This window comes from Clostridium sp. LIBA-8841 (assembly GCF_034439435.1).
Taxonomy (GTDB): domain Bacteria; phylum Bacillota; class Clostridia; order Clostridiales; family Clostridiaceae; genus Sarcina.
On sequence record NZ_JAPCKJ010000001.1, the window covers coordinates 1,038,087 to 1,153,429 of the forward strand.

Annotated in this window: 94 protein-coding genes and 1 pseudogene (2 of these 95 cut by a window edge); 12 read left to right on the forward strand and 83 right to left on the reverse strand. The window is 28.5% G+C overall.

Annotated features, from left to right (window positions below; all coding sequences use genetic code 11):
- The 18 genes from OIF33_RS04555 to gpr all read right to left on the reverse strand — a co-directional run.
- Positions 1 to 156: the beginning of a VanZ family protein gene (locus OIF33_RS04555; protein ID WP_322503035.1), read on the reverse strand. Its footprint begins 360 nt before the window's first position; the window shows 156 of its 516 coding nt (coding positions 1–156); it begins with the start codon at positions 154 to 156; its stop codon lies beyond the left edge, outside the window.
- 154 nt (positions 157 to 310) lie between these two features.
- Positions 311 to 667: a GntR family transcriptional regulator gene (locus OIF33_RS04560; protein ID WP_322503036.1), complete on the reverse strand. Its 357-nt coding sequence runs from the start codon at positions 665 to 667 to the stop codon at positions 311 to 313.
- Between the two features lie 2 nt (positions 668 to 669).
- A complete protein-coding gene (locus OIF33_RS04565) occupies positions 670 to 1,836 on the reverse strand; it encodes a hypothetical protein (RefSeq protein ID WP_322503037.1) in 1,167 nt (388 codons plus the stop codon).
- 13 nt (positions 1,837 to 1,849) lie between these two features.
- Positions 1,850 to 2,674 carry a hypothetical protein gene (locus OIF33_RS04570; protein ID WP_322503038.1) on the reverse strand — a complete coding sequence of 275 codons (825 nt, stop codon included), beginning with the start codon at positions 2,672 to 2,674 and terminating at the stop codon, positions 1,850 to 1,852.
- The gene (locus tag OIF33_RS04575) at positions 2,661 to 3,356 is read right to left on the reverse strand and encodes an ABC transporter ATP-binding protein (protein WP_322503039.1); all 696 of its coding nucleotides are present in this window, start codon (positions 3,354 to 3,356) and stop codon (positions 2,661 to 2,663) included. The genes OIF33_RS04570 and OIF33_RS04575 overlap by 14 nt, the downstream gene beginning before the upstream one ends.
- A gap of 16 nt (positions 3,357 to 3,372) precedes the next feature.
- Positions 3,373 to 4,548: a hypothetical protein gene (locus OIF33_RS04580; protein WP_322503040.1), complete on the reverse strand. Its 1,176-nt coding sequence runs from the start codon at positions 4,546 to 4,548 to the stop codon at positions 3,373 to 3,375.
- Positions 4,549 to 4,565: 17 nt separating this feature from the next.
- Positions 4,566 to 5,372 carry a hypothetical protein gene (locus tag OIF33_RS04585; RefSeq protein ID WP_322503041.1) on the reverse strand — a complete coding sequence of 269 codons (807 nt, stop codon included), beginning with the start codon at positions 5,370 to 5,372 and terminating at the stop codon, positions 4,566 to 4,568.
- Positions 5,365 to 6,057 carry an ABC transporter ATP-binding protein gene (locus OIF33_RS04590; RefSeq protein ID WP_322503042.1) on the reverse strand — a complete coding sequence of 231 codons (693 nt, stop codon included), beginning with the start codon at positions 6,055 to 6,057 and terminating at the stop codon, positions 5,365 to 5,367. The genes OIF33_RS04585 and OIF33_RS04590 overlap by 8 nt, the downstream gene beginning before the upstream one ends.
- 437 nt (positions 6,058 to 6,494) lie before the next feature.
- Positions 6,495 to 7,661: a molecular chaperone DnaJ gene (dnaJ, locus tag OIF33_RS04595; RefSeq protein ID WP_322503043.1), complete on the reverse strand. Its 1,167-nt coding sequence runs from the start codon at positions 7,659 to 7,661 to the stop codon at positions 6,495 to 6,497.
- 113 nt (positions 7,662 to 7,774) lie between these two features.
- Positions 7,775 to 9,646: a molecular chaperone DnaK gene (gene dnaK / locus OIF33_RS04600; protein ID WP_322503044.1), complete on the reverse strand. Its 1,872-nt coding sequence runs from the start codon at positions 9,644 to 9,646 to the stop codon at positions 7,775 to 7,777.
- 52 nt (positions 9,647 to 9,698) lie between these two features.
- Positions 9,699 to 10,325, reverse strand: a complete 627-nt coding sequence (gene grpE / locus OIF33_RS04605; protein ID WP_322503045.1) for a nucleotide exchange factor GrpE — start codon at positions 10,323 to 10,325, stop codon at positions 9,699 to 9,701.
- Between the two features lie 30 nt (positions 10,326 to 10,355).
- Positions 10,356 to 11,375 carry a heat-inducible transcriptional repressor HrcA gene (gene hrcA / locus OIF33_RS04610; protein ID WP_322503046.1) on the reverse strand — a complete coding sequence of 340 codons (1,020 nt, stop codon included), beginning with the start codon at positions 11,373 to 11,375 and terminating at the stop codon, positions 10,356 to 10,358.
- A gap of 192 nt (positions 11,376 to 11,567) precedes the next feature.
- On the reverse strand, positions 11,568 to 12,704 hold the full coding sequence (hemW, locus tag OIF33_RS04615) for a radical SAM family heme chaperone HemW (RefSeq protein WP_322503047.1): 1,137 nt from the start codon (positions 12,702 to 12,704) through the stop codon (positions 11,568 to 11,570).
- A gap of 315 nt (positions 12,705 to 13,019) precedes the next feature.
- Positions 13,020 to 13,289, reverse strand: a complete 270-nt coding sequence (locus tag OIF33_RS04620) for a hypothetical protein (protein WP_322503048.1) — start codon at positions 13,287 to 13,289, stop codon at positions 13,020 to 13,022.
- A 254-nt stretch (positions 13,290 to 13,543) separates the two neighbouring features.
- A complete protein-coding gene (lepA, locus tag OIF33_RS04625) occupies positions 13,544 to 15,346 on the reverse strand; it encodes a translation elongation factor 4 (protein WP_322503049.1) in 1,803 nt (600 codons plus the stop codon).
- A gap of 117 nt (positions 15,347 to 15,463) precedes the next feature.
- On the reverse strand, positions 15,464 to 15,826 hold the full coding sequence (locus OIF33_RS04630) for a hypothetical protein (protein ID WP_322503050.1): 363 nt from the start codon (positions 15,824 to 15,826) through the stop codon (positions 15,464 to 15,466).
- 54 nt (positions 15,827 to 15,880) lie between these two features.
- Positions 15,881 to 16,966: a stage II sporulation protein P gene (locus tag OIF33_RS04635; RefSeq protein ID WP_322503051.1), complete on the reverse strand. Its 1,086-nt coding sequence runs from the start codon at positions 16,964 to 16,966 to the stop codon at positions 15,881 to 15,883.
- A gap of 129 nt (positions 16,967 to 17,095) precedes the next feature.
- Entirely contained in the window at positions 17,096 to 18,073 is a 978-nt protein-coding gene (gene gpr, locus OIF33_RS04640; protein ID WP_322503052.1) for a GPR endopeptidase, read from the reverse strand.
- 196 nt (positions 18,074 to 18,269) lie between these two features.
- Between gpr and rpsT the strand changes: the two genes are divergently transcribed.
- Positions 18,270 to 18,533, forward strand: a complete 264-nt coding sequence (rpsT, locus tag OIF33_RS04645) for a 30S ribosomal protein S20 (protein ID WP_322503053.1) — start codon at positions 18,270 to 18,272, stop codon at positions 18,531 to 18,533.
- A gap of 95 nt (positions 18,534 to 18,628) precedes the next feature.
- Here the strand turns inward: rpsT and holA are convergent, their stop codons facing one another.
- The 10 genes from holA to deoC form a co-directional block, all read right to left on the reverse strand.
- Positions 18,629 to 19,675, reverse strand: a complete 1,047-nt coding sequence (gene holA / locus OIF33_RS04650; RefSeq protein ID WP_322503054.1) for a DNA polymerase III subunit delta — start codon at positions 19,673 to 19,675, stop codon at positions 18,629 to 18,631.
- 43 nt (positions 19,676 to 19,718) lie between these two features.
- Positions 19,719 to 21,374: a ComEC/Rec2 family competence protein gene (locus OIF33_RS04655; protein WP_322503055.1), complete on the reverse strand. Its 1,656-nt coding sequence runs from the start codon at positions 21,372 to 21,374 to the stop codon at positions 19,719 to 19,721.
- Positions 21,375 to 21,425: 51 nt separating this feature from the next.
- Positions 21,426 to 21,791 carry a stage V sporulation protein AE gene (gene spoVAE, locus OIF33_RS04660; protein ID WP_322503056.1) on the reverse strand — a complete coding sequence of 122 codons (366 nt, stop codon included), beginning with the start codon at positions 21,789 to 21,791 and terminating at the stop codon, positions 21,426 to 21,428.
- Positions 21,792 to 21,796: 5 nt separating this feature from the next.
- A complete protein-coding gene (spoVAD, locus tag OIF33_RS04665) occupies positions 21,797 to 22,816 on the reverse strand; it encodes a stage V sporulation protein AD (protein WP_322503057.1) in 1,020 nt (339 codons plus the stop codon).
- A gap of 6 nt (positions 22,817 to 22,822) precedes the next feature.
- Positions 22,823 to 23,296 (reverse strand): stage V sporulation protein AC, encoded by a 474-nt coding sequence (gene spoVAC / locus OIF33_RS04670; RefSeq protein ID WP_322503058.1) that lies wholly within the window; start codon positions 23,294 to 23,296, stop codon positions 22,823 to 22,825.
- A 131-nt stretch (positions 23,297 to 23,427) separates the two neighbouring features.
- On the reverse strand, positions 23,428 to 24,183 hold the full coding sequence (gene sigF, locus OIF33_RS04675; protein ID WP_322503059.1) for an RNA polymerase sporulation sigma factor SigF: 756 nt from the start codon (positions 24,181 to 24,183) through the stop codon (positions 23,428 to 23,430).
- A 17-nt stretch (positions 24,184 to 24,200) separates the two neighbouring features.
- On the reverse strand, positions 24,201 to 24,623 hold the full coding sequence (spoIIAB, locus tag OIF33_RS04680) for an anti-sigma F factor (protein ID WP_322503060.1): 423 nt from the start codon (positions 24,621 to 24,623) through the stop codon (positions 24,201 to 24,203).
- A 13-nt stretch (positions 24,624 to 24,636) separates the two neighbouring features.
- Entirely contained in the window at positions 24,637 to 24,972 is a 336-nt protein-coding gene (spoIIAA, locus tag OIF33_RS04685) for an anti-sigma F factor antagonist (protein ID WP_322503061.1), read from the reverse strand.
- A gap of 133 nt (positions 24,973 to 25,105) precedes the next feature.
- Complete coding sequence (locus OIF33_RS04690) at positions 25,106 to 27,388, reverse strand: AAA family ATPase (protein ID WP_322503062.1); 2,283 nt, start codon at positions 27,386 to 27,388, stop codon at positions 25,106 to 25,108.
- Positions 27,389 to 27,584: 196 nt separating this feature from the next.
- Positions 27,585 to 28,259, reverse strand: coding sequence for a deoxyribose-phosphate aldolase (deoC, locus tag OIF33_RS04695; protein ID WP_322503063.1), 675 nt, complete (start codon positions 28,257 to 28,259; stop codon positions 27,585 to 27,587).
- A gap of 267 nt (positions 28,260 to 28,526) precedes the next feature.
- Here deoC and OIF33_RS04700 point away from each other — a divergent pair, with 267 nt between their 5' ends.
- On the forward strand, positions 28,527 to 28,937 hold the full coding sequence (locus tag OIF33_RS04700; protein WP_322503064.1) for a hypothetical protein: 411 nt from the start codon (positions 28,527 to 28,529) through the stop codon (positions 28,935 to 28,937).
- A 62-nt stretch (positions 28,938 to 28,999) separates the two neighbouring features.
- On the opposite strand, the gene OIF33_RS04705 is transcribed toward OIF33_RS04700, so the two are convergent.
- Complete coding sequence (locus OIF33_RS04705; protein WP_322503065.1) at positions 29,000 to 31,549, reverse strand: calcium-translocating P-type ATPase, PMCA-type; 2,550 nt, start codon at positions 31,547 to 31,549, stop codon at positions 29,000 to 29,002.
- A gap of 245 nt (positions 31,550 to 31,794) precedes the next feature.
- Between OIF33_RS04705 and OIF33_RS04710 the strand changes: the two genes are divergently transcribed.
- Positions 31,795 to 33,444, forward strand: coding sequence for a putative manganese-dependent inorganic diphosphatase (locus tag OIF33_RS04710; protein WP_322503066.1), 1,650 nt, complete (start codon positions 31,795 to 31,797; stop codon positions 33,442 to 33,444).
- Positions 33,445 to 33,487: 43 nt separating this feature from the next.
- Here the strand turns inward: OIF33_RS04710 and OIF33_RS04715 are convergent, their stop codons facing one another.
- The 9 genes from OIF33_RS04715 to OIF33_RS04755 all read right to left on the reverse strand — a co-directional run bounded on the left by OIF33_RS04715 (position 33,488) and on the right by OIF33_RS04755 (position 47,114).
- Positions 33,488 to 34,129: an HAD-IB family hydrolase gene (locus OIF33_RS04715; protein ID WP_322503067.1), complete on the reverse strand. Its 642-nt coding sequence runs from the start codon at positions 34,127 to 34,129 to the stop codon at positions 33,488 to 33,490.
- 84 nt (positions 34,130 to 34,213) lie between these two features.
- Positions 34,214 to 34,588, reverse strand: a complete 375-nt coding sequence (locus OIF33_RS04720) for a DUF1292 domain-containing protein (protein WP_322503068.1) — start codon at positions 34,586 to 34,588, stop codon at positions 34,214 to 34,216.
- A gap of 210 nt (positions 34,589 to 34,798) precedes the next feature.
- Positions 34,799 to 36,202, reverse strand: coding sequence for a glutamate decarboxylase (locus OIF33_RS04725; protein WP_322503069.1), 1,404 nt, complete (start codon positions 36,200 to 36,202; stop codon positions 34,799 to 34,801).
- Between the two features lie 654 nt (positions 36,203 to 36,856).
- A complete protein-coding gene (locus OIF33_RS04730) occupies positions 36,857 to 37,912 on the reverse strand; it encodes a DUF2776 family protein (protein ID WP_322503070.1) in 1,056 nt (351 codons plus the stop codon).
- Positions 37,913 to 37,998: 86 nt separating this feature from the next.
- A complete protein-coding gene (locus tag OIF33_RS04735) occupies positions 37,999 to 39,375 on the reverse strand; it encodes a glutamate decarboxylase (RefSeq protein ID WP_322503071.1) in 1,377 nt (458 codons plus the stop codon).
- Positions 39,376 to 39,498: 123 nt separating this feature from the next.
- Positions 39,499 to 40,929: a glutamate:gamma-aminobutyrate antiporter gene (gene gadC / locus OIF33_RS04740; protein ID WP_322503072.1), complete on the reverse strand. Its 1,431-nt coding sequence runs from the start codon at positions 40,927 to 40,929 to the stop codon at positions 39,499 to 39,501.
- Between the two features lie 847 nt (positions 40,930 to 41,776).
- Positions 41,777 to 45,295 carry a pyruvate:ferredoxin (flavodoxin) oxidoreductase gene (gene nifJ / locus OIF33_RS04745; RefSeq protein WP_322503256.1) on the reverse strand — a complete coding sequence of 1,173 codons (3,519 nt, stop codon included), beginning with the start codon at positions 45,293 to 45,295 and terminating at the stop codon, positions 41,777 to 41,779.
- A 112-nt stretch (positions 45,296 to 45,407) separates the two neighbouring features.
- On the reverse strand, positions 45,408 to 45,833 hold the full coding sequence (locus OIF33_RS04750) for a flavodoxin (protein WP_322503073.1): 426 nt from the start codon (positions 45,831 to 45,833) through the stop codon (positions 45,408 to 45,410).
- A gap of 207 nt (positions 45,834 to 46,040) precedes the next feature.
- On the reverse strand, positions 46,041 to 47,114 hold the full coding sequence (locus OIF33_RS04755) for an undecaprenyldiphospho-muramoylpentapeptide beta-N-acetylglucosaminyltransferase (protein WP_322503074.1): 1,074 nt from the start codon (positions 47,112 to 47,114) through the stop codon (positions 46,041 to 46,043).
- A 136-nt stretch (positions 47,115 to 47,250) separates the two neighbouring features.
- On the opposite strand from OIF33_RS04755, the gene OIF33_RS04760 reads away from it, so the two are divergent.
- A complete protein-coding gene (locus OIF33_RS04760; RefSeq protein ID WP_322503075.1) occupies positions 47,251 to 47,427 on the forward strand; it encodes an alpha/beta-type small acid-soluble spore protein in 177 nt (58 codons plus the stop codon).
- A 120-nt stretch (positions 47,428 to 47,547) separates the two neighbouring features.
- Here the strand turns inward: OIF33_RS04760 and recJ are convergent, their stop codons facing one another.
- The 8 genes and pseudogenes from recJ to OIF33_RS04800 all read right to left on the reverse strand — a co-directional run bounded on the left by recJ (position 47,548) and on the right by OIF33_RS04800 (position 60,068).
- A complete protein-coding gene (gene recJ, locus OIF33_RS04765) occupies positions 47,548 to 49,326 on the reverse strand; it encodes a single-stranded-DNA-specific exonuclease RecJ (RefSeq protein WP_322503076.1) in 1,779 nt (592 codons plus the stop codon).
- A gap of 11 nt (positions 49,327 to 49,337) precedes the next feature.
- A complete protein-coding gene (locus tag OIF33_RS04770; protein ID WP_322503077.1) occupies positions 49,338 to 50,549 on the reverse strand; it encodes a pitrilysin family protein in 1,212 nt (403 codons plus the stop codon).
- 280 nt (positions 50,550 to 50,829) lie between these two features.
- A complete protein-coding gene (locus OIF33_RS04775) occupies positions 50,830 to 51,426 on the reverse strand; it encodes a DJ-1 family glyoxalase III (RefSeq protein WP_322503078.1) in 597 nt (198 codons plus the stop codon).
- An 11-nt stretch (positions 51,427 to 51,437) separates the two neighbouring features.
- Positions 51,438 to 54,377, reverse strand: a complete 2,940-nt coding sequence (locus OIF33_RS04780) for a DNA topoisomerase IV subunit A (protein ID WP_322503079.1) — start codon at positions 54,375 to 54,377, stop codon at positions 51,438 to 51,440.
- 13 nt (positions 54,378 to 54,390) lie between these two features.
- Positions 54,391 to 56,337 (reverse strand): DNA topoisomerase IV subunit B, encoded by a 1,947-nt coding sequence (locus OIF33_RS04785; protein WP_322503080.1) that lies wholly within the window; start codon positions 56,335 to 56,337, stop codon positions 54,391 to 54,393.
- The gene (mnmH, locus tag OIF33_RS04790) at positions 56,327 to 57,397 is read right to left on the reverse strand and encodes a tRNA 2-selenouridine(34) synthase MnmH (protein ID WP_322503081.1); all 1,071 of its coding nucleotides are present in this window, start codon (positions 57,395 to 57,397) and stop codon (positions 56,327 to 56,329) included. The genes OIF33_RS04785 and mnmH overlap by 11 nt, the downstream gene beginning before the upstream one ends.
- Before the next feature lie 247 nt (positions 57,398 to 57,644).
- On the reverse strand, positions 57,645 to 59,045 hold the full coding sequence (locus OIF33_RS04795; RefSeq protein WP_322503082.1) for a glycosyltransferase family 2 protein: 1,401 nt from the start codon (positions 59,043 to 59,045) through the stop codon (positions 57,645 to 57,647).
- 232 nt (positions 59,046 to 59,277) lie between these two features.
- Positions 59,278 to 60,068 (reverse strand): annotated as a pseudogene (locus OIF33_RS04800) (ketol-acid reductoisomerase).
- Between the two features lie 268 nt (positions 60,069 to 60,336).
- On the opposite strand from OIF33_RS04800, the gene uvsE reads away from it, so the two are divergent.
- Positions 60,337 to 61,575 carry a UV DNA damage repair endonuclease UvsE gene (gene uvsE / locus OIF33_RS04805; RefSeq protein WP_322503083.1) on the forward strand — a complete coding sequence of 413 codons (1,239 nt, stop codon included), beginning with the start codon at positions 60,337 to 60,339 and terminating at the stop codon, positions 61,573 to 61,575.
- A gap of 83 nt (positions 61,576 to 61,658) precedes the next feature.
- Positions 61,659 to 62,267 carry a sporulation membrane protein YtaF gene (ytaF, locus tag OIF33_RS04810; RefSeq protein WP_322503084.1) on the forward strand — a complete coding sequence of 203 codons (609 nt, stop codon included), beginning with the start codon at positions 61,659 to 61,661 and terminating at the stop codon, positions 62,265 to 62,267.
- A gap of 136 nt (positions 62,268 to 62,403) precedes the next feature.
- On the opposite strand, the gene fabV is transcribed toward ytaF, so the two are convergent.
- The 6 genes from fabV to OIF33_RS04840 form a co-directional block, all read right to left on the reverse strand.
- The gene (fabV, locus tag OIF33_RS04815; protein WP_322503085.1) at positions 62,404 to 63,573 is read right to left on the reverse strand and encodes an enoyl-ACP reductase FabV; all 1,170 of its coding nucleotides are present in this window, start codon (positions 63,571 to 63,573) and stop codon (positions 62,404 to 62,406) included.
- A gap of 163 nt (positions 63,574 to 63,736) precedes the next feature.
- Entirely contained in the window at positions 63,737 to 65,227 is a 1,491-nt protein-coding gene (locus OIF33_RS04820; protein ID WP_322503086.1) for an amino acid permease, read from the reverse strand.
- A gap of 430 nt (positions 65,228 to 65,657) precedes the next feature.
- Entirely contained in the window at positions 65,658 to 67,898 is a 2,241-nt protein-coding gene (locus OIF33_RS04825) for a TIM-barrel domain-containing protein (protein WP_322503087.1), read from the reverse strand.
- Between the two features lie 116 nt (positions 67,899 to 68,014).
- The gene (locus OIF33_RS04830; RefSeq protein ID WP_322503088.1) at positions 68,015 to 68,824 is read right to left on the reverse strand and encodes an AraC family transcriptional regulator; all 810 of its coding nucleotides are present in this window, start codon (positions 68,822 to 68,824) and stop codon (positions 68,015 to 68,017) included.
- A 175-nt stretch (positions 68,825 to 68,999) separates the two neighbouring features.
- Complete coding sequence (locus OIF33_RS04835; RefSeq protein WP_322503089.1) at positions 69,000 to 69,893, reverse strand: ROK family protein; 894 nt, start codon at positions 69,891 to 69,893, stop codon at positions 69,000 to 69,002.
- 157 nt (positions 69,894 to 70,050) lie between these two features.
- The gene (locus OIF33_RS04840; RefSeq protein WP_322503090.1) at positions 70,051 to 71,499 is read right to left on the reverse strand and encodes an ABC transporter substrate-binding protein; all 1,449 of its coding nucleotides are present in this window, start codon (positions 71,497 to 71,499) and stop codon (positions 70,051 to 70,053) included.
- A gap of 383 nt (positions 71,500 to 71,882) precedes the next feature.
- Between OIF33_RS04840 and OIF33_RS04845 the strand changes: the two genes are divergently transcribed.
- Positions 71,883 to 72,377 carry an HdeD family acid-resistance protein gene (locus tag OIF33_RS04845; RefSeq protein ID WP_322503091.1) on the forward strand — a complete coding sequence of 165 codons (495 nt, stop codon included), beginning with the start codon at positions 71,883 to 71,885 and terminating at the stop codon, positions 72,375 to 72,377.
- A gap of 59 nt (positions 72,378 to 72,436) precedes the next feature.
- Here the strand turns inward: OIF33_RS04845 and OIF33_RS04850 are convergent, their stop codons facing one another.
- The 9 genes from OIF33_RS04850 to OIF33_RS04890 all read right to left on the reverse strand — a co-directional run bounded on the left by OIF33_RS04850 (position 72,437) and on the right by OIF33_RS04890 (position 83,898).
- A complete protein-coding gene (locus OIF33_RS04850; RefSeq protein WP_322503092.1) occupies positions 72,437 to 75,574 on the reverse strand; it encodes an alpha-mannosidase in 3,138 nt (1,045 codons plus the stop codon).
- Positions 75,575 to 75,686: 112 nt separating this feature from the next.
- Positions 75,687 to 76,643 (reverse strand): carbohydrate ABC transporter permease, encoded by a 957-nt coding sequence (locus tag OIF33_RS04855; RefSeq protein WP_322503093.1) that lies wholly within the window; start codon positions 76,641 to 76,643, stop codon positions 75,687 to 75,689.
- Positions 76,644 to 76,661: 18 nt separating this feature from the next.
- Positions 76,662 to 77,630 (reverse strand): ABC transporter permease, encoded by a 969-nt coding sequence (locus OIF33_RS04860; protein WP_322503094.1) that lies wholly within the window; start codon positions 77,628 to 77,630, stop codon positions 76,662 to 76,664.
- Between the two features lie 232 nt (positions 77,631 to 77,862).
- Complete coding sequence (moaC, locus tag OIF33_RS04865; RefSeq protein WP_322503095.1) at positions 77,863 to 78,339, reverse strand: cyclic pyranopterin monophosphate synthase MoaC; 477 nt, start codon at positions 78,337 to 78,339, stop codon at positions 77,863 to 77,865.
- Positions 78,340 to 78,380: 41 nt separating this feature from the next.
- On the reverse strand, positions 78,381 to 79,037 hold the full coding sequence (gene modB / locus OIF33_RS04870) for a molybdate ABC transporter permease subunit (RefSeq protein ID WP_322503096.1): 657 nt from the start codon (positions 79,035 to 79,037) through the stop codon (positions 78,381 to 78,383).
- 3 nt (positions 79,038 to 79,040) lie between these two features.
- On the reverse strand, positions 79,041 to 79,811 hold the full coding sequence (gene modA, locus OIF33_RS04875) for a molybdate ABC transporter substrate-binding protein (RefSeq protein WP_322503097.1): 771 nt from the start codon (positions 79,809 to 79,811) through the stop codon (positions 79,041 to 79,043).
- Complete coding sequence (locus OIF33_RS04880) at positions 79,796 to 80,287, reverse strand: MogA/MoaB family molybdenum cofactor biosynthesis protein (protein ID WP_322503098.1); 492 nt, start codon at positions 80,285 to 80,287, stop codon at positions 79,796 to 79,798. The genes modA and OIF33_RS04880 overlap by 16 nt, the downstream gene beginning before the upstream one ends.
- Positions 80,288 to 80,633: 346 nt before the next feature.
- Positions 80,634 to 82,157 carry a response regulator transcription factor gene (locus OIF33_RS04885; protein WP_322503099.1) on the reverse strand — a complete coding sequence of 508 codons (1,524 nt, stop codon included), beginning with the start codon at positions 82,155 to 82,157 and terminating at the stop codon, positions 80,634 to 80,636.
- Between the two features lie 4 nt (positions 82,158 to 82,161).
- Positions 82,162 to 83,898 (reverse strand): sensor histidine kinase, encoded by a 1,737-nt coding sequence (locus OIF33_RS04890; protein WP_322503100.1) that lies wholly within the window; start codon positions 83,896 to 83,898, stop codon positions 82,162 to 82,164.
- Positions 83,899 to 84,118: 220 nt separating this feature from the next.
- Between OIF33_RS04890 and OIF33_RS04895 the strand changes: the two genes are divergently transcribed.
- Together OIF33_RS04895 and OIF33_RS04900 are read left to right on the forward strand one after the other, a co-directional pair.
- Positions 84,119 to 84,796 (forward strand): DUF624 domain-containing protein, encoded by a 678-nt coding sequence (locus OIF33_RS04895; protein WP_322503101.1) that lies wholly within the window; start codon positions 84,119 to 84,121, stop codon positions 84,794 to 84,796.
- Positions 84,797 to 84,969: 173 nt separating this feature from the next.
- Complete coding sequence (locus OIF33_RS04900) at positions 84,970 to 86,307, forward strand: lipid II:glycine glycyltransferase FemX (RefSeq protein WP_322503102.1); 1,338 nt, start codon at positions 84,970 to 84,972, stop codon at positions 86,305 to 86,307.
- A gap of 154 nt (positions 86,308 to 86,461) precedes the next feature.
- Here the strand turns inward: OIF33_RS04900 and OIF33_RS04905 are convergent, their stop codons facing one another.
- Positions 86,462 to 87,238, reverse strand: a complete 777-nt coding sequence (locus tag OIF33_RS04905) for an ABC transporter permease (RefSeq protein ID WP_322503103.1) — start codon at positions 87,236 to 87,238, stop codon at positions 86,462 to 86,464.
- A gap of 11 nt (positions 87,239 to 87,249) precedes the next feature.
- Positions 87,250 to 87,879, reverse strand: a complete 630-nt coding sequence (locus tag OIF33_RS04910; RefSeq protein WP_322503104.1) for an ABC transporter ATP-binding protein — start codon at positions 87,877 to 87,879, stop codon at positions 87,250 to 87,252.
- A gap of 153 nt (positions 87,880 to 88,032) precedes the next feature.
- Between OIF33_RS04910 and OIF33_RS04915 the strand changes: the two genes are divergently transcribed.
- Positions 88,033 to 88,338 carry a PadR family transcriptional regulator gene (locus tag OIF33_RS04915; protein WP_322503105.1) on the forward strand — a complete coding sequence of 102 codons (306 nt, stop codon included), beginning with the start codon at positions 88,033 to 88,035 and terminating at the stop codon, positions 88,336 to 88,338.
- Positions 88,339 to 88,498: 160 nt separating this feature from the next.
- On the opposite strand, the gene OIF33_RS04920 is transcribed toward OIF33_RS04915, so the two are convergent.
- Together OIF33_RS04920 and OIF33_RS04925 are read right to left on the reverse strand one after the other, a co-directional pair.
- A complete protein-coding gene (locus OIF33_RS04920; RefSeq protein WP_322503106.1) occupies positions 88,499 to 89,236 on the reverse strand; it encodes an amino acid ABC transporter ATP-binding protein in 738 nt (245 codons plus the stop codon).
- An 18-nt stretch (positions 89,237 to 89,254) separates the two neighbouring features.
- The gene (locus OIF33_RS04925; protein WP_322503107.1) at positions 89,255 to 90,772 is read right to left on the reverse strand and encodes an ABC transporter permease subunit; all 1,518 of its coding nucleotides are present in this window, start codon (positions 90,770 to 90,772) and stop codon (positions 89,255 to 89,257) included.
- A gap of 171 nt (positions 90,773 to 90,943) precedes the next feature.
- On the opposite strand from OIF33_RS04925, the gene OIF33_RS04930 reads away from it, so the two are divergent.
- On the forward strand, positions 90,944 to 91,726 hold the full coding sequence (locus tag OIF33_RS04930; RefSeq protein WP_322503108.1) for an EFR1 family ferrodoxin: 783 nt from the start codon (positions 90,944 to 90,946) through the stop codon (positions 91,724 to 91,726).
- A gap of 139 nt (positions 91,727 to 91,865) precedes the next feature.
- Here the strand turns inward: OIF33_RS04930 and OIF33_RS04935 are convergent, their stop codons facing one another.
- From OIF33_RS04935 to OIF33_RS04975, 9 genes are all read right to left on the reverse strand, one after another.
- Positions 91,866 to 92,282 (reverse strand): DUF86 domain-containing protein, encoded by a 417-nt coding sequence (locus OIF33_RS04935; protein ID WP_322503109.1) that lies wholly within the window; start codon positions 92,280 to 92,282, stop codon positions 91,866 to 91,868.
- Positions 92,283 to 92,903: 621 nt separating this feature from the next.
- Positions 92,904 to 94,124 carry a hypothetical protein gene (locus tag OIF33_RS04940; RefSeq protein WP_322503110.1) on the reverse strand — a complete coding sequence of 407 codons (1,221 nt, stop codon included), beginning with the start codon at positions 94,122 to 94,124 and terminating at the stop codon, positions 92,904 to 92,906.
- Between the two features lie 33 nt (positions 94,125 to 94,157).
- Positions 94,158 to 95,411, reverse strand: coding sequence for a hypothetical protein (locus OIF33_RS04945; protein ID WP_322503111.1), 1,254 nt, complete (start codon positions 95,409 to 95,411; stop codon positions 94,158 to 94,160).
- A gap of 323 nt (positions 95,412 to 95,734) precedes the next feature.
- Entirely contained in the window at positions 95,735 to 97,183 is a 1,449-nt protein-coding gene (locus OIF33_RS04950; RefSeq protein ID WP_322503112.1) for a HAMP domain-containing sensor histidine kinase, read from the reverse strand.
- Positions 97,173 to 97,871 (reverse strand): response regulator transcription factor, encoded by a 699-nt coding sequence (locus OIF33_RS04955; RefSeq protein WP_322503113.1) that lies wholly within the window; start codon positions 97,869 to 97,871, stop codon positions 97,173 to 97,175. The genes OIF33_RS04950 and OIF33_RS04955 overlap by 11 nt, the downstream gene beginning before the upstream one ends.
- A gap of 121 nt (positions 97,872 to 97,992) precedes the next feature.
- Positions 97,993 to 99,084: a hypothetical protein gene (locus OIF33_RS04960; protein ID WP_322503114.1), complete on the reverse strand. Its 1,092-nt coding sequence runs from the start codon at positions 99,082 to 99,084 to the stop codon at positions 97,993 to 97,995.
- Between the two features lie 376 nt (positions 99,085 to 99,460).
- The gene (locus tag OIF33_RS04965) at positions 99,461 to 99,856 is read right to left on the reverse strand and encodes a hypothetical protein (RefSeq protein ID WP_322503115.1); all 396 of its coding nucleotides are present in this window, start codon (positions 99,854 to 99,856) and stop codon (positions 99,461 to 99,463) included.
- Positions 99,857 to 100,360: 504 nt separating this feature from the next.
- The gene (locus OIF33_RS04970) at positions 100,361 to 100,648 is read right to left on the reverse strand and encodes a DUF503 domain-containing protein (RefSeq protein ID WP_322503116.1); all 288 of its coding nucleotides are present in this window, start codon (positions 100,646 to 100,648) and stop codon (positions 100,361 to 100,363) included.
- A gap of 12 nt (positions 100,649 to 100,660) precedes the next feature.
- Complete coding sequence (locus tag OIF33_RS04975; RefSeq protein WP_322503117.1) at positions 100,661 to 102,418, reverse strand: DEAD/DEAH box helicase; 1,758 nt, start codon at positions 102,416 to 102,418, stop codon at positions 100,661 to 100,663.
- A 219-nt stretch (positions 102,419 to 102,637) separates the two neighbouring features.
- Here OIF33_RS04975 and OIF33_RS04980 point away from each other — a divergent pair, with 219 nt between their 5' ends.
- Complete coding sequence (locus OIF33_RS04980) at positions 102,638 to 103,498, forward strand: 50S ribosomal protein L11 methyltransferase (RefSeq protein WP_322503118.1); 861 nt, start codon at positions 102,638 to 102,640, stop codon at positions 103,496 to 103,498.
- 207 nt (positions 103,499 to 103,705) lie between these two features.
- Here the strand turns inward: OIF33_RS04980 and OIF33_RS04985 are convergent, their stop codons facing one another.
- The 9 genes from OIF33_RS04985 to selB all read right to left on the reverse strand — a co-directional run.
- A complete protein-coding gene (locus tag OIF33_RS04985; protein ID WP_322503119.1) occupies positions 103,706 to 104,155 on the reverse strand; it encodes a GNAT family N-acetyltransferase in 450 nt (149 codons plus the stop codon).
- 221 nt (positions 104,156 to 104,376) lie between these two features.
- Positions 104,377 to 106,131 carry a S8 family peptidase gene (locus OIF33_RS04990; RefSeq protein WP_322503120.1) on the reverse strand — a complete coding sequence of 585 codons (1,755 nt, stop codon included), beginning with the start codon at positions 106,129 to 106,131 and terminating at the stop codon, positions 104,377 to 104,379.
- A gap of 11 nt (positions 106,132 to 106,142) precedes the next feature.
- Positions 106,143 to 107,951 (reverse strand): S8 family peptidase, encoded by a 1,809-nt coding sequence (locus OIF33_RS04995; protein WP_416173350.1) that lies wholly within the window; start codon positions 107,949 to 107,951, stop codon positions 106,143 to 106,145.
- 197 nt (positions 107,952 to 108,148) lie between these two features.
- Positions 108,149 to 108,886: a CPBP family intramembrane glutamic endopeptidase gene (locus OIF33_RS05000; protein WP_322503122.1), complete on the reverse strand. Its 738-nt coding sequence runs from the start codon at positions 108,884 to 108,886 to the stop codon at positions 108,149 to 108,151.
- A gap of 368 nt (positions 108,887 to 109,254) precedes the next feature.
- On the reverse strand, positions 109,255 to 110,610 hold the full coding sequence (rlmD, locus tag OIF33_RS05005) for a 23S rRNA (uracil(1939)-C(5))-methyltransferase RlmD (RefSeq protein WP_322503123.1): 1,356 nt from the start codon (positions 110,608 to 110,610) through the stop codon (positions 109,255 to 109,257).
- A 26-nt stretch (positions 110,611 to 110,636) separates the two neighbouring features.
- The gene (locus OIF33_RS05010) at positions 110,637 to 111,095 is read right to left on the reverse strand and encodes a hypothetical protein (protein ID WP_322503124.1); all 459 of its coding nucleotides are present in this window, start codon (positions 111,093 to 111,095) and stop codon (positions 110,637 to 110,639) included.
- A gap of 187 nt (positions 111,096 to 111,282) precedes the next feature.
- The gene (locus OIF33_RS05015; protein ID WP_322503125.1) at positions 111,283 to 113,358 is read right to left on the reverse strand and encodes a dockerin type I domain-containing protein; all 2,076 of its coding nucleotides are present in this window, start codon (positions 113,356 to 113,358) and stop codon (positions 111,283 to 111,285) included.
- A gap of 23 nt (positions 113,359 to 113,381) precedes the next feature.
- Positions 113,382 to 113,627 (reverse strand): hypothetical protein, encoded by a 246-nt coding sequence (locus OIF33_RS05020; RefSeq protein ID WP_322503126.1) that lies wholly within the window; start codon positions 113,625 to 113,627, stop codon positions 113,382 to 113,384.
- Between the two features lie 159 nt (positions 113,628 to 113,786).
- Positions 113,787 to 115,343, reverse strand: the 3' portion of a protein-coding gene (gene selB / locus OIF33_RS05025) for a selenocysteine-specific translation elongation factor (protein ID WP_322503127.1). It continues 366 nt past the right edge of the window; 1,557 of the gene's 1,923 nt are visible here — the last part of the coding sequence; the start codon falls outside the window, past its right edge — the gene reads right to left on this strand; it ends in the stop codon at positions 113,787 to 113,789.

Genomic DNA, 115,343 nt, shown 5'->3' on the forward strand with positions numbered 1-115,343 from the left:
ATTAAAAGGAATTAAGTTTATACTTCTATGAAATTCTCTCTGACTACTAAATAACTCAATAGGAGAAACATATTTAAAAAGAATATTCCATAACAAAAATAAAATATAGAATATAAAACTTATTACAAATAAAAAGTTAATTACTCTCTTTTTCACTTGAACTCACCCACTTACTAATAATAAAAAAACTTTCTTAAATAAATATTTACAAATCTTTTTATAGATTAATTAAAGTTAATAAAACAAACTATAAATAGGTTAAAAAACATACAAAGTTCTAAAACCTATTTATAGTTTTTCACTTCAATTTTTAATATCTCTCTTTAATAATCTCTAAAACTTCTTCTTTAGTTAATTTTATAGCTTTCATGCTTTCTATAAATCCATCTAAGGCATCCTCTACTAGTTCTTTTCTTATGTTCTTTAAAATTCCCTCATCCTCTGTTATAGTACTTGGTTTATTTCTCACGGTTTCTATAAGCCCCATAGTTTCCATGTCTCTATACGCCCTTTGAACTGTATTTGGATTTACTTTTAACATCTCTGCAAGCTCCCTTCTTGATGGTATATGCTCCCCTGGTTTTAAATTCCCTATAACTAAAGATTGTTTTATATGTCTTATTATTTGGAGATAAATTGGTTCCCTATCATTTACTTCAAAAAACATTTTTACTTACCTCCTATCACCTTAATGCTATTTACTACTCCATCCTCATATTCTCCTATATAAAGTGGATTTTTACTATTTATATCAACAACACTTATATACCCCTTATAATAAATTAAATTATCCTCATTAAAATCTGTTAAATTTAAAAATACTTTATCTCCACTTATAAGAATATTACTTATATCACTAAAGCTTACACCATATCTTTCAAATCTATCTTTTTCTATAAGATTTTTATAAAAAGTAAATTTCTTAGTATTAAAATTAAAGTTTAATATTGATACGCTACTTCTGTCACTATCGTAGAAAGAAAAATATATATTTTCATCTTGAATATATGATTGTCCCTTATCGCCATCTTTATAGATTTCCTTAATTTCATTATTTATTTTCTCATCTGGTTTATAAATATTTATTTCTTTAGTATTTAAATCTATTTCTAGTACTCCTTCTAAAATAGTATTTTTATTTTTTTCATCTTCAAATACTTCAAAATAAATATTATCACTATATTCGAAATGATTACCATTAAATATATACGAATTGTCCAGATCTAATTCTTTATTTAAACTCATAGGTTCTGATACTTCAAGTTCTTTGCTATCTATATTAATTTCACCAAATATAATCATAGTTTCATTAGAAGTATTTTTCATAAAAAGAATATTTATTTTACCATCCTTATAAGAAATTCCATTTATTCTGTAATCTTGATTTAAGTTTGTTTTATTTTCAACCTGAAAATTTTCATAAGTATTAGTTTTTTTATCCTTAATCCTTACTTTTAAATGTGGATCAACACCATAAGATTGATCTGTAACATCAACCATAACCTCATTATCTTCATAAAAAGTTTCAGGTATAACAAGTAATCCTCTAAAGAACTTTTTATCTTCTAATACATTAACACTAGAATTTATTCCATTAAATCCACTTTCAAAAAACGAAGTTTCTTTTTTCACATCATTACTATCAACAGTTAGATTTTCTACTCTTACTCCTTTGTCTTTTGCTAAATTAAACTGAACATCTCCTAATTCACTTCTTTCTCCATATAAATTAGAAAACTTAATACTACTTTCATTAGCTTCTATAGTTATACCTGACCAGGTAAATATACCCAATAAAAATATTATAGTACAAATTATCGGTACTCTCTTTTTCATACACTCACCTCACCTACACATGAACCTTGTTCTTTAACAAATAATTTGAACCAAACCATCCAATAATTATATAAACTATACTTGTTCCTATCATCCAAAAGAATCTTTCAACAGAATATAATCTTATAATGCTCGGTAATACATAATAAATAAATATTAAAGAACACCCTATTATAGCTCCTAAGATTCCTCCTTTTATTCCAAAGCTCTTTGTCAAAAGCGAAAACAAAAATGCTACTAAAATTAATGCTACTATGCTCACAATAAGCCAAATAATATTTAAATAATCATCTGGAATAATATATCTAAAATTTATTTTTGAATATATTATTAATTCCTTAATACTCTCATGTTTCAAAAATTCCTTTGGAAACTTAACATTAAAAATAAAATATTCTATAATAACAGCTACTATTTGAAAAAACACTAAAGATATATAGAAAAACATTGCTGCTAAAACCTTATATAAAACAATTAATTTTTGAGAAATAGGTAAATTCAAAAGAGTATATGCACTTTTATTCTCTCCCCAAAATTCTCTAAACCATAAGTAACAACAATACAAACAAAAACATATTAATAAAATTAATGTGAAAAATATAGCCATTCTATTATGACTAATATTAAATGATGAAAATGTATTAACTCCACCATTTAATATCTCTGTAGAATTTTCTATTTTTTTTAAAAACCCATCTAAATACCCATTTAAATTATAGATAAACCAAATGATATTTAACATCATTAGTCCTATAGCTATTCCTAGAGTTATTTTCAAATCTCTTATTATTTGAGAATTTAAAAGATAAGAAAACCTTTTAAAATCACTTTTTACCACCTTTATGCACCTCCCTTATTTTATCAACTAAAGATAAGCCCTCTGCTCTAATATCTTCCACATAAAATTCACATTTAATTTTTCCATTGCTTAAGAAAACAACCTTATCAACCACATTTTCTACCTCTTTTATTTCATGTGTAGTTAATATAATACCTATATCTTCATTCATATATGAAATAAGTGATGCTATGAATTTCTCCCTTGTGAATACGTCTATTCCAGAAAAAGGTTCATCTAACAACAAATAATCTGGATTTCTTACAAATCCTAAAATTATTTTAACCCTAGCTATATTACCTTTAGAAAGATGATTTATTTTATCTTCTTCATTAAGCTTAAAATCCTTTAGCATTTCATAAGCCTTAGCCATATCCCATCTTTCATACATTACACTCATATATTCAAAAGCATCTTTTATTTTCATTCCACCATAAGTATTAATAACATCTGGTACAAAGGCTATTTTTTCATAAGTTTTATAACTTCTCTTTTCTCCGTCAAAAAGAATTTCTCCACTGTTTTCTTTAACGAGTCCCATAATTATTTTTAATAATGTTGATTTCCCTACTCCATTTATTCCAAGAAGAGCTGTTATTTCTCCCTTTTTAGCTTGGAATGAAATATTATTTAAAACTTCTTTTCGTCTAAATTTTTTTGTTATATCTTTAACCTCAAGCATTTTTTCACCTCTCTTCTTAATTTTTATCATTAAATCCATTTAACCTAACATTATTCATTTCACCTAAATAAATTAAATTACTATTTGATAAATCTACAACTCCAATAATTGATAAACTGCTATTTTCTACACTTGATAAAAAATATAATTTATTATTAAGTACCTTTAAATACATTGGTTGAGTTTCTCTACCTACATATTCTTCAATCTCATTTTCATTTATAACATTTTTATAATAATCAACAGTAAGGTTTTCTAAATTAATAGTAGCTACTGAATATACTCTTGGAACTTCTGATTTAATCCCCCTATATTTTTTCATTTTTTCTTCATCATTAAATGTCTTTTCTAACTCCGTTGAATCTGACATTTTCACACAAATTGACTTTCCATCGCATTCTACTGACTCTAATGCTATCCCATTTAAATCTATTTTATTTTCTTCTAATATTTTTCTTACATCATAATCTTTAAATGAATTATCCTTTAAATTAACTTTATAAATATTTAAATCAGTAATCTCTTCAATGTTTTTTTTCTCATCATAATTCCTAATTATTTTTCCAATATAAAAATTATCTCCGTCCTTATATTCTAATCCCATCTTTTCAGAATAACTTCCAAATTTCTCAACCTCATTAAAAACTTTTGTTTCAAAATTATATTGTTTTATAACTAAAGGGCATGAATATTTACTATCACTTTCAGGCATCAATATTTTTATTTTATCTTTTTCTCCATAAACAGCTAAAATGTTTGACCCTCCATCATTTTCAATAGATGTTTTTTTAACCTCTCCAGTTTTTTTATCTTTAAGTACAAGCTCTAATATATTTGTTTCATACTTTGTATTTACAACAGCTAAATAATCCTTTCCTTCATATGAGTTAGAGCTACTAATGAAGATACCTCTTAAAGCATCCTTGTTTTTATAAAAATCCACTCCTTGATCACTTTCATCAACAAACATCATTTTAGAATTTATGGAATCTGCTCCAATATTATAATCTTTATAAAAAAAACTCCCTAAATTCTTTTTAACAGAAAAGCTAACATCTCCTAATTCTGACCTATTCCCATATATATCTTTAACTTCTATATTTCTAAACCCATTTATAATATTAATGCCTAAAATTATAGCAAGTATAGCTAAAGCACTAATAAAAATTATATTTGAAAACTTCTTATTCATACTATCTCTCCCTCTTTCTAAACATTAATCTTTTTATTTATTAAGTAATTATTTAACATAAATGTAATTCCAATATAAATTAAAAGACCTATTGTATATAATAAAAGGAATTCTATAGCAAAGAGATGTAATTTTGTTACTGGAACATAGAAAAAAATAAATATTGTTATGATTACATATATGATCCAGTATACTATCCCCTTTATTCCAAAACTTTGTTTTAAAAATACAGCTAAGGCTCCAATTAGACTTATTAAAAATATAAAAATAATCATAACTGTTAAATTGACCATATCCATTGAAATAAAACCATAACTAATATTATTAAATAGTGCTTCAGTTAAAACATTTAATTCTATATTAAAATTACTTCCAAGCTTTATTTTTAACATAAGCCAATTAATAATTATTGATAAAAATTGTCCTAATAGAAACATTCCGAAGAAAAGTAATACAACTAAACTTTTACTTAAAATTAAATTACACTTTTTAATTGGTAAACTTAATGATCTATATATTGTTTTATTTTCAGAATAAAATTCTCTAGCCCAAATAAATATAGAAAATATAATAATTAATAATATTTCTAAAAAGAAGATATATGTTTTCCCACGGTTCATACCTAAAGGCCTTATAGCCATATCATAAATAACCCCTTGAAATAAAACATTATTCTCATAACTACCTACAACAGCCAAGCTCTCTATATAATAAAGAGCTATTGTTATAACCATTGTTATTAAAACATTTAAGGCTATTACCTTAAAATTTCTAGAAGCTTCATATTGAAGCAAGGAAAGAAATTTATTTTTTTTCTTACTCATCTAAAAACACCTCTCTCATCTTATCAATTAAAGAAACTCCTTCACTATATTTCATATCTTCAACATAAAAATCTTCTTTTATATCTCCTTCATTAAGAAGTATTACTCTATCTGCTACCCCTTCTATTTCGGAAATTTCGTGGGTAGTTATAAGAATCCCCTTGTTCTCATTGATATAATTTATTAAACACTCTAAAATATCTTCCCTAGTAAAAATGTCAATTCCTGAAAAAGGCTCGTCCATAAGAATATATTCTGCACCTTGCGCAAAACCCAAAATTATTTTTACTTTTGCTAAATTTCCTTTTGACAATCTATCTATCTTATCTTCCTTATTTAATTCAAATTTTTCTAGCATTTCATGAGCTTTTTTACTATCCCATTTATCATAAAAACACTCCATATATTCGAAACTTTCTATTATCTTCATTCCTTTGAAAATATTTTTCACATCTGGAACGAAAGATAATTTATCTAAATTTTTATAAGTTAATTCTTCTCCATCAATTAAAACACTTCCACTATCTTGCTTAATAAGTCCCATAATAATTTTTAATGTTGTAGATTTTCCAACTCCATTTATTCCTAGTAAAGCTGTGATTTCTCCCCTATTTAGTTTAAAAGAAATACTATCTAAAACCTTTTTACGTCTAAAACTTTTACTAATTTCAGTAACTTCTATCATATTTTCACCCCTAAAACCACTAATTTAATTTATTTGTATCTGTGTATTACTTCATTAATACACTAACCTTAAGTGTATTATAGCATTAGTACACATCCTTGTAAATGATATATTTTACTTTTTTTGTATTTTCACCGAAATATAACTTTTAATAGTATTGATTTACTGCTATATTCAAAATATTATTTTAATTATTATTCTATTTTCACCTTTCATTAAAACATTAAATATTACCTTATAAATATTTTTCTGTTTAAACACATTCTTATTAAAGTTTAATTTAATAATTTCAATATACTAACTTTAAAATCTTTATAATCCAATCATGAGTTTTTTTAAATTAAACTATATGTATAAATAACTAAATTTAAATCATTGATAATCTAAAACAACGTAAAAAAACACTCTAGCTATAATACTAGAGTGTTTAAAACTTATTATTTTTTCTTTTTAAATTTTGAGAAGAAACCTTCATCTTTTTCATCTATATCGTCAACTGATTCTCCTGACGCTCTCATGAATTCTTTTAATGCTTCTTCTTGTTCTTTATTTAAGTGTTTTGGAACCTCTACTACCATATGAACGTATTGATTTCCTCTTCCCCCACCATTAACATGAGGAACACCTTTTCCTTTTAATCTAAACTTAGTTCCAGGTTGAGTACCTGCTGGAACCTTGTACTTAACATTTCCGTCAACTGTAGGAACTGTTATTTCTGTTCCTAAAGCAGCCTTAGCCATACTTATCTTATAATCATAGTAAATATCTGAACCTTCTCTTCTAAATATCTTAGATGGAGCAACATTTACTCTTATATATAAATCTCCTGCAGGACCATTATTTAATCCTTGTTCACCTTGTCCTCTTAAAGGTATGATATTACCAGTATCTACACCTGCTGGTATCTTAACTGTTATCTTTCTAGTCTTTCTAACAGTTCCTTTTCCTTTACAATCTGGACATGGATCTTCTATTATCTTACCTGTTCCACCACATTGGTCACAAGTTGTTGTAGAAACAAAACTTCCTAATGGAGTTTGTCTTTGAACTCTTATCTGACCTGAACCATTACATTTTGGACAAGTTTTAGGAGATGTACCTTGTTTAGCCCCTGTACCATGACAAGTTTCACAAGTTTCAGTTCTAGTTATTGATATTTCTTTTTCACATCCAAATACAGCTTCTTCAAAAGTTATATTTAATCTATACTCTAAATCAGCACCTCTTTGTGGAGCATTTTTTCTTCTAGCTGATCCGCCACCACCGAATCCGCCGCCAAAGAATGATTCAAATATGTCTCCAAATCCGCCCATTTCTGAGAAATCGAATCCGCCAGCATCGAATCCACCAAATCCGCCACCACCGTATCCAGCACTTCCATCAAAGGCTGCATGACCAAATTGATCATATTTAGCTTTTTTATCAGGATCTTTTAATACATCATAAGCTTCATTTACTTCTTTGAATTTTTCCTCAGCTTCCTTATCTCCAGGATTTCTATCCGGGTGATATTTCATAGCCATTTTTCTAAAAGCTTTTTTTATTTCATCATCTGAAGCACCTTTTTGAAGACCAAGCACTTCATAATAATCTCTTTTAGCCACTGTTATTCACCACCTATAATTTTACTTGTAAAAAGGGAAGACTATTGAGCCTTCCCTCTATTAATTCTTTTTATATTATATCAAAGCTTTAAGTCTTGTGATAGTTTTAATTATTATTTATCATCTTGAACTTCGAAGTCAGCATCTACAACATTGTCATCATTGTTTGTAGCTCCAGCACCTGCATTAGCTCCACCCATGTTGTTTGGATCGAATCCTTGGCCTTCTGATCCACCATTTTGTTGGTATAATTTTTCTGATACTTTGTAGAATGCTTGAGTTAAAGCTTCTATAGCATTTTGTATAGCTGGGATATCATCACCATCTTTAACTTTTTTAACTTCTTCTATTTTAGCTTCTATTTCTGCTTTTTCTTCAGCTGAAACTTTGTCTCCAAGTTCATTTAAAGTTTTTTCAGTTTGGTAAACTGTTTGCTCAGCAGTATTTTTAACTTCTATAGCTTCTTTTCTCTTCTTATCTTCTTCAGCGAATTGTTCAGCTTCTTTAACAGCTTTATCTATTTCTGAGTCGCTTAAGTTAGTTGAAGCTGTGATTGTAATATTAGCTTCTTTTCCAGTAGCTTTATCAGTTGCTGAAACCTTAACTATACCGTTAGCATCTATATCGAAAGTAACTTCGATTTGAGGAATTCCTCTTGGTGCTGGTGCGATTCCTGATAATGTAAATCTACCTAAAGTCTTGTTGTCAGCCGCCATTTGTCTTTCACCTTGTACTACGTGAATTTCAACTGATGTTTGGTTATCTGCAGCAGTTGAGAAAGTTTGGCTTTTCTTAGTTGGGATAGTTGAGTTTCTTTCGATTAATGGAGTAGCAACTCCTCCTAAAGTCTCAATTCCTAATGTTAATGGAGTAACATCTAGTAATAATACGTCTTTAACATCACCAGTTAATACACCAGCTTGGATTGCAGCACCCATTGCTACACATTCATCTGGGTTAACTCCTTTTGAAGGTTCTTTTCCAGTGAAGTTTTTAACAGCTTCTTGAACTGCAGGTATTCTAGTTGATCCACCAACTAAGATTATTTTATCTATATCATTTAATGATACATTTCCTGATTTTAAAGCTTCTTTCATTATATTTATTGTTCTTTCAACTAAATCATGAGTTAATTCATTGAATTTAGCTCTAGTTAATGTCATATCTATATGCTTTGGACCAGTTGCATCAGCAGTGATGAATGGTAAGTTAATTAATGTTTGAGTTGATGATGATAACTCAATTTTAGCTTTTTCAGCTGCTTCTTTTAATCTTTGAAGAGCCATTTTATCTTGTCTTAAATCAATTCCATTTTGTGCTTTAAAGTCTTCAGCTATATAGTCTATAATTCTTTGGTCGAAGTCATCTCCACCTAATCTAGCATCTCCGTTTGTTGATACAACTTCAAATACTCCATCTCCTAAGTCTAAGATAGATACGTCGAAAGTACCACCACCTAGGTCATATACTAAGATTTTGTGATTGCTATCCATTTTATCTAAACCATAAGCTAATGAAGCTGCTGTTGGTTCGTTTATTATTCTTAAAACTTCTAATCCAGCTATTCTACCAGCATCCTTAGTTGCTTGTCTTTCAGCATCATTGAAGTAAGCTGGAACTGTAATAACAGCTTTTGTTACTTTTTCTCCTAAGTAAGCTTCAGCATCAGCTTTTAATTTTTGAAGTACCATTGCTGATATTTCTTGTGGAGTATATTCTTTACCATCTATGTTAACTTTGTAGTCAGTTCCCATATGTCTTTTTATTGACATTATTGTTTTATCAGGATTTGTTATTGCCTGTCTTTTAGCAACCTGTCCTACTAATCTTTCTCCATTTGCTTGGAATGAAACTACTGATGGAGTAGTTCTAGCCCCTTCTGAGTTAGTTATAACTACTGGTTCTCCACCTTCCATAACAGCTACGCATGAATTTGTAGTTCCTAAATCTATACCAATTATTTTACTTGTTCTTACATCACTCATTGTTAATTCCTCCTCTAACAATTTTATATATTAATTCTGATTATATGCTTAATTATTTAGTTACAGTTACCATTGAATGTCTGATAACCTTATCCCCTCTCTTGTATCCTTTTTGGAATACTTGAGCCACTTGATTTGGCTCAGAACCTTCTTGATCCACAACCATCATTGCTTGATGTAACTCTGGATCAAAAGCTCCTTCTGTAGGTATTTCTTCAACTTGAAGTTTTTCTAAAGCATCTTCAAATTGTCTTACTGTCATTTCAACACCTTTTTTAAGGTCTTCAACTGAGCCATCTACAGCTAATGCTCTTTCTAAGTTATCTAATACTGGAAGCATTTTTATTAAAACATCTTCACAAGCATCAGTGTATATTCTTTCTTTTTCTTTATCAGTTCTCTTTCTGTAGTTTTCATATTCTGCAGAAATTCTTAATAATCTATCTTTTAAGGCCTCTAATTCATTTTCTAACTTTTTAGTTTTATTTTTAAACATATTATTTTCTTCCTTTAAAGCCTTTAATTCTTCAAAATCAATAACTTTTTCATCAGCCTTAATCTCTTCTGAAACTTCTTCTACTTCTTTATCTACACTAGGATCTTCTTTTTTATTTTCATTATCGAATTCTTCTTGGATATTTTCCTTTAACTTTTCGTCAAACTCTTTGTTATCCTCCATAAATCAGCCCACCTCTTCTCTTTTTTTACTTTACTTATTCTTTAAAGTTTCATTTAATTCTTTCATAACCTCAGTCATGATTGATAATACTTTAGAATAATTTATTCTTCTAGGACCTATTAAAGCTATAGTACCTAATGATTTATCTCCTACATGATATCCAGCTGATATTATAGAGCATTCTTTTGCTTCTGGTACAAATATTTCATCACCTATTTTAATAGTCATATCATCGCTATCACTTATAAGTTCTGAAATACACTTTTTATCATGTAAAAGCTCTAAAATCTCTTTTGCTTTATGAATATTATTATATTCAGGATAATTAAATATATTAATTGTTCCCTCTAAGAACACTTCAGATGTTCCATCGTCTTTCAAGCTTTCATAAAGAGCTGGCAGAACTGCATTCACTATATCTTCATATCCTTCTAAAGCTTTATTGAGATTACTTATAACCTCTAGGTTTATTTGCTCAATAGTAAGGTTCTTAAGCCTTTCAGTTATTATCTTACTAATTTTAATAAGTTCTTCAGATAAAGGAACACTTTTTACTTTTATAACTGTATTTCTTATTACACCATTATCAGTTACTAAAACACATAATATACTTACATCATCAACTTTTAAAAGTTGAATTGATTTTATAAAACTCTTATGAACTGAAGGTGCTTTAACTATACAAGTCATTTTAGTAAGTTCCGATAGAAGAGCACTAGTTTGTTTGATTATCTTATCAACTTCGTACAAGGTACCATCTATTATTGAACTTCTAATAAGCAATTCCTCTTCAGAAGATAATCTTTCGAATTCAACCATTCTATCAACATATAATCTATATCCTCTGCTTGATGGAATTCTTCCTGCCGAAGTATGAGGCTGTTCTAAAAATCCCATTTCTTCTAAGTCAGCCATTTCATTCCTTATGGTAGCTGAACTTACTCCAAGATTATACTTTTTAGCGATAGTTCTCGAACCTACAGGCTCTCCAGTAGATATATAGTCTTGAATTATAGCCCTTAATATTTGAAGCTTTCTATCATCTATCACTAATCTCACCTCTTTATTAGCACTCACTATTAATGAGTGCTAACTAGTACACTATTAATATATTACCTCTCAAGTTTTTTGTCAATCCCATTTTTTATCATTTAATTTAAAAATTATTTATTTACTAATATTTAGTTTTTATTATCTTTAATTTCCTTTCAATTTCTTCTTTTTTCTAAGTTAACTTTTAAACTATTCAAATAAGAAATCAGCCATTATTATATTTGAAAGTTCTATTCCTTTTTGACTAAGATAAATACTTCCTGAATCTCTTATTAATAGATTTTTATCCTCATACTTACTTATTATTTCTCCATAAACATCATTTATATTCATATTAAATCTTTCTTCAAATTCACTTTCCTTTATTCCATTAATCTTTCTAAGTCCCATAAACATAAATTCTTCCATATCATCATTTTTAGAATTAGTTATTACTTCCTCTATAGCTTCTCCTTTTTCATTCATTGCTTTTATATATTCTTCTACACTACTTAGATTTTTAATTCTTTCGCCATTAATATAAGAAGCTGCTGCTGATCCTAAACCAATCCAATTATCCATATTCCAATAGGCTAAGTTATGTCTACACTCCATTCTTCTTTTAGCATAATTAGAAATTTCATATTGTTTAAATCCGTTTTCCTCTAAAATAGTTTTTGCTAAATGATACATTTTTCTTTCCTCTTCCTCACTTGGAAGCTTTAACTTATCATTTTCATAAAGATTATAAAAAGCAGTTCCTTCTTCTATGATTAAACTATATGCTGATATATGTGCTGGCTCTAAAGATATTATTTCTCTTAAAGTCTCTTCCCATTCATTTACTTTTTGATTTGGTAAGCCAAACATTAAATCGACATTTATGTTGTTAAACCCTACTTTTTTAGCTAAAAGAAAATTCTCTTTAAAGGTTTCATAGTTATGTATCCTTCCTAATCCTTTTAAAAGACTATCTTGCTTTGCTTGAAGACCCATACTAATTCTATTAACACCATATTTTTTCATTACATTTAATTTTTCTTCTGTTAAATTACCAGGATTACATTCCATAGAAAATTCAACATCCTTTGATATATTAAGTTTTGCTATTTCACTTAATAAAGTTTCTAACTCCTTTGATTCAAGAACACTTGGTGTTCCTCCACCAATAAATATAGTATTTATTTCTAAATTACTATATTTTTCTTTAAATTTTATTATTTCCTTATTCAATGCATCTATGTATTCTTTTCTTAAATGATCTTTTCTTGCAAAAGAAGGGAAATCACAATAAAGACACTTTTGTGCACAGAAAGGAATGTGTATATATAAAGAAATTTTATCCATGGTTAATTACCTCCATCTTAAAATAAATAAAAAATCCAAACTAAAGTCTCTACTATTATTTGGTTTTCAATTTAATTAATATATAAGTTCTTTAGTCTACTTTCATATTACAACAAAAAAAGTCACGAGTGAATAAACTCATGACTTTTATATGATACTTTCATAATACAAAATTACTTATTTTAAATTTTGTTCATAAGCTTCTTAAAACATTCATATAAACGCAATTTAATTTTTAATTCAAACTACATTTTAAGCTAAAAATCAATATTTATCTAAACAAGTTCAAGTCTTAAAATATATTTAAACTTATTTTTATATTTCTCTTAAATTTATGTTTATAGCATTATGAATTAATAAATCTCTTTGAACTTCTATAATAGAAGTTTTTATTATTTCGCCTTCTAAATTTATATCAACATTACTATGATCTCCATATTTAGCTAAAAACTTATCTAAATCAGAAATTTTAAGACTTACGGAAATATTTTCTCCATTTTTTCTATTTATAACACCAGTTGCTTTTCCAGCATTTCTAAATTTTCTACACTTAACTCTAACATCTCTTTTATTTGCTTGTAACATAAGAACAACTCCCCTTCTCTACATAAGTTTTATTAATTTACTATAAATATATTGAAGGGATTTCTCTTTAATGACTAAATAAAAAAAATATTTATTTTATGAATTTCTTACTAAAAGTCATTATAAAATTAATGTTATTAATCCTAATTTCTTTAAAATCAAAATTCATCTAAAACAGAACTAAACATAAAAAAAGGTAGCATTGATACTTAATAGTATCAAACACTACCTCTTTGTTAATATTTAAAAGCTAATTAGTCAACTTTTAAAACTGACATAAATGCTTCTTGTGGAACTTCAACTGTTCCTAATTGTCTCATTCTCTTCTTACCTTCTTTTTGCTTTTCAAGAAGTTTTTTCTTTCTTGAAATATCTCCACCATAACACTTAGCTAATACGTCTTTTCTCATAGCCTTAACTGTTTCTCTAGCTATGATTTTTGAACCTACAGCTGCTTGAATTGGAACTTCAAACATGTGTCTTGGAATAATTTCCTTAAGTTTTTCAGCTATAGCTCTACCTCTTTGGTAAGCCTTAACTTCTGGAACTATCATAGATAAAGCATCTACGTTATCTCCATTTAATAATATATCTAACTTAACAAGTTTTGATTGCTCATATCCTTTTAATTCATAATCTAATGAAGCGTATCCTCTTGTTTTTGATTTAAGAGTATCGAAGAAGTCATATACTATTTCATTTAATGGTATTTCATAATGAATAACAACCCTTGTTTCCTCTAAGTATTGCATATCTATGAATTTACCTCTTCTGTCTTGGCATAATTCCATTACGGCTCCTGTATAATCAGTTGGAGTAATAATTGAAGCCTTAACAACAGGTTCTTCCATATATTCTATCTCTGTCATTGGAGGAAGATTTGTTGGGTTTGTTAAATCAAATGACTCTCCATTTGTTTTAGTTACCTTGTATATAACTGATGGTGCAGTTGTGATTATATCTAAGTTAAATTCTCTTTCAACTCTCTCTTGAATTATTTCCATGTGTAATAATCCTAGGAATCCACATCTAAAACCAAAACCTAAAGCTACTGAAGTTTCTGGCTCAAATGATAATGCAGCATCATTTATTTGAAGCTTTTCTAAAGCTTCTTTTAACTCTTCGTATTTAGCTCCATCAACTGGGTATATACCAGAATAAACCATTGGTATAGCAGGTTTATATCCTGGTAATGCTTTTTCTGTTGGTCTTGCCGCCTCTGTCACAGTATCCCCAACTCTGGCATCCCTAACATTCTTAATTGAAGCTGTTATATATCCAACTTCGCCTGCACTTAATCCTTCTTTTAAAGGCATTAAAGCGGGTGTGAACACCCCTGTTTCAACTACCTCATAAACTTTACCTGTTGACATCAATTTTACTTTTGTACCTGGTTTAACTTCACCATCTATAACTCTAACATGACAAACAACACCTTTATAACTATCATAGTAAGAATCAAAGATTAAAGCTTTAAGAGGAGCATTTTCATCACCTGATGGTGCTGGAACCTTCTCTACTATTTCTTCTAAAACATCTTCTATGTTTAATCCTGTTTTTGCTGATACTAAAGGTGCATCCTCTGCTTCTATTCCTATAACATCTTCTATTTCTTGCTTTATTTCATCTGGTCTAGCACTAGCTAAATCAACCTTATTTATAACAGGAACTATTTCTAAGTCATTATCTAATGCTAAGTAACAGTTTGCTAAAGTTTGAGCTTGTATTCCTTGAGTTGCATCTACAACAAGTATTGCACCTTCACAAGCTGCTAAACTTCTTGAAACCTCATATGTAAAGTCTACGTGACCTGGAGTATCTATAAGATTTAATATATATTCTTCTCCGTTATCTCTCTTATAGATAAGTCTTGCTGCCTGAGACTTTATTGTAATTCCTCTTTCTTTTTCTAGCTCCATAGTATCTAGTACTTGCTGTTCCATTTCTCTTTGAGTTAATGTACCAGTTTTCTCTAAAAGTCTATCTGCTAATGTTGATTTACCATGATCTATATGCGCTACGATTGAAAAGTTTCTTATATACTTCTTTTTATCCATATCTAAACCTGCTCTCCAAACTGTCTAAAGTTCTTGAACAGTTTTCACCCCCACATTGTAGAATAAGTCAAGTTACATTATATCACAATGTGCCATTAAACTGTCAATATACTTGATTTACATTATTATATTGTTTTCTATGAATTGATTAATATTATTTATTAAATTATTCATCAAATTAAAAGTTCCAATCAATATATTCCCTACAAATCCTTTATTTAGGTTTAAAGTATGTTCTTTAAAAACCAAATAAAATTCATCTTTATTTTCGTATATTTTTATTGGGCTATTATCTTCACTAAATACAGTTAAATCCATTCCTGTTTCTTCTTTTATCCTTTCATAATCAACTTGTTCATTGGATTCATAATTTTGATTATTAAAAGCCTCTGTATTTTCTATATTAACTCCAATAATGCCCCAACAAATTATAGAAAAAAATATTAAGCTAAGCATTCCCATTGTTGTAAACTTTTTCAAAATAAAACACCCCCATAGATTACTATCTATAAGGATGTTCAAAAAACTTTATTTTTATTCACCTTTTCCGTTTAATTCTTCTGCTATTAATCTAGCTATATATTTAGCAGTGCCTTGTGCCTCTTCCGAAGTATTAACTTCTGCTCCAACCTCTATTAGCATTGAATTTTTATTGTATTGTTGGTTAAAAGCATTCTTTCCCCTATTATACTTATAGGTTTCCTGTCTTCTCAAAATATCTGGAAAAAGCTCATTAGCTCTAGTTATAAATCTATTTGCTAGACTCTCTGCATCATTATAATATTTACTATTCTTAGTTGTAACAAACATGACTTTAGCCACGTTTTCTCCATTTATATTAGCAGTCAAATTCTTTTTATTTTGCTCTCCTACAGAATCTCTGTGTATATCTATTATCATTTTAAATTCATCATATTGATCTACGTATTTTTTTACTGTTTCTCCGGATTTATTATAGGATTGCTCATAAGCTGCTGAGTGATTAGTTTTATCATGAATAACTGATATTCCATAATTTTCTTCAAGTTCTTTTGCTACTAAAGATCCCACGCCAACAACATTGTATGCTTCATTATTTGAAGTTCTTTCCTCATTATATCCCTCTGAATTATGTGTATGGTAAATAAGTACCTCTGGCTTAGACTGATCTAATTCCTTTTTTAAGCTTTCATCATAAACTTCATTATTCTTGCTAGCTATTAATTCTTCCCCACCATTTGCTTCTTCCTCAGACACTTCATCTATACTATCGGTATTTAAATCAAAGGAAGATACATCCTCTGCGGAAACATACCCTACTTTATCAATTGAAGCTATCTTATTTGCTGCCCCAAAATAGGGTACTTCATTCATTACTAATTCAATAGGGTCTAAAGGCTTTATATTCAAAGTTTCAAGAGCTAAACTTTTTAATGTAATATTACTTTCTAAGTAAGCATCCTCATCATAATATGTTCCTTTGGCAATAGGCATACCTGCATTCAAAAGTTGTATATATGACAAGTTTTCTCTCATATCTTTACTTGCTGCAATCTTCATAAATCTAAACATAAACATTATTAGTAAAATTAAAAGAACAAGCATTCCTATTGGTATCTCTCTTTTATTAATACCTCTCACATTATCCCCTCCCTCATATTTTCATTTATATGAGATTAGGATAAATATTATGTTACTCTATAATAGTAAATATTAAATTTATTATTCTTCAAAATCACTCATAACTTCCAACAAAAAACTCCTAATTTTTTAATTAAGAAATTTATTTATATCCTCTAAAACCATGTTAGGTTGAAGTGATATATTTATTCCATTAGCTATTATTTTTGAAACTGATTCTATTACATCATCTATTTCCTTTGGGGTAACCATTAAATCTCCAACATAAGGATTTAAAAGACTTTTTATCATAATTCCCTTTTCATTTTTGTCTATATTATTTAATATATTATAAAATTCTTTTCCCTCTTCTGCTTGCTTTATCATTTCATCTAGAACTAAATCCATAGCATCATTGGCAATTGTCGCCGCATCTACCACCGTTGGAACTCCTAATGCAATAACTGGAATACCTAAACTCTCTTCGTTAATTTGCATTCTATGATTACCAACTCCTGCCCCAGGTGATATTCCTGTATTACTTATTTGAATAGTTCTTGCAACTCTTTCAAGTTTTCTTGAAGCTAATGCATCAATACAAACCACCAAATCTGGTTTTATTTTATCAACTAAGGATTTAATAATTTCTCCTGTTTCAATACCTGTTATACCTAAAACTCCCGGTGCAATGGCACATACTGGTCTAACAGAATCGTCTATTACTTCTGGCATAACCTTCTTTAAATGTCTTGTAACCATAAGCTTACCTACTACCTTAGGTCCTATAGCATCTGGAGTAACATTCCAGTTTCCAAGTCCAACAACTAAGGCTGTTCTATCCTCTGGTAAATTAATAAGCTCCTCTAAAGAACTTGCCACTACATGGGATACTTCATCCATTATCCCTCCATCATAATGAGTATATTCAGGAATATCTATGGTAACATATCTTCCAATAGGTTTTCCCATAGCTTTGGCACCTTCTGCGTTTATTATGTCTACATTTGTAACCTTAATATCATCATCTACAGTTTTTTCTTCAAAAATAACTCCATCAATTTCTCTATTGTATCTATGTTTATAAATTTCGCGACTTTCAACAGCTAAGTCAGTTCTTACATTATACATTTTTCCACCTCTTTTTAATTTAAATTGATATATCATATATAATTTCCTTAAAAATGATAATTATGTCGATAAACACGAAAAAAGACTTGAACTTCTATATTTATGATGTTATAATTACCTTTGTTAAATAACGAACTCGTACGCAGATTCCCCAAAACTGCAGATACGCTATAAAAGTTGAAGGGGGTGAACTAGAATGGCAAATATTAAATCAGCAAAGAAAAGAATAAAAGTTACTGAAAAGAAAACTTTAAGAAATAAGATGATTAAGTCAGCTCTTAAAACTGCTATAAAGAAGTTTGAAGTAGCTGTTGAGGCTAAAAACAAAGCAGAAGCTGCGACTTTATACGTTGACGCTGCTAGAGCTTTAGATATGTCTGCTTCTAAAGGAGTAGTTCATAAAAACATGGCTGCTAGAAAGAAATCAAGATTAGCTGCTAAGTTAAACGCTATGGCTTAATTATATGGGTGTTAGAATTTCTAACACCATTTTCTTTTATTAGAAGTATTTCTTCAAGTAAAAAATCCAGATTAGAATTTTCTAATCTGGATTTTTTATATTACAGTATTTACTATCATAAGTTCTAGCTCTGTTTTCTTATTTAAATTTGAATTACTTTTAAGTTTCTTTTCTGTATATAAACATAAATTAATACATTTATTTAATTGCTTAGTCGAAAACTTTTTGCTTTGATTTATAAATTTTTCTATTACAAAGTCTGGTAAATTTATTCTACTAACCTCTAAGAAATCTTTTTTTATCTCATCAATTCTGTACTTTTCAGCAAGCCTTATCTTAACCCTATGCAATTTTTGAAACTGCTCCCTTATTTGACTTAATATAAATATAGGATCTTGCCCTCTTCCAATTAATTCGTCCATTAAATCTATTGCTTGCTTCGCTCTTTTAACTGAAATAAGTTCAACTAAATCGAATATATCATCTTCATATCTTGGAGGAAGTAATAAATCTATGTCTTTTCTAGTTATGTCCCTATCCCCTGTGTAATTTACTATTTTATCAACTTCTCTTTCAATAATATCAAAGTTGTTTTCTACTGAGTCACAAAAATATTTTAATTCTATCTTACCTATGTTTTTATTATATCTCTGAAAAATTTTCCCTACTTTTTGTTGTAATTTAGCTCCTTTTAATTTCTCAACTGAAACTATACAACTATTCTTTTCAAGTTTTTTAAGCTTGCTTAGTCTATTAATTCTATCTCTCTTATCCTTTAAAGTTGTATATGCGATTAAGATACAATGTTCAGGTGTATTTTGAAAATACTCTACACACTGCTTATATAATTTTTCAGTTTCCTTATCTTGTTTATCTCTAAATATATTAGTTCTATTTAAAACCACAACTTTTCTGTCACTCATAAAAGGCAATGTTTCACAAGCATTCATAAAGTCATCAAAGTTAAGATTATTACCATCTAACCTAATTAAATTTAAATCCTTAAATCCATCATCTAATACACTATCAATTATATTTTCTATACCTTCTTTAATTAAAAGCTCATCTAGTCCAACTAATATATAGCTTTTTTCTAATTTTCCTTTTTTCAAATTATCATATAAACCATCTAAATCTATCATTAAAATATCAACCTTTCAAATCCCAGATACTTATTTACATAAGTTAAAGTATATACGCACTTTTCTTTTGAATCAAATCAATTATATCATAATCACTTTTCTCTGGCATTAAAGTTATACTATTAAAATTATCTTCTATTAAAATAGAATATTTTTTTGAAACCTCAAACTGTGCCTCATTCTTTAAGTGAATAACCTCATTCACATATTCTTTTTTCATAATTGCCTTTCTAAAATAATCACTATCATTATTTACTAAAGCAACTTTATTAAATCCGGATTCTATAACTACAGCCTTATTCCATTTATCTTCAACTACTCTTATCTTAATCCCTAATACATGTATATCTAAAATAAGAATTGGTATAACCAGATAAACTCCTATTCTAAACCTCTTAAATCCTTTAACACTCATATAAATTGATAAAAACATAGTCATATATGCTACTGCAAAAACTGGTGATAGATATGGAGTAACCAATATTACCTTATCTAAAAAGACCAAAATCCCTCTAAAAATCATAAAAATTATATTTAGTAAAAATACTATAATCCCAATAAAATTTCCTCCTGTCAAAATAGAGAATAATAATATTTGTAAAACTAACACTATTATTGGTGTTACTAAAAATGTTGATATCAAAAAATTAATAGAAAACTTGCCAAAAACAATTACTAAAATAGGATATATAAAAGCTTGAGCTGACAACCCCAAACTTAAATACTCATTGATTTTTGGAGGTAGCATATAAAAGCCATTTAATAATTTTTTATAAAATAATATTATACCTAAGGTTCCTCCAAAGGATAATAAAAACCCCATGCTAAAAAGGTTATATGGTTTAAAAATCATAAGTACTATTGCTGCTAAAGAAATAGTACTTAAAGAATCATAGGTTTTAAATACTTTTTTAGAACTTTTTAAAAGAGTTATCATTATAAGTGCTCTTAAAGCCGAACTAGATGCTCCAACTAAAATAACATAAATGGAGCAAATCACTAAAGCAACTTTAAATGAAAACTTATTATATATCATTGAAAATAAAAGTGATATGTGAAATCCAGATATACATATTAGATGAATTACTCCTAAATCAGATAAAAAATCTTTTTGATTATAGGTTAGATTATCCTTATCTCCCCACAAAATTGCATTTAAAAGTGCACTTTCTGAAGATGAAAAATTCTCACTTAATCTTTCATAATATTTCTTTGGTATATTTTTAATCTTATATACTAAATCTTTTTCACTTTTTATAACATCCTTTAAGAAAACCTGTCCAACATAACCTCTCTCTAAATTAACATTTCTTTTAAATTTACAAACCCCATATATTTTTTCTCCATATTCAAGTTCAACCTGACTTTGATTTCTTATTTCAACCATTCTTCCATCTATTTTTCCGAGTATAAATTTATTATTAATATCTACTATTCTAATTTCTTGTACTCCCATCTCTTGAAAGTTAGGTTCATAATAAATTGTACAACTTAATATTCCTATGAGAAAAAACACCATACCTATATTAAAATAATCTAATCCTAATAAAAAATATGATATAAAAATTAAAGGCACAACTAAAAAAGCTGTACCTATTAAATTAAAACTACTAAGGTAATATGTTAAAATTCCTAAAGTAACAAAAATACAAATTAATCCTAAAGGTCTATTTATAATAATCTTTTCAAATTTTCTCATAGAATCTCTCCTTCGAGAAAATTATTGACCTTTTCTAAGAATTATAATCATTTATTTAGTTTTCGGATTAAATATTAATGCCATTATGTATCCAAAGAATATAGCAGCTGTTAACCCTCCTGCTGCACCTTTTAATCCTCCAGTGAAAGCTCCTAATAATCCTTGTTCATTTACTTCTTTTATAGTCGCCTTCGCAAGAGCATATCCAAATCCAGGCAAAGGTATAGTTGCCCCGGCTCCTCCAATTTGAACTAGTTTATCATAAATACCTAAAGCGCCTAAGATGGTTCCTAATGTTACAAAAAGAACTAATATTTTTGCTGGGGTCAATTTTGTTTTATCCATTAATAATTGACCTATTACACATATAATTCCACCTACTAAAAATGCATTTATATAACTTTGCAAGTTCATCATCCTCCTTATATATATTCTATAGCAACAGCATGTGCTATTCCTGGTATGCTCTCTCCTTGAAGCGCAGATGTTGAGCTTAATAAAGCTCCTGTTGAAACTAAAAGCACTCTTTTAATTTCCTTTTTCATAAGTTTTTTATATAAATATCCACATCCTACCACTGCAGAACATCCACATCCACTACCACCTGAGAATGTTTTCTGTCTTTCATTATCAAATATTTTTTCTCCACAATCTATGTAAACCTTACTTACATCATAACCATATTCCTTTAATAACTTTTCAGTCAGTTCTCTTCCAGCCTTTCCTAAGTCACCAGTTGCTATTACATCATAATCTTCCGGTTTTCTATTGGTATCAACAAAATGTTTGTATATTGTATCTACTGCTGCTGGTGCCATAGCTGCTCCCATATTATCAGCATCTTTAATTCCATAATCTTTAACAATTCCTGTAGTTATATAGGTTACATATGGAAAATCTCCTTCTCTACCTAAAAGCATAGCTCCAGATCCAGTTACAGTCCATTGTGAATATTCTTTTCTTTGGCATCCATATTCTAAAGGAAATCTAAACTGTCTTTCAGCTGAGCTAAAGTGGGAAGATGTAGCTGCTATTGAATATCTGGCGAAATCTCCATCTATAACCATAGATGCTAAACTTAATGATTCTGCCATAGTTGAACAAGCTCCATATACACCTAAAAAAGGTATTTTAAATTCTCTTGCCACGAAGTTAGTGGAAGTTAATTGATTTAATAAATCTCCTCCAAAAAGATAATCAACATCTTCCTCTTTAACTTTGCTCTTTTTTATAACTTCTTCAATAGAAGTTATCATTAAACTACTCTCAGCCTTTTCAAAACTTTCACATCCATTGCAATCATCTTGTAAAACCTTATCGAAATATTCCTTTAGAGGACCATCTCCCTCTTTAGGCCCAACAATGCTATATGTAGATATTATTCTAGGTTTACTTTCTAATTTTACAGTTTGTTTACCCACTCTCTTCAAATTATTACTCATTAAAAATCACCCCATAAATCCAAATCTAAGTAATAAATAATATATTACTCCTACAATAACTGATGTTCCTACGCCATATACTATTACTGGTCCTGCAATAGTAAACATTTTTGCACCTACTCCCATTACAAAACCTTCTTTTTTAAATTCTATAGCTGGTGATACCATAGCATTAGAAAAACCTGTAATAGGAACTATAGTTCCTGCTCCTGCAACAGCTGCAATCTTGTCATAAATATCAAGACCTGTTAGAAGAGCTGCTAAGAACACCATAGTCATTGGAGTTATAATTGAAACCTGTTCCTCTGGAAATCCATTAGATAATAAGTAATTTCTTATAAACTGCGCAATAACACAGATTAACCCACCAATTATAAATGCCATTATACAATTCTTTAATGTCTTTGGCTGTGGTCTTATTTGTTGTTCAAGTTCATTGAATTTCTTTTTTATTTTTTCATCACTTTGGTAAGTAGCCATATTAACCATCCCTTTCTTTTATTTTATACATATAGTATTAATTTCTTTTCCCTAATATATACAAAAAAATAAGCATTATTTTCTATGATTTGATTCATAAAAATAATGCTCACAAAATATTCCATTTATAATCAATCCTCTTCTAATTTTTCCTTCATAAGTTTCAATACTTTTTTTTCTATTCTAGAAACCTGCACTTGACTTATACCAAGCATTTTAGCAACTTGAATTTGAGTTTTATCCTTAAAATACCTAAGCATTATAATTTGCCTTCCTTTTGTATCTAAGGACCCTATAGCCTCTTTTAAAGCTATTTTATTTACCATATCATCATCTTTACCCTTCTCACTAAGTTTATCTATAAGGAGTACAGGTGTTCCTTCATCATGATGTATAGTATCATATAAATATTGCATACTATTTGCAGATTCTAAGGCTACTATAACTTCTTCTTTGTTCACTCCAGAATACTCTGCTAATTCATCTATAGTAGGATCTCTATTTAGCTCTTTTATTAATTCTTCTTTATTGTAATGAAGTTTCTTAGCTAAACTTTTTGTACTCCTACTAACCTTTATTATACCATCATCTCTTAAAAATCTTTTTATTTCTCCTATAATCATAGGTACTGCATAGGTAGAAAATTTAACATTAAAACCATCATCAAAATTATTTATAGCCTTGACAAGCCCCATTGAGCCAATTTGGAATATATCTTCATAATCATATCCTCTATTTATAAACCTCTTACATATGGAAGATACTAAAGGAGTGTTAACTTCTATAAGTTTATTCATAGCCTCCTTATTTCCCTCTTTTGCTAGGACTATGAGAGCTGTATTCTTATCATAATTAAAATTATCTTTCTCAATACTACTAATATCCATAGACTTTCTTCACCTGCCTATGTATTCATTTTTTTCTTCATTATTATTTTTGTACCCTTGCCTTTTTCACTATAAACTTCTAAAGAATCCATAAATGTTTCCATAACTGTAAATCCCATACCTGATCTTTCTAACTCTGGCTTTGATGTATATAGGGGCTCTCTTGCCTCTTCTAAGTTTTCTATTCCTATTCCATTGTCTTCTACAGTTATACTTATTTCATCTCCGCATAAAGTTGCTTCAATAATAACTAACTTACTTTCATCACATTCATATCCATGAATTATAGAATTAGTTACAGCCTCAGAAACAGCAGTTTTAATATCAGTTAATTCTTCAATAGTCGGATCTAATTGAGCAATAAAAGCTGATACACTTACTCTTGCAAATCCTTCATTTTCAGATTTAGCCAAAAACTCTAATCTCATTTTATTATCCATATTTAACCCTCCATTAACCCACTTTTAGAGCTTCATCCAAATTTTCGTAATATTTTATTATCTTAAATATTCCAGATAACTCAAAAACTCTCTTTATACTTTTATTAACAGATATTATGTTAACTTCTCCTGAACGCATACTTAGCCTTTTATATCTACCTATAATAACCCCTATTCCTGAACTATCCATAAATGTTACGCCTGAAAAATCTAATATAAGTTTTCTTACGTTCTCTCTGCTAATTCTATCGTCAATCTTTACTCTTACTTCTTCAGCACTATGATGATCTAATTCTCCAATTAAACTCACTACTAAAACATTTCCTCTTTTTTCAAAATCCAACCACATATGCTCACTCTTATTGAGCTCCACCTCCTATACACTTTCTTTTCCATATTTTAACATATTTTAATTCTTTATGTCAAATAATACTAAAATAAATAAAACTCATAGAAGCAAAATTCCATGAGCTTATTTAATATCATATTCCTTTAAATTTTTTAATTTCTCCATTTATTTTAGTGGCAACATCCTCAATAACCATATCATCTAGAAGTAAGGTGGTAAGTGCTTCATTTATATTCTTCATTATATAAATTTTAAATTCACCCTTTTTAATCGCCTCTTCTATTTCACTATTCAATATCAGTTCATCCTTATTACTTTCTGGTATTAAAACAGCTTTTCCTACATGAGTTCCTATTATTTTGCAAACATTAAAGAATCCCTCTATTTTTTCATTCACTCCTCCTATTGGTTGTACTTCACCAAACTGATTTACTGACCCAGTTACGGCAATACTTTGATTAACCGGGATCTTACTCAAAGCAGAAATCATAGCTATAATCTCAGCAACTGACGCACTATCCCCTTCTATTTTTCCATAAAGCTGTTCAAAGCTTAATTGAAAATCTACAGGTAAAACTTCATAAGCATTAAAAAAGCTACTTAAAAATCCTCTTAAAATGCTTAGAGATTTATTGTGAATACTTCCACTTAGATTACTCTCTCTTTGTGCATCCATAATTTTCCCACTACCTTTATAGCAAGTACATGTTATCCTCATAGGTTTTCCAAAACTCATGTATCCGAAATCTATTACAGATAGCCCATTTACACTTCCAATAATTTTATCTTCTATTTCTAAGATTATCTTTTTATCCTTATACATTTCTAAATAATCTTTTTGAATTTCACCACATTGATTTATAACAGATTCTATAGAACTTTTATCTATAAGTGTTTTATTGTTATTCTTAGCTGATTCATTTCCAAGAAGCAATAATCTTTCTATTTCATCAATATCCCAAAGCATCTTCTTTCTTGTTCCAGCTTTTCTAGCTAACTGCTTTCCTATAGCATTAACGCCAGAGGTTGAAATCTTTAAAAGGTCATTATCACTTATGATTTTATTAACAAGCTCTAATAAAGATTTTTTATTTTTATCTATACCTATTAAATTTGAAAATTCTGCTCTAATTCTAAATATCTTCTTGAAATCTTCATCATAATTATATAAAACATCATAACTCTCAAAATCTCCAATTAAAATAACGTTAACCTTAATTGGTATTGGATCTGGATTAAGTCCATTTAAAGAAAGTACTTCTAAATACCCTCTGTTAAAATCATAATTTATTTTTTCATTTAACAGTGCTCTTCTTAAATAATAGTAGCTATTAGCATTGTTCATCAAAGAACTTAATCTAACTATCAGACATCCTTCATTAGCTTCAAGCAATGAACCTGATTTTATAAGCTTTACACTTGTTGAATATACTCCATTATGATTTTCATACTCTATTGTTCCTAGAAGATTATTTAGACTTGGATCTTCTTCAAATATTACTTTAGGTGTTTCTTGTCCCTTGCTATTCTTTATAATATTACAAATATATTTTGAAATAATTTCATTTATTTTTTCTTCATCATCATCAAAATTTATTGTGTAATTATCAATCAATAAATTTTCTAGGCTTTCACATACATCTATAAGATAATTGTAAGCATCTTCTTCATTTTCAAAATCACTCTTTATTTTCTCTTTAACAGATGATGATTTATTTTCTAAATAAGTTCTAAGTATAACTTTTAACTTTTCAATAGAATCTATCTCTATATTTTTAAGTTCTTCTAAAACATCTTCTGCTCCTTCTTTTAATTTGCCAGCTTTTATCGATATATCACCTTTACTATTTTCTTCTAAATCATCGAACTCTTCCTCCGTCATAGCCTCTCCATCTAATAGAGGAATAAATGCAAAGCCAGAAGATGTAGCTTTTAAATCAAAGCCTTCTTGCTTCGCACTCTTTATTAAATCACCTATATAATCACTTCTCTTTTTTTGTATATCATTAATAATATCTTCCTTATCTTTATTTATAGAAGAATTGTAAAAGGCATAAATCTCTTCGTAATAAAAAGATTTTACATATTCTAATCTTTCCTCTAGCTTTTCTCCTATTCCATTTTCTAAAAATATAACTTTAGGTGCTTTAACATCATCCAAAGTTACATAACATATATCTTTAGGTTTATTTCTTCCTTTCATTTTTTCTTCTAAATGAAGAATTATATCCTTAAGCTTTTGTTTTGAAAATTCGTCGATTAAGTAAACATTAAACCCTTCTTTATTTATACTTAATGCTTCATCAATTCTTTTAAAAACCTCTGAGTATTCACTACCATTGTTTTCTTTTCTAGCTATCCTACTTGTAAAATCCTCATTATAAATTACTTCTTGTGGAGTTAACTCTCTTCTCATATAAATTCACTCATAAAACTAATACTAGCTTTAATAGAGTAACCTCCTCTTTATAAGTACTTTATTATATTAATATTCTAAAAGTTTAAAATTAGCCATCATTTTCATTTTTTTATTTATTTTTTTCTTCGACAAAAAAACCTATAGAAAAAACTTTTCTATAGGCTTTAATAAACTAAAAATATTTAATTATATATTAGTATGTTGAATCTGAAACTTTTCCTTCACATATAGCGATTGAAGCTGATGCTCCTATTCTAGTAGCACCATTTTTAATTACAGCTTCAGCATCTTCTGTTGATCTTACTCCACCTGATGCCTTAACACCCATCTCTGGTCCTACAGTTTCTCTCATTAATTTAATATCTTCTGGAGTTGCTCCACCTGTTGAGAATCCAGTTGATGTTTTAACGAAATCTGCTCCTGCTTTCTTAGCTAATTCACAAGCTTTAACTTTTTCTTCATCAGTTAAAAGACAAGTTTCTATTATAACTTTTGTAAGCGCTTTCTTATCAGCCGCATCTACAACAGCTTTTATATCTTTTTCTACATATTCATAATCTTTATCTTTTAATCTACCTATGTTTATAACCATATCAACTTCATCTGCGCCTTTTGATATTGCATCTTTAGTTTCAAAAGCTTTAACTTCCATAGTGTTTGCTCCTAAAGGGAAACCTATTACTGTACAAACTTTCACATCGCTTCCTTTTAAAAGCTCAGCTGCTAATTCTACATTGGTAGGGTTTACACAAACTGATGCAAAATTATATTCTAAAGCTTCTTTGCAAAGCTTTTCTATTGATGCTCTATCAGCCTCAGGTTTTAATATAGTATGGTCTATCATTCTTGCTAATTGTTGTTTATCCATTACATTTCCTCCTAAGATAACATTTTCATTATACTATTATTATAGAATATAAATTCTTATAAGTCCATAATTTAAATATTTACATTGAATAATTTTAGTATAAAAAATTAAATAATATATTTATATAAAATTCTTATTCTATAGGCTTTCAGCTATTATCAAACTATTTTAATATATTTAATATTATGTTATAATACTATCTATCATATAATATGTATTTATAGTAATAATAAATGTAAATTCGTCAACTTAAAAGGAGTTATAATTATGGGTTTCAAAGAAAAATTATCTAAATATTACACTGATTCTTATCTTGAAAAATACGGCGATAGAATGGCTCAACTTCAAGGAAGCGTAATCTCTGAAAAAATCGAAGAAAAAACTATTCTTTGGATATTCCACAAGTTAGTTGTTACTTTAATAGTTAAACCTGAAAGAAGTAAGCAAATAATAAAATGCGTATATAAAAAGAATCGTTGGTTTAAAAAACCTACTTTCATAAATGTGAAAAAAGGAAATAGTGTTATAGTTCAAGGACTTAAGTCAAATAAAGAAAATGAAAAAGAATATATTGTACTTAATAACGTACTTAACTTAACGACTAAACAAGATTTAGTACCTGTTGATCACTCACAATTAAAGAAAGCTAGACAACAACAACAATTTAAACAAAGATAAAAAGCTGTATAATAATACAGCTTTTTATCTTTTAAATAAACTTTATTTTTCTATTTTAATATTTATTTTTTCACCTTTATAAATAAGTATAAGCTATTTATAAAGAAAATTATTGTTGAAAAGAATAATACTATTAGCCAATGGTTTATTCCTAAAATAGTAGTATGGAAGATACTACTAAAGAAAGGAATATAAATAATGCTTAATAACATTACTATTGATATAAGAACAGCTCCCACTAAATACATATTAGTAAATAATTTTATTTCAAATATAGAATGTCTTTCAGATCTACACTCAAAAACATGTAGTAATTGAGACATAACTAATGTTGATAAAGCAATTGTTCTACATGTATCTAAATCCATTCCATATAATCCACCTACAATAAATGATAATAATGTGCATATTCCAATCAAGCATCCTCTTACTAGAATTTTTTCAGTAAGTCCTCTTGCAAATATACTTTCCTTTTTACTTCTAGGTTGTTGATTCATTATATCCTTATCAGCTGGGTCTACTCCTAAAGCTATTGCTGGTAATCCATCTGTTGCTAAATTTACAAATAATATTTGTATAGGTAACATAGGTGTTGGAAGATAGAAGATTGTAGCTAAGAACATCGTTAATACCTCTCCTAAGTTACATGACAATAAATATCTTATGAACTTTCTTATGTTATCATATATTATTCTTCCCTCTTCTACTGCGGATACTATGGTTTCAAAATTATCATCCATTAAAATCATTGCAGAGGCTTCCTTTGTAACATCAGTTCCTGATATTCCCATAGCGACTCCTATATCCGCCTCTTTTATAGCTGGCGCATCATTTACTCCATCTCCCGTCATAGCAACTATATTACCATTTTGTTTAAAAGCCTTAACTATTCTTAACTTATGGTTAGGTGTAACTCTTGCAAATATTCTAAGCTTATTAACTGACTTTTTAAGTTGATTATCATCTAACTTATCCAATTCTTCTCCAGTTATTACTTGTTCTTGTGACTTAGCAATATTTAAATCCTTCCCTATAGCAAAAGCTGTATTTTTATGGTCGCCAGTTATCATTACAGGGGTTATTCCAGCTAGTCTACATTTTATTACTGAATCTTTAACCTCTGGTCTAGGCGGATCTATAATACCTGCAATCCCAAGGAATATAAAGTCTTTTTCTAATCCTTCATCTCTTGTTAAATTTTCTATTTTATATGCACCAGCTATACATCTTAAGGCTCTATTACTCATATTTTCAACAACATTTAATATTTGTTGTTTCTTTTGAGCAGTCAATAATTTAACTCTTCCTTCTTCGTGTATATATCTACATTTATTTATAAGCCTCTCTGGAGCTCCTTTTACGTAACAAACTTCTTTGCCATTTTCTTTAACTATTACTGACATCATTTTTCTACTTGAATCAAAAGGTATATCAAAAATCCTATTTATATTGGATATTGTATTTTTCAAAGTATCCACATTATTAAAATATGCCTTTATTAATGCTGTTTCAGTAGGATCTCCATTTAAAACATCTTCCACTTTGTTTTTTGAAAAATCGTAATTACAGTCATTGCAATAAATAAATGCCTTCATAAGTATAGGTGAATTTGGAATCTTATCAACATCTATTCTACAATGTTTTCCTTCAACGAATATTTCCTTAACAGTCATTTTATTTTGAGTTAATGTACCAGTTTTATCACTACATATGACTGATGTACATCCTAGAGTTTCTACTGCTGGTAATTTCTTTACCAAAGCATTTTTCTTAAGCATTCTAGAAACACCTAAAGCTAGTGAAACTGTTACTATGGCAGCTAGTCCTTCTGGTATAGCAGCTACTGCTAAACTTACTCCTAATAAGAACATTTCAGTTAAATCATTTCCTCTGATAATACCTAAAATAGTTACTAAAGTACATATTCCAAGGCATAATACTAATAAAATTTTTCCTAATCCATCTAATCTTTCTTTAAGCGGAGATTTTTCTTCTTCTATATCTTGTAGCATATCAGCTATTGAACCCATTTTTGTATTCATTCCTATAGCGGTTACCCTAAATCTTCCTTTACCTTTTAATACTTTAGTCCCCATATAAGTTAAAGAAGCTTCTTTTGAATTACTTGCTTTATTGACTCCTAAGGACTCTCCAGTAAGTAATGATTCATCAACCATAAGATTTGTACATTCAAATATCTCTCCGTCAGCTGGAACTCTATCACCAGCTTCAAGAATTACAATATCTCCTATTGTTAATTCATTGGCATTAATAACTTTAATATTTCCATCTCTTAATACTTTACAGGTTGGTGCTGCTAAAGATTTTAAAGCATCTAAAGACTTTTCTGTTTTAAATTCCTGTATAAATCCTAGAAGACCATTTATTATAACAATAACAAAGATGGTAATAGCATCTGCTACATCTCCCATAAGTCCAGATATAATAGTGGCTCCTATTAAAACCCATATTATAAAATCATTAAATTGTTGTAATAATATTTTTATAGCCGATACCTTTTTCTTTTCTGTTATTTCATTTAATCCAAACTTCTCTGTCCGGTTTTTAGCTTCTTGAGTTGTTAACCCTCTAAAGAGCTCTTTCTCTTGCATAACTTTTTGTTCCTCCTTTTTTTCCTAGCAATCTATTGTAATATATGTTTAATTCGCTTCTTTTTAGAACTAAAAAAATTCTTATGTAACATCTTACACTCATAATATTTCTCTGCTTTCATCTCATAGAAAATTCTCTTAAACTATGATAAAATGAGTTTTGTTAAACTTTACTTTTCATAATTTAGGAATTAAAATATATTCATGAATTAAAAAAAATTTAAATTACAAAGGAGGCAACCTGCATGAAGGATGTTATATACATTACAGGACATAAAAATCCTGATTCAGATTCAATATGTGCTGCTTTAGCATATTCTGAATTTAAAAATAAAACACAAGACATTCCAGCTATACCTGTTAGATTAGGAAATGTTAACCAAGAAACTCAATACATACTTGATTATTTTGGTGTTCAAGCTCCTCAATTTTTAGAAACTGTTAAGCTAAAAGTTGAAGATTTAGAAATGGATAAAATAGCTCCATTAGCTCCAGAAGTGTCACTTAAGATGGCTTGGAATATAATGAGAGATAAAAACTTAAAATCAATTCCAGTTGCTGATGGGAATAATCACTTACTTGGAATGTTATCAACATCAAATATAACAGCAACATACATGGATGTATGGGATAGCAACATACTTGCTAAAAGTGCTACTTCATTAGATAACATATTAGATACATTATCTGCTGAAACACAAAACGTAAACGAAGAAATTAAAATATTCCCTGGAAAAGTTGTAGTTGCTGCTATGCAAGCTGAATCTTTAAAAGAATTCATAAGTGAAGGTGATATCGCAATAGCTGGTGATAGATCTGAAATACAAGCTGAATTAATAGAATTAAATGTATCTCTATTAATAATAACTGGTGGTCATAAACCTTCAGAGGAAATAATAGCTCTTGCTAAGAAAAATAACATAACTGTTATTACAACTCCTCATGATTCATTTACTGCATCAAGATTAATCGTTCAAAGTTTACCTGTAGACTATGTTATGACTAAAGATGACTTAGTTTCAGTATCTACTGATGATTTAGTTGAAGATGTAAAAGTAACAATGAGTGAAACTAGATACAGTAACTATCCTGTAATAGATGAAAATAATAAAGTGGTTGGTTCAATCGCAAGATTCCACTTAATTTCTACTCATAAAAAGAAAGTTATTCAAGTTGACCATAACGAAAGAGGTCAATCAGTACATGGTTTAGAGGATGCTGAAGTATTAGAAATCATAGATCACCATAGAGTTGCTGACATACAAACTGGTAATCCTATATACTTCAGAAATGAGCCTCTTGGAAGTACTTCAACAATAGTTGCTAAGAGATTCTTCGAAAATGGCATAAGACCGTCAAGAGAAGCTGCTGGACTTTTATGTGGAGCTATAATTTCAGACACATTATTATTTAAATCACCAACTTGTACTCCACAAGACGTGAAAATGTGTAGAAAACTTGCTGAAATAGCAGGAATAGTTCCTGAAACATTTGCTAAAGAAATGTTTAAAGCGGGTACTTCATTAAAAGGAAAATCTATTGAAGAAATATTCAATGCTGACTTCAAACCTTTCACAATCGAAGGTGTTAAAGTAGGTGTTGCTCAAGTTAATACAATGGATATCGAAGGATTTATGCCTTTAAAAGATGAAATGTTAGCTTACATGAATCAAAAAGCTGAATCAATGGGATTAGAAATGATTATGTTATTACTTACTGACATAATCAATGAAGGTTCACAAATATTAGTGGCTGGAAGAAGTCCTGAAATTGCTGAAGAAGCTTTTAAAGTTAAATTAGAGGATTCAACTACTTTCTTACCTGGAGTTCTTTCAAGAAAGAAACAAGTTGTACCACCATTAACTCAAACTATAACAACAAGAGTTAGTAAATAATTTAAAATAAATAAAAAGCAATCTCAAAAAGAGATTGCTTTTTTTATTTCCAATTTAAAATTTTATAATTATCATTCTTCTTCTTGTAATTTATTAAATATGCATTTCCTACTAAGTCTAATAAAGGTTTATCTGATAATGAATCAGAAAACATATATGAGTTTTTATAATCTACTTCTATATTATTTTCTTTTAAATACTCTTTAAGTCTTCTAACTTTCTCTTCTCCCTTACAATTTTCACCTAACATTTTTCTTTCAAATTTTCCTTCATTAAATGAAAATCTTGTTCCTATTATAACATCTACTTCCTTTATATTATAAAGTTCATTTAAATAAAACTCTGGTGAAGCTGATATCAAATAAATTTTATACCCTTCTGACTTTAACTTTCTCATCATATCAATGGAGTCCTTATAAATGATTTTACTTAAAACTTCATCATAATATTTTTTTACAAGAATTTTTAAATCCTTCTCCTCTACTCCATCTATGAATTTAAGAAATGATTGCTTAACTTTCTTCTCATCATAAAACTTTAATCCATACATAAGACCTGAAAAAGCAGCTCTTGGTATAAACTTCAAATTTTTCTTATCTTCTTTTATTAGAAATCTAAATAACTGCAGTAAAGTTTCCTTGTTGGTTAAAGTAAAGTCAACATCAAATATAGCTAATTTTTCCATGTTATTCCCCACGTTTCACGTAAAATTTATCAAGAGTATTATAAACTAAAAAAAAGATGATGTAAAACATCACCTTTTTTTTAATTATTCTGCTACATTTTCTTCGTAGAATTTAACAACTTCATCAAACTCTTCTTCTGAAGGAAGAACTAATTCTCCTTCTTCACCTTGAGATTTGAATAAGTAAACTGATTCATCAGGATGTTGTACTAAAACGTACTCTTCATCTTTATATTCAAAAGCATCAATAACATCACAAGTTATTGTGTTTCCTTCTTCATCTTCTAAGTCTACAACGAAATGCTCTACATGCTCTTCTCCGCATCCGCATCCTTCATGATGTTCATGTCCATGATCGTGACCGTGTCCACCACATCCGCATCCTTCATGCTTTTCTTCTTTTTCGCTTCCACAACCACAGTTGCCTCCGCAGCATTTGTTTAAATCTTTATCTGACATAATCTTTCCTCCCTTGTGGAAAATTTACTTTATACTAATTGTAACCTTAAATACAAAATAATAAAAGTACTTTCTTTATAATATTTAATTATATTCTTAACACAATACAAAATTATAATCAATAAAAAAAGTTATATTTATTTTTTTTATAAAATTTTAACAAAAAACTCTCTTTAAAGCAATTACTTTAAAGAGAGTTTTCATTAAATCCTAGTGAGTAAATCCTTGTACTCCAGTTTTAGCTTTTTTATTTAAAATTCTTGCATTATCTAAATCTTTTATAGCTGCAGTTAAGTCTCTTATATATAATTCAGCTAAGTTATGGCTAAAGTCTGCACGACAAACAACTCTTTGAATTATTGTATCTTGTAAGTTTTCTGGTAATGGATAAGCAGGTACTTGCCATCCTTTCATTAATAATTTATCTGCTAAATCATATAATGTCCATTGAACATTTGCATCATCTTTTAATTTATAACAAACTATTGGTAAGTTTTCACCTCTGTTGTATATTTCAAATAAACCTGTTTTTTCAAGTTCATCTGATAGATACATAGCAACATCTTTTGTTCTTTGATGTATTTGTCTATATCCTTCAAATCCATATCTTAAGAAGTTATAATATTGACCAATAATTTGGCTAGCTGATCTTGAGAAGTTTATTGCCATTGTTGGCATTTCACCACCTAAGTAGCTTACTTTAAATATTAATTCTTGTGGTAAGTATTCTTTATCTCTCCATAATACCCAACCTATACCAGGATAAACTAATCCATATTTATGTCCTGATGCATTTATTGAAACAACGTTTTTAAGTCTGAAGTCCCATTCTAAGTCTGGTTCTATAAATGGTGCAAATAAACCACCTGAAGCTCCATCAACGTGAATTGGAACTGATATTTTTGCTGTTTTGTTATACTCTTCTAATTTTTTATCTAAAGCTTTTATATCATCATATTTTCCTGTATAAGTTATTCCTAATATACCAACTACACCAATTGTGTATTCATCAACATAATCTAAAACTTTATCTACATTTATGCTCATATGTTCTTCATCTAATGGAACTAATCTCATTTCTATATCCCAGTAAACGCAGAATTTTTCCCAACATACTTGATATCCTGAAGAAATTACTAAGTTAGGTTTTTTTGAATTAACATCCATTCCTAAAGCCTTAGCTCTGTTTCTCCATCTAAATTTCATAGCCATACCACCAAGCATACATGCTTCTGATGATCCTACTGTTGATGTTCCTATGAAACTTTCATCTTTTTGTGCATTCCATAAATCTGCTATTATATTTACACAACGATTTTCTAAATCAGTTGTTTGAGGATATTCTGATTTATCTATAGCATTTTTTTCTAATGTTTCTGACATTAATTTTACTGCTTCGTCATCCATGTATGTTTGACAGAAAGTACATAAGTTTTGACGAGCATTACCTTCATCTAATAAATCATCTTTTATAAGTCTATAAGCAACATCTGGAGCTATTGAGTCTTTAGATAACTCATATTTTGGAATAGATTCGTTACTAGCTACTGTTCCAAATATTGGTGTTGTGAAATTTTTTCCTAATCCTTCATTTCCATTTTTTCCAAAAAGCATTTCAAAAACCTCCTAAGTTCACCTAAAAACCATTCTTAATTTCTTCAACGTGACCTCAAGAAATTAAGATTAATTTTTAGTAACCATTCATATTATTTTTTCTTTTGATGATTGCCTCATCAAGTTATTTATATAATACACCTTTTATTAATTAATTAAAATTCTTTAATTCGTTACATTTTGTTAATATTTTATTATCTTTTTGTTCATTTTTAAATTACCTCGTTAGTTCTTTAAATTTCTAATTATTTCTTCATTTTTCTTCATAACATAATGAACTTTTATTTTTATTAGTATAATATTAATAAAAGCTCTATCTTTTTATTAATATCATTTATAATAGTATATTTTTTTGTATTTATATCAAAATGATATTATTAAAATTCAATATATTTTACTAATAAAAAAATAGAATCACAAAAAATAGCACACAATTAATTAACATTTTATTCAAAAACTCAAATTAAGAATGTATTTATATTCTTTTACTATTTATAAAATCATTTAATATACTTCTTTTACTTATCTAAATAATAAAAATTCATCAACTTAGATAAAACTCTCCTAATCCATTTGCATAATAAATAGTTTTTCTTAAACAAAAATAAGAGTGAATAAAATTTTTATTCACTCTTATAAATTATAAAACTATATTTAACTTTCTGTACCATCTTCTAGTATTGATACTATTGAAAATAAGGTAAAACATATTGCTCCTAATCCAATCATAACATGAGCTGGCACAAAATATGATACATTAACTAATTCAGCTTCTGATAAATAAACACCTAAAAATAAACATATTAACGCTGTTATAACTGGAATTAGAGGAATTCTTTTAGCTAATTCACTTTTCCTTCTCCAAACAGATGCAAGTAACAAAACTTTACTAGATATACTGTAACAAACTAAGCCTAATCCAATTAAAACATAGCCAGGTGCTATTAATGCTTGATTTTTACTAATTAAAAGAATACATATACCTAGAATTGCATTTATACTTCCTAAAACTAAAACCCATATAGACCATTTCCACCGCTCTTTCTCTGTAAATGTATTTTGTATTTGTCTAGCTACACTAGCCACTAATGATATTAAACTAGCACATACTAATGATATACCAAATACAACAAATCCAGCAACTAAACTAGAAATATTCTTTGTATCACTTAAAAGATATGCTGAAACTGATAATCCAATAATTGTACATACTATAGGAATAGCAATTAAAAATTTTGAAAAACCTTCTGTAAAACATCCATCTGGTTTTTCACCTTCTTTTAAATTTTTACTATTATTAGGGATAAGTAAAAACTTTGTTGATGATAATGCTACTGTTGAAATGCAACAAGAAATTAGACCTATACCAAAGGCTATACTTCCGGATACAAAATATGCAGAATTTCCACCATCATTTAAAGCAAAATATAATCCACCAATCATACTTATAGCTGAAAATGAATATCCTATTGTTGGTAAAATAAATTTAAAAAAAGAATTATATTTATTTGTTAGTTGTCTTATTATTGTTGCAGCTGTAGCAAATAAGGCTATACATATTGCTGTAAAAAATATTATTACATGACTAGCAACTATATATCCTGATCCTAATTTATCTCCTAAAGTATTAATATATAATCCATAAGTAAGACATATGGCTCCCATAAATAGCGGTATAGCTCTGAATAATATACTCATATAGTAGTTCATAACTTTAACCTCATTTCCTACTATAAATAAAATCAAGAAAATTTATTTATAAATTTCCTTGATTTTATTTATATTTATATTTATATTTAATTTGCTTTTCTTAATACTGTTGCTTCATTTAAATCTTTAATTGCAGCATTTAAATCTCTTATGTATAAATCGGCTAAATTATGACTAAAATCTGCACGACAAACTACTCTTTGAATTACTATATTTTCTAAGTCTTTAGGTAATGGATATGCTGGCACTTGCCATCCCTTCATTAATAATCTATCTTCTAAATCATATAATGTCCATTGAACATTTGCATTATCTTTTAATTTATAACAAACTATTGGTAAGTTCTCACCATTATTATATATTTCAAATAAACCTGTTTTTTCAAGTTGATTTGATATGTACATAGCAACATCTTTTGTTCTTTGATGTATTTGTTCATATCCTTTGAATCCATAACGTAAGAAGTTGTAATATTGACCTATAATTTGGCTAGCTGATCTTGAGAAGTTTATTGCCATTGTCGGCATATTTCCACCTAGATAACTTACTTCAAATACTAATTCTTTTGGTAGGAATTCCTCATCTCTCCATACTATCCATCCTATTCCTGGATAAACTAAACCGTATTTATGACCTGATGTATTTATTGAAACAACATTTTTAAGTCTAAAATCCCATTTTAGGTCTGGTTCTATAAATGGTGTAAACATTCCACCTGAAGCGGCATCAACATGAATATGAACTTTTAAATCATGATCTTTATTATATTCTTCAAGTTTCTCATCTAAAGCTTTGATATCATCAAATTTACCAGTATAAGTTATTCCTAGTATTCCTACTACTCCAATTGTATTTTCATCAACATAATCTAAAACTTTATCTACATTTATACTCATATGATCTTTATCCATTGGAACTACTCTCATTTCAACGTCCCAATAAACACAGAATTTTTCCCAACACACTTGATATCCTGAAGAAATTACTAAGTTAGGTTTTCTTGAAGTTACATCCATTCCTAAAGCCTTAGCTTTGTTTCTCCATCTAAATTTCATAGCCATACCACCAAGCATACATGCTTCTGATGATCCTACTGTTGATGTTCCTATGAAACTTTCATCTTTTTGTGCATGCCATAAACCTGCTATTATATTTACACAACGATTTTCTAAATCAGTTGTTTGAGGATATTCTGATTTATCTATAGCATTCTTTTCTAATGTTTCTGACATTAATTTTACTGCTTCGTCATCCATGTATGTTTGGCAGAATGTGGCTAAATTCTGACGTGCATTTCCCTCATCTAATAAATCATCCTTTATAAGTCTATATGCTACATCAGATGCTATTGATTTTTCTCCCATCTTATCACTTGGCATAGATTTGTTACTTGCACTTGTCCCAAATATAGGTGTTGTAAAACTCTCTCCTAATTTTATCTCTTTCTCATCTGTAGATTTCATTTTTAAGTCCTCCTTAGGGTCACTTTAAATATAATTTAATTTTTTTACAATTTAATTTTTCGTTAATATATAAAGATAAATTATTTGAAGTAGTTTAAATTAATAAACTACTTCAAAATAAATTTAATTTGTTTTATTACCATTCCATTTATTATGTAGAGCATATATTATAAATGGAATTAAAACTGTTATTATAAAACTTATTGATAATATAGTTAAGTATTCTGAAACACTATTACCAGTTAATTGTGATGGTGGTACAAATGAAATTACTAAAGCAAATACTGAAACTAAGAATCCAACAATCGCTACTATCATTTTGAATGTTTTACCACCTGGAACTTGATATGCACGTTTTAAATCTGGATGTTTTATTATTAGTGTTAAATATCCAATGAAGAATAATAAATATCCAACTAAGTATATAACAACTGTTAATGATATAGCAGTAAGGAATGAAACGTTATTTCCACCGCCACCGAATGTTAATACAGCGGCCCATATAGTAACAACTAAACCTTGAACTAATACTAATGGTACTGGTACATCATGTTTATTAACTTCTGTTAATTTTTTAGGTAATAAGCCTTTTTTAGCTGCTACATACATACCTTGTGAAGGTCCAACAACCCAAGCACTAACCTCTGCCATAACACCTACAGCTAATAATAATGCAACTACTCTTGTTATCCAATCAAAACCATCTCCAAAGTTAATACTTACTAATTGATGGAATGTTTGAACAACCCCAGCACTTAAGTTTAATTGATCTGCTGGTATAACTGCTGCTACTGTTAATCCACCTATAGTATTAAGAATTATTGCTACTACAACAAGTACAAACATAGCCAATGGATAGTTTTTACTTGCATCTTCTAATTCATTAACATGTGAAGCTGAAGCTTCAACTCCCATATAAGCTAATATAAATGAAACAAATACAACTAATGTATTTACTTTTGAGAAGTCAGGTATAAGAGTATGAGCACTCATATCAACATGTACTGGATTACCTTTTGCTATGTACATTATACCTAATATAAATAATATAATTGCTGGAATTACTACTCCAAATATGAATCCTGCTTTAGCTATCTTAGCAGTATTTTTAGTTCCTCCAAATTGTGAGAATGTTAATCCCCAGAAAATAATTAAAACACCAATGAATTTTATTAATGGATTGCTATTTAATGCAGGCCAATTAAAAACATAAGAAAGGGCTCCTAATATGAAATAAATCATTGTAACGAATCCAACTGTTATTTGGAACCATTGAAAGAATATTGCTGCAAATCCCCATCTTTCACCTAAAGTATTACCTACCCAGGCAAATATGCCTCCTTCTTGCCAACCATCTACAGTTGCCATTTCTGCTGCACATAATGCAACTGGTAAGAACCATAAAATTCCACCAACAATTAAGAAAAATACTAAATGAAATCCTGATGTTGCAAATGTAGGATACTCGTAGACAGTCATTACCATAGATGCTGTCATTGCAAAGAATCCAAACAAACTAAGTTTTTTTGCATTTGCCTTTGAATTATTTGGCATAATAAACGCCTCCTTGTTGTTATTGTTTAAAATAGATTTTAACAATTAACAACTATTATCTAAGACAAAGATTTATTATCTCCTAAATTTTTGTCTTGAATAATAGCTACTAACTATGTATAAATCATAAACCTTGTTAACAATTTATTCAAAACTTTCATTCTTTTATTTTAAGCTATTAACATTTTTCAGTTTAATTTTTAGTAAGTTTTTCTCTTTAAATCTCTCTTTTCCTCTTATTATCTAACAAATTAATTCAATATCAGTGTAAACCGTAAACTTTTTAACATTTCGTTAATAATCATTAATAAAAATATATTTTTATCATATTTTTATTAATAATTTTATTTTTTTTAATAATCTAGTTTTTTATTTTAATTTAAATCTTATTAATATTTTAAATAAAAAATTATCTTTTCTAATAAAAATTCACAAATTTAGTTAGTGATATTTTTTAGCTCTATAAAAATCCCATAACTATTCTGAATCTTAAGATGTTTGAACTATTCAGTCATCAATATACTTTTCTATTTACTCTTCTTAAAAGGTTCTATATGCTTACTTAAGCAACTAGTTCTTGCTTTCTTATATACCTTTCTGCAGTATTAATATAAAATACGCCGGATCAATATATCTATTTCCATACTTGCAATTTTAAATTTTGAAACTGCTTTCATTTCAACAAAGGAAGTTTTTATTACATCACTAAAATCCTTCTGAACACATTTTGATATCAAATAGTTTTCATTAGACAAAAAAATAAGAGCTAGAATATTACTATTCTAGCTCTTATAATTATACTTCAATCTAAATTTATATCTAACCGTAATTAGTTATCTACTATTTCTTACTTTCCAGCAAGTTTTTTGTAGCCTTCTAATCTTTCTTTAGCATCTCTTTCAGTCTTCTCGAATAAAGCTTCAGCAGCTTCTGGGAATGCTTTTGCTAATGCAGCATATCTAACTTCTCCCATTATGAATTCTCTGAAGTCACCAGTTGGTTCTTTAGAGTCTAATGAGAATGGGTTTTTACCAGTTTCTTTTAACATTGGGTTAAATCTGTACATAGCCCAGTATCCACATTCAACAGCTCTCTTCTCTTCTAATTGAGAGTTACCCATACCAGCTTTTAATCCGTGGCTGATACATGGAGCGTAAGCTATTATTAATGATGGTCCTTTGTATGCTTCAGCTTCAGCTATAGCTTTAAGAGTTTGGTTCTTATCTGCACCCATTGATATTTGAGCAACATATACATAACCATAGCTCATAGCCATCATTCCTAAATCTTTCTTCTTAGTTCTCTTACCTGCAGCAGCAAACTTAGCGATAGCAGCAGTTGGAGTTGATTTAGAAGCCTGACCACCAGTGTTTGAGTAGATTTCTGTATCCATAACAAGTATGTTTACATCTTCTCCACTAGCTAAAACGTGGTCAACTCCACCGTAACCGATGTCGTAAGCCCATCCGTCTCCACCGAAGATCCATTGTGATCTCTTAGCTAAGTAGTCTTGGTCTTTTAATATTTCTTTAGCGAATTCGTTAGTTTCACCTTGTAATGAAGCTATAACAGCATCAGCTCTATCTCTAGTTCCTTCTCCGTTATCAACTTCAGCTATCCAAGCTTCTAAAGCTTCTTTAGCTTCTGGTTTAACACCAGCTTCTATAGCTTTTCCAGCAAGATCTACTAATCTTTCTCTTATAGCTTTAACTCCTAAGAACATACCTAATCCAAACTCAGCGTTATCCTCGAATAATGAGTTAGCCCAAGCTGGTCCATGACCATTGTGGTTAGTTGTGTATGGAGTTGAAGGAGCTGATCCACCCCAGATTGATGAACATCCAGTAGCGTTAGCTATCATCATTCTGTCTCCGAATAATTGAGTTATAAGTTTAACGTATGAAGTTTCTCCACATCCAGCACAAGCTCCTGAGAACTCGAATAATGGTTGCTCAAATTGGCTACCTTTAACTGTATTCTTGTTCATTGGGTTTTTCTTAGGTGCTACTTCTTCTACACAGTAATCCCAAGCTTCTTGTTGATCTGCTTGAGTGTGTTGTGGTTTCATAACTAAAGCTTTTTCCTTAGCAGGACAAACTTGAGCACAGTTTCCACATCCAGTACAATCAAGTGGACTTACAGCCATAGTAAACTCCATTGGCTCTTCAGTTTTTAATCCTTTAGCAGGTATTAATTTAGTTGAAGCTGGAGCATTCTTAACTTCTTCCTCAGTTAATAAGAATGGTCTTATTGTAGCATGAGGACAAACGTAAGCACATTGGTTACATTGGATACAATTGTCTGCTATCCATTCTGGTATGTTTATACCAATTCCTCTTTTTTCGTAAGCAGCAGTACCTTGTTGGAAAGTACCATCTTCCATTCCATTGAATGCAGATACAGGAAGTTTATCTCCTTCTAATCTGTTCATTGGTTCAACGATATTTTTGATGAATGCTGGAACTTCTTTAGTCTCAACTACTTCATCTTTAGCGTTAGCCCACTCAGCTGGAACACTGATCTCAACGATAGCGTCGATTCCTTTGTCTATAGCAGCGTGGTTCATGTTAACAACTTTTTCACCTTTTTTACCGTATGAAGTTACAACAGCGTCTTTTAAGTATTTAACTGCGTCTTCTACAGGTATTATGTTAGCTAGTTTGAAGAATGCTGATTGCATGATCATGTTGATTCTTCCACCTAATCCAACTTCTTGAGCTATTTTAACAGCATTTAAAGTGTAGAACTTAATGTTGTTTTCAGCTAAGAATCTCTTATAACTTGCTGGTAAATGTTCAGCAACTTCTTCTGGAGTCCAGATTGTGTTTAATAAGAATGTTCCGTTTTTCTTTAATCCGTCTAAAACGAAGTATTTTTGAACGTATGATTGGTTATGACAAGCAACGAAATCAGCTTTATTTATTAAGTAAGGTGATTTTATTGGTTGTTTACCAAATCTTAAGTGAGAAATTGTTACCCCACCTGATTTTTTAGAGTCATATGCAAAGTATCCTTGAGCATACATATCAGTATGATCTCCGATGATTTTGATAGCACTCTTGTTAGCTCCAACAGTTCCGTCTGATCCTAATCCCCAGAACTTACAAGCTTTAGTTCCTTCTGGAGTAGTATCAACTTCATGAGCTTCTGCTGATTCTTCTAATGAAGTGTTAGTTACGTCATCAACTATAGCTAAAGTGAATCCATTTTTAGGTTCTTCTTTGCTTAAGTTTTCGTAAACAGCAATGATATGAGCTGGTATAGTATCTTTTGATCCTAATCCGAATCTACCACCAACTATTTCAGGAGCATTTTCTAATCCGTAGAATGCATTCTTAACTTCTAAGTATAGAGGCTCTCCTGCAGCACCTGGTTCTTTTGTTCTATCTAAAACAGCAACTCTCTTAACAGTTTTTGGCATTGCTTTTATTAATCTTTCATTTGAGAATGGTCTGAATAATCTTACTTTAACTAATCCAACCTTTTCTCCTTTAGCGTTTAAGTAATCTACAGTTTCTTCTACTAAATCAGTAACTGATCCCATAGCTACTATAACTCTTTCAGCATCTTCTGCTCCATAGTAATCGAAACAGTTGTACTCTCTTCCAGTTAACTTAGTTATTTCTTTCATGTAGCTTTCAACTATTTCTGGAACTACATCGTAGAATTTGTTTACTGCTTCTCTTTCTTGGAAGTAGATGTCTGGGTTTTGAGCTGTACCTCTTGTTACAGGTTTGTTAGGGTTAAGAGCTCTTCTTCTGAACTCTTCTACAGCTTCCATATCTACTAATTCTTTTAATTCATCGTATTGTAAAAGTTCAACTTTTTGTATTTCATGTGATGTTCTGAATCCATCGAAGAAGTTTACGAAAGGTATTCTTGATTTAATAGATGCTAAGTGAGCAACTGCTGATAAATCCATAACCTCTTGAACTGATCCTTCTGCTAACATAGCGAATCCAGTTTGTCTTGCAGCCATAACGTCTTGGTGATCACCGAAGATGTTTAATGCTGAAGTAGCTAATGCTCTAGCTGATACATGGAATACTGATGGTAATAATTCACCAGCTATTTTATACATGTTTGGTATCATTAATAGTAAACCTTGTGAAGCTGTGTAAGTAGTAGTTAAAGCTCCAGCTTGTAATGAACCGTGAACTGCTCCAGCAGCACCTGCTTCTGATTGCATTTCCATTACTTTTACTGTTTGACCAAATATGTTCTTTAATCCTCTTGCACTATTTTCATCAACCCATTCTGCCATTGGTGATGATGGTGTGATAGGGAATATTGCTGCAACATCAGTGAACGCATATGATATATAAGCGGCAGCTGTGTTACCATCCATAGTTTTCATTTTTCTCATTGCCATTGAGATGACCTCTCTTTCATTAATTTTGTAGATATATAAATTAAATATTAAAAATTATAATATATTTAAAGTAATTAATTAAAATTACTTATTAGCATATTGAGTCTTATTTTATTAGTTTTTTTGCTAACTCTTTAGCTGAATTAATTTCATCATCATTTGGTGATTCATTTACAGCTAAGCTACCAACAACATCGAATCCATAATCTTTCATTCTCTCAACCCATGCAGTCATGAATTCTCCATTATCCCAACCATATGATCCAAATAGAATCATCTTTTTATTGTTATTTGGAGTTAATTTAAATTGATTAACAAATGGTTCCATATCGTATTGTTCTATTCTATTATTATCCATTGAAGGGCTACCTAAAGCTACTGCATCCGCTTCAGTTACATCCTCTAATTTAGCGTTTGAAACATGCTTTATTAAAACATCTGCTCCTAAATCAGTTAATTCATCTGCAATAGTGTTTGCTAATACTTCAACATTTCCACCATTACTCCAATATATTACTGATACTTTACTCATAAAAAACACCTCTTATACATGATAATATAGTTTATCTAAAATCCCAATATTATTTAATACAAAACTAATTTTACTCGACATTAATAATTATACTCTTTGGAAAAAATTTTTCAAGCTACATATTTTGATATTTTAAAACATATTTTAATAATTTATTATTATTTGCTATTAAACATCTCTGTTATCCTAAGGATTAGCGATAAAATTTTACATATTTGCTGATTTCTTTATTATATCTATAATATTATCCACTCCATTGCCTATTTTGCTTGTTTTCATAGAGCTTAAATATTTTTCTTTGTTTTTTGTTACTTCTTTAATAGCATTTAGTAAAACTTCTGAAGTTAAATCTTCTTCTTTTATAACCTTAGAAAAACCACTTTTTTCAAATGAATTAGCATTTAAAACTTGGTCTCCTCTTGAGGCATTTGCTGATAAAGGTATTAATATATTTAACTTTCTAAGTGATAATAATTCAAATATAGTATTTGCACCTGCTCTAGATATAACTAAATCTGCTAAAGCCATTAAATCTGGAAGCTCATCTGATATATATTCATATTGTCTATAACCTTCTAATACTGTTAATGATTGATCTAGATTTCCTTTTCCACATAAATGTATAACATTATAATCTCTTAATATTTCCTTTAGAATTTTTCTAACATTATCATTTATAACTTTAGAACCTAAACTTCCTCCAACTATCATAAGAACTTTTTTATCTTCTTTGAAGTTACAGAACTTTCTTCCTCTTTCTTTATTACCTTTTAAAAGTTCTTCTCTAATCGGTGTTCCTGTTAATTCACCCTTATTATCTTTTATATATTTTAGGCTTTCAGGGAATGTAACACAAAGCTTATCACAAAATGGTGAAGCTATTTTATTTGCTAATCCAGGAGTTAAGTCTGATTCATGCGATACTACAGGTATCTTTTTCATTGAAGCTGCCATAACAACAGGAACAGTAACAAATCCACCTTTTGAAAATATAACATCTGGTTTTTCTTTTGATAATATTCTTGAAGCGTCTAAAACACCTTTTAAAACTTTAAAAGGGTCAGTAAAATTTTTTATATCGAAATATCTTCTTAATTTTCCTGATGATATTGAATAATAAGGTATATTTTCTTTAGTTATTATTTCTTTTTCTATACCATCTTTACTTCCTATATACTTTATTTCAAAACCTAATTCTCTTAATTTAGGTACTAATGCTAAATTTGGGGTAACGTGACCAGCTGAACCTCCACCAGTCATCATTATTTTATACTTTTTCAAAAAATCAACTCCCTTATTAATCTATGGTTTTGTAAATATTTTTTTGTAATAACTCCTTTAATTCCCTCTCATATTTTACTCTATTCTGCACAATATATAAATGCAAACTCAATTAATAACTAAGGAGGAATTCAAAATGGCACAATTAGTTCCAGAAGCAAAAAACGGATTAGCAAAATTCAAAAATGAGGTAGCAAATGAAATGGGAGTACCATTCTCAGATTACAATGGTGACCTTAGCTCAAAACAATGCGGAAGCGTTGGTGGAGAAATGGTTAAAAGAATGGTAGAACAATACGAAAGAGGAATTTAATTAACAATTAAATTCTACAACTAAATAAATAAAACTTAATATTGATACTGTATATAATTAATTTATGCCTAATTATATACAAAACACTGGAGCAATATTTTTTATATTGCTCCTTTAATTTTATAATCTAAAATATTTTACATTAGCTTGAATAGTTTTATTCCCATTAAACTCATTTATATTGGGATAATAAATTAAATCAACACTAAAATTACAGCTTCCACCATCTAATACTCTTAACAATTCTTCCTTTCCATACTTATTAGAAAAATCCTCTTTGAATTCCTCAACCTTGTTCCCAAAAGCTATGGCATCTATTGTTTTATAGCTATTTCTTAATTTGCACCTAAATTTAATTACATTCTGTTCCTTTCCCATTATCCATACTCTGCTTACCTTAACGTCCTTCTCTCCAAATAAAGGACTAGAATTTCCTTTTCCAAAAGGTTCTAATCTATCTAAATTATCTATTATTCCATAATTTAAATTCTCCAAAGGTAATTTTACATCAATTCTAACCTTAGGTATTATATCATAATCTGTTAAATTACAGTTTTCTAATAACATATTTCTTAATATAGGTATATTTTTTTCTTCAACCGATAATCCTGCAGCCATAGGATGACCACCAAACTTACTTATGACCTCTTTGCACTTAGATAATTCTTCAAATATATTATATTCCTCAATAGATCTTGCAGATCCCTTTGGCATATCTTTTCCTTTAGTCATTATTATTGTAGGAACATTGTATTTTTCTTTTATTCTTCCAGCAACTATTCCTGCAATACTTTCATGTATATATGGATTATAAACTAAAATTACCTTATCATTTTCCATATTATTATCCTCTATTTGCTTTATAACCATATCTACACTATCTTTAGTTAAATCTTGTCTTCTTTGATTAAGTTCAAAAAGTTCTTTAGCTAACATATCTGCTTTTTCCTCATCTTCTGTCAGAAGCAATTCCACAGATAAATCAGCTGTTTCAAGTCTTCCTGTAGCATTTATACAAGGTCCTATAACAAAGCCTAAATGATATTGTGCGATTTCCTTATCAGTAAGCCCTGTGTACTTCTTTAAAGCTATTAGTCCTTTATTTGATGTGTTGTTTAACATTTCTAAACCTTTTTTAACTATTATTCTATTTTCACCTAGTAGATCAACTACATCACAGACTGTTGCAATAGCGCAAATTTCTAAAAGCTTCAAAGCCTCCTCATGTGGTATTCCTAGCTCCTTATATAAGGCACATATTAATTTAAATGCAATCCCTGCTCCACATAAAGATTCAAATGGATAATTACAATCCTCTTGCTTAGGATTTATAACCGCATAAGCTTTAGGAGTTTCCTTATTAACTTCGCCTTCTTCATTTTTAACTAAAGGAATATCATGGTGATCTGTTAAGACAACATCCATTCCTAAGTCATTTGCTAATGCTATTTCTTCAAAGGCAGCGATTCCATTATCGCATGTTACAATCAATTCAGTCCCTTCTTCTTTTAAAATTCTAACTCTATTAGAATTCATACCATATCCTTCATCTTCTCTATCTGGTATATGATAATTAAAATTAGCTCCACATCTTTTTAATCCCTTATATAATATTGAAGTACTTGATACACCATCACAGTCATAATCACCATATATAGTAATTTTGCTTCCGTTTTCTATGGCCTCTTTTATTCTCATGACTCCCTTTTTCATATCTTTCATTAGATATGGATCATTTAAATTCTCTATTTCTCCAAATAAAAATTCTTTTGCATTTTTTTTATCCCTTATATCTCTATTCACTAAAAGAATAGATGTTAATAAATCTATATTTAATTCTTCTTTTAAATTCTCTATTTCTTCTCTATTTCTTTGTTTAAGTAGCCATTGCTCTCTCACACCATCACCCCTTAATTAATTATTTGCACAATGGATTTTTTTAAAACTCTTTCTATTAAATTTTTCATATCTTTTAAATTTAAATTCTCAATTAAGCTTAACTCTTTAAAAATATAGTCTCCCTTATTAAACATAGTTTCATATATAGACATTCTATTTGCCATAACTATACTTTTTTCTAGATCCAATGAATTTTTAAGCTTAAATCTCTTTATTAGTTTATTTAAACTACCTTTATCCAAGTAATTTTCTATATCTTTAGCCTTTGATATACACTTTTTAATTAATTCTAAAGCTTGCTCCTCCTTATCCTTTGAAGTTCCTAAATAAATTTTAAATAATCTTATTCCTTTTTCATATTTAACTTCACTATAGACTTCATAGGCAAGTCCATTTTTAGTTCTAATCTCATCATATAATACAGAACTAACTCCTTCACCAAACCAAAGATTAAATATTTTAAGCATGGTAACTTCCTCCATACTTAATGAATCTATATCAAATAAACAACATATCTTAGAACCACTGTTTCCTTCTATTTTTTCAGTGAAAACCTCACATTCCATATTTCTTTTTACATGTTCTTTAAAAACTCTTCCCTCTCTAGCCTTACTAAAGTTTTTTTCTACTATTTCTTTCACCTTTTCTATAGGCAGTGAAGTAACAACTGAAACAACCATATTCTCACTAACATAATTTCTATTATAAAAATCTTTTAATTTCTGTAAGTTTATTTTTTCTATGTGTTTCTTCTCTCCTATTATTAAATTTCCTATTCTCTCCTCTGATAATCCATTCATTAAAGCAATATCCTCGACATGTTGCTCTAAATCCTCTTTCCACTCATCACTTTCTTGTTTTATAACATTTAACTCTTCTGAAAATCCACTTTTCTCAAAGGCCGGATGTAGCACTATATCCGTATATAAAGAAAATCCTTCTTCAAAATCTTCCTTAGCAGTAGTACCATAATAAATGACATATGGAAAATTAGTCATAGCATTACTGAAGCCAAATAAATCATCTAACTTTTCATTTATTTCATCTTCTTTAAGTTCTTTAGTACCTTTAAACAAAATGTGCTCTAAAGCATGAGCCATACCAATTTCGTCTTTTCTCTCCGAATTAGCTCCACTTTCTAAACTTATACAAAAAGATGTATGTTCTATGTCTTTAAACTTATATAATAATCTAACTCCGTTATCTAAAGTTATCCTCTTCATATCATCACTCCAAAATAATATTTTAAATAAAAACTCTACTATCTATAATAAAAATATTTTCATTCACTCTAAATCTCATTATATTTTAACATATATAATTAATTTTTATAAAACCTTATTGAATATAAAAAAAGTGTATTTCTACATACTAGAAATACACTTTTTAAAGTTATTTTTAATTAATGCTGATTTTTAGATAGAACTGTAAGATTATCTTAATTATAAATACTTTGTGAAATTAAGTTAGGTCTGAAGGACTAGCCAAAAATCAATATTTAACTTAAATAAATCTTATTAAAATATTATTTTTTTCTTTTTCTAAGAAAAAGTTAATAAGCATTCCTTCTCTTATTTCATCTGCTTCTTTTCCATATCCTAATTGCTTTAATATTTCTAATCCAAATACTAATGCAGTTGCAGGCCCTCTACTTGTTATTATGTTTCCATCAACAACTACTGTCTCATCTTCAACATAATTAACATTTCCAAGTTCCTCTTTAAATCCAGGATAACTTGTAATTGTTTTTCCTTCAATAATTCCAGCCTTAGCTAATGCTATTGGTGCTGCACATATTGCTGCTACAATTTTATTTTCTTCATTATATTTTTTAATTAATGATTGTACTTTTTCATTATCTCTAAGATTTCTTGAGCCTGGCATACCACCTGGAAGTACTATTGCATCATATGTTTCTAAATCTGTATCTGATATTAACTTATCACAAAGTACCATTGTTCCATGAGCACTATTAACGGCTCTGTTTTCTGTAAGACTACATGCATGACAAGTTACATTAGCCCTATTACAAACATCAACAACAGATAAAGCTTCTATAGTTTCAAAACCTTCTGCTAAAAATACTAATACTTTTTTCATGACTATACCTCCTATTTAATAATTACATCCTTGATATAGTCTTCTAATACTACAATCATTAAACTACTTCCTCTTCCCGCTCTATTTTGCAGTTTAATATCATCAATATTAACATCAGCTTTTTCTTTTTGCTTAGACTCTAAAACAAGTTTTTCGTAATTATTAGATAATTCTTTTTTATAGTCATTATACGCCTCTAAAGTTGCACTATCAACACCTTCACCTGAAGATATTGCCTTACCAAAAATAACTTTGTTATCATCTTTTAAGCTTATTCCTGTTACTCCAGAAGCCACTTTCCCCATTGGATTAATAGACGTAGCTGAGAATTTAATTCCCATACCATTTTTAGTCACTAATATTATTGTGGCATCCTCAAAATTGATATCTACGTTCACTAATTCATCATTTGAAGTCTTAAATTTATATGCAACTTGATTGCTAAATTCTCCTAAGAATTCTCTTAAAGATGTTTTCTTAACTAAACCTTCCCTTGAGAAGAAGTAAACAAATAAATCTTCGCCTATTCTTCCAAACTCATTTATAGAAGCAACTTTTATTATATTTTCATCTTTTTCAAATCCATCTACTAAATCTGAAATATTGCTTTCCTCTGTATTTTGAAGTAGATATGATGGGAACTTATACACTTTTCCTTTATTTGAAAAAGCAATTATATTCCTAAATGAATTAACTTTGACCTTTTCATAAGCACTACTATTCATATTATTGAAGGTCTTTATACTTCCTTTTTTCTTTATACCTATAATAAACTCTTTGTATTCATAGTTATCTACAAACCTTATGCTCTTAATTTGATTATCACTCTTTAATGGAACTAATTGAACTCCCATTATATTTCTATCTGTGAACTCTAATTCTGGCTCTGAAACAACGAAGTTTAATCCATTAGTTGTCTCAATCTCAACAAATCTTTCTTCATCCTCTGAATCTATTAAAGATACACTTGCTAAAGAATCATCGTTTTTAAGTTTTAAAGCCATAAGTTTTGAGTAGGCTGTAACAAACTTGTCTAAAGTTGTTTTCTTTATTAATCCATTAGCCGTTATAAATTTAAAGCACTTATTTGGAAGGAAGTTTTCAATTGATTCCATTGCAACAATTTTTTCGTCTTCTAAATTTAATCCTCTGATTAAATCTTCTAGTCTTTCTCCTTTATCCTTCCACTTTTTATCTACTACAGAGTTACATTTTATTTGATAAACAGTTCCTTTATCAGTGAATATAGCTAAAGTATCTTTAGTATTTGATTTAATAAGGAATCTTAAATAATCTCCCTCTCTGTACTCAATCTCATTTTCATCAACATTTGAACGATTATAAGTTTTAAGTGGTATTTTCTTTATGAATCCTTCATTGGATAGAGTAACCATAACATCTTCAGCTACTATAAGTTCTTCTAAATCTATTTTAGCTTCGCTTTCATCCTCAACTAAAGCTGTTCTTCTCTCATCTCCATAAGTTTCTGCCACTTCTTTCAACTCATCTTTTATAACACCTAAAAGAACTGATTCATTTTCTAAAATTCTTCTAAGTTCTTTTATTTTCTTTGATAATTCCTTATGCTCTTTTTGGAATACTTTTATTTCTAAACCAGTTAATCTATAAAGCATTAACTCTAGAATTGCTTCTGCCTGTAAATCAGTAAATCCAAACTTAGCAACTAGGTTTTCATGAGCATCTTTCTTTGATTTTGAAGCTCTGATTGTAGCTATAACTTCATCCATTATTCCTATAGCTTTTATAAATCCTTCAACTATATGGAATCTTTTTTCTGCAACCTCTAACTCTCTTTTTGTTCTTCTTATAACAACTTCTTTTTGATGATTTACGTAGTGAGTTATTATTGTTTTTAATCCCATAGTTTCTGGTTTTCCATCAGCTAAAGCCACCATATTAAAGCTTATATTTCCTTGAAGATCTGTTTTCTTATAAAGATATTTAAGAATCTTATCAGCCATATCGTGATCAATAGCCTTCTTAAATTCTATAACAGCTCTTATACCAGTTCTATCAGACTCATCTCTAATATCAGCAATTCCATCTAAAGCTTTTGCATGTCTCTTATCACCAGTCATATCTGAGATAGTTTGAAGTATTCTGGCCTTATTTCTTCTATAAGGGAACTCTGTTATAACTATTCCTAGTCTTCCATTTTCTAACTTCTCTATATTAGCTTTTGCTCTTAAAGTAACTTTACCTTCTCCTGTTTCATAAGCAGATAAAAGAGTTTTTTGTCCAATTAAAACTCCTCCAGTTGGAAGATCTGGTGCCTTTATATAATTCATTAGTTCTTTAGTAGTTATTTCATTATTATCTATATAAGCTAATGTACCATCTATAACTTCTCTTAAGTTATGTGGAGGTATATTAGTTGAAAGTCCAACAGCTATTCCAAAGGTTCCGTTTACTAAAAGATTTGGATATCTAGCTGGTAAAACCTTAGGTTCCATTTCTGAATCTGAATAGTTAGGAACCATATCTACTACATTTTTTTCTATATCTCTAAGCATCTCCATAGATATACTTGAAAGTCTAGCCTCAGTATATCTCATTGCAGCTGCACCATCTCCATCTATAGACCCCCAGTTTCCATGTCCATCAATTAAAGGAGCTCTTGTACTAAAGTTTTGAGCTAGAATTACCATAGCGTCATAAACTGAACTATCTCCATGAGGGTGATATTTACCTAGTATATCTCCAACTATTCTAGCTGATTTGTAATAAGGTTTATCTGGAAAAGCCTTTAACATATAAGCTCCATATAAGATTCTTCTGTGTACTGGCTTTAATCCATCCCTTACATCTGGAAGTGCTCTATCCTTAGCTACTTCTACTGCGTAGGGTAAATAGTTATCAGGCATAACCTCTTCAAGAGGCATTCTGACAATATTATTATCCTTAGGTATTTCAATATTTTTCTTAGCCATTTAATCTCCTCCTTTAGAACTCAGCATATTTGTACATGTAGTTCTTTCTCGGTTGAACAACATCACCCATTAATAAAGAAACCATTTTTTCTGCCTTAGCAGCATCCTCTATGGTAACTTGTACTAAAGTTCTTGTTTCTGGATTTAAAGTTGTTTCCCATAATTGATCTGGGTTCATTTCTCCAAGTCCCTTAAATCTTTGAATTGTTGCTCCCTTTCCAATTTTCTTCTTAACTGCCTCTAATTCATCATCACTGTAAGCATAAAGTATTTTATCCTTACCTTTTCCTGATTTTGCAACCTTATAAAGAGGTGGTTGTGCTAAGTATAAGTGACCATTAGCTATAAGAGGCCTCATATATCTATAGATGTATGTCATCCAAAGAGTTCTTATATGATATCCATCTACGTCAGCATCACTCATTATTATTATTTTGTCATATTTTAAATCATCTTCATTATAATTATCTAGTATTCCTGTACCTATAGCAGTATTGAATATTTTAAGTTCCTCAGAAGCTATAACATTTTCTAACTTCTGCTTTTCTGTATTCATTATTTTACCCTTTGAAGGCATTATTGTTTGGAATCTTCTATCTCTAGCCTGTTTAGCTGAACCACCGGCAGAATCTCCCTCAACTACTATAAACTCATTAACTTCTTTATTTTTAAATGTGCATACAGCAACCTTACCTGCTAAAGGGGCTGTTCCTTTTCCTATTTTTTTTCTCTCTGCATCATTAATCTTTTTAATTTTCTCTCTTCTCGCAGCTGCATCTAAAGCATTATTTATAATCATAGTTGCAACTTCTTTATTATCTTCAATCCAGTTACCAAACTTAGTATAAGCTAAATCGTTCATCATTGTATAAGCTTCATTGTTTCCAAGCTTAGTCTTTGTTTGTCCTTCAAAGACAGGATTTGTGATTTTTATTCTAACAATAGCTGTCATACCTTCTCTTAAGTCATCACCTTCAAAATCCTTATCCTTTTCTTTCACAAGATTAAGCTTTTTAGCCCATTCTTTGAAAGCACGAGTCATACCTGTTTTAAAACCAGTTTCATGAGTACCAGCCTCTGTTGTAGGTATGTTATTTACATAACTTACTATATTTTCTGTTGTTGAATCAGTAAATTGAAGACATATTTCTCCATACATTTGTATGTTGTTTACTTCTCTTTCTCCTTCAAATAAAACAGGAACTGGGTGAAGAGGTGTCTTGCTTTCATTTAAATAATCTATAAAATCTAAAAGCCCTCTTTCAGAATAATATTCCTTACATACGCTTTCTTCTTTTCTATTATCAATAAGCTCTAATCTTATTCCTTTATTTTGGAAAGCTAGTTCTTGTAATCTTTCATCTATTATGTCAAATTTAAAATCAGATGTTGAAAAAACTTCTCTGTCCGGTAAGAAAGTAACCTTTGTACCAGTTTCATCTGATTTTCCTACAACTTCTAATTGAGTTACAGGAGTTCCTGGCATATCTTTTTTAAGCTCTTTATCATAGGCATATTCAAATCTTTCTCTATATATCTTACCGTTTTGCTTTACCTCAACCTCTAACCATCTTGATAAAGCATTAACAACTGCAGCTCCAACACCATGGAGACCACCTGATGTTTTATAGTTTTGGTTATTAAACTTTCCTCCTGTATGAAGTTCAGTAAATACCATTTCAACACCAGTCTTTTTCTTTATTGGATGCATTCCTGTAGGAATTCCTCTTCCATTATCTATTACAGTTACACTTTTATCTTTATTTAAAATAACTTTAGCTTTATTTCCATATCCATTTGATATTTCATCTATAGAGTTATCTAGTATCTCCCATATGCAATGATGAAGTCCTTTGCTTCCAGTAGAACCTATGTACATTCCTGGTCTTACTCTAACTGGCTCTAACTTTTCTAAAGAAGTTAAAGAAGTAACATCATAATTGTTATTTCTACTGCTCATATACATCCTCCCTTAATTCTTCTGAAATCTCTTTGTATATTTCCTCTAATTTAAATAATTCATTATCTATATCATTTATCTCTAATTCATTTCTAAAAGCTTTTTTCTTTGCACTTGTTCCGTATCTAGGATCATAATATTTTTCCATAAGCTCTAAGGCTACTTGCTTATAATCTCCCTTAGCTACCAAGCATTTATATTGTTCCACTCTTTCTGGACTTATATGCTTTTTAAGAACACCTAAGGCTTCATCTAGTTGTTCATTTACATTTTCAAATGCAGTATATTCTTTAACTAATCTTTCCGCTCTCACATCAGGATCTGCAGTTATTTTTAACTTAGAGCCCTCATACATTTTTTCAAATAAAGTATCTGGAATTAAAATTCTTCCTATTCTCTTACTTTCTCCTTCTATAAATACAATGTTAGATTTTCTGTGTCTAAGTTTATCGTAAACCAATGCATCAAACCTCTTTTGAGTGTTACAATCACCTAAACCAACACCACCTAAAATGGATCCTCTATGATTTGCACATCCTTCTAAGTCTAAGACATCATAGCCTTTTTCTTCTAATTTATATAACATTTCTGTTTTTCCTACACCAGTGTTTCCATATAGCACTATAAAATCAATTTCCTTTGAGAATTCTCCTATTTTATTAATAATAAAACTTCTATATGATTTATATCCACCTTCTAATTTGTAACAATTTATACCTAAACTATTTAGTAATGAATGTAAACTTCCACTTCTCATTCCGCCTCTTGCACAGAAAAGAACAAGTTTCTTACCATGTTTATTTCTATAAAGCTCTTGAACTTGTTTAAATATCTCTGGTAATCTTCTAGAGATAAATTCTACTCCTTGCTCTTTCGCAGCTTCCGTACTTTCTCTAACATATAAAGTTCCGACTACATCTCTTTCCTCATCTAAAAGCACAGGAATATTTATAGCTCCAACCATAGGCTCTTGAAATGATTCCTTTTGGCTTCTAACATCTATAAAGATATACTCGTCCTCATGTCCATATATCTCCTCGCAACTTATTAATCCAAACATTTATATATCATCCTTTCAATTTACTAAAATAGTATAATTCTTTAAAAATACATTGTCAAACATTTGTTCCCATCTATTGAACCTTCATAGTACTTCACGATTATTAATTATATCAAAAGATTTTAAAATACAAAAATATACTGTGTCCAAATGAATACTCTCTAATAATATTGTCAACTTTTTATAGTCATAATCATTGTTTTATGGCAAAAATATAAGACATCCGAAAAAGGATGTCTTATAATAATTAAACTTCATATATTCCAATTTGTCTAACGTGTTTAGTGTGTGACCATTCTTTTTTATCTTTATCTATTATACCTTGGATTGTTATTGGTATCCAAGTTAATATATATAATGGATAAATTAAATATCTATAGAATATTTGGAAATTTCTCTTTCCTAGGAATAATAATGTTCCTATTAAAAATATTCCTATATAAGCCACATTGAATAATGTTAATAACATTACATTATCTAATATACCTAATTGAGTTATTAAGTATGGTTGTATAAATACGTTACATGCATATAGTCCTAAAACTACGAATAATTTTCCGCTCATCTTCTTATCAAATAGTAAAGCAAATGGTGTTAATAAGAATTGGAATACACAGAATAACTGCCATGCTGTCGCATTAAATAAATAACTTACAACGAATATTCCAAGACCGTCTACCGCTCTTATTTGTATGAATGTTAATAATCCAGCTAATCCCATTGCTAAAGTAACAAATGGTTGCATTACGTATAAAGTACAGTCAAAAGCAACAAAGCTTCTATCTTTTATAGATTTCTTTAAAAGTTTCATTCCATATCTAGTAGCTACATCTGCAAATCCTTGCATCCATCTCTTTCTTTGATTCCATGAAGCTTTTAAAGTTAAAGGTTTTTCATCATATATTATAGCATCATGTGCCCAACCTACTTTTTCTCCATTTAATATAAGTTTACAACTGAACTCTAAGTCTTCTGTTAAGCAAGTTGCTCCCCATCCTAACTTCTTAAGAGTTGCAGTATCTATAACGAATCCTGTTCCACCTATTTGAGCTGATAAACCTATATTACTTTTAGCTAATTGAAGCATTCTGTTTGCTGATGTGAATGCTATTGCATAAGATTCTGTTATCCATGAATCTTGAGGATTTTTAGAATCTATGTATCCTTGAACAACCTTAAAGCCTTCACACATCTTATTATTCATTTCTTTTAAGAAGTTTTTATCTACTAAGTTATCTGCATCGAAAACCGCTATTCCATCGTAATGAGTTTCCATTTTAAATATTTTATCGAACATCCATTCTAATGCGAATCCCTTGCCTCTTTTTTCTTTATTAAATCTCTCAAATACATTTGCTCCTGCTGCTCTAGCAATCTTAGCAGTATTATCAGTACAGTTATCTGCAATAACAAATATATCATATAATTCTTTTGGATAATCTAAATGTTTTAAACTCTCAACTAAATTTTCTATAACTACTTCTTCATTATGAGCTGCTACAAGCATTGCAAATTTCTTTTGAGGTTCAAAAACCTTTTTGTCTTTTTTCTTATAAAATCCAAATAGCGCTATGAATAAATAGTATAGCATTAGAGCAAATACGCCTACTTGAAAAATAGCTGTTACCCAAAATATATACTTTTCCATAAATTCCACTCCTATAAATTAAATTAACCTTTGACATTATAACAGTTGTTTATACATTTTGTAAAATATATTTTTTGTTATTTCTTTAATAAACTATCAAAAAAACTTTAAAGTGGAATAAACTTAATAAGTTAGAGTTGATATTCTTTGTAAAATCTTCATAGCAATTGATTCATAAAATACAATTTATTTTATGAATCAATTGCACCAAAATTTAAAATATTGTATATAATCAACTCATCATTATTCTTAATTCTTTTCCAACCTTTTCAGTTTCATGTTCTTTTCTCTGATAGCATTTAATTTTTATTTACCTTGTAAATTTTCTAACAACCAGTTTTTTGCAAAAGTTCCATCTTGAATTGTCCTAAGAATATTTTTATTTTTTCTTAGTGTTGTCTGTTATTCTGCTTTACTAACCATATAATCGCCATATTCTGCAGTATTACTTATTGAATATCTTATGGTGATTAATCCATCTTAACAAATTAAATCTACTATAAGTTTCATTTTGTGTAAACATTCAAAATAAGCATTTTTCGGAGCATATCATACTTCAAATCCTGCCTTACTTGAAGGTCATAAAACATCTAAATAATACCACCTATTTTCCCAAAAGATCAGTTTCAGTTTCATCTTTGAATGTTGTTTCTAGAACACCTACTCTGGTGTTTCAATTTATCCATAATTGGTATTAAATCCATGAGCAAAAGCTAACGCTTTGCCTTTTGATAAGTTTTCTTTTACTTCTTCATTATAAAGTTTTGCTTATTTTTCATCTTATACTAAGATCACTATAACGCAATTTTTAAATAAATCACTAACCTTTAAAACTTTTACCCCTTCTCTTTCAGTCTCTTCCAAAGACTTACTTTCTTAATATAACCATACGGTTATATTAACACCACTATCCTTTAGATTTAAATCATATGCACATCATTGACTACCATAACCAATTATTGCAACTTTTTTATCCTTTATTAAATCTAAATCTGTATTCTTTTCATAATATAATTTTGCCATATAACACCCTCCTCAATTATTACAAAATTCTTAATTTATAATTTAAAAATACTTTACACATATCATTTATGACTTTACATTATATCTTAAATTAAACAGATTCTATAAACCTTTGTTAAAATAATTATAATATTTTCAGTATAAGTTATTTTATAAAATAGTTTTTATTTATTTTCTTAACCTGTTTAAACTAAATAGAGATTTTCTATTGTATTTTTTATTTAATTGTAAAAAATATAATTAATATTTTTAGTAAAGGATTGATTAAATGAAAATAGGATATGCTTGTACACCTTTAACCACTAATGCTCGTATAAATCGTAAAATACTTTTAAAAGACTTTTCTTACCCTAGTTTATTTTCTGTCATAGATAAAAACTTAAATGATTTATATAAAATATTAGAATGGAATTTTAAAAACGATATTTTTCTTTTTAGAATAAGTTCAGACATAATTCCTTTAGGTTCTCATGAAATAAATAATTTCAACTGGCAAAAAGAATTTAAAGACCAACTAAACACTATAGGAAAATTCATAAAAAAAAATAATATACGCGTTTCAATGCATCCTGGGCAATACACAGTAATAAATTCTCCTAAGAAGGATGTTTTAGAAAAATCTTTAAGGGATATTGAATATCATTGTGCATTCTTAGATTCCTTAAACTTAGATTATAAAAATAAAATAATCCTTCATATAGGAGGTGTTTATGGAGATAAGCCTTTGGCAAAAGAAAATTTTATACAAGGATTTAATAAGCTCTCGTCTTCCTGCCAAAAGCGCTTAGTTATTGAAAATGATGAAAAAAGTTTTTCTCTTGATGATGTATTAGAAATAGCTAATAAAATTAATATTCCTGTAATATTTGATAATTTACATAATATATGCTTCAGAGATAATTCATACACCTTAAAAGAAATTTACTCCTTAGTAATAAATACTTGGAATAAAGATTTAGATGGAAATATAAAAGTTCACTATAGTGAACAAGATATGTTTAAAAAGAAAGGCTCTCACTCCTCTTCAATTTCTATAAATGAATTTTTGAATTATTATAATAATATCAAAAATTTTAATCCAGATATAATGCTAGAAGTTAAAGATAAGGATATATCCTCTATTAAATGTATTAACGCTTTAAAGGAAATGAATAATATCCTACCTTTAGAAGCTTTTATAAAAGAAGTAGAAAACTATAAACTACTTCTATTTCAACATGATAAAAACTTTCATCATACCATTGAAAAACTATCTAATAACATAATAGATTTTTATATTTATATAGATAATCTTCTTTTAAAACCCAATGATAATGTAGGTTTTAACTACTCTTTAGACTTAGCCTTTAATATACTTAAAAACTATATGAGCAAAAGAGAAGTTTCTCACTTTAAAGCTCTTATTAAAGGAAAAGAATTAGAAAAAGCTAAGCTTTACTTAAAAAAAATCACAAATAAAATAGAAATTCCACCAATGGAATTATCTTATTATTTTTCTAGAAATTAATCTATTTTTGTCTCCAGTATTGTCACATTTTATATGTAATTAAAATATATTAGGATTAACAGTAAAATTTTGGAGGCAAAAAAATGAGCTTTTTAAGCATAATTCTTTTTGTAGTTGCTGCAAGTTTAGATATACTTGTTGTTTCCTTTGCATATGGTTTAAAAAACATAAAAATAAATTTTTCAAGTACCCTTGTAATAGCGATTATCTCGGCTCTAGGAACATTAATTTCCATGATATTAGGAAAACTATTTTTAGGTGCAATACCTTTAAAGTTAGGTGATATTATAGGTGGATTAGTTTTATTAGGAATAGGTTTTTATTCTATATACTCTTATTTTAAAGAGAAAAAAGCTTTACCGCCAAATAATAGTGACAGTACTCCTTCACCAATATTTATATTAGAAAACCCAGAAATAGCTGATAAAGATAAATCTGGTACTATAGATTTTAAAGAATCTCTAGCACTTGCAATAGCTTTATCAATAAATAATTTCGGTTTAGGAATAGGTGCTAGTCTTTCAGGACTAAATATTCCATTTACAACTATAACAACCTTTTTTGTTTCCCTAATATTTATTTCCTTTGGCTTCTACCTCTCTAAAACAATAAAGAATAAAAAGGTAGCTGATAATAGTAATCTAATTTCCGGGGTAATAATAATCTTATTAGCTCTATTTATTATTTTTTAAAGAGTTTTTCAAACAGCTTAATATATTTTAATATAACAAAAAAGGTGTTGCTTCAGTATTAACTTACTTAAATCAACGCCTTTTCATAATTTCTTAGAATTTAATCTAATTCTAAATTATCTATTTTTAATAGCTATTAAACTCTTGTTATATCTACTTCTTGTGAGTAATCTACACCCTCTAAGCCGAATCCAAATAATTTGAAGAATTCTTTTCTAAAGTCCTCTGCATCACTTAATTCATAGATATTTTCACTGTTTATTTGTGGCCATATTTCTTCAATAGCTTTTTGTACATCTTCATCCATTTCTAAATCATCTATTCTAATTCTGTTTTCTGAATCTAAATTTAGTTCTCCTTCATAAAGATCTTCAAACATTCTATATATTTGCTCAATACAACCCTCATGAGTTCCTTTTTCCTTCATAACTTTATAAAGTATTGAAATATATAAAGATACTATTGGAATGGCTGAACTAGCTTGAGTTACTAAAGCTTTGTTCACAGATACATAACCTTCTCCATTTAATGATTTTAAAACTTCAGTTATTTCTCCTGCAGTTTTTTCTAAATCATTCTTAGCTCTTCCTATTGTACCTTCTCTATATATTGGATATGTAACCTCTGGTCCAATATATGAATAAGCAATAGTTTTAACACCATCTTCTAAAACATCAGCTTCTTTTAAAGCTTTAATCCATAGCATCCAGTCTTCTCCACCCATTACTTTTCTAGTTCCCTCTATTTCTTCTTCTGTAGCTGGGTAGATAGTAACATCTTGGATTTCACCTGTATGGAAATCTAAAGTTTTACTAGTAAAAGGTTCACCCACAGTTTTTAAGCAAGAACTATAAACTTCCCCTGTAACAGGATCCTTTCTTTTTGGAGCTGCTAATGAATATATAACCAAATCTATTTTTCCTATATTTTCCTTTATTAAATCTATAACTTCATTTTTAACTTCATTAGAAAAAGCATCCCCATTTACTGATATAAATTTCTTATCTTCATTTGATGCAAATTCTTTTAATGACTCTATATTATACCAACCTGCTGAAGCTGTTCTTTTACCTGAAGCTTCTCTTTCAAATGCGACGCCTAAAACCTCAGCATCACATGCTTCTGAAGCAACTATAGCACTTGCTAATCCGTATCCAGTTGAAGCCCCTAAAACAAGTACTCTTTTAGCTCCCTTTATCTTACCTTTTTCTTTTACATACTCTACTTGATTTTCAACATTCTTTTTACATCCCGTTGGATGAGAGGTAGTGCATATGAAACCTCTGAACTTTGGTTCTACTATCATTCTGATTTCTCCTTAACCTTTTTGTTTGATTATCAAAATATATTGTACTTTACATATTAACATATTTAATAGCTTTTGTCATTACTATTAGGCCATCTTACTTGAAAATATTAGGTTTTTATACAATTAAAAAAGGCACTCTAAAAGAGTGCCTATATTTTAACTATTTATTTTCCATTTTTGTTGCCGCAGCTTCTCTTACTGCATCATCATAGTCTTTACCATTAGTTTTCTTAGCTATCTTAGGTAAAATTAAACCTAAACCTATTAATACAAATGGTGTACCTACGTTCATTGCTAATAAGAATATCCAGTCTTTTGAGAATGCTGGAACATTTGTTGGGAACATACCTAATATACAAGCAAATGCTGTAAATACGAAACACCATGCTCCTATTATCATTGCAAACTTATCATTTTTAACAAATTTGTAATCTGATTTGAACTTTCCTTTTATAGCTTTTCTTAACATAATGTAAGCTAAGAATACCCATAAATATCTCATTGGCATTACAACAGCATTTAATTTTAATAACCAAGTAAATAATGCGTTAACATCACCAATTCCTAAAGCTGGAACTACTATTAATATACCAACTAATATTGTAGTCATAATGTATCCATTTATTGGTGCGCCATGTTTATTAGTCTTAGTTAATGCTTTTGGTACATATCTTGCATCAGTATCTGATAATAGAACCTTTAATGGAGCATCTATTGAGAATGCTAAAGCTGATATTTGAGCCGCAAAGTTTGCTAATGCATATAAAATTAAGAATGTATTACCTATTCCATAATAATTTCCTAATTCTTTGAAAGCATAATAAGCACCATTCATCATTAAGTCATCTGGAATATTGTTCGCATCAAACATCATACCCATAGCTACTGATCCAAGTAACGCAGTTACTGCAACCATTACAGCTAATGCTATCATACCTTTTGGGAATCCCTTTACAGGATCTTTCATGTTATTTACATATGGTGATATTTTTTCTGCTCCACCAACTGCAAATACTAACATTGCTATTGTTGTGAAATATGTAAAATCAAATTTTGGTATATATGTACTAATTGAAGTCATATTAGGAGTAGCTATATGAGTTCCCCTCATAGCTGGTGCTGTTAAAACTAGCAATATATAAAGTAATGACATAACGAACATTGCTGTTCCTGCTACTGTTCCTATCTTACCTAAAGAATTAACCCCTCTTGATGAAATCCATACAAAGAATAAGAATATTAATAAACATAATCCTTGCATAATTAACGGATTCATGTTATTTATAGTACTTCCATCTTGGAAAATTGCCCACCCTAAAGAAATTATTACACCTTGTGGCTTTTGTGCTAGGTATGGAATATGTACTACCCAGTATGTCCATCCTGCTAAGTAAGCTAATGTAGGTCCCATTGTTTTACCTATCCATGAACTTACTCCACCTTTACTGTCTTTGAATGTTGAACCTAATTCTCCAACCATAAGTGCATATGGTACGAAGTATAAAGCTATTATTAATATCCATGAAGTTACTACAGTTAATCCTTGAGTTGCAAAGTTGTTTACGATATTACCGAAACCCCAAACTGACACGAAGGCCATTAAACCAAGGTTATACCACATAAGCTTCTTTCCATCGTTGTTGTTGCCCATGCTTTTCTCCTCCTCATTGTTTCTTTCACAATAATTCCCCTATAAATCTTCTTAAAAATACTTGTCCATTTTTAAAACAATTCATAGAAAATCTTTTACAAATTATTTTAACGTTAAATATTACCCTTTAATTTTAACACTCTATTAAATTTTACGCAATATCGTTAAAATTCTTTATCTAACTAAATTTATAAAGTTTATTATTAATTACCTTATTAATTCTTTTATATTCTCCTTTTTTCTTGTTTTTCTTTTGAAAACACATGTATTTTTTGAAAGTTTTTTAATATATTTATTCATATTTCTAAAAACTTTCAAAAATTTTCTACTAAACAATCCTACTTAAGAAGAATTTTTTTATACTAAATAGTTTAAATAACGAAAATTACCCTAGTATTTAATTCATAAAATTCAATACTAGGGTAAAAAACTACTTGATTATCTCAATTTCAATCCCTTCTTCTTTATAACTGTTATTTATATACTTTAACTCTACCTCTCCATTTGCCACTTCTATATCTATATAATTATATGTTCCTTCTATATATTCCATAGTATGTCCATCATCATTATAATGAAATCCCTTAGCATTTTCACCAAATACCTTAATAAGTATGCTGTCTGGTCTTTCCTTAACATTTCTGAATTTCTTATTATAAGTAGGAATTATTGCTCCTTCCTTAACAAAGACAATAATTTCATCTAACTCACAAGGAAGCTTGTACCATTTTCCACCTTTAAGTTTTTCCTTAGTAAAATAGTTAAACCAAGTTCCTTTTGGTAAATAAACAGTTTTATTTCTTTCACCTTCATATAAAACTGGAGCCACAATCATATTTTCTCCAAGCATAAATTGCTCTCTAATATTTAAAACATTCATATCTTTCTCGTACTCCATTACCATTGGTCTAAATATAGGTAATCCCTCTTTATGAGATAAATAGTATAGATTATATATATATGGTAAAAGTTCATATCTTAATTCAATAGATTTTTTAGCTATTTTTTCTGCTCTTTGTCCAAATGCCCAAGGTTCTTGTCTTCTAGTGTACATATTTGAATGATTCCTGAATATAGGAATAAATGGTCCCATTTCCATCCATCTTATGAATAATTCTTCACTTGAATCTAATCCAAATCCTGAAACATCGTTTCCAACAAAAGAGAACCCACTAATTCCTAAGTTAGCATTCATTGATATAGACATTCTCATTTGACTCCAAAGACTCATATTATCTCCAGTCCAAACCGAAGAATATCTTTGTCCTCCAGCATAAGTAGCTCTAGTCATTGAAAATCCTCTTTCATTAGGATGTAATTCTTCTTGAGCTTCTTTAGAACATCTACTCATTTCGAATCCATATCTATTATGGAATTCTTTATGTTCTATAATTCCATTATCGCTATTATGAAGACAAGTTTCTAACATTGTTTTATGATCATTATTGAACACACATGGTTCATTCATATCATTCCAAATTCCGTCCATCTCATATTCACTTATGAATTTCTTAAGTTCACTCTTCCACCATTCTCTACATTCCTTATTTGAGAAATCTGGGAAAGCACTGTCTCCTGGCCAAACTGCTCCAATAAACATTTCTCCATCTAACTTCTTAGTAAAATGATTTCCTTCTTTTCCCCTTTTGAATACATCATACTCTTCATCTACTTTAACGCCTGGATCAATAATTGTAATAGTTCTTATTCCTTTTTCTTTTAAATCACTTATAAGGCCTGCCGCATTATCAAAGTTAGGCGTTTTAAAAGTCATAACTCTAAAGCCATCCATATAATCTATATCTAAATACACAACATCTAATGGAATCTCTTTTTCTTCAAAAGTCTTTACTAATTCTCTAACCTCTTCTTGACTAAAATAACTAAATCTACATTGTTGATATCCTAAACTCCAAAGAGGAGGCATTTCCATTCTTCCTGTTAAAGTTGTATAATTAGTAACTACTTCTTTAATATTTCCACCTGGAATGAAGTAATATTGGATTTGTCCACCTATTGCTCCAAAGAATATTCTATCTCCCATCTCTTTTCCCATGTCAAAGTAACTTCTAAAACTATTGTCAAAAAACAATCCATAAGTAAATTCTTCTTTTAAAGCTATATAAAATGGAATTGTTTTATAATATGTTACTGATTCATCATCGGTTTCTGGATCATCAGTGTTGAAATTTTCCGTATAACACCCTTTTTTATTTAAATCTCCACCTTTTTCTCCAAGCCCATAATAAGCTAAACAATCATTAACCTTTGATATGTACACATGCCCTTCTTCATCTTTAAAACTAGGCTGAAAATCCTCACATATTGTATTGTCATTTAAATCTTTAAAGCTTATTTCTGTTGTATTTTTATTTACAAAAGTTAAAATATTCTTTCCTTTTATAATTATAAAATTTGAATCCTCTTCTATAGAAAACTCACCTTTTCCTAACTTATCTATTACTCCATTTGTTGGGATACTTTCTTCATATTTATCCCCAATAAAAACCTTAACTACATCATTTTCTAATATAGTAAGAGCTATTTTCATATTTGAAAAATAAATATCTACATTATTATCATTAATCTCATAATTTTTGAAGACTCTTAACCCTCCATTATAAGCCTTAAACTTCTTATTTAAGTTTTCTCTATAATTTAATTGTGGCATAATGCTCTCCCCTTTATCTATATCGTTTTCAATTTAAATTGTAAATAATATGAATTTATTCTTAAAGTGTAAAAGTTATAGTAAACTAAGATAAATTCTAAAAACGATTAAACTATTCAAAACAATTTTTTATTAAGTTTTCTATATTCTCTAGGAGTAATTCCATAATATTTTTTAAAACTTCTATTAAAATATCCAATATTATTAAATCCGCAATTTAGAATTATATCTATAATAGGTAATTCACTTTGAATTAAAAGGTTAGTAGCCTTCTCTAATCTTAATGAATTTATATATTCTGATGGACTTACATTATAATATTTTCTTAACTCCCTAGTTAAATGTTCTTGTGTTTTTCCACTTAAAGCAACAAACTTCTTTATTCCTTCTAAAAAATTTTCTTTTTGCTTCATTTCTTCATATGATTTTTTTAACCAAATTGGTATTTTACTATCTGAAGATACATCTAAAAAAGCATTTATAATAAGATCACTAAATAAACTTTCCATTATGTATCTTTTTTTACTCTCTTCCACATCAATTAACATTTTACTTTTATAATTAAAACTATTAACCACAAAATCATTTAAAGAATATATAGAGTTTTTCTTTTCCATATCAACCAAATTATTATTTTTGAGAGAATAATAGTACTCTGAGCGAATCGCTATATTTCTTAAAATATTTTTTTCTCCATTCCCAATAAAATAATGTTCATCCTCTGGATTTATTATTTTAAATTGTCCCTCTTTCAAAATTTCAATTTCTCCATTATAACTATGTCTAAAATTCCCCTTTAAAATCACAAAAAGCTCATAAAAATCATGACTATGTAAAGTTGTAGATTCATTTCTAACTAATATTAAATCTGCTACATGTATATTATTCTTATCATTGCAAAGCTCCGAAAATTGAAGAACTTTCATAACCCTTTTCTCCCTTTAATCTATTTTAAATAATAAAAATGGCTTTGCTAAAAAAACTTAACCCAAATTAACTTTTTATAAAAAGTATAAGTTCATTAAGTAATATTAAATCACTTAATAGCTTGTTTGAATCAAGTTTTCAATTTTAGCAAAGCCTATATTCTAATTTTAAATCTTATTTACTAACATAAAGGAAATGATATAGCGCACCTATTAAATTCGAGTCATTTTCAAACTTACATTTTTCAACCCTTATATCTAATGTTGCTATATCGCTCTTTAATAAAGCAAGTTTTTCATTTATTTTCTCATCAAATCCTTCTCTAGCACTTATAGCTCCCCCAACTACTATTTTCTCTGGGTCAACTATATACTGAATGTTGTACATTCCTCTTGCAAGATCCATGTACCATGATTCTATCTCATTCTTAACTGCTTCATCTCCATTTTCAGCCATTTCAAAAACTTTCTTTCCATCAAGTTCTGACTTCTCTATTCCTTTAAGTTTTGAAACTCTTGTAACTAAAGCATTTGTAGATGCAACCTCACTCCAGATTCTATCTGTTAATCCCTCACTATCTCTAGTGAACATATATCCAAATTCTCCTCCATGAAGGTGCTTTCCTCTAAGAATTCCTCCATTTATAACAATGCATCCTCCTATACCTGTACCAACTACAACACATGCATAGTTTTCAACATCCTTAGCTGCGCCAATCCATCCTTCGGCTAATCCAGCACAGTTAGCATCATTTTCTATAGAAACTTTTAAATCACATCTTTTCTCTAAAAGATCTTTTATATTTGGTCCATGTATGCAAGGTACTGCACTTCCTCCACCTATAAAACCAGTTTTAACATCTACAGCTCCTGGCGAACTACATGCAAGGCCATAAATCTCGTTATTTTCTTTATATGAGTCAACAACTTTTCCAATTGATTCTATGAATAAATTTATGTCATTTCCTTCTGTTTTTATACTACCCTTTTCTAAAACATCTCCATTTTCAGTCATTAAAGCATGCTTTATGCTTGAACCACCTATATCGATGACAACATATTTTTTCATAAAAACACCCTCCCTGTCTATATATATCGTTCTATAATCTCTCCATTAGATTATGTAAGAATACTTTCAGTTTTTTATTTATATGTTTTTTTGTTACTGTTTTGATAAAAGTAAACTCTATGCGAAGCATAGAGTTTACACTTATTTACAAGTTATATTATTTTCCGTTTTCAGCTTTCCATGCATCTATTTGACTTTGCATTTCTGAAATAACTTCATCTATTCCAACTTCTTTTAACTTCTTGTTCATCTTATCTATGTATTCAGCTTCATTAACTGATCCACTGTATACAGTTGCCTTGAACTCTTCAAGAACGTTGTTTATAGCTGCAATTTGGCTACTTACTTTTTCAGTGTTAAACTTGAATCCTAAAGCAGGTGATTCTACTGAAGCGTCGTTGAATGCTTCGAATTCTTTCCATTTATCAACTGGCTCATTATCTAAAGTATAAGTTATGAATAAGTTACCTAAAGTATAGTATCCAACTGAGTAATCTTTAGCTTTATCAGTTAATTTTATTTGAGTATCACCAGTTTTTTCATAGTGAGTTCCTTCTATACCATAGTTAAGTAAGTTTCTTAAATATACATCAGTATTTAATAAGTTTAAGAATTCCATAGCTTTTTCTGGATGCTCTGAAGTCTTAGAAATAGCTATCATTGAACCTGTAGTTGAACCGTTTGTGATATGAGTATCCATTATTGGTGATGAAACTACTTCATATCCTAAGTCTTTTGACCATAATCCATCAGCATAAGGTTGTCCATCAGCTTTAGTTACAAATCTCTTAACTGCCTTATCATCCTTAGCTGTAGCTGAGTCAAGATTTATATATCCAGCTTCATAGTACTTTTGTAAAGTTTCTAATTCACTCTTCATTTTATCTGTTTCAAACATATTTTGAATCTTTAAGCTTTCGTCTCCATACTCAACTCCTACTGGATCAACTAATTGATCGAAGTAAGCTGGTGCTGAGAATCCTTTAGTTATATATAAAGGTGTAACGTTTGGCTCATTTTCTTTTATTACTTTTAACCATGGCTCTAAATCTTCTAAGCTATGGATATCTTGGTATGGTATGTTATATTTATCAACATACTCCTTAGTGAATACCCACATAGGTGCAACTCCGATTTCCTTTTGGTTTGGAACTGCATATGTTTTACCATCAATCTTAGCTCCTGCCCAGAATCTTTCATCTATAGTCTCTTTCATTTCCTTACCTTTTGAATCTATTAAATCATCAAGTTCTAAGAAAGCACCTTTTCTAGCATTTTCTAAGTATGGGTTAGCCCATGAGCAAGTAAATGCTAAATCATATGGTTCACCTGAATTTATTATAACTCCCATTTTTTGAGTGTAATCACCGTAATCAATAAATTTCATATCAATTGTAACATTGATCTTGTCCTTTAAATACTCGTTAGCTTTTTCTTGAACCATCTCTAAATCTTTTGGTGTTTGTCCTATTGTGTACCAAGTAAGATTTACAGTTTCCCCTTCACCAGCGCTAGCTGTTTTATCAGCTCCACACCCAGTTAATGCTACTGAAGTAGTAAGCATTGCACATGCAGTCAAAGCAATTAGTTTCTTAAATTTTAACATTTCGTTTTCCTCCCTCTCAAACCTTTGTTTTTCAAATCCCTTAACATCGTTTACAAGTTTATTATATAGTCCATTTAAACATTTTCATAGTGGAGTTTTTTTATATTTATTTGACATTCTCTATGTATATTTTTTACACCTTTATGGATTTTATTGTCTTCTATGGAATATTTAACGCTTTGATTTAGAAATAAAGATTAAACAAAAATATTTTTATTTTTTTTTACCTATCTATTATAATATGTCAAATTTATCAGCCTATTTAATAACATCTGATAAAAATTAAAATGTGAACATTCTTTAAACAAATGGTATTATTCTATTATAGTAATAATTCAAATATTTCTTACAAATATTAAATTAATTATAAAGGAGTGATTTCTATGGAAAGAGAAAGTAAATCCTTCTGTATATTAGAAGGAATTTTAATGGCAATAGTAGGAGTATTATTCTTTATTAAACCTATGTATTCACTACTATATTTCACAATCATAGCTGGTATATTAATAATAGGATCAGGAATATTTAGAATAATAAGAGCCTTCAAATCTTCAAGAAAAGGCTTATATATATTTACAGGTATAGTAGCAATATTATTTGGTTTAACATTATGCTTCATACCAATGGAGAGCATTGATGTATTAATTATATTCTATGGTGCATGGGCATTAGTGAATGGTATATTTATGTTTATTGGTGAATTTACTTACAAAACATTTGGTTTCAACATATCCACACTTTACTGTGTATTATTAATAATCTTAGGATTACTAATATTATTTGAACCTATTTCATTCTTAATAGCAACACCTTATATAATAGGTATCTACTTCATAATATTTGCTATATTTGAAATATACTTAAGCTGCAAATTATAAGGTTAAAATATAGAAAGAAAAAAAGTCCAAATTAAAAATTTGGACTTTTTTATATATTATTATTTTAATTTTACTTTAAATGTTTTTATTTCAAATGGATTTATAGTGAAGTTTATTTTATTTCCATCAATATTAGCCTCTTCTAAATTTCTTTCCATTAAGTTACATTCAAAAGCTTCTTGTATTTCTCTTGAGAATTCTAAGTTTGCCTTAGTTCTACTATTATAAAATTCATACATTCTTACAATTAAATGATCTGTATCTTCAGCTTTCTTAATAACCTCAATCATAATATTATCTTTATCAACCTTAACTAAGCCTAGAGAAGTCTCTAACTCTCCATCATTCTTCTCACAAACTTTAGTATATAAAGGTTGATTAAGTTCATAAGCTTTTTGAACTGTATCAGCATCTTTCCATGTACCCATATGAGGATAGATAGAATATGTGAAGAAATGTTCTTCTTGGTCTGTTTCAGTCCATGGATGTGTTCCTGATTTAAGAAGAGTAAGTCTCATATCACCATCTTGTATATCATGACCATACTTACAGTTGTTTAATAATGATACTCCAAAATCCCCTTCTGAAAGATCAGCCCATTTTTGACCACAAACTTCAAATCTAGCTTCATCCCATGATGTATTACTATGAGTAGGTCTCTTAACATTACCATATTGAATTTCATAAGTTGCTTCAGTAGCATTTAAATCTATTGGGAATGAAGTTTTTAATAAGACCTCATGCTCCTTCCAATCAACATATGAGTTAAAGTCTATTCTATCTAAATCCTTATAAATATAGATGTTTTGAATTATAGTAGACTCTAAGAATTTTCTTTCAATTCTTAATGTACTTCTTACTGGTCCTTCTTCAACAACCTCAATGCTTTGAACGTCGTCAACATTCCACATTTTTTCTTTATAATAAACATCTATATCCCAGTTGCTATATTCCATAGGTTTATCTTCGAAAGCTTGAATTTGGTTACCTAAAGCTCCTTCTTTCAGAACTTCTCTTCCTGCTCTCTTATCAAATAATGAAACTATATTTCCAGCTCCATTAAATTTGATTCTTAAGAATTCATTTTCAGCTTCTTTTTCACTTAAAGAAATATTCTCTACTTCTTCATTATTGCTAGCTTCAACTATAGCAAAGCTCTTATATCCATTTGCAGGTATTCCTTTAGCAAAGAATATTGCCTTTTTACCATCATCTACTCTTTGACAAATAATTTCTTCTTCTCCATCTAATACAGCAGGATTTTCTATATCTTCTGGAACCTCAAAAGTAGCTATGTCATCTCTTTCAAATCCTAAAGAGTTAAATACAACAACACTTCTCTCTTTTAAGGTTATTTCTGATGTTATATTATCTACTGCTAAACTTACAAAATCATTTCCTTTTTCAATTAAATCCTTATACTCTTCCTTAGTTACATCATAGACTTCTTTGATTGATGAACCTGGTAAAATATCATGGAATTGATTTAAAAGTATTGTTTCCCATGCAGCATTTAAATCAGCTAAAGGATAATTTTTTCCTAAAAGCATAGCCATTGAGTTAAACTTTTCTGCTGAAGTATATAAATTTTCACAAACTCTATTATCTCTCTTATTTCTTCCCATTGAAGTATAAGTTCCTCTATGGTACTCAAGATATAATTCTCCAACCCATTTTGGAAGCTTATTATTATCCTTAACAGTATCCTCTAACTTATTGAAGTAATCCTTAGCTTTACCTATTTTAACCTTAGGTGCTCCTGGTATTCCTTTAGCAAGTCTCTTTCCATTTTCAAGCATCTCATAAGTAGCTCCACCGCCACCATCTCCAAATCCAAAAGCAACTAAAACATCATTATTTATATTTTTTTGTTGGTATCTATTCCAAGCACCCATTATTGAACCTGGATGAATATTTCCACAGTATGTTGTCATTGTTTCTTTAAATGGATCTTGATCTGGATAAGTTGTTGTTATAAAGTGAGTTAATATTTCTGTTCCATCTATTCCTTTCCACATAAATGTGTCATAAGGCATTTTATTAATTTGGTTCCATGAAATCTTAGTTGTCATAAAGTAGTTAACATCTGATTTCTTCAATATCTGAGGAAGAGCTGCTGAGTATCCAAAAACATCTGGAAGCCAAAGTATTTCATTATCTACATTAAACTCTTCTTTAAAGAATCTTTTTCCATGTAATATTTGTCTTATTAATGATTCACCTGAAGTTACATTACAATCAGCCTCAAGCCACATAGCTCCTTCTGGTTCCCAAACACCTTCTCTTACTTTTTCCTTAACCTTCTCATAAACCTTTGGATGATCTTCCTTTAAGAATTTATAAAGTTGAGGTTGAGAAGACATAAATATATACTCTGGATATTCTTCCATAAGCTTTAACACTGTTGAGAAACTTCTTGCTACCTTTTCTCTTGTTTGAGCTACGGTCCAAAGCCAAGCTACATCTATATGAGTATGTCCAACACAAGTCGCTACCATATCTTCATGTCCACACATTTTATCATAGAAATTTTCTTCTATATATTTATTAGCAACTTTTAAGCTTTCATTATACTCTTTAGTAAAAGGTCTTCTTAAATCAATTAAGTTTATTGTGTCATTTAACACAGTTAGCATATCTATTCTTCTTTTATCTTCTTCATGTAACTTAGTTGCTACTATATGAGGAACACTTAGGTTAAAGTATAATTTTCTAGCTTCTTCATCTATTGTTACTAACTTACCATGTAAAGTTGATTTTTTACCTTCAATTCTTCCTATATGAGCATGTAAGTCTATGTCATAAACTTCTCCTGCTACAGCATTATGAGTTAATATTGTCTCTTGGTGATTTACATCTAACCCCTGAATATGTTCTCCATTTACATAAAGAATAAATTGTGGATTTGTTGTATTATCCCAATCACCTAAAAAAGTATGGAAACTTAAAGCAATAGTTTGTCCTGCAAACTCTTCTGGAACTTTGACAGAAGTTTTGAACCATCCATGACTTTCTTCTCCCCAAAGATCTCCTGTTTTAAAATCTACCCATCCATCTTCAGGTGCATTTTTTATTTCATCTATATTATTGTATTTTCCTGCTATAAATTTATAATCGTCTATGTTCAAAGTATTAGAATAAACATATCTTCCTATTTCTTCATAAGTTTTTCTTATTCTTTCTGATATAAATCTCATAATCTTTCTCCTTATCTATAAATTATGTAAATTATCTTAAATCCTAATAAAAGCACCTATAAAACAGAGTTGATTTATAGGTGCTTTTTTAAACTTAATTATCTTTATTTAATTACTCTTTAACTGCCCCAATTGTTAATCCATTTACAAAGTATCTTTGGAAGAATGGATAAGCGAAAATGATTGGTAAAGTTGAAATAACAACTATTGCCATCTTAGCAGTATCTTTTGGCATGTTCTTAGTAGCCTCTATAGCATTTGCACCAAGTGAAGTTGCATTGTTTGCTAAGAACTCCATTGAGTTTTCTAATCTTATTAATAAGTACTGTAATGGTATTAAGTTTGGTTCATCGATGTATAACATAGCATTGAACCAATCATTCCAGTATCCTAAAGTTAAGAATAATCCTATTGTAGCTATACCAGGAAGAGAGATTGGTAATACTATTCTTAAGAATAATCTCCACTCTGATGCTCCATCTATCTTAGCTGATTCTATGATAGCGTCTGGTACTGATGTTTTAAAGAATGTTCTTAATATGATTATATGGAATGAACTTACACACATTGGGAGTATAAGTGCCCATATTGTATTCTTCAAGTTCAAGAATCTTGTAACTACTAGGTATGAAGCAACCATACCACCTGAGAATAACATTGGTACAAAAATTACTTTAGTAAAGAATTTTCTGTAAGCAAAACTCTTTCTTGATAAAGCATATCCATACATTGACATTATACTTAATCCAATTAAAGTACCAACTATTGTAACTATAATTGTAACCCCATATGATGTCATAATTTGGCTACCTGATGAGAAAATATATTTGTAAGCTTCTAAGCTCCATTCTTCTGGTATAAATTTATATCCATTTAACTGTAATGATTGCTCACTAGTTAATGAGATAGCTATAACGAATACGAATGGCATTATTGCTAAGAAAGCTAATATTGCGAATAAAACATTTAATAAAAAGTTACTCTTTTTTGAGACAGCATTAAACTTGCTTACCTCTTCTTTCGGTTCCGCTTTTTTCTTAAGTCTTTTTTGTTTAATAGTTTCTAACACACATTACACCACCTTTTTTTAGAAGAATGCGTTTTCTTCATCTACTTTTCTTACTATAGCGTTAGAAGTTACGATAAGTATTAATCCTACAAATGATTGATATAAACTTGCTGCAGAACTCATACCGATATCTCCTAAGTTCATAAGACCTCTATATACATAAGTATCGATTACGTTTGTTACTGGATATAAAGCACCTGAATCTTTCGGTAATTGATAGAATAGACCTAAGTCCCCTCTGAACATACCACCGATTGAAGTTATGAACATTATGATCATTACTGGCTTTAATAATGGAACTGTTATATATTTTATTTGTTGGAACTTGCTTGCTCCATCTATCATTGCTGCTTCATAGTAACTCTTATCTATACCACATATTGAAGCTAAGTAAACAACTGTTCCGTATCCAACTGCTTTCCATTGACTCATAAAGATTATAATAAATGGCCAATATTTAGGTTCTGTGTACCATGAAATACCACTGCCACCCATTGATGTTATAATACTGTTAACATATCCTTTATCAGGGCTTAAGAATGCATATAAGCAATAACTTACAACAACCCATGATAAGAAATAAGGTAAGAACATACTACTTTGATAGAACTTAGCTAGTTTTTTATTTAATAACTCATTTAATAAAATTGCTAATGTTACTGGAAGTACTATTCCTAAAATTATAAATACAAGATTGTATAAAACTGTATTCTTAGTTATTAACCAAGCATCACTACTTTGGAATAAGAATTTAAAGTTGTCAAATCCAACCCACTCACTCTTCATTAAACTCTCAAAGAAGCCACCATGAATTCTCCATCTCTTAAATGCTACAACTACTCCAAACATTGGTAAGTAAGCAAATGCTAAGAACCATATTGCTCCCGGTATAGTAAGTAGTAAAAGTTCTTTATTGTTTTTAAAACGTTTCATTCTATCTTTCATTGTAAGCTTCTCTTTTGGAAGCTTTTTAGCTTTACTCTTCACACTTCTTCCCCCTTTTGTTGTAAACGTTTCTTACATTTAAAATATTAACACCATATACAATTTGGGAAAAGTTGAAAATATTTAGTTTTACTGTATAAATTTCAATTACCAACAAGTAAATAGCATTATATCCATAGAAAATCCAAATAATATATAATTTATATACTTTTTTATGGAATAAAAAAGAGCTAAAGAATACTCCCTAGCTCTAATTTTTTTTCATATTATTTCTTTAAAAATTAAATTCTCCACTTTTTCCACCTAGTTTTTTAACTAAATGTATATTTCCTATAACCATTCTTTTGTCCACAGCTTTACACATATCATAAATTGTAAGTGCAGCAATAGACACTCCAGTAAGAGCTTCCATTTCAACTCCTGTCTTATGAACTACCTTTGTAGTGGCAGTTATTATGATTTCATTTTTTTCTGAATCAATTTCAAATTCAATACCAGATCCTGTAATCATCATTGGATGACACATAGGTATTAAATTGCTAGTATTTTTCATTGCCATTATGCCTGCGACCCTAGCAACGCCTAAAACATCGCCTTTTCCTATCTGGCCTAATTTTATTAACTCTATGGTCTCACTAGATGCTTTTACAGTTCCTGTTGCAATGGCAACCCTCTCTGTTTCATTTTTATTACTTACATCTACCATAACTGCATTTCCTTTATTATCAAAATGAGTTAGTTTATTATCCATACTTATACTCTCCTATCCAATAAATATTTCCGTAAAAATTTCTATTTTATTCTCTTGATTATTTTATTATAAAAAAAAGTTAAAACTACTGAGATCACTACTATAAGTATTAATATCTTGTTTGCTAATCCTGAATCACCATTTTCAATGGCATAATACATAGCCATAGGAATTGTTTGAGTCTTTCCTTGAATATTTCCAGCAACCAAAATAGTTGCTCCAAATTCTCCAAAAACTCTTGCTATACTAAGTACAATCCCTGTATACAATCCTTTTTTAGAAAGAGGTAAACTTATAAGTCTGTATAATTTAAAGTCCGTTGCACCCATTTCTCTTGCAGCATTTTTTACATCCTCATTAACACCAATCAATGAAGTTTTTAAACTCTGATACATAATTGGTATTGAAACAACTATTCCAACAACAACTGCTCCTATCCATGTGAATATAATGCTCATGTCAAAATTATTATATAGAAACTCACCAATTATTCCCTTCTTGCCTAAAATCAAAAGAATCAAATATCCAACAGCAGAAGGAGGGAGAAACATAGGAAATATTATTATTGTTTCAACTATATTTCTAAATTTAAAATTCTTCTCTATCATTAAATAGCCAAGCAATATCCCTAAAATACAACTTAACAATACAGATACAAAAACAACCTTTAAAGATATTAAGAAAGCTTCTAATATCATTCTCTAGTTCACCTCAAAACCATACTCACTAAATACCTCTTTACTTTTACTATTTTCTAAGTAATTAATAAATTTCTTTGCCTCTTCACTATTTTTACTATTTTTTAGTAAGCATAACTCATATTCTATAGGTTTATGATAATCATTTGGTACTTCATAAATTATTTTACTATTTTTTAAGTCTAAAGCATCAGTTTTATAAACAAATCCAAGATTAGCTTCTCCATTTTCCACATATGTTTTAACACTTGTTACGCTTCTAGCAAAAACCAACTTACTTTCAATATCCTTAAAAATCCCTAATTTCTCTAAGCTCTCTTTAGCATATTGACCTGCTGGAACTGTGGATACATCACCCATAGCAATTTTACCTTCTGCAGTTTTAAGATTTTCTAATGAATTTATTTTCTGGTTATAATCATTATTTTCAATTAAAACTAGTTCATTCCTTAAAATTTTATAAGATTCATTTTTATTTACTAAACCTGAATCTATAAGATCTTGTGCATATTTAGTATTAGCCGAGAAGAATAAATCTACATCTGCTCCATCATCAATTTGTTTTTTCAATGTTCCTGATCCACCAACATTATATTGAACCTTTACTCCATATTCTTTTTCAAAATCTGCTCCTATTTTCTCCATAGGTTTTTGAAGACTTGCTGCAATACTTACAGTTAAGGTTTTATCACCATTATTCTTCGTACATCCTACAAATAATAATGATAACACTCCTATTACCATTATTATTGCTAGGCTCATTTTCTTGCACATTCACTTGCATCTCCTCTCAGAATATCTATTCCATGTTTTAAATCATCTAAAATATAATCCATAACTTCTCTACAGGCTTTTGGACTTCCTGGCATATTAACTATAAGAGTGTCTTTTCTTATACCAGCAGTTGCCCTAGAAAGCATAGCTCTTTTAGTTATTGTCATACTATAACTTCTTATTGCCTCTGGAATTCCTAAGGCTTCTTTTTCTATTACATCTTTAGTAGCCTCCGGAGTAATATCTCTTTTACTAAATCCAGTTCCTCCAGTTGTAAGTATAAGATCAACCTTTAATTCATCTGCCATATGAATCATCTCATCTCTAAGCATCTCTCTTTCATCTGGAAGCACTATGTATTTTTCTACTTCAAATCCTTTTTCTTTTGCAATATGAGCTATTACTAAGCCACTCTCATCTTTTCTTTCACCAGAATATCCCTTATCGCTACTAGTTATTATTCCTAATTTATACATCTTTAAAAAACACCTACCTTACTTTTATAAGTTTAATTTTAATATAATATTTTTCCTAAAACCACTTCAATTGTTTAAATTTTATCATTCAAAAACCTTGTAAAATGTGATTTTTATCACATATTTTCTAAACTTAAATATGAATCTTAATTACTTATTGCAGTTGATTTTCTTATTATTTACTTAATTTTAATTAAAAATATTATTTTTTTAACAAAGTTTATATAAAAAAGGCTGTACTCAAATTTATATATTTGAATACAACCCTATATCTTACTCTACTTTTAATTATTGTTGATTCTTAGATAGAACTCTAAGACCATCTTAATGAGTAGCTAGTATTGCATTAATAATTTTTTATATTTCTTAATGTTGATGGACAAACTCCATAATACTTTTTAAACTTTCTATAGAAATAACTAGTATCTAAATATCCAACCTTCTTAGCTATATCATTTATTTTCATATTTGTATTTAATATAAGTTCCTTAGCTTTCATATTCTTTGTTCTATTTAAATACTCAGAAAATGAACATCCTACTTCCTTAGTGAATATTTGACCTAAATAAGATGTATTTATATGATATTTTTGTGCTAGAGTTTTAAGGCTAACCTCTTCATAATAGTTTTCATTTACATAACTTATTATTTGTTGAATTACAGGACTATATTTTATAGTAGTTGGATGCATAAGTTCTATAACTTCTCTAACCTCACTGCATAATAAAGTTTTTATATCTTCTCTTGTATCCTCACTACAAAGTGCAATAATTTCTTCTCCTAAGCTATTTCCTGAATATTGTTTTTCAACTTTAAACTCTTCAACAACCTTGTCTAATAAGAATAATATTTTTACTGCTAAGTCATAGATATTTCTTGGAGTTAGATTTTTATCCTCAACAGTTTCTTCAATTATCTTTTCTGCTTCATCTATATCTTTAGCAATTATTCTTTTATTTAGCTTATCTAAAACTCCACTAAAGTTAATATTTTGCTCATTAATATCCTTAACATCCTCTATTGTTATACATTTGTTGTATCCTAAAGTAAGAACATATTTTTTTAGATTATTTGCTTCTTTATAGCTTTCACTAATTTTATAAAGACTCTCTACTGGCTCTCCTATACTTAAAAATACATCTATACCATACTCATTTATAATTCGTTCTTTTAAGGTATTATAATATTTCTTTATTGCCTCTTTATTTAAAGACTTATCCCAAGAATTTATTAAAATAAGCTCCTCGTCTAATGTATATATTATTTCGAAATTATTTTGAGTATTTTCTTTTATTACATCAACTATATTATGTAACACTTCTTCACTATCATATCTACTTCTAGTGTTTATAATACATAACGAATACATCTTGGAATCTAAATCAATATAAAAACTTTCTTTATTTTCCTCTATTTCTCCTTGATCTAATTTACCTTTAATAAGTTTAATAAGTAAATTATGCTTACTTAAGCTTGATTTATTTTCTTCTTTTTCTTGGTTTATTTTATTTATAGTATTTCTTAGAGTTTTCTCTAATTCTTCTTCATCTATAGGTTTTAATATATAATTTTCAACCCCTAATTCTATTGCTTTTTTAGCATAAGAAAAATCGTCATATCCACTTAATATTATAAATTTTACATCTGAATTAATTTTCTTTAATTCTTTTAATAGTTCTAATCCTGTAACCTGTGGCATATTTATATCAGTTACAACTATATCAACTGGATTTTCATTAAACTTATCTATGGCTTCTTGTCCATTACTTGCCTTATTTACAATCTCTAAGCCAAGTTCTTCCCACTCAATAATATTCTCTAGTCCTTGTAAAATTAAATTCTCATCATCAGCTAGCATAACCTTGTACATATTACTATTCCACCTCTCTAAGTGGGAACCTTAAAATCATATTAGTTCCCTTATTCTCTTCACTAGTAACAGTTAACCCATAAGGCTCCCCATATTTAATTTTAATCCTTTCATGAACATTTAGCATCCCTATCGATTTACTAGAATGATCACATTCTCTAATTCTCCTATTTATATCATCTAATTTTTCTTTAGGAATCCCCCTACCATTGTCTATAACCTCGACAACTATGTCATCTAAATGTTTATAAATATATATTCTAAGTTCATTATCATCTCTCTCTAATCTTATACCATGAACAAAATAGTTTTCGATTAAAGGTTGAAGAGTGAACTTAACAATCCCCTTATCATATAAATCTTCTTCACACTCTATACTAAATTTAAATTTTTCATCATATCTAAATTTAAATAACTCTAAATACTTATTACAATATTTTATTTCTTGATCAATTGAAACTATGAGCTTACCTTTAACTTGATTCCTAAACAAAAAGGCTAAGCTATATAGCATTTTTCCAACTTCCTTATCTCCATTACAAATAGCTTTCATCCTTATAGACTCTAATGTGTTGTAAAGGAAATGCGGATTAATTTGATTTTGAAGTGCTACAATCTCAGCTTCTCTTTGATGAAGTTCTGCTAAATAGCTTTTTCTTATATGATCATTTAACCTTTGACACATTTTATTAAAGTTATCAGCAATAAAAGTTATCTCATCATTTTCATGTCCTAAAGGAATATGTGTGTCTATCTCTCCATTTTCAACTTTTTCCATAGCTAAAATAAGTTCATCCATTCTTTTACTTAAATTTTTAAATTTTAGGTAAAGAACACACTCTGCAATTATGAATAAGAAAAGACTAACTAAAAAAGCCGATATCTTAAATACTAAAGGAATTTTAGTTGCATCACTTGTTTTTATTCTAACTACAGATATTAATCCATTATTATCAGGTAACATGTCAACATAATAATTTTCTTCTAGAGTTACTTCTTGATTTCCTATTTTTAATCTATCAAAGTATGGATAATATTCATAATCATATTTATTTTCGGAATCATATAAAACCATACCATTTTTATTTAATATAAGAACCTCTGAATCAGTATCTCTATATTTCTTTATTATATTTCCAATTGAACTTATATCATAAGTGGTTATAAGCATTCCCTCTGATTTTAAAGATGCTGAATCTCTTATCTCATTACTTATGTTAATCTCATCTTTTTTATAAATTGTGTTTTCAAGCTCACCATTATTTAATAACTTATTTGAATTAAAAGGATAAGTCTTTATTTCACCTTTTCTATTGAAAATTGATATCTCATTTCTTGAATAACTAACAAAAGATATATTCTTTAAAAAATTATTTAGTTGAAATGAACTCTTAACAAAATTTTCTATACCATTATAATAAAGTTTATCACTTGCACTATAATAATCTAATTTTCCTTTTATATAGTCAACTAAATCCGTATTTAAATAATTAATAACATCATTTAATCTAAATTCATCTTCATAAAGCATATTCATTATTGTTTTAGATGTGCTGTTATTATATTCTAAAGTTTCATTTACATCTTGCAGTATTTTCTCATTTATATAAAGAGTATTTCTCTTAACCTCTTCTGAAGTCTTAGTTAAGAAATATAAATATAAAATGCTTACTACAGATAATATCACTATTGTGTACGTTACAAATAACCTTCTGTAAAGATTTGATTTGCTAAATCTCATTTAAATCCCCTTTTCCCCTATATTATCTTAGTCAATTTTTATTAAATCACATTCCCATCTATCTGAAAAGCTTATCAAATTATGACATTTTATTGTTTTCATGTATTTTTTATGGTTTCCTTTAAAATTAATGCATATTTAATTGTTTTTATATATTACTTATCTTAAACTATAATTAGAAAATAGTAAAACCATTACATTATTTTATGGAGTGATAAAAATGAGTGAATTTTTTAATCTTGAAAAACTACTTACTTTTTTTAATTATATCTTTTGGTTTTTTATGCTAAATATATTTTTTTCTATATTGAATATACCTGTAATCTTGTTCTTCCTATTTGTAGGAATTAGAAATGTAACAACTTACTTACCACTGTTTTTAATTTCTTTAATTCCTTTTGGAGCGAGCTTTACAGCTTTACTTTATTGCATGAGAAAACTTGTAAAATACAAAGATTTAGACTTGTTTAGTGACTTTATTAAGGGACTAAAATACAACTGGAAGCAATCTACTTTAATGTGGTGTGGAGAATTAATTTTAATATTCCTTTTCAGCTTTAACTTAAGAATATTCTCAACAGTTTATTATAATTTAATTCTTAGTTGTGTATTTATAGTTTTAATTGTACTAACTTTATTAGCTACAACTTATATGTTTGTATTAATTTCGAGATTTTCTATGAGTCCAATGGAAATTTTAAGAGCTAGTGTAATATTAACTTTTACTAAACCAATTATTTCTATAGGAAATATAGTAGTATTTTTATTTGCACTTATGCTATTTGAAATTAATCCTGGAACAACAGTAGTCTTTATGGCAAGCATAGTATCTTATTTAGTAATGTTTTTAAATAAAAATCTTTTAGAAAGCTTAGAGACAAAGAGTTCTCAAGCATAAATAAAAGCCAACCTATGTTGGCTTTTATTTTTTTATAAATTTTACACAAAGCCGTAATATTCCTATATAATAACAATGTTGTACTTGAACAGAAAATTATTTCATATTACAATATACTTATTATGTCTTCATATATATGTTTAGAACTGATGAAGTTTAAGGAGGAAACTAAATTGTATAAATTTGTAGAGATAAATTCATCAGAAATTGATAAATTTAATGAATCTAATAGAAAAGGTCACATATTTCAAACATCTTATTGGGCTGAATTAAAGAAAGATTGGAAATCAAAATTCGTAGCTGGGTATGATAATGATAATAACGTAGTTATAACTGCTACTATTCTTTTAAGAAAAGCTCCATACATAAATAAATATATGGGATACATTCCAAGAAGTTTTACATGTGATTATAATAATAAAAAATTATTAATAGAATTTACTGAATATCTAAGAGATTTTGCTAAAAAGAATAATATAAGCTTTATAACAATAGATCCAGATATACACTTAAACGAAAATGAAAAAGAACTTACAGAAGGTGCTGAAATAAAGAACTTCTTAAAGAGCTTAGGTTACAAAAATACTGATAGTAAAAACTTTGAAGCTATACAACCTAACTTTGTATTTAGACTTCCACTTCCAACTGAAGGGGATAAGATGGACATTAAAAAGGCTGTATTCAAAAAGTTCTCTAGTAAAACTAGATATAATATAAAGGTTGCTGAAGAAAGAGGTTTATCAGTTGAAGTTTATGACAAAGAAACTTTAAACGAAGATGTCTTAGATAGATTCCACGAAATAATGGTTACAACTGGTAAAAGAGATAACTTCTTAGTAAGACATAGAGAATATTTTAAAGACATGATAGATTACTTATACCCACATTGTAGATTATATATGGTTAAGTACAGCTACGAAAATGACTTTAGTAGATTATCAGAAAAATTAAAAAAACAAGAAGATGCTAAAGTTAAAGCTCTTAAGAAAATAGAAGAGCTTAAAGTTAAATTCGATGCTGAGACTGATGAAGATAAGAAGTCTAGAGTTGAAAAGAAATTAAATGACCAAGATAAGAGACTTAAAGAAGCTGAAAGACAAATAGAAGGATTCCAAAAGAAAATTGCTGATATAGAACCTTTCAAAGGACAAGAAATATATCTTTCAGGTTCAATATACCTATACTATGGAAATAAAGCATGGTATCTTTACGGTGCTTCAGAAAATATCTTAAGAGATACAATGCCTAACTTTGCTATGCAATGGTCAATGATTTGTGACTCTATAGATTTAGGTTGTGATGTATATGACTTTAGAGGTGTTTCTGGTGATTTAAATCCTGAAAACCCACTATATGGACTTTATAAATTCAAAAAAGGATTTAATGGAAATTTCGTAGAATTCATAGGAGAGTTTGATATTGTTGTTGATAACGGAATATATACACTTTATAAAAAAGCTTTCCCACAATTCAAAAAAATCAGAAATGCTATAATGAATAAAAAACAATAATAAAAAGAGTGCTACTGCACTCTTTTTTGTTATTTTAAAGTGAATATATGTTTTTTAACTAATATGAATTTTTAGATATAACTATAAGGCCATCTTAATGAGCGATTATTTTTTTGAGGAAATAGCCTAAATTTAAATTCACCTAAAACAGAACTTAAATTAATTGATGTTTTTCATTGAAGAATGTTTTATAACCTTGTTGAACTAATATTATTACGCTTAGAGATACACTTCCTACAATACCAAGCATTACGGCTATTTGATACATGATAGCTGTTATAGGATTTATTCCAGCTAAAATTTGTCCTGTCATCATTCCAGGCAAGAAAACTATTCCCATACCTATCATTGAATTTATTGTAGGTAAAATAGCTGCATCAAATGACTTATTAACTAATCCTCTACATGCCTCTTTAGTTGTTATCCCTAGCATCAATAATGTCTCTATATTTTCACGCTCTGATTCCATACCATTTATTAAAGTTGTTATCCCTAAAGATATTCCTGTCATAGAATTACCAATTAACATACCAGCTAAAGGTATTACATAGCTTGGATCATACCAAGTTGGTAACTTTATAACAACTAAAATAAAATAACTTAAACTACTTAAAGTTCCTATAATTATTGAGTATGAAATTATTTTTTTTAATCTCTTATCTTTAATCTTACATTTTTTTATTATATTATTTATAGCAAAGCATTCCATGAGTAATATTGCAATAACTGTATATATTGGATTTATGTTTTCAAATAAATATGTTAATATATATCCCATTGCTATAAGTTGCAAAGTCATTCTGATTGAACTTATAAGAATTTCTTTTTCTCTATTTATCTTTTTAACCTTAACTATTAAAAGTAATATTAATATAAATACATAAGCACTTATTATTTGAAGCAAACTTAAATTTACATAGCCACTATCCATAGTATTCTCCCTTACTCCCCTAAAACTTTTCCCTTTATAACTTCTATTGTTCTTTCAGAATAAATATTAGCTAACCTTAAATCATGAGTAATTATTATTAATGAAAGTTCTCTTTCCTTTGCAAAACTAATTATATTCCTAAAAACCATCTCTGAGTTTTTTTCATCTAATGATGCTGTTGGTTCATCAAGCATTAATACATCACACTGTAAAGCTAATGCTCTTCCTAATATTAATCTTTGTTTTTCTCCACCAGATAACTTTTGAGCTTTTTCATCTAAACTCTTTTCTAAACAAACTACCTTTAATATATTCTTTAAAATCTCATCATCTACTAAAGTTTCTTTTCTAAGTTCAAGTCCTTTTAATAAATTTTCTCTAATAGTTCCATCAAAAATAATTATATTTTGAGGCACCATTACTACTTTTTTTCTAAGATCTATAGGATTTATTTTATTTATATTTTTTCCCTTATAAAATATATCTCCATTATTGGCACTTATCATATTATTAATTAACTTTAGCAATGTACTCTTTCCACTTCCACTTTCCCCAACAATAAAAGTTATCTTCTTTTCTTCAATATTTAAGTAATCTACCGATAATATTCCCTTATATCTTACCTTCTCTAAGCTAATCACCTTAATTCCCCCTAATCCATTAAAATTTAAGATTAATACAGCATATTTATTTTTGATTTTTAAAAAATAAATAGTATAATATAATAGAAAACATTAATAACAATCGATTTTCGATATCGCATTTATATATATTGTATTATAGGAGATGACCCCATGCAAGAAAAAGTTTTAAGAAAGCTATTTTTAGGTTTTATACATATTCATATTTTACATCATGCAAAAGTTGAACCCTTTTTCGGCTCAAAGATGATTGAAGAACTTCGTGAACATGGATATTCTATGAGCCCAGGAACTCTTTATCCAATACTTCACAATATGGAACGTGATGGTCTACTACTGAGAAAAGATAGACTAATTGATGGTAAGATAAGAAAATATTATAGTATTACAGTAGAAGGTAATGAAATATTAGAAGAAGCTAAAAAGAAGGCCTTTGAATTATTTACAGAAATAAAATAAAAAGCTTTTGAAGTAAATGTTAATTTTTAGCTAGTTCTTCATATCTAGCTTACAGTTCTATCTAAAAATCAATACTAGTTTAAAACAAAGTAAAAAAACTATAGTGGCATAGAAACTTTGCTCTAAGCCATTATAGTTTTTATTTTTGATTAGTCTCTATTTAATTAACTATAAATCTTTCAAGAAACTGTTTTGTTCTTTCATTCTTAGGATTTTTAAATATTTCCTCAGGAGTTCCTTCTTCAACAACAACTCCTCCATCCATAAATATAACCCTATCTGCTACATCTCTAGCAAAACTCATTTCATGAGTTACTATTATCATTGTTTTATGTTCTTTAGCTAAGTCTTTTATAACAGCTAAAACTTCTGCTACTAATTCTGGATCTAAAGCTGATGTAGGTTCATCAAAAAGAGTAACATTAGGATTTATAGCCATAGCTCTTGCTATACTAACCCTCTGTTTTTGCCCTCCAGATAAAGTACTTGGATAATTGTCTTTTTTATCAACCATTCCTACTTTCTTTAAGTTCTGTAAAGCAACTTCCTCAGCTTTCTTCTTATCCATTTTATCTACTACAATTAATGCTTCCGTAACATTTTGTAATACTGTCTTATTATTAAATAGATTGTAATGTTGAAATACCATTGCTGATTGTTTTCTTAAAGTATTTATTTCTTTTTTAGTAACTTTTTCAGCATTAATTTTAACATCTCCAACTTGGATTTCTCCTTTATCTGGTGTCTCTAAGTAGTTTAAGCATCTTAAAAATGTTGATTTACCAGAACCAGACGGTCCAATTATAACAACTACTTCGCCTTTTTTAACCTCCATATTAATATCCTTTAATACTTCTAGGTTACTATAGCTTTTTTTAATATTTTTAACCTTTATCATGACTTCTCTCCCCCTTTACTAATAAACTGAAAGTTTCTTTTCTAAAATCTTTTGTAGATAGTTAAAGAAGCCTATGATTATCCAGTACATAATCGCTACAACTACGTAACTTTCAAAGAACTTGTAACTAGCCGCAGCTTCCATTTGAGCCTTAGCTAAAAGTTCTACAACCCCTAGAGTAAATGCTAAAGAAGAACCTTTTACTGTATCTACAAAGATATTTCCTAAAGGTGGTACAGCTATTCTAAAGGCTTGTGGTAAAACAATTCTTCTTAAAGCTTGAGCTCTTGTCATACCTAATGAAAGACATGCTTCCATCTGTCCTTTATCTATAGCATCTATTGATGATCTTAATATCTCTGCTATATATGCAGATGCATTAAGTCCTAATCCTATTAATGCTGCAGTATATGCACTCATATTTTGAAGTGCAGGAATTACCTGTGGTATACCAAAATAAAGTAGGAATAATTGTACTAAAAGAGGAGTTCCTCTAAAGAATGATATGTAAATCTCAGCTATTTGCTTTAGTACAGGAATTTTATAAATTCTTATCATTGCAAGAGCTATTCCAACAACTAATCCTAATATCATACCAAAAACTGATAAAGATATTGTTACATTAACCGCTTTTAATAACATAGGCACTAAATCTAATGAATACATAAAATCAAAACCTATGCTATTATTATTTTTATTATTTATCACTTGATTATTATTTTCTTGATTATTAGGAACAGTAACATTCATTCCTAACCACTTTTCAGAGATAGCTTTAAGCGTTCCATCTTTTCTCATCTCATCTAAAGCTTTATTAACATTTGCTGATAAATCCTTACCTTTTTCATTCTTAACAAATGGGTAAGCATTCTCGATCTTATCTATTGGTTCTCCAGCTAACTGTAAGTTTAAATCTTTTTCCTTTATAGCAGCTATAGCTGATACCCTATCTATTACTACGGCATCTATTCTTCCAAGTAAAAGTTCATTAAAAGCCGCATCGGTATTTTGATAAGTTATTACTTTAATATCTCCATTTTTGTCTTTATCCTTAACTATTTGCTCATAGTTACTTCCAAGGTCTACTCCAACCTTTTTACCATTTAAATCATCAAAAGACTTAATTGAATCATTACCTTTTTTAACTATTATTTGAGCTCCACTATATACATATGGTTCTGAGAAATAATACTTTTCTTCTCTTTCTGGTGTTACACTTATTTGGTTCGCTATTGTATCAACTTTTCCACTCTCTAACATTCCAAATAATCCGCTGAAAGAAGCTGTTTTAAACTCAACATCATATCCTAATTTCTTTCCTATTTCATTCCATACATCAACTTCAAATCCCTTAAGTTCTCCACCCTCTAGAAAAGTAAATGGATAATATGTTCCTGAAGTTGCTACTGTTATTTTTTCTTTATTAGTACTATTTTTTTGAATGTTATTACTAGTATTGTTAGTATTGCTACACCCAACTAATACAGTCATTAAAATACTTATTGTTAGAAATAATAACATTAATTTTTTCTTCATTAGCTTAACCTCTTTCCGTTTTAATATAGTTTAAATTATATTAATTCCCATCGAAATTGTCAACTTTTGATTTCGCTTTATATTAATTATATTTTGGATTTATATAGAAATTATGTATTTTAAAGAATAAAATGAATATAATGAATTATTTTTAAATAAGGATGGATATTTATGAAAAAAAATTTAATCTTTTATTTCTCAACTTCAGGGAATTCACTTTATACAGCTAAACAAATTGCTACTCATTTAAAAGATGTCGAAATCATTTCAATAGTTGATGCTTTTTATAAAAAAGATTTTTCTTATGAAGCAGAAACAATAGGTTTTGTATATCCAATTTATGCTGGAGGACTGCCTCCTATGGTAAGCGATTTTATCTCTAAATTAAAATTAAATAAGGATGTTTATATTTTTGCAGCTGAATGTACCGGTGGCGGAAAAGGTATAACTTTTACCATGATTAATACTTTATTATCACCTAAAGGTCTTTCTCTATCTAATGGTGAAAAATTCTTACTTAATTCAAATTATATTAGAATGGGGAGAAATCCCAAAGTAGAAGAAGATGCTAAGAAGGTAATTGATTCAAATAATCTTAAAGTAGAAAATTTCATGCTTTCTATAATTAATAGAGAAACTAAAGATTTAAAAGAAAAACATGCAAAGATAAATTTACTTTTCTATAATCTTTGGAAAGATAAATTTAAAAATAAAGATAAAAACTTTAATACTAACGAATTATGTACAGGCTGTGGAATTTGCGCTAAAATTTGTCCAAATAAAAATATAGAAATTATAAATGAAAAACCTAAATGGGAAGGGAACTGTTGCGATTGTATGGGATGCATAAATAATTGCCCTCACAAATGCATAAACATAGGAAATAAAACTCAAAAGAAAAATAGATATAAAAATCCATATATAAAAACTTCTGAACTTCTTAGAAAAGATTAAACATAAAAATAACTTAGTAAAAAAGATAAATTACTTATTACTAAGTTATTTTCCTATATTTTAGGTTATGTTTTAAACTAATGTAGATTTTTAATTCTTCATATCTAGCTAAAAATCAACCTTAACCTAAAACAGAGCATTACTTTAAATTCTCTAAAGAGTTTTTTATCTTTTTTAACTTTATAATTGATTTCTTTAACTCATTAAAAATAAACTCATCTTCTATAGAAGCATACATAAATGTAAGTTTATCTTTTAAGTTTATTAACTCCATATAATCTTCAAAATCACATTCTTTTGTTATATTTTTTTCACTAAGTACTTTAAAAGTTTTCTCAATATGCTCTGGCATAGCCCATCCATTTGAAACAACGATGTAATTTGATAGATCCACCATTGCCTCAACAGAACTTCTTAATAAATATTTTGTACTATCAATGTTTTTAAAATCCTTTAAAAATGCATCTTCCTCTAATCTATTTAGTATTTCTAGCTTTTTAATATTCTCACATATAAATTTTAAATCTTTGTTTACCCTATTTTTATCTACTGCCATACTATTTCACCTACTCATTTGTATTTCTTAAATATATTATATATCATAATTCTAAAATTTATTTCTTTTAAATATATTTAACATTGAATTTTTATCTCTAAAAATCAACACTAGCTTTAAGAGTACTTAAATAAAATTAAAAAGGAGTAAGATGCTAAACAAACAACTTACTCCTTCCCTATTAAATAAAAGCACCAAATAATTTAAACAAACTCATATTAATTAAACTACCTAATACCTTTATTTAAGATGAAAACTCTAAGATTAATCTTTTTAAAACCATCAAAGAGCTTCCATACATTAGAATATATCCATCTTATCTCAGTAAAAGTAAACATCTCTTCTGATTAAGACTTCCTTATTCTAAAATCTTAGTTACGCCACTTCCGTAAGAAAATTAATCCTTACCTTGCCATACACTAAGATTTTTAAATGTAACTTTCGGCAGACATCTTTATTTAGCAATGCTCATTATCATAAATTAGTTATGGAATGAGGTGAATCTAAATAAATTCAACTAAAATTCAATTGAAGTAAGAACTTATTATGAATTAAGTCTAATGTTATCTCCTCCACGTTACAATATTATATTGTCCTTTTTTTAAAATTATATGCATGTAATTATTGATTAAATTCTAAAATTTTAAAATTAAATATTTCATTTTTTTCTGTTTTATATTCAGCTATGATTAAATACCTACCATCTTTACTCCAAATGACTTGCGGTTTATATCTTTCACAACTACTGGCTGAACTTGATTCATACTCATAAACCTTTATTGCACCATTAGGTTTTCCTTCCTTTATATCAATAACTTTTATTTCTCCCATTCCATCATACTTTAAATGATGAAAAATTTTATCTTTACTTGGAGATAATATCTCATTTAGCCATACCTCTTGAGAATATTCATGTTGAAATAAATCAGAAAAAATTTTTTCTCTTAAATTTATAACCCTTATTTTCCCTCCTTCTGATGTGCCAATTTCAACCAAAATATTTTCTTTGTCTAAACTACATATATCATAATAACTATCTCCAATATGCTGTAGCCCTCTCTCTTCATTTACCTTCTTTTTTTCTAAATCAACACTATAAATTTTGCTTGGAAACTGACTTCCCCACTCTTTAGTTCCTGTCAAATAAATTTTATTATCAACTATTCCTATAATACTTGAAATATGCTGATTTTTTGATATTTTAACATTATCCCAAATTTCTTTTTCAAAATCATACCATCTTATTTCTTTATATCTACTATCATCATCTGAAAACAACTTTATTTTTCCAGGATCTCTCCTTATAAAAAACAGAAGTTTATTTTCAATAATATCACTATACTCATATTCTCCGTAAGTTTTTTGAGCCATTTCATCTTTATTAAACTTGTCCAAATTAACATGAAAATCTTTATTATAATCACTATCGAAGAACTTTCCTTTTCCATTTCCTAAGTCCTCATATTTATAGCCATAGGTATATTCTTCTTCATTTATTTCCTCTTTTATTGTTTCATCCTTTAAGTCATTACATTTAACTTTTTTAGCCGTTCCCTCTTCAAATATAATTTTATACTTTTCTATAATCTCATAATCATTATTTCTTTTTTGTAAATATAATTTCTCATCATTCTTAACTAACTCACCTGAAATTCCTTCTGTATCATTAACTTTAAAGTTAAATTCATTTAATACATGAAATTCAGAATTGTTCTCTTCTTCAATAAAGTTATGAAATAAAGCCCCTTTATTTTCTTCCTCTCTAAAATCTACAAGTAAAACAACTACTATTATTAAAGCTAAACTAAATAAAAGCCATTGTAGTAAATTTCCCTTTTTCATATAAACTCACTCTCACATTCTCTTAATATACTATTAGCTTATCTCTAAAACCTTTATATTAGATATTCTAGAACCAGTTTGTTCTCTTACCCCTATAATTAAATATTCCCCATCATTGCTCCATAAAATATGTGGTGTTGGATCACTATAATATTCTCCATATTCATTTATTAAATCTGCCTTATTATATTCATATTCATAAACTTTTCCCTCAGCTATAACCTTGTTATTACCTATTTTCAAAACTTTAACTTCCATATTATTTCCATTTTGGGAAAGATAAAAAATTTTATCTCCTGAAGGGGATACTTTCTGTGATAAAAAGAATCTCTCTCCATCTATTTCATAATTGCATAAATCTGCTGTAATCTTATTTCTCAAATCTACCATTTTAATTTTCTCACCACTATTACTCATAACATGAAATAAAATTTTTTCTTTATTTAAAAAAGCTAAATCATAATAAGCTTCTCCTTTTTCCAATAAATCAACTTCATCTTTTAAAACTTTTTCTTTTAAATCTAAGGAATAAATTTTGCTTGAAAACTGTTCTCCCTTCATACTATTTCCTAGCATAAAAACTTTACTATCTACAACTCCTATCAAAGTTCCACTTAAATAAACTTCTTTAGGTACCTCAATACTATCCCAAAATTCATTGTCAAAATCGTACCATCTTATTTCTTTATAATCTCCATCCTTTTCTACATTTCCCTCTCCTAAATAAAACTTTCTATCCATTAAAAATAACAAATAGTTTTCTAAAACATAATACTCCTCTGACTCCGTAAGAGTATTTTCTGCAAATTTATCCTTATTAAATTTTTCTATATTAACTACTTCTTCTTTTCCATAATCCTTACTAAAAACTCTCCACTTTCCATTTCCTAAATCCTCAAATTCACAGTTACTTAAAATAAACTCAATATCTCTGAGGTTTGGAGATTCTTTTAAATTTTCTACTTCAACTCTTTTAGAATTTTCTCCTTCAAAAATAATTTCCTCTGTTTTTAAAATATCTCCCTCCCTATTTCTAGTCTCTAAATAGAGTTTTCCATCTCTTACTAACAAATACTCATAATTATGAGATCCTTCTTCTAATTTAAAATCATATTCTTTAAGAACCTTTATTTTATTATTTTCTGAGTCATCAATAGCATTATTAGATAAGATATATAATTCTCCTCCGTATTTATTAGTATTTTCATATCTCATAAGAGAATTAATTAATAGACCTGTAGTAACAATTCCCGCTAAAACTAATAATAAAACCTTACCCTTTTTCATAAATACCCCTTTCTAAAATTTTCTCTTTTATTTCCTTACTCTTTGTTTTTATTTTATACAGGAGTTTTTTCTAAAAAATTAAATCTTATTTCCAAAATGTTTCTAAAATTATTTTTTTATAATAATTCCCTAAAATTTATACTAGATAACATCTCATTTAAAGACTATTTTTTTAACTAGTATTGATTTTTAGATAGAACTGTAAGATCCTCTTAATAAGTACTCAATATTACATTATTCTGAAGTAGATAATATCAATACTTTGCAAAATTAAGTTAAGTCTACGGGAATATCTAAAAATCAACACTCAACTAAAACATAGCCTATTTGAAAATAATCATAACCTTCACCTTATCATTAGAATAACTAAAAGAAATATCTCCATTATATTTTTTTACTAACTCTGAACATATATAAAGTCCTAAACCATTCCCCCCTAATTCTCTAGATTTTTTAGTATTTTCTCTATAGAATGGTTCAAATATTTTTTCTAATCCCTCATTGCTAATCTCATCACTGAAATTCTCTATCTCTATATATCTTTCTTCTTTATTTTTAAATAGATTAACCTTTATCTCAGTACCTTTTATTGAATACTTTATTGCATTATCTAAAAGATTTATAATAACTCTACGTATTTCATCTTCTCTACACATAAACTCAACATCTTCTAAATTCTTAGAAATGTATATATCATGTTTTTCTCCCTTAACTTTAAAATCTTCACATAACTCCTCTATTAATTTTTTTAGATTTATATTTTCAAATTCTCTATTTTCTATATCACTTTTATTTTTAGAAACTTCAATCAAACTTACTATAAGCTCATGCATTCTTTTACTTTCTTTATCTATTCTTTCTAAAGCAAATATTCTAAACTCATCATCATTAAAATCTTCTTCCATCATAATTTGAGCATATCCCGAAATATTAGTTAATGGCGTTTTTAATTCATGAGTAATATTATTGAAAAATTCTGTTCTGGTTTTTTCTAAGGTTAAAACCTTTTCCTTTTCTTCATTTATTTTCTCAATTTGTTCTTCAATCTTATTAGCCATTTTATTTACACCTTTAGCTAAATCTCCTATCTCATCTTTTGAATTAACTTTTAAATTTATCTTATAATCTCCATCACCAATTCTCTTAAAGGAATTTTTTATATAGCTTAAAGGATTTACTATCTTTTCAAAAAGAAAATAAGTAAAAATTAATACAAGCAAAAATGTTATTAAAACAATAATTTTTATATTGCTCATTAACCCCATTAAATCTAAATATTCCTTTGAATAATCTTTGCTTAAAAGTATATTACCTAAAAAATTTTCATCAATATAAGCCGGAAAAGCTAAGTATGCTGTAACACGATTTTTATTTCTATAAATATTCAAAGCTGCCTTATTATTATTTGCCTCTTCTAAAACATCTTCTACTCCATCTTTTCCATAATTAAAAGAAATTTCATCCAAATAATAGCTATATTCTTTCTCTAAAGATTCATTAAAAACATCAATTTGACAGTTTCCTTGTTCACTAATATTATTTGATATTTTAGGAATATATCTATTGAAATTTATTTTATTTCCTTCAAGGTTATTTGCCTGAAAATATAATCTTAAGACACTATAACTACTTTTATATAAAGAATCCATTTCATTTTTAATTTTATTTTCATGATAATTAATAAAAGCTCTATTTAAGAAACAGTTTAAAATTATAAATGCAATTAAGAATATTATTAAAAATCCTCCTGAAAATTTATGTTTAACTTTCATCTTTTTCACCCTTAAACATATATCCTAACCCAAAAATAGTTTCTATTATTTCCTCATTTTTAAGCTTTTGTCTTAATCTTCTCACATGAACATCAACAGTTCTAAAATCTCCAAAATACTCATCTCCCCATACACCATCTAATATTTGATCTCTAGATAGGGCTATATTAGGATTGTCCAAGAAATACAATAAGAGTTCTATTTCTTTTGGTTTAAACTTTATCTCTTCTTCATTTAAATAAACCTTTCTTGACTGTCTTTTTATTTTAATATCTCCAATTATCAATTCATCTTTAACTAGTTTTTTATTATTTTCCCTTAAAAATTTATCTTTTCTTCTTAAGGCTACTTTTACTCTTGCGACACATTCTCTTATATCAAAAGGCTTAGTTATATAATCATCTGCTCCTAATTCAAGTCCTAAAACCTTGTCCACAATATCATCTCTTGCTGTAAGCATTATAATATTTGCATCCAATTTATTTAATTCTCTACAAACATCAAAACCACTTATATCTGGTAACATTAAGTCTAAAAGAACTAAACTAGGATCAAAACTCTTAAAAATCTCTATGCCTTGCAATCCCTTATCAACACATCTAACCTTAAATCCTTCTTTCATAAAGGAATATCTTAAAATATTTTGAATATCTGGTTCGTCTTCAATTATTAAAATTCTTTCTTCCATAAATCCGCTCCTTAAATTAAGACTCATTTTAATTTTACTATATTAGGAAGTTTCAATTGTTATCAACTCTTTACCAAAATAAAAAACTTCTATCTAAACTCTAGATAGAAGTTTTTTTATTCTACTCATTAAATTCTAATATCTTATAATTTTCTGCTTCCCCATTAAAATTAATTTTCTCACTTATAACTAATTTTTTACCATCTTTGCTCCAATTAATATGAGTTTTATCTCCTTTATAATACTCATATACTTTTCCTTCAGCCTTAACTTTATCATCTTCTCCAATTATTAATACCCAAACTGAAACTACTCCCCCTTGTTCAATTTCATAAAAAAATCTATCCTTTGAAGGAGATAAAGTTTCATTAAGCATATAAATTGAATCATTAGTGTAATATAGATTTTGGTCCATTAACTCACTAAATATTTTATTTTTAAAATCTAATATTCTTACTACAGTATTAGGATTAGGAACATTGGTAAATATGATTTTATTATCATTTAAATATTCGTAATCTAAATACGCAGCTCCTTTAACTTCTAAATTACTTTCTTCTCTTAATTTTGCAGTCTTTAAGTTTAATGAATAAATTTTTTCATTTACTTCATCAAATTCTTTACCTTTTACATCATATGATAATGTAAATAATTCATCATTATTAAATCCTATTATAATAGTACTTACATTCATATCATCTTTAAGATCTATTTTGTTCCATTCCTCAGTTTTTAAATTATACCATTTGATTTCTTTAAACTCTCCAATATGATTTTTATTTTCTTTATAATTTGGATTCTTTAAAAACACTATTACATAATCACCTATAATGAATCCATCTTGCCCACCAGCTAATATTGATTTAACTTCTTTATCATTACCAAACTTTTCTTTATTTACTGTTACTTCTTTACCAGTTTGAATATTTTCTATACTCTCTTTTTCATCTCCTATATCATTTACTATATACTGATAAGGAGCATATATCATTTTACTTTGATCAATAGGTACTGTCTTATCATAGATTAAACCGTCAGGTATTGATTTTAAACTCTCTTCTTTTGTAACCTTTATTTCTTCCTTTTCTTTATTAGCTTCTTCTAAGGAAATAACCTTCCATCCATTATTAATACTTCCACAAGAAATAAGCACACTAACTAATAACATAATAGATATCATAATTAAAACTTTTAAACTTCTCTTTTTCTTCATATGTACTCCTTAAACACTAATTTTTCTCTAAAATCACTCATTTAATGTAATAAATGTAATAAATGTAATTTAAAGAATATTTTACTACCTATAATCTATATTAGCGTACTTTTGTATTTAATTCTATATCTTGTTTTAGATTAAATTCATTAGTTTCAATAAAAAAGGAAAGTTGTGAGTTAAAATTTTAACTCACAACTTTCCTTTGTGTGACTAAACTCGCTGTCACTTGTCGACCCTTAATAATAATTAATTATTAAGTTAGGTTAAGTTTTGCCTATGCAAATTGTAACTTTGGAAAGCCCTCGTGACTTCCTCCCTGTTACATTATTATATTGCCCAGCGAAAATAAAATTATGCATTATTTTTTATTTTTTTATTGATATATTATTCCATCAACATTAGCTAATATATCATCTATTTGATAATCATTTATATTTAGATTTATATTTTTTCCTCTTAAATTAGCTATAAGCTCATTCTTTTCATCCTCAAATATTGATGATTTCTGTATGCTAGCTATGAATTCATCTAGCCTATAAAGAATACATAATCCTTCAGTAGCTCCAACTACACTGCATATACTTCCTGTTGATTTCCATTCAGTCATATCAAGTTCTGAAAAATCTACTTTTTCACAATAAAGAGAAATTTTTTCTTGATAATATCTGTTTACATAGGCCTGAGCCATATCACTTTCTTCAAAACCAATAACTCTTCCTTCAGGCATAACTAAAACATAATTATTTACTGGCGCTTCATATGGGTTCATATCAATTCCTCCTAAAGCTTGTTTATTTTATTTTAGTTTTTCCTTCTCTTTAAGCCCTTATACTTATATAGTTTTGGAATATAAAATTCCATTTTTAACATATAACAAAACCTAATATTTTAATTAAGCTTTATTTTAATATTGATTTTTAGATAGAACTGCAAGACCATCTTAATAAGCAGTTAGTATTGCATCTCCTATAGCTAGTAACTCTAAGATTCCAGCTTATTCAAGCTGTCATTAAGAGTTCCTACGCTCTAGATAAATTCGACTAAGATTCAGAGTTCGCATAAGCTCTCTCTGAATTAAGTCTCATTTTATATACGTAAGAATAATAGCGTTAAGAAGCTTTTTCTGTTTAAACGTAATCAAAAAGGAATACAATCTCATTTTATTCAAAGGTGTAAGTTCAAAACGCAAAATTAAAATTTTGATTTTCACTTAAAATTAAGTTAGGTCTGAAGGCTAGTGAAAAAGCAACATAGTTTAAAATATAGCTTTTTCTTAAAATATATAATTATCACTTTCTATATCAATTATTTCTGCATCTGTATTCTCTTCCACAAAGCTTATTAAATGTTCTAAGGTTGAATCAACTTGTTTAGAATCTCCACATACAACTGATATACCTATAACTATGGTTTGATGAATATCCTGTTCATCAACTTCTCCAACAGAAATATTAAATTTATTTTTTAATCTTTGAACTATACTCTTTACTACCATTCTTTTTTCTTTTAGAGAATGTACCCAAGAAGCTCTTAAAGTTATTCTTAAATTTAAAACTCTCATATAATCACCTATTTATATTCTCATAAGAATATTATTTATTTCTTCACTTACAGTACGTCTTTCATTTTCTATCCACTCTAAATCAAAATTTAAATTAAACCTCTTACTAAATGAATAGTACATATTAACCATTTGATAGTAAGTTTCCAAATCATATAATGTTCCTGAATAACATTGAGGTTTAAAAATTTCCTCTTGATCATTTAAAAATAATTGATCTACAAAATTTAAAAATTGATTCATTAAATCATCCTTAGATATATCAAAAGGAATCTTTAAAAGTTCCCATTGTATTTCCTCAAGAAGCTTATATGGTTTTAATCTTTCTAATATTATTAAATATTCACTTATATCCATTTTTCTATAGTAAGGAACCTCACTTTTTTTCGTACTCCATAAGGCTAATTTTTCATTTAAAGGTAGACTAGTTATTTCTAATATTGCATCTGATGGACCTAAAACAGCCCTTTTTATAATAATATCTTCTTCTTCAAGCCTTTCTTCAATAAACTCTTTATTATCTCTATATGTAGCTACATATCCAGTATTGTATATTCCCTTTCTTCCAGCTCTTCCTGCAATTTGTTTAACCTCTTGAGAAGTTAATTCTCTCATTTGTTCTCCATCAAATTTACTTATTGATAAGAAAACAATTCTCTTTATTGGAAGATTAACGCCCATACCAATTGCATCAGTTGTTATTAAAATCTTATTTTTTCCTGTAATAAATTCCTCATATTGTTTTCTTCTAACCTCTGGAGGTAAATCTCCATAAATTATTGAACATTTAATCCCCATTTGTGAGTATTGTTCTGCCATTTGAAGAACTTTTTTCTTAGAAAATAAAACTATAGCATCTCCCTCTTGAACATCCGCAGGATGAAAACTTTTATCCTCCACAACTAATGGAATATCCCTATGATATTCTATAATTTCATACTCATCTCCACAGTCTTCAATTATTTCTTTTAATATATTCTTAGCGTTAAAAGCTCCACATATATGTATCTCATTGCAATATAATCCCAGCAAAGCTCTAGTCCAAGCATATCCTCTTTGAGAATCATTTATCATTTGTATTTCATCTATTACTGCCACATCATATCTTTCATGAATATTAGCTTTTTCTATAGTACATGATACATGAGTTGCATCTTCAAATAATATCTCTTCTTCTCCAGTTAGTAAATTACATTTAACGCCTTCATTATTTAATCTTTCAAAGTTTTCTAAGGCTAAAATTCTAAGTGGTGATAAATATACACCTTTTTTTACCTCTTTTAACCTTTGCATAGCTGTATAAGTTTTTCCTGTGTTTGTTTCTCCTAAATGAAGATAGAATTTTCTTTTTAATCTTCTTGTATGAAGATATTCATCCTTTGGATTTGCTGGGAATTTTTCATCAAACTCTCTTGATATTAATTCTGGAATATGATGTTTTACCAAAAGAGTCATTATTCCTGAATTTAAAAATACATTATAGTTATTTCTAAGCACCTCATAAAAATCAAAATTTGTGCCATTTTTATTGTTATAGCCTTCTAAAATTCTTTTACCTACTTCTTCTAATAATTCTTCATATCTATCATAAAGAGCTTCATATCCTTTTAAGCCGTGGTCTTTCATCTCTTTTAATTGTAATATTTTTTTTCTTAAAGTTGATTCATGTTCAAAAAGCGCTCCAGCTTTTGAATGCCTTACTATATTTTCTATTTGACTTATCTGTCCAGATAACTTTTTATACTCCCTTTGAGCTGCATTTTTTTTCATTAAAATTCCTCCAAGTTAAAATTTTCTATTATTTAACCTATAGCTTAATTGTAATCTTTTTCTATTAACATAACAAATCATTTAATTTTTATCTTTCTAATATTTTCTTCAAATAATTGATTTAATATTAAAAAAATTAGTCAAGACTTTTAATATGCTATAATATCTACGTACATAAAATTTGATAAAATAAATCTTAATCTAAGGAGAAATATATAAATGTTTATAATTACTTACAAAATTCCAAAAGAACTTGTGGATGAAAAAATAGAGTTACTTCAAATCAATGATATTTTTAATGTTTATTATGAATCCCCTTTAGATATAACAACTGATATGTTTGGTTATGGTTATGTTGAAAAAGAAGGTGTTATCGTTGATTTAAAGGTTGCTTTTGATGGTAATTTAGAAGACTTTGAAACTTTTAAAAATCAAATTTCAAAATTACTTAATGAAGAGCCTTCTTCAATTGATGAAGTAAAAAATGAATTCGAGGAATTTTATATTGCTCCTATCCACCTAAACGAAAACTGGGTATTATGTGCTCCAACAGAAAATTTTCAAGATAAAAATGTAATATTCTTTACTCCTCAAGGTGCCTTTGGTACTGGTTTACATGAAACTACTCAAGATATATTAAAGTTCATAATAAGAGAAGATTTTAAAAATAAATCTCTTCTTGATTTAGGAACTGGTTCAGGAATTCTTTCTATTGCTGCTGGAGTAAAAGGAGCTTCAAAAATTATGGCTGTTGATATAAGAAATGTAGAAAATGAAGTTCTTTTAAATGCCTCTTTAAATGAATTAGAAAATATAGAAGTGATTGTAGGAAATGTTCTTGATAAGGACTATACTTTAGATGAAAAATTTGATTGGATATTCATAAATATAGGTGGAGAAGAAACTGAAATGTTTATGGATTTTATTGATGAACACATAAAAGATACTGGTAAGCTTCTAGTTTCTGGCCTTGTTGAATGGAGCTTTGACTGGGTTAGAGAGAAAGTTGAAGCAAAAGGCTTTAAGCTTAATGAGAAATTCCAAACTAAAGAATGGTGTACAGCCATATTCTCAAAATAAAATTTAACTATATAAATAATTATTATTTCTATTTTTATTTTAAACTAGTATTTATTTTTAGCTAGAACCATAAGTCCATCTTAATAAGCATTTAGTATTGCATCATATAATTAAGAATAATAGCGTTAAGAAGCCTTTTCTGTTTGAGCGTAATTAAATCTGAAGGTCTAGCTGAAAATAAATCACTACTAAAAAAGAGCTTTAAAATTATACTAAAGGTCTAATCATAACTAAAATTTTATTTTCCTTATCCTCTAATTCAACTCTTTCCTCAAGGTTAAAGAAACCAACTGATCTATAAAAACTTATTAATTCATCATGATTTCCATCTGCTAAAACCTTAACTCTTAAAAGTTTATATCCTTTTTCTTTATAAAAAGCTGCCACATTATTTATAAGCTCTTCTTCAAAACCTCTTTCTTCATATCCATAAAGCATTTTAATAAAATAAATCTCTGCAGATTCTTCTGTTAAAGGCTTCATTGAAAGAAATCCTATTTCTCTATTATTTTCTATGTATGTATAAAATGGTATTTTCTCTATTTCCTCAATTATTCTTTCAACAATATGTTTATTATGAATTTCATCCTTAAAATCATTTATTAGGTTATAAGCTAATTCTTTTTTTAACTCTATGTTATCAATGCTTTTTATCATAATAGTTCCTCCCACATCTCTTTACTTGTGTTACTTTACTTTATATTACACCAAAAATTATGATTTAAGAATATTTTTTTACATTTATTTCATGCAAATATGAATCTCCTTTTAAATTGTTATTAATATTAATCTATATATTATTTAAATTATTTATTATTTTTAAGCGGAATTTTATCTATACTAAAATCCCGCTTTCTATATTAATAATTATTCTAAATTTAAGTTGTAAGATTAAAAATATTGAATACATCTACTATTCCATAACCAAGCTGTGGATTTGGATAAGTATCGCCTTTTCTTTTTCTTGTTCCCCTGGCAATAAAAGACTTTAAAGTTTGAGAGAACATATAAGGATAATTTCCCTGTACTATTCCCCATTGGAAAAGCAACAGACAAATTCCAGCTACAACAGCCGCCGCGACACTTGTTCCATTTGCAAGAGTTGTTTTATTATTTGGCGCAATAGTAAGAGCATTTGTCCCTCCAGCTGCAACATCTATTACATCAATATAATTATTGACAAAAGCTCTTCCTGAATAATTTAATAAAGTATTATTTACTTGATTGTATGCCGCTACAGTTATAACAGAGTAACTTGTTCCTGGAGTAGTTATAGTTCCATATGGATCTGGGGGTATCATTCTAGTATCTGGTTTACTTATCCCTCTTGCCGGCAACCAAATATTATATCTACCTTCTATTTCTTTTAAACCTCTAAACTTAAAATTCCATGTTCCTGGTTGAACATTATCTAGTATAATAAGTATTAAAGCATCTTCATATAGCTCTTCAGGTATATAATAACTTACTAAGACTGTAGTTCGCTCAATTATAAAATTATAGTTAACTCCTTTACCAAAAAAAGGCTGAATTTCTCCTGTTGATCCTCCTGTTGGAGAAATAACTTCTAAAGATGCTATAACAGGTGTTTCTATCCAAACTTCAATATTAATTTTCTTCTGATTTTTATCTATAATAAATTCATGAGTAGTTACTTGCCTATCAGGTTTTATAATTCCAGATCCATGTATCAATGCTGTCCCCTCATTACCTGCTCCAGTGACTACTGCAATTCCTCTACTTATTAATATAGATTCTAAAAACTCTTCCAAAACACTGGTTCCTTTATGACTTCCTCTATTAGTTCCTAAAGGCATATATATAATCATACTTTGTGATACCTTTAAGAAATATGAATATAAATACTGTACAGCTGTAAATACTTCCGTAACATTATAAACAGGTATATCTATATCATATGCTTTTTTATAGTAGGCTGCTTGCGCAAGTTTTACAACTAAAAATTTACAATCTGGAGCAACCCCCTTTAAATCAGGATTTTTCCCTGTTGAACCAATTATTCCAGCCATAGATGTACCGTGTCCAATTTCATCCTTTGATGGAACTATTGTATATGGATCTCCTCCTTCCCTACTTAATCTTATGGCTCTATTTATCTCGTCTTCTGTATAAAAAGTTCCATAAGGTAAATTTTGTCCATTTGGATTATTACTTGAAATGGTTTGATCCCAAATACCTAAAATTCTTGTATTCCCATTGGAATCCATTAATTCTTCATTTAAATAATCTATTCCAGTATCTAAAATGCCAATAATTACTCCTTTTCCGGTTAAATTAAAGTATGACTCTACCTGAACGTATTCTACATTAGCTGCCTCTAAAGGGCTTATTTGTTGAAGCACATAAGCCTCTGGGTTTTGTATATAAGTAATAGTCTCAACCTCTACATACCTTCCATCTTCTTTCTTATATCTAATCATCGATAAGTCATTTTCATATTCTTGTAGATTTCTATCTACAGTTATTATTGCATATCTATTATTAATTAAAGTAGGAAATACTCCTTTCACACCAGAAAATTCACCTATGATATCTCCCTGATACTGAACTAAATAACTTACATAATTTGCATTATTAAATATATCTTTTGGAGCTGAAGATTTAAATTCCATTCTACTCCCCCCTAATATAAGTCAGAAGGTACACTAATAAATAACCTTCCAAAATAATATTCAACATAATTTTTATTAATTTGATTACTTCTAAAAGGTGTTAATGGTACTGCTGTAATATTTTTGAATACCTCATATAGGTCTAAAAATCCATATCCAGTATTTTCATTAGGATATGTTTGTCCTTGAGTTCTGACAGCTCCATATACAAGATAACTTCTCACCTTGCTTGAATTCATAGTTATATCATTTCTATTTACAATTCCCCATTGTAATAATAAAGCGCAAACCCCAGAGACTATTGCTGTGGCTGGTGAACATCCTGACATCCTTACAACTTGATTATTTTGGGATATTGTCAATATATCTTTTCCAGCAGTAGTTATATCTGGATTTATCCATCCATTTACATTAAATCCTTTACCAGATTCAGATAACAATGACTGCGTTTGACTATTATAATAAGCTACAGTTGTTAAATATCTAGCAGTAGATGGTACCATAAGAGTATTTAATGGATCCGGCTTAAGAAATCTAGTATTTTCAGGTAATAAGATACTTGGGGATAGCCATATATCATATCTACCATTAACTATATAATCTCCTCTCAACTCAAATGTCCATATTCCAGGTTTTATATCTTTAAATCTAATTACAATAAGTTCATTACCTGTAAAGGTATCAGGCGTATAATAATTAATATCAACACTTGTATTAGTTAGTATAAATTTAAATGACCTTTCTAAGAAAATCTTAGCATCTATAAATGAAGATGCTTCTCCACTAGGTGATATTATATTTAATGACATAATATCAGGTCTTTGTATCCAAAACTGTAGATTAAAATTTTTTATTTCTCTAGGTATTAATAATTCAATTTTTTCAATGCTATTTTCACTTTTTATTATTCCAGCAGCATGTCCCTGTGCAGCACCCTCATTTCCTACACCAACAACTACTGCCACCCCTCTTATTGATCCAATAGTAGTTAAATACCTAGAAAAAAGTCCTCTTCCATCATGACTTGCTTCAGTACATCCTATTGCTAAACAAATTACTAAAGGTCTATTGATAGACTTAGCAAAATTCTTAAGATATTCAATTCCAGCTATAATCTCAGATTCATTATAAATTGGAACATTCTCTATCCCATTCTCTCTGAACTCTTTTTCATAACTAAGTGATGTTAATAACTTTACTACAGCAAAATCACAATTAGGAGCAATTCCCTTAACAATCCTATTGTATCCTCTTGCCCCTATTATGCTAGCTAACTTAGTTCCATGACCGATTTCATCCTTGCTATCAACAACATCATATGGATTTCCTCCATTCATCTTGCTTTTAATTGCATTATTTATATCTTCATTTGTAAATATAGACCCTAAATAAACTGATGGATCTGGTTTTTTTGTACTTTTTTGATCCCAAATAGTTAATATTCTTGAGTTATCATCTTCCCTCATAAATTCTCTATTAAGATAATCTATCCCAGTATCTACTATTCCTACCACAACACCACTACCATTAAGACCTAAATAAGGATTATTTACTACTGTTGGTATATTATCAACATCTTGTGGCGACACATCTTGCAATACATAGGGTACTCTTGTTTGTATATAAACAATTGATGGAACATCCTTTCTTAATTGCTTCAAATACTGTGGTGGAGTTGAGACAACACCTAATGTATCATTAATTGCCTCTCCACAAGCATATGGAATCTTTTCTAATTCTTCCTTTAAGTTACCTCTATATTCCACTAAGTAATCTGGAGAATCTGCACTTAAAAAATTAGGACATTGACTTACTTCTATGACTACTCACCTCTTAAATAGAACTCTTAATTTAATGTACTCTATATTTTTAGTGGTGTTACAAATAAAACCTTTTATTTGTGAATTTCAATATAAATTTATAAAAATTAATAACGCTAATTAACTATTTAATCTAAAAAGTATCAACAATTTTATCCTCATTCTAACTATAAAAAATCTTATTTTTAAAAATCCTTTTACCTAAAACTCATTAATAAGAATGGTAAGAAAAGAATCCAATCATTTAATATATGTACAAATAGAGATATTAGAATATTTTTTGTTTTTATATATGGGAAAGTGAGTATTAATCTTGCTATTCCTATTGATAAAACTGCTTGAATAATATTCCAATTGTAAGTTGGCAAATGCATTGCACCAAAAATTAAAGCAGATACAATCCAGGCTATTATAATAGCAGTTTTTCTTGAAGTCTTTAAATTTCTTTTAGCAAACTGTAAGATAACCAAGAATGGAATAATAGTTATCAATTCTTCTCCGAAAAGCATGGGTATCATCATAAGAAAAAATTTAAGATTATTAATTGGAGAATTCCCTTGAATAATATGTACTGCTGGATTTACATCAGCACTTGCGAATTTTACAGTTAAAAATCCAACTATAAAAGTAACAATCAAATTAGTTATCAATACTAATATTACTAATATTATATCCTTAAAATGAACCTTTCTGAAAAGCTTAATCCAATTTGATTTAACAACTATCATTAATGAACCAAGAGGGACTATAATATTTATAAAAGGGGTTAAAAAATTTAACCTTGTTGCCCCTAAAAATATAAATAATATTACACTTCCAATTGAAGCCATAACTAAAAAAAGACTTTGAATAGGTGTAAATGCTGTCTTATCATCATTGTAAAAAGGAAAATCATCCTCCTTATTTTCAAACTTAAAAAAATTAGTTTTATTCATATTACTATCTCCTTTACAAATTACTTTTACTATTATGTGAATATTTTTAACATTATATTAAATGGTATTAATTGTGTCAAAAATATTTCTTATATTTCAAAGATATTTAATTTGTAAAATAATAGCTCTTTTTCTTATATAAACTTCTTTTTATTAAAAAACAAATCATATAATTAAATTTTATTATATAAATCAGTAAATTAATCTTTAAACCTTAATTTTTCATATAGAATATTTGCTTAATATTTAAGATTAATTTAATAAAAATTTATGCTACTTTCTTTATTATCAATCTAAAACATTATATAAATCTTTAACAAAAAAAGATTAGAATAAAAATATCCTAATCTTTTTTCATTAATATAATATTATCTTTTATTAAGCTTTACCACAGTCTCTACATGTGGAGTGTTAGGGAACATATCCATAAGTAGAGTTTTCTCTATTTCATATCCCTTAGCTTCTAAAACTTTTAAATCAGTTACTAAAGTCTTAGGATTACATGAAACATAGATTATTTGTGGTGCATTAAATTTTATAACGTAGTCTAAAGCCTTTGGATGCACTCCACTTCTTGGTGGGTCTAGAATTATTATTTCTGGCTTATCCTTAATTGTTTTTATAACCTCAGTTACATCTCCTGCTATAAAGTTACAATTATCTAATCCATTTAATTTAGCATTCTCATTAGCTGCCACAACAGCCTCTTCTATAAGCTCAATTCCAATAACCTTTGAAGCTTTTCCAGCAGCTATTTGGCCTATTGTTCCTGTTCCACAATAAAGATCAAATACAACCTTATTATCAGCACTTCCCATGAAGTCTCTAACTATGCTGTATAACTTCTCAGCTCCTAATGAGTTTGTTTGGAAGAATGAGAATGGTGATATTTTAAAGTTTAACCCTAAAAGGTTCTCTGTTATAAAATCATCTCCATATAGAATGTTTACTTTTTCCGGTATAACAGCCTCTGATAAAGCATCACTTTCTGTATGTATTATTGATTTTAATTTTCCTTTTAAATCTAATCCTTTAATAATTTCAGTAAACTCTGTTAAATCAAAATCTATTTGAGTTGTTGTAACTAAGTTTACAAGAACCTCTTCTGTTTTAACACTTTTTCTTACTACTAAATATCTTAAATATCCTGTTCTAGGCATTATTTTATAGAAAGGTAATCCTTTTTCTCTAAAATATTTAACAGTTGTATCTAGTATTTTTCTAAAATCTTCATCAACTAATACACACTCATCAACATTCACTATTCCAAAAGATTTTCCTTTCATATGCATTCCAAGAGTAAGAGAACCACCTTTTTCCTCATCTCCAAAAGTGTACTCCATTTTGTTTCTGTACTCCCATTGAGTTGGACTAGTTTCTATTCCTAAAAACTCTCCAGTAGGAACTTCAGCTTCTCTGAATAAATCCTTAACTTGTTCAACCTTAAGCTCTAATTGTTTCTCATAAGGAATTGTTTGTGAAGAACATCCTCCACACACTCCAAAGTGAGAACATTTTTTATTCTCTTCATAACTAGCTTTTTCTCTAACTTCAGAAACTCTTATTTCTGCATACTCTTTTCTTTTCTTAGTTACTCTTCCAAAGACTTTTTGCCCTGGGAAAGTATTCTTAGCATAGACTTTTAAGCCATCTACAAATCCGAATCCTTTAGCAGGGAATTCTATTCCCTCTATTACTAATTCTATTTCATTACCTTTTCTCATTAGTTGTCTCCCTTACTAATAATTATTTATTTTCTAAATACCTTTTCACCTAATGTTAATTTGAACTTTTTACCTTCCATTATAGCTCTGTAAAGTATGTTCATAATAACAAATATTACAAAGTAGAAAGGAATTCTTCCTTCTACTGATATCTTATACCCAAAAGGTCTCATTAATAAATCTACTATGAAGAATGCTGCTAAAGATAATAATAATACTACTGTTTGATCTATAACTCCTTCAAGTATTCTTTTTAAGAAAGATACTTTTTTCTCCCCTTGTTCACCAATATCTTTTTTGTGATCCTCTTTTTTATTCATAAATTCCTCATTATCAATAGCCATAGTATTTGTATCTAATGATACAGTCTCTAGTATTGCTGCTTCTTTTTCATATGAGTCCATTTTTCCATTTTCATTTGTTGTTGATGTTTCATCACTTTTTAAAGCATCATCTTGCTCTTTAGTGAATTTGTTATCGTCCATAATATCCTCCTAAAAGCATTAAATATTATTCTGAAATACATTAATTAAATATACTATATTTATTATCTTATGTAAATCAAATCTATTTAATTATAGTGTATTATTATGGCAAAACTATTACATTTTCATTATTAATGTAATAAAAGAGAAGCTTTTAAATTAAAAGCTTCTCTTTATTATATTAATCTTAATTTAATGCTCTATTTGAAATAAAATTTAATTCATAAGAATCAACTTTTCCATCAAAATTTATATCAGCTTTTACGTTTAACTGATCCTCTTCATTAAATTTATTGTAGTAACGAGAAGCTATTGATAAATCACCAACATTGATTTTACCATCTCCATTAACATCACCAGTGCTTTCAGTTATTAAACATTTATCAAATAATACTATTTGTGCCTTTAAATATTCTATGATATCTATTACTTCTTCAGTAGAGGCATCTTTATTATCATATATCTCTTTAGCTTTATTTCTAGCTTCTTCTAATCTTAATTTGCTTCCTAAATGATACTGCCAATTTTTTATTCCCTCTTCAGCCTCACTTAATTTACCTTCCGCTAAATCTAATTCAACCTTTAAATCACTTTTTATATCACTATTATTTGGAGATATTCTATAAACCTTTGCTCCATGTGCAGGAATATTTTCTCCTAATATTTCATTAGTAATAGTATTTTCAGTATTATCCCATAATTCTTTTAAATTATAGCTTTCTGCTTCTTCAAATGAACCCTCATTTACTATATCTATTCCTCGTATGATTTCATTTATATCTGTGCTTATATTGCTTGTATCTCCACTTCTATTAAAAAGTAATAAGCCAACATCACCATTCTCTAATGGTTTCGCCAAAACCTCATAATCACCATCATCACGAATTCTAACAGCTTGCTTTCCTAAGGTATCCTGATTTAAGGCAATTATTTCTTTATTAGTTATTATATTTAACACATCATCGCTAATATTTCTAATATCATTTCCTAACATAAGAGGTGCTGCCATCATAGCCCATAAACTAAAATGAGATTTATTTTCCTCATAGTTAATTCCATCTAACCCTACAACCAGCATATCAGGATCGTTCCATCCATTTGGCCCTGCATACTCTGCTAAAACAACATTCTCATCATATATTTGCATTATTTTTGACCAAGATGCCTCTCCTGCTGAACTTGTAATATCATATGTTGTTCTCCATAAATGTCCTAAGTCACCTGCCCATAACCATGGATTATTACTTCCCCATTCACAAATGCTAAATACAACATCCCTATCATATTTAAGAAACTCATTAGTCATAGCCTTATAACTTTTATATGCCATTTGCATATTATATTCTTCATCATTTCCATGGTTATAAATTCTGATTTTATTAACTCCATTTTTCAAATTAAGCGTTATATTTTTTTCTTTAGCATCATCAACTCCCCATCCATTTGTTCTAGGGAAACTATATACATCTCCTTCAACTCCATTAACATCTATCTTAGCTTTTCTATCTCCATCAGCTCCAATATACTTAAAAGCTAAATTATATTCTCCATCCTCAGGCACATCTAAAGTTAATATAAGCTCTCCTTCATTGTTTCCTATCCAGCCAACAAAGCCATTATTTACTTTAGCTTTTCCTACTAATTCTCCTGATTCAGCTTCAATTTCTTTTTCAAAGTTATTTCTACTTAATATTACCTTATCTATATCTGGAGTATATGCCATATTAGTTCCTACAAGTGGATTATTACAAAAATCATATTTAAAATAATCTACTCCCCATTCAACAAATTGTTTGGCATCCTTCTCTTCCCTTCCAAAACTACCTGGTAACCCCATACAAGTTCCTGTTCCTGCTGAATTATACATTCCAAATTTCAATCCTAATTCATGAATGTAATCTGATATCCCTTTAAATCCATTAGGGAATTTAGTTTTATGAGGAACTAAATTCCCCTCTTCATCTCTTCTAGGTTCTATATACCCATCGTCTAATACTAAATATTCATATCCTGCATCCAATAGGCCTTTTTCTACCATTGCATCAGCAGTCTCTTTTATAACTTTTTCATTAGGATTTCCCATAAAAGTATTCCAGCTATTCCACCCCATCGGAGGTGTTGGTGCTAAATCTTTTTTATTCTTCACCTCAATATTTTTTTTATTTTCAGTCGCTTTAGCTTCATAAGTATTTAAAGGTGATATTATTCCAAGTGAAAAAGCTCCAATTAAAAGCAATGCTATTTTAACTCTTCCTCTTTTCATTTATAATACTACTCCTTTTAAAACTAAAGAACTTTTCTTAATTCTTTTACTTTATAGTTTTTAATTACTCTCTCCTTAGATTCAGTAACAACAATTATATTTACTACTCCATCTTTACAATTTAAAACCTTACCCTTAACTTTGCTTCCAATTACATTTACTGATGTACTCTTCTTTATAGGCTTAATATTTTTTGAACCACAGAACTCACACTCTTCACTTTCTAAAAACAGTCTTCTACATTCTAAGCAATAATCTAAATTTTGCATAAAAAAAATCCTCCCACCAAAATTATTGGAGTTAACTCCTAATAAATTTGTATGAGAAGATCGCTAAAATAATACTAATTATTATGTTTTATTATATTATTGATTTTTAAAGTTAATTTAATATCTACTTTAAATTTTTTATCTTTATTCTATAGTTTTTTAGACTAAATCTTCTTTATTAAGAACTCTTTTATCTTCTACTCTTTTGGTTACTTTCTCTTGATCTAAATACTCTAAAATTGCAACTAAGTATTTTCTTGAGACTCCTAAAATATCCTTGGTTTCTCCCAATGTAATAGAACCATTTTTATTTAGCCACTCTATTATTTTATTTTTTACAGAGTCTATGACTTCTTTATGCATAACCACATCTTCTGGAAGCTTAACTAAAGTTCCCTCTTCAACTAAAAGATTATATATTTTAAGGTATTCCTTTTCTAATTTTTTATCATCTATTATATCTTTTATTTTTGGAGAAGTTATTCCAATTTCTAAATAAGTCTTTAATATCTTTTCTTTTATACCCCTTTGAGCTTTTGTTAACTTTATCTCAAATTCCTTTAAGGCAACTATATTAGTTCCCTCTTTTATAATTTCTTTTTCCTTAATAAGCTCTAAAAAGTTTTGGAATATCTTTTGTTTAACCTTATTAGAAAAACTCTTACTTCTAAGTTCTTCTTTATTCATTCCTACCTTTAAAGGATTTTCCTCATGGAAATTCTTTAATACTTCATATATCTCTTCACTCTTTTTTGTAAAGAATTTATTATGTATGAAAACACTAAATTTGCCATTATATATTCCTATTATCTTCTTATTTTCACAAAGTTCTTCTAATATGGAATCCATATTATCTACATTTCTTCCTAAACCCTTTATTATTTCTTGTGAATTAGGGAAATTTTCACTTAAAGATAAAACCACATTTTCAACAACTTCTTCTATACTGCCTTTTTCCATAAGCTTTAATTCATTTAAATAATCTTCTTTAAATCTTTTAGCCTTTTTAGCTACAGGGTTTATAACCTTGCCACCACCTAAAGTTATCATAGGAGAGTAATTTCTTATAACTAAGTTATCGCCTTTTTGAGCACATATTTCGCTTTCTAGTCTTAATTGTATATATGAGCTTTCACCCGGCTCTACCTCTTCCTTATCAAGTATTACTATTCTTCCTAATATTTCAGAAGTACCATGATATACTCTTACTCTTTGTCTATTAATTAAATTTTTTTCATTAGATTTTAAGTATTTAAATTTACAATCTATCATATAAGATGGCTCTATTGTATCTACTGTACATACCACAGTTCCTCTAACTACCTCATCCTTAGTAACACCTGCTAAATTCAATGCACATCTTTGACCAGCTTCTCCAATTTCAACATTTTCATCATGAACTTGAATATTTCTTACTCTAGCTTCTATTCCACTTGGATTAATTTGAACCATATCTCCATTTTTTACACTTCCACTTAATATAGTTCCTGTCGCTACAGTTCCAAATCCACTTACTGAGAAGCTTCTATCAACAGCTAATCTAAAGTGACCTTCCTTATCCTTTTGTTCTATTTCTTCTACAGATTTATCTATCTCAGTTATTAATTCATTAATTCCTTCTTTTGTTTTAGAAGAAACCTCTATCATAGTTGCATCTTTAAAACTAGTTGACTTTAAATAGTTCTTTATTTCTTCCTTTATCATTTCCGCCCATTC

Coding starts and splice junctions, on each gene's coding strand:
- OIF33_RS04560 (WP_322503036.1), bottom strand. CDS start 667: ATGTTTTTTGAAGTAAATGATAGGGAACCAATTTATCTCCAAATAATA.
- dnaK (WP_322503044.1), bottom strand. CDS start 9,646: ATGAGTGATGTAAGAACAAGTAAAATAATTGGTATAGATTTAGGAACT.
- OIF33_RS04735 (WP_322503071.1), bottom strand. CDS start 39,375: ATGAAATCTACAGATGAGAAAGAGATAAAATTAGGAGAGAGTTTTACA.
- OIF33_RS04775 (WP_322503078.1), bottom strand. CDS start 51,426: ATGAAAAAAGTATTAGTATTTTTAGCAGAAGGTTTTGAAACTATAGAA.
- OIF33_RS04795 (WP_322503082.1), bottom strand. CDS start 59,045: ATGGAAAAGTATATATTTTGGGTAACAGCTATTTTTCAAGTAGGCGTA.
- OIF33_RS04715 (WP_322503067.1), bottom strand. CDS start 34,129: ATGGAAAAATTAGCTATATTTGATGTTGACTTTACTTTAACCAACAAG.
- hemW (WP_322503047.1), bottom strand. CDS start 12,704: ATGGATAAAATTTCTTTATATATACACATTCCTTTCTGTGCACAAAAG.
- OIF33_RS04725 (WP_322503069.1), bottom strand. CDS start 36,202: ATGCTTTTTGGAAAAAATGGAAATGAAGGATTAGGAAAAAATTTCACA.
- OIF33_RS04950 (WP_322503112.1), bottom strand. CDS start 97,183: ATGAAAGTTAAACATAAATTTTCAGGAGGATTTTTAATAATATTCTTA.
- spoVAC (WP_322503058.1), bottom strand. CDS start 23,296: ATGGCTACTTACCAAAGTGATGAAAAAATAAAAAAGAAATTCAATGAA.
- uvsE (WP_322503083.1), top strand. CDS start 60,337: ATGAAAATAGGATATGCTTGTACACCTTTAACCACTAATGCTCGTATA.
- spoVAE (WP_322503056.1), bottom strand. CDS start 21,791: ATGATGAACTTGCAAAGTTATATAAATGCATTTTTAGTAGGTGGAATT.
- nifJ (WP_322503256.1), bottom strand. CDS start 45,295: ATGAGAAAAATGAAAACTATGGATGGTAACACAGCTGCCGCTTATATA.
- OIF33_RS04835 (WP_322503089.1), bottom strand. CDS start 69,893: ATGAAAAAATATGTTGTCATCGATATAGGTGGTTCAAGCATAAAGCAT.
- OIF33_RS04965 (WP_322503115.1), bottom strand. CDS start 99,856: ATGAACCCATATGAAGCGCCAGTAAATAATTATGTTTTAGTTATGCCT.
- modB (WP_322503096.1), bottom strand. CDS start 79,037: ATGATATTAGAAGCTTTCTTAATATCTTTAAAGGTTGTTTTTGTATCT.
- moaC (WP_322503095.1), bottom strand. CDS start 78,339: ATGGATAATAAACTAACTCATTTTGATAATAAAGGAAATGCAGTTATG.
- rpsT (WP_322503053.1), top strand. CDS start 18,270: ATGGCAAATATTAAATCAGCAAAGAAAAGAATAAAAGTTACTGAAAAG.
- OIF33_RS04750 (WP_322503073.1), bottom strand. CDS start 45,833: ATGAGTAAAGTATCAGTAATATATTGGAGTAATGGTGGAAATGTTGAA.
- OIF33_RS04990 (WP_322503120.1), bottom strand. CDS start 106,131: ATGGAATTTAAATCTTCAGCTCCAAAAGATATATTTAATAATGCAAAT.
- OIF33_RS04845 (WP_322503091.1), top strand. CDS start 71,883: ATGGAAAGAGAAAGTAAATCCTTCTGTATATTAGAAGGAATTTTAATG.
- OIF33_RS05000 (WP_322503122.1), bottom strand. CDS start 108,886: ATGAATAAAACTAATTTTTTTAAGTTTGAAAATAAGGAGGATGATTTT.
- ytaF (WP_322503084.1), top strand. CDS start 61,659: ATGAGCTTTTTAAGCATAATTCTTTTTGTAGTTGCTGCAAGTTTAGAT.
- OIF33_RS04880 (WP_322503098.1), bottom strand. CDS start 80,287: ATGTATAAATTAGGAATAATAACTAGTAGCGATAAGGGATATTCTGGT.
- OIF33_RS04925 (WP_322503107.1), bottom strand. CDS start 90,772: ATGAAGAAAAAATTAATGTTATTATTTCTAACAATAAGTATTTTAATG.
- sigF (WP_322503059.1), bottom strand. CDS start 24,183: ATGGATATTAGTAGTATTGAGAAAGATAATTTTAATTATGATAAGAAT.
- OIF33_RS04850 (WP_322503092.1), bottom strand. CDS start 75,574: ATGAGATTTATATCAGAAAGAATAAGAAAAACTTATGAAGAAATAGGA.
- OIF33_RS04915 (WP_322503105.1), top strand. CDS start 88,033: ATGCAAGAAAAAGTTTTAAGAAAGCTATTTTTAGGTTTTATACATATT.
- OIF33_RS05020 (WP_322503126.1), bottom strand. CDS start 113,627: ATGCAAAATTTAGATTATTGCTTAGAATGTAGAAGACTGTTTTTAGAA.
- OIF33_RS04585 (WP_322503041.1), bottom strand. CDS start 5,372: ATGAGTAAGAAAAAAAATAAATTTCTTTCCTTGCTTCAATATGAAGCT.
- OIF33_RS04730 (WP_322503070.1), bottom strand. CDS start 37,912: ATGAACTACTATATGAGTATATTATTCAGAGCTATACCGCTATTTATG.
- OIF33_RS04920 (WP_322503106.1), bottom strand. CDS start 89,236: ATGATAAAGGTTAAAAATATTAAAAAAAGCTATAGTAACCTAGAAGTA.
- OIF33_RS04770 (WP_322503077.1), bottom strand. CDS start 50,549: ATGAAGAGGATAACTTTAGATAACGGAGTTAGATTATTATATAAGTTT.
- OIF33_RS04710 (WP_322503066.1), top strand. CDS start 31,795: ATGAAGGATGTTATATACATTACAGGACATAAAAATCCTGATTCAGAT.
- OIF33_RS04580 (WP_322503040.1), bottom strand. CDS start 4,548: ATGAATAAGAAGTTTTCAAATATAATTTTTATTAGTGCTTTAGCTATA.
- fabV (WP_322503085.1), bottom strand. CDS start 63,573: ATGATAGTAGAACCAAAGTTCAGAGGTTTCATATGCACTACCTCTCAT.
- OIF33_RS04970 (WP_322503116.1), bottom strand. CDS start 100,648: ATGAGAGTTTTAAATTTAAGAATAACTTTAAGAGCTTCTTGGGTACAT.
- OIF33_RS04980 (WP_322503118.1), top strand. CDS start 102,638: ATGTTTATAATTACTTACAAAATTCCAAAAGAACTTGTGGATGAAAAA.
- OIF33_RS04760 (WP_322503075.1), top strand. CDS start 47,251: ATGGCACAATTAGTTCCAGAAGCAAAAAACGGATTAGCAAAATTCAAA.
- OIF33_RS04620 (WP_322503048.1), bottom strand. CDS start 13,289: ATGTTACAAGCAAATAAAAGAGATGTTAGAGTTAAGTGTAGAAAATTT.
- spoIIAA (WP_322503061.1), bottom strand. CDS start 24,972: ATGTGGTTGGATTTTGAAAAAAGAGGAAATGTTTTAGTAGTGAGTTTA.
- OIF33_RS04960 (WP_322503114.1), bottom strand. CDS start 99,084: ATGAAGAAAAAGAGAAGTTTAAAAGTTTTAATTATGATATCTATTATG.
- OIF33_RS04840 (WP_322503090.1), bottom strand. CDS start 71,499: ATGTTAAAATTTAAGAAACTAATTGCTTTGACTGCATGTGCAATGCTT.
- OIF33_RS04565 (WP_322503037.1), bottom strand. CDS start 1,836: ATGAAAAAGAGAGTACCGATAATTTGTACTATAATATTTTTATTGGGT.
- OIF33_RS04975 (WP_322503117.1), bottom strand. CDS start 102,418: ATGAAAAAAAATGCAGCTCAAAGGGAGTATAAAAAGTTATCTGGACAG.
- OIF33_RS04935 (WP_322503109.1), bottom strand. CDS start 92,282: ATGGCAGTAGATAAAAATAGGGTAAACAAAGATTTAAAATTTATATGT.
- OIF33_RS04785 (WP_322503080.1), bottom strand. CDS start 56,337: ATGAGCAGTAGAAATAACAATTATGATGTTACTTCTTTAACTTCTTTA.
- OIF33_RS04930 (WP_322503108.1), top strand. CDS start 90,944: ATGAAAAAAAATTTAATCTTTTATTTCTCAACTTCAGGGAATTCACTT.
- OIF33_RS04655 (WP_322503055.1), bottom strand. CDS start 21,374: ATGAGAAAATTTGAAAAGATTATTATAAATAGACCTTTAGGATTAATT.
- OIF33_RS04830 (WP_322503088.1), bottom strand. CDS start 68,824: ATGAAAGTTCTTCAATTTTCGGAGCTTTGCAATGATAAGAATAATATA.
- modA (WP_322503097.1), bottom strand. CDS start 79,811: ATGTGCAAGAAAATGAGCCTAGCAATAATAATGGTAATAGGAGTGTTA.
- OIF33_RS04575 (WP_322503039.1), bottom strand. CDS start 3,356: ATGCTTGAGGTTAAAGATATAACAAAAAAATTTAGACGAAAAGAAGTT.
- holA (WP_322503054.1), bottom strand. CDS start 19,675: ATGATAGATTTAGATGGTTTATATGATAATTTGAAAAAAGGAAAATTA.
- OIF33_RS04940 (WP_322503110.1), bottom strand. CDS start 94,124: ATGAAAAAGGGAAATTTACTACAATGGCTTTTATTTAGTTTAGCTTTA.
- spoVAD (WP_322503057.1), bottom strand. CDS start 22,816: ATGAGTAATAATTTGAAGAGAGTGGGTAAACAAACTGTAAAATTAGAA.
- OIF33_RS04895 (WP_322503101.1), top strand. CDS start 84,119: ATGAGTGAATTTTTTAATCTTGAAAAACTACTTACTTTTTTTAATTAT.
- spoIIAB (WP_322503060.1), bottom strand. CDS start 24,623: ATGGATAATAAAATGAGATTAGAGTTTTTGGCTAAATCTGAAAATGAA.
- OIF33_RS04825 (WP_322503087.1), bottom strand. CDS start 67,898: ATGCCACAATTAAATTATAGAGAAAACTTAAATAAGAAGTTTAAGGCT.
- OIF33_RS04690 (WP_322503062.1), bottom strand. CDS start 27,388: ATGAGAAGAGAGTTAACTCCACAAGAAGTAATTTATAATGAGGATTTT.
- mnmH (WP_322503081.1), bottom strand. CDS start 57,397: ATGTTTGGATTAATAAGTTGCGAGGAGATATATGGACATGAGGACGAG.
- grpE (WP_322503045.1), bottom strand. CDS start 10,325: ATGGAGGATAACAAAGAGTTTGACGAAAAGTTAAAGGAAAATATCCAA.
- OIF33_RS04885 (WP_322503099.1), bottom strand. CDS start 82,157: ATGTACAAGGTTATGCTAGCTGATGATGAGAATTTAATTTTACAAGGA.
- OIF33_RS04890 (WP_322503100.1), bottom strand. CDS start 83,898: ATGAGATTTAGCAAATCAAATCTTTACAGAAGGTTATTTGTAACGTAC.
- OIF33_RS04945 (WP_322503111.1), bottom strand. CDS start 95,411: ATGAAAAAGGGTAAGGTTTTATTATTAGTTTTAGCGGGAATTGTTACT.
- OIF33_RS05010 (WP_322503124.1), bottom strand. CDS start 111,095: ATGGACGATAACAAATTCACTAAAGAGCAAGATGATGCTTTAAAAAGT.
- gpr (WP_322503052.1), bottom strand. CDS start 18,073: ATGTATAATGTAAGAACTGACTTAGCTGTTGAAAGTCGCGAAATTTAT.
- rlmD (WP_322503123.1), bottom strand. CDS start 110,610: ATGAGAAAAGGTAATGAAATAGAATTAGTAATAGAGGGAATAGAATTC.
- OIF33_RS04905 (WP_322503103.1), bottom strand. CDS start 87,238: ATGGATAGTGGCTATGTAAATTTAAGTTTGCTTCAAATAATAAGTGCT.
- OIF33_RS04590 (WP_322503042.1), bottom strand. CDS start 6,057: ATGATAGAAGTTACTGAAATTAGTAAAAGTTTTAGACGTAAAAAGGTT.
- OIF33_RS04820 (WP_322503086.1), bottom strand. CDS start 65,227: ATGGGCAACAACAACGATGGAAAGAAGCTTATGTGGTATAACCTTGGT.
- deoC (WP_322503063.1), bottom strand. CDS start 28,259: ATGGATAAACAACAATTAGCAAGAATGATAGACCATACTATATTAAAA.
- OIF33_RS05015 (WP_322503125.1), bottom strand. CDS start 113,358: ATGAAAAGAGGAAGAGTTAAAATAGCATTGCTTTTAATTGGAGCTTTT.
- OIF33_RS04985 (WP_322503119.1), bottom strand. CDS start 104,155: ATGATAAAAAGCATTGATAACATAGAGTTAAAAAAAGAATTAGCTTAT.
- OIF33_RS04955 (WP_322503113.1), bottom strand. CDS start 97,871: ATGGAAGAAAGAATTTTAATAATTGAAGACGAACCAGATATTCAAAAT.
- OIF33_RS04780 (WP_322503079.1), bottom strand. CDS start 54,377: ATGGCTAAGAAAAATATTGAAATACCTAAGGATAATAATATTGTCAGA.
- OIF33_RS04700 (WP_322503064.1), top strand. CDS start 28,527: ATGGGTTTCAAAGAAAAATTATCTAAATATTACACTGATTCTTATCTT.
- gadC (WP_322503072.1), bottom strand. CDS start 40,929: ATGCCAAATAATTCAAAGGCAAATGCAAAAAAACTTAGTTTGTTTGGA.
- OIF33_RS04720 (WP_322503068.1), bottom strand. CDS start 34,588: ATGTCAGATAAAGATTTAAACAAATGCTGCGGAGGCAACTGTGGTTGT.
- lepA (WP_322503049.1), bottom strand. CDS start 15,346: ATGGATAAAAAGAAGTATATAAGAAACTTTTCAATCGTAGCGCATATA.
- OIF33_RS04705 (WP_322503065.1), bottom strand. CDS start 31,549: ATGCAAGAGAAAGAGCTCTTTAGAGGGTTAACAACTCAAGAAGCTAAA.